The sequence below is a fragment of the Phaeodactylibacter xiamenensis genome (assembly GCF_965229835.1).
Lineage (GTDB): Bacteria > Bacteroidota > Bacteroidia > Chitinophagales > Saprospiraceae > Phaeodactylibacter > Phaeodactylibacter xiamenensis.
The window spans coordinates 57,672-173,014 of the sequence record NZ_OZ245931.1 but is presented as its reverse complement, the minus strand read 5'-3'; the positions used below and the strand labels follow the sequence as shown (position 1 = coordinate 173,014).

The window sequence follows — 115,343 nt, the reverse complement described above, 5'->3', positions numbered from 1 at the left end:
CATCCACAAATGAAGTGGTCTTCAGTTTTGTGATGTCCTCCGACTTAACGGTGGCCACAGAGCCAATCACATCGCGTTTTTTCTTGGTACCGTAGCCAATAACCACAACTTCGTCCAGAGCTTCCGCATCGGTGGACATTTTGAGGTCAATGCGCGTTTGTGTGCCAATCAGCACTTCTTCGGAAGCATAGCCAATATAGCTGAACACCAGTACTTTCCCATTTTCCGGGACACGCAGGGAATACTGCCCGTCAAAATCCGTAATCGTGCCCACTTCAGTATCCTTCACCAGAATATTTACCCCGATAAGCGGTTCCCCATCCGTATCTGTCACCTGCCCGGTAAGGGTGCGCTGCGCGTAGGTGTGAGCAGACAGCAAGAGCAGGAACAGGAATAAAAAATGCCTCATGGTTGTGTCTTTTTTGGTATGGTAGCACCCGGTCTGCCCGGGCACCGGTTAGGTTGTATCCCCAAATATACTTTCCGGCTATATCGGGCATGTGCAATATCATCCCGATGAACCGGGACAAACGTACCAACCTTTCAAATCTGCTGTGCATAATGCCATTCTGGGACAATTGTCACGGTTGAAAGGGACGATTCTACACAGGAAATTCTGATGAGCTGCCCAACTTGGTGACCAATCAATAATTCTTAACCAAACACCAAAAGGCATGCTATTCAGATACCTGATTTCCGCTGTGTTCCTTTGTCTGTTGTCCCTTAGTCCGATGTGGGGGCAAACCGTATCCAAATACGGGCAGGCGGATGCAGTGGTGATGGAAGCTTTTCCCGACTCCATCATAGATCAATCCAACGTAGGTAATAATATACTCGCGTACAAGCACCGGGAAGGCGACAACCTCTACGCCGTATATTCTTATGTCAAATTTGACATCAGCAACCTCAACGGCACTCAAATCGAAAGTGCCTCCTTGAGCTACCGGGGCAAAACCGGTGAAGCAGACTTCGAAGAGTTATTCGAACTGGAACTGCACAGCCTCAAGAGCGACTTCGACGCCGAGACCCTCACCTGGAGCAACAAACCGCAGAAGGACCAATTGCTTGGCATTTCTGCACTCAATTCCAGCTCCGCCCGCAAAGCCTTTATTAATGAAGGCACCCGTTTTGCGGACTACATCAATGAGGCAGCCCGTAAAGGAGAAAACACTATCGGCTTACTGATCCGCTCCACTGCCAAAGACTCCACCTCCAATATGTGGATTGGCGGTATTGGCAACGGCAACTATGGCCCGGTTCTGGAATACACTATCTCACCGGAAAAGAGCGGCTACGCCCACAGCGATGCAGTCGTTATGGAAGTCCACCCGGATTCCATTATCGACCCGGCCAATATCGGCGGCAATATCCTGGCTTACCGTGAATCCGTGGATGGCGAACTCAAGCGTGTGGAATCTTATGTCAAGTACGACATCAGCCACCTCGCCGGGCAGCAACTCGAAACCGTCAGCCTCAGCTACCGGGGCAAAACCGGGGCGGCTGACTTTGAAGACTTGTTTGAAGTGGAAATCCACAGCCTTAAAAGTGACTTTGATGCCGACAACCTCACCTGGAACAACAAACCTCAGAAAGACAAAAAGCTGGCCACTACAACCCTGAATGCCAGTTCCGCCCGCAAGGCCTTCGTGAATGAAGGCACCCTTTTTGTAGATTATATCAATGAAGAACTGCGGAAAGGCAATACCACAGTAGGCTTATTGCTGCGCTCTGCTGCCAAGGACTCCACCTCCAATATGTGGATTGGTGGGGTGGACAATGGTAACTACGGACCAATCCTGGATTACACCATCGCGCCTAAGGGCAGCCAATATGCCGCTGCGGATGCTGTAGTCATGCAGATGCACCCGGACTCCGTCATTGATCAGTCCAATATCGGCGGCAACATCCTGGCTTACCGCGAATCTGTGGATGGGGGACTGATGCGCGTGCAGTCTTATGTCACTTACGACATCAGCAGTCTGCGCGGCAAGCAGGTGGAAAATGTCAGCTTCAGCTACCGGGGCAAGACCGGTGCAGCTGATTTTGAAGAGCTGTTCGGATTAGAAGCCTTCAGCGTAAAAGCGGCTTATGATGCCAATACCATCACCTGGAACAATAAACCCCAGAATGATAAGAAACTGGCCACGTCCACGCTCAACGCCAGCTCTGCCCGTAAAGCCTTTATTAACGAAGGTACCAACTTCCAGGATTACATTAACGAAGAAATCCGCAAAGGCGCAACGGAGCTGCATATTATGGTACGCTCCACCGCCAAAGACTCTACCTCCAACATGTGGATCGGTGGTGCCGGCAATGGCAACTACGGCCCAATCCTGGAGTACGGTACCAAACCGATGGCCAGCGCCTACGGTATTGGTGATGCAGTAGTGCTCGAAATGCACCCGGACTCCACCCTCGATCAGTCGCAAGTGGGCGGGAATATCCTCGCTTACCGCGAATCTGTAGACGGCGTGCTACAGCGCGTGCAGTCTTATGTGAAGTACGACCTCAGCGGACTAAATGGCGAACAAATTGAAGCCGCTTCCTTCAGCTACCGGGGCAAAACCGGTGCCGCGGACTTTGAAGAAGAATTCGGTCTGGAACTGCAAAGCGTCAAAGCCGACTTCGATCCGGAAGCCGTCACCTGGAACAACCGCCCGGCAAAAGACAAAGTCCTGGCTACTTCTCTGCTCAACAGCAGCTCTGCCCGCAAAGATTTTATCAATACCGAAAGCCGCCTCGTGGAATACATCAATGAAGAAATCCGCAAAGGCGCAACAACGGTCAGCTTCCTGGTACGGTCTGCTGCCAAAGACTCTACCTCCAATATGTGGATCGGTGGTGTGGAGAACGGCAACTATGGCCCGGTACTGGACATTAGCCGCCCGAACCTGTTCCGTTTGGAAAATGACACGCTAACAGTTATTGAAGACGTATTCGTATCCGAAGCAGAAGCGGATACCAACTTTGAGATTGCGGATGCCGATATGCACGTCATCAATGCAGCCTCCACCAACGAGAGCAAGGACATTTACCTGAAGTTCAACATCAGTGCCTCCAAAAATGGCATTGGCATAGCTACGCTTATGCTCCGTGGTGCACAGAAAGACCCACCTTCACAGGACGAGAATTTCTGGATTGAAATCTACGGCACCGATAGCGATGACTGGTCGGAAGGCACCCTAACCTGGAATACCACCCCGGCTGTCACCACGGAAGCACTGGCCGAGTACAACATCACAGAAAGTGCCACTCACCTCGTTCAGGGAAATGCGCTGACGACTTACGTCAACGAAGCCATTAAGGCGGGCCGTGAAAACCTGACCTTCGTGGTCCGTGGCCGGGACGAGACCGCCTTCCGGGGCTGGATCTCCTCCAAAAACTGGGTACCTGCCCAATTGGCACTCGACTACTCTACACAAGATAAGCGGGTGATTGAAGATTCCTACGTGGCAGAAGGCGCACCGGACGAGAACTACGATGGCACTACCGCCATGCAGGTTGCTATGGATGATGATGCTAATAATGATCGGGAAACACTCGTTAAGTTTGACCTCGATGGTGCGCGCTCCAATGTCGTGACTGCAACGCTGACCCTTAGAGGGGATCAGGAAAACACCGGTATCCCACTTGACAACTTCTGGATTGAAGTGTACGGAACGACCGACAATTCGTGGGATGAAACCACGGTGACCTGGAATAACCGGCCAGAAGACGTTACCGGCCCACTCACAGCCTACAACGTAACCGAAAGCGGTTTTCATGATCTTTCAGGACCTGAGCTGACTGATTTTGTCAAGAACGCCATCAGCCAGGGAAATGAATATGTCTCATTCGTAGTTCGTGGCCGGGACAACACACCGGGCTCCAATGTCTGGATTTCCGATCAGGGCTGGCAGCCTGCCCGCCTGTTCCTCGACTACCGTCAGATTGTGGCAGCACCGGCTATCCTTACTCCTGCCGGAGACTATGTCCCTGAAGTGACTGTGGAAATTGTACCCCAAACGCCGGGGTCCACTATCTACTACACCCTGGATGGCACTGAGCCTACGGAAGAAAGCCTGCTTTACGAAGACGGCATTCTGCTGACTGATACGGCAACCGTTACCGCCCGCGCATTTGCAGATGGGCTCGTAGCGAGTAGTACAGTTTCTGCAACATACAACGTTGCGCCCGTTGGATTACCAGTATTCTCCCCTACTCCATTGGTGGAGTACAACGACGCGGTCAACGTAACAATCGACATACAGCCCGATGATGCCTTCGTTTTCTATTCAGATGAAGGCGGAGACCCACTGACACCCTATCCGGGCGGCGGCATCCTGCTGACCGAGACGACGACGATCCGTGCACGCGGCGTAAATTCAGAAGGCACTGCCTTTGGGCCTATCCTTGAAGCAACCTATACGGTTGTCAATACCGTACCTGGTACCGGTACCGGACCTGGTGGTGTGGGCGCTTCCGACAACGCGATTGCCGGACAGCCCGAAAACGCTCTTTGGCTCCGCGCTGATGCCATTGCAGATGTAGCCGATGGCGAACAGGTTTTCACCTGGGAAGACCGTTCAGGAAACGGTAACGATGCTTACAACACCTACGTGGAAGGCGGCAACAACGGTATTCCAAACACCGGCGAAAGCCAGAAGCCTGCTCCTACTTACATAGCCGATGGGCTAAATGGAAAGCCGGTACTTCAATTTGGGCTGGACGACGGTTCCACTCCGCTTAACCGTTCCCTCATCATTGATGATGCGGACAACCTTGACGGCGGTGCGGGCATCTCCATCTTTACCGTGTTCAAGCGGAATCAGTTTTATGCGGACTTCGCAGCAGTCTTCCAAAAGCGGGACATTACTGCCGGTGCCCCCGGACAAGCCTACGTAATTGAATTCAACGGTGGCTCTAATCCGCACACCTTGCAGTTCGTGATTGAGCGGTCGCTCTTCCTGCGCAGTGACTCTGAGTTTAATGACCAGGATTACTACATCGCGAATGCAGAGCTGCAGGGCGACTTTTCACAGGTTATCCTGCGCAGCAATGGTGGCATTGAGAAGATCAACAGCTTCAACGGTATTATTCCGGCGGTAGATGCCCCGGCTATCATTGGTGGCTTCCAGCCGGTCAGCATTCCTGAGCTCGTGGTTTACAAAAAAGGCCTGAATGCCGCTCAGAACCTCATCGTACACAACTACCTGGCCGTCAAGTACGGACTGGAGCTGATGGAAGGTGATACCGACCTGAAGCTGTACACGAACACAGATTATACTGAGGACCTGATCGGTGTAGGTAAGACGCTCTATATCGACGGCACTACCGAGCAGGAACACCGTTCTGCCTCCGGCGCTGGCCTGCAGATTGATGTACGCTCCCCATTTGCGGTAGATGACTTTGTAATGGCTGCCCATAACGGATTGCCGGTCACCACCGCCAACAACTGGGAACGCATCTGGCATGTAGAAGTCATTGGCAACAGCCCGAATGTAGATATGATCTTCGACTTTGAAGCCGCGGGCGTTGATGCACCGGGATCGGTAGACAACCTCAAACTGCTCTACTACGATGGTGAAGAATGGACAGACACCGGCCTGGCACCTGTTGCCGGCGCTGGCACCGTCAAGTTTGCCGTGGATGGCTTACAATCCGGTGAGTACCGCCTGGGTACGCTGACCCGTACAGTTGAAGTGGATCATTCCGATCTGCTCCGCGTATTCCCGAACCCAAACAACGGGGATGCAGTAAACATCCGCATCGACAACGACGCTCAGGGTACTATCCTGATCGGCGTATATGATTACACCGGCAAAGAAGTCCGCGCCATCCGCGTAGACAAAGCCGGCACCGTACTACAGGAAACGTTGAACCTGAACACCCTGCCTAATGGCATGTACACCGTGCGTGTGATGCAGGAAGGCAAGTTCCGGGCGATCCGCAAACTGATTAAGCAGTAACAATAAGTACTTAATCGCAGAAGAAGAAGGGTGTCTTTTCCGTCTTCGGAAGAGCACCCTTCTCTTTTGTGAAATGCTCGTTACCAGCAGTTTTACCTCATTACAATACGCTTCACTGCTTATCCTTTGGTTGACAATCCTGATTTTCAACCTCTTAATTCTCTGGATATGCTTCTGTATTTTCCAAAACGCCTTTGGGGCAATATCCCTATCCCGCTGATCCTGGCATTTTTGCTATGTGGTATGGGCCTCCTGCCTGCTCAGGCCCCAAAACTACCTCCTGATCTGAAGCTGCACGCACGGGTCAATCAGTACGATGCGGAACACTTCAATCTGCTGACAAACCGGTACAGCACACCGCTGCAAGCCGGGAGTAATCCACTTGCCTTACCCGGTAGCGCATGGGCCATTCAGCTAGACCTGGAACCCCTTCCCGGTCAGCCAGATATACTGGAAGGCACCGCCACCTTTATTTGTCAATCCGGGCAAACGCCTTCCGCCTCGGTATCTATCGATTTTGAATTTTCTGACTGGTCCACCGACAACTATGTGCTGATGCCGGGAGCCGTTTACAATGGAAACCGCTTCCCTTACCGGCGCATCCGCTACTCGCCCAAACTTTTGGACCCAAGGGATATTGGCCCCAACATACCCACAATCATCAGCGATGTGCCCAAGCTCAACGTAAGCGACGGGCCCTCGCGCATCCAACAGCGGACGGGCGATATGACCTTGCCCGCTATTGGGTTCCATCACCCGGAAAAACAGGAAGGCCTATGGCTGCTGACCCCGCCACAGACCCGGCTTGGCGATTCCGGCATAGACATCACAGAGAACAGGGACCGGGACAAAGCGACCATTAGCCTCACCGCTCCTGTGGTGCGTGAGCAATATAAATACCGGATTACGGATAGTCGCTGGCCCTCCGATGATATACCTGCGGATTTCACTGCGGGGGACACCGTTCAGATTACCTTTCAGTTGCACTTGTTTTCAGCGTCTGAACTGCAAGGGCTATTCGATTACTACACCCATATCCGCAAAAGCTATCTGCCGGCAGGTAAGCACCGGCTAATTCTGCCCTTTTCCGAGGCCTTTCCCGTACAGGAAGCCAAATTTAACCGGCTGAACTGGGAAGACGAGCATGGGTATTATTCGGTGGGCCCCCGCAATATGTTCCTCCAAGACTGGCAGATCGGCTGGACGGGCGGTATGATTTCCACCCTACCCCTGCTGTGGGAAGGGCATGATACCACCCGGCAGCGGGTGCTCCGGCAGTTCGACTGGCTCTTTCCGGACGGGCTTGCTCCTTCCGGGCTGTTCTGGGACTCCGGGGAACATGGTGATCAATGGTACGGGGGCGACATTCGCAAGCCACACACCAAAAACTGGCACCTGATCCGCAAGAGCGGTGATGGGCTCTACTACGTCCTTAAGCAACTGATGCTGATGGACAGCCTGGGGATTACCCCAAAGCCCAACTGGGTTGCCGGCACACAGGGCGTAGCCGATGCCCTGGTGAAGATTTGGGACAACCATGGTCAGTTTGGGCACTTCGTAGACAACCCTTCCGGGGAAGTCGTTGTAGGCGGCTCCACGAGCGGGGGCATTATCCCGGCAGCCCTCACCCTGGCCGCATCCTACTTTAACGAACCTGCTTACCTGGAAACGGCGGAAGCGGCCGGCTGGTACTACTACAAAAACTACATACAACGCGGCCTGACCAACGGTGGCCCGGGCGACGCCATGCAGAACCCCGACAGCGAGTCCTGCTATGCCCTGATCGAATCCTACGCCAGTCTCTACGAAGCCACCGGCAATACAGAATGGCTGAAAATGGGTGAAGATATCGCCCGGCAGTTTGCCACATGGGTCATTGCCTACGACTATCCTTTTCCGGAAAACTCCCTGTTCGGCAGGGAAGGGATGCACTCCATCGGCGCAGTCAACGCCAATACCCAAAACAAACACGGCGCACCCGGCATTTGCACCCACTCCGGGCAGGCGCTGCTCAAGCTTTACCGGGCGACCGGCGATGCTTTTTATGCCGAACTGCTGCAGGACATCGCCCGCAATATGCCACAGTACCTTCCCCATCCTCTCAACCCCATCGAAGGGACAAAGGAAGGTTGGATGTGCGAACGGGTCAGCACCACCGACTGGCTGGAAGGCATTGGGGAAATATCCTACCTCACCACCTGGTCGGAGACGGCGCTTATGCTCACTTACGTGGAAATCCCGGGGCTCTACGTGCAGCCCGACCGGGGCATCTGCATCCCCTTTGACCACGTGGAAGTCAGGAGCCAAACCGAAACCGCGGAAGCCCTGGAAGTCGTTCTTCACAATCCCACCGAAGGTGTAGCCACCGTCAAGGTGCTGGTGGAAAATGCCACCGACCGGGCCCGCCCCCTTGGTGAGCTTGCCCTTTGGAATACTTCAACAACAACCCTGAAGCCCGGTGAAAGCCGCACCCTTCAGTTCAAAAAATAAACAACCATGAATAAGTTTCATACACGACGTATTGTTAGAAAGCAGGTGTTCCTGATGGGGTGCCTGCTCTTTTCCACCCTCTTCGCTTTTGCCCAGGATTTTGAACGACAGCCCGTGGATGCGGTAAAAGCAGTGGCGGATAAGACCCTGCGGGAAGTTCCTTTCGCTTTCCGGGCAATCCTTCAAAAACCGGGCACCTACTTCCGGGGTATGAACACGCTCAACCTGGAGCGGACTTTCCCAATGGGCAAACCGGGCGTGGCTTATGCACTGAGCGTTATCAACAGTGAACGCACTTCTACGCTGCCCATGGAAGTCAGCCACAGCGACGGGCTGAAAATCTGGCTCAATGGAAAAGTCGTCTACGAAAAACAGAAGACCGGGCCCGCAGTAGTGCGGGAAGAAGAACGGGATATCTTTCTGGAAAATACCATTCAGCTGCCCATTCAGAAAGGCAGGAATGAGTTGCTCATTAAATCGGAAACTGCGGGCACCGACTGGAAAGTCTTCCTGCGCCCCCGCTTCCCCAAAGTTCCGGAAGGGCAAAAACAGGACAACGAATGGATGAAGCTGTCCATCGGTTACCTGCCGCATATCACCGAAGATGTGGCAGAGCTGTCCAACTGGCTCGTCATTGGCCCCTTCCCCAACCCGGACCGGGCCGGGTTGAGCACCACTTATCCACCGGAAGAAGGTTTTGTGCTTGGAAGATTATACGAATACGGCGGTCAGGAAATCGCCTGGCAGTTACCAAAAGTGGAAATCCTGGCAGACGTAATTGATGCGGATCCGCTCTGGGGCACGCTCTACGACTGGAATTACCATACGGCGGGCTACGCCTGGGCTATCCGAAACCTGGGCGAGTTTACCGGAGAACAAAAGTATGTGGACTATCTGACTACTTATTGCAATTTCATGTTTGATATCAAGCCATACATCGGTTACGAGAAGTATACCCTGCACCGGCCGTATTCCCGCCACACTCATCTTTGGAATACGCCCCTGCTGGACTTCACCTCCGCTCCTGCCCTGCCCTTTATTTACCGCTTGCGCAAAGACAATAACTTTGACCGTCAGGAAGAATATGAGGCGCTGGTGGAGGCCACTCAGGATTATCTGATGAAGGAGCAAATCCGCCTGCCCGATGGTACGTTCACCCGGGAAACGCCCTTTAAGTACACTACCTGGGTGGATGATATGTTCATGGGCATACCGTTCCTGTTGCAATCCGCATTACTTACCAAAGACCCCGCTGAGCAGCAGCAATACTTCGACGATGCCGCCAATCAGGTGATAGGCTTCCAAAAGCGGGTGTACGACCCGGAGATGGACCTCTACATGCACGCCCAGTACTCCGAGCGCCCCGAAGTCAAGCTCCCCTACTGGTCCCGTGCCAATGGCTGGGGCATCTGGGCAACTACGGAGGTTCTGCTCCACCTGCCCAAGGACCATCCGAAGTACAAAGACATCCTGAAAATTTACCGTGATCATGTGGACGGGCTGGTCAAGATGCAAGACCCTGTATCCGGCTTTTACCACAATGTCCTCAATCGTCCTGATTCCTTTGAGGAAACTTCCGGCACCGCCATTTTCACTATGGCCATTGCCCGTGGCATCAATCAGGGATGGATCAAGGATAAAGAGTACCGCCCATACGTACTTAAGGGCTGGAAAGCCCTGGATAGCGTCATCGGGGAAGACGGGACCGTGAGCCAAATCTGCATGGGCACCATGTGCACCGAAGATGTGCAGTACTACTACAAGCGCCCGGTGGTAAAAGACGACTCCCATGGCTTGCTGGGGCTCATCTTCGCCGGCATTGAAGTCCAAAAACTACTGAACAACTGATAACTCTGAAAGCCTTAGCCATGAAACCATTAGCCTTAGTCACCATTTTTGGGGTAGCTGCCATTGGATGGCTTAATGCCCAAACCCCAAACCATAACACAACCCATTACGAAGCTGAAATCCAGGCGCTTCTGGATGCCATGACTCTGGAAGAAAAAATCGGACAGCTGACTCAAATCAGCAATCACTTTGACATCACCGGCCCTCCCCCCGATGAAGGGGAAAATAAAATCCGGTACGACTTACTCAGCAAGGGCCTGCTGGGTGCCATGCTGAACATCACCGGAACCGAAAATACCCGGGCCATTCAGGAAATGCACCTGAAAGCCAACCGCCACGGTATCCCCCTGCTCTTTGGGCTGGATGCGCTGCACGGGTACGAGACGTTGTTCCCGGTACCTATTGCTGAGGCCAGCAGTTGGGATTTGGAAGCCATATCCACTTCTGCCCGCATCACCGCCCGGGAAAGTGCCGCTGCCGGCGTCCACTGGACTTTTGCCCCAATGGTGGATGTCAGCCGGGATGCCCGCTGGGGCCGGATCATGGAAGGTGCCGGGGAAGACCCGTACCTGAATGCGCAGGTAGCCGTTGCCAAAGTGAAAGGTTTTCAGGGCGATGACCTGTCCTCCAATGCGACCATAGCAGCCTGTGCCAAGCACTTTGCCGGGTATGGTTTTGCGGAAGCTGGCCGGGATTACAATACTGTAGACATGAGCCGGCAAACCCTGCATAACGTGGTACTGCCACCTTTTAAAGCCTGCGTGGATGCCGGTGTGGCGACCTTCATGGGTGGGTATCACGAGCTTAATGGCGTGCCGGTGACCACGCATGCCTACCTGCTGCAGGAGGTACTGCGGAAAGACTGGGGCTTTGAAGGCTTTGTCGTCTCCGATTACAACTCGGTGAAGGAAGTAGCGAGTCACGGACAGGCAGCTGATTTATCAGGTTCCGCTGCGCTTTCCCTCCAAGCCGGGAGCGATATGGATATGGGCTCCCTGACCTATCATTACCACTTGCAGGAATTAGTGGCTTCCGGTCAATTGGACGAATCGGTCATCGATCAGGCAGTGGCCCGAATCTTGCGCGTCAAATTTGAGCTGGGGCTCTTTGATGACCCCTATCGCTACTGTGACGCTGAACGGGAAAAACGCTGGCTCTCTGCTCCTGAGCATCAGGAAGCGGCGCGGTCGATCGCCCGTCAGTCCATTGTTTTGCTTAAAAATGAGCAGGAGCTCTTGCCCTTATCCCGGCAAAATCGAATTGCCCTGATCGGCCCGCTGATTAAAGACAAAGACAATCCGCTGGGCAGTTGGCGGGCGCGCGGCATAGACAGTTCCGCGGTGTCTATTTGGGAAGGGCTACAGTCGGCCTGGCCGGATGCCCGGTGGAGCTACGCCAAAGGCTGTGGCATCACAACGGGTGCCCGCAGCTTCCGCGACCGCCTGACGATCGACTACGACACCTCGGGATTTGCGGAAGCCCGCCGGGTGGCAGCGGAGGCCGACCTGGTGGTGCTGGCACTGGGGGAAGACTGCTTTATGTCGGCAGAAGCCCGCAGCCGGGTGCACCTCGACCTGCCCGGTGTCCAACAGCAGCTGCTGGAAGCGGTTTACGAAGTCAATCCAAACATCGTCCTCGTGCTTATGAATGGCCGTCCGCTCGACCTGAGCTGGATGGACGAGCGCATCCCAGCCATCGTGGAAACCTGGTTTTTAGGCAGTCAGTCCGGGCACGCCATAGCCGATGTACTAACCGGAGCCTATAACCCTTCCGGGAAACTGCCGGTCTGCTTCCCCCGCTCCGTAGGGCAACTGCCGCTTTACTACAGTCAGAAAAACACCGGCCGCCCCGGAGACGAAAATCATCCGCATATTTTCTGGTCGGGCTATATTGATGAGCGCACGGATGCCCTTTATCCCTTTGGTTACGGATTGAGCTATACCGAATTCACAATCAGTGACTTAAACCTCAATACTTCGACTCTTACACCGGGCGAAATACTGACGGTCAGCCTCACCCTTACGAATACCGGCGACCGGGCGGGACACGAGGTGGTGCAGCTGTACACGCGCGATCATACGGGCAGCAGTACACGTCCGGTGCGGGAGCTGAAGAGGTTTCAGAAGGTCTTTCTGGAGCCCGGGCAGCGCCGCAAGATAACCTTTGAGCTTACGGAGGCTGACCTGGCTTTTTATACGGCTAATGGGGAGTGGGAAGCGGAGCCGGGACGCTTTTCGGTCTTTGCAGGCAACAGCTCTAAGGCGGACCTGGAGGCGGAATTTGAGCTGGCTGCGCCCCGGTAGGGCTTGGGTACTCTAGAGGGAAGTAAACAACATTAAGACACCAGTGCGACTAAGCCGAATTAGTGGTTAGTTTTTTGCTCCTGAAGCACTTGCAAATACTGCATATTAAATGGTCAGGTATTTACGGCTCAATCAACCAGACTTCTGTAAGTCATAGTTTTACATTCCGTACCTACGGCACGGGATATTCTTTTAGTGTGATTTTTTTACCCACATCAGACCCCTAAGGGGGTCAATTGTAGAATACAAACCCAATGTTCAAATCAGTAAAGCCATTACAACGAATACCTATCATGCCTTTTCGCTATTTTGTTTTACCCTTGATGCTAATACTATGTGGCTCCATGTCTGGTCAATCGCCCTACCGGGATTTTGACAGCAGCCTGATGCCCCATGGTAATGCTTTTGAAAGCTGGGAAAGTGAAGCTGAGCCCGATCGTACTTTTTTCGTGGACCAAAATCATCCGAAGGCGAGTGATGACAACCCGGGTACAGAGGCGCGGCCCTGGCGCACTATTGGAAAAGCGGCGGCGGCTTTGCAGCCCGGGGAGCGGGTGCTGATCAAAAGCGGGACTTACCGGGAAGCGGTACATCCTGCACGGGGCGGAACAAGTCCGGAGAAGATGATCACGTACGCGGCGGCGCCCGGCCACCGGGTGGTGATTAGTGGTGCCCGGGAATTGCCTTTGGAAGGATGGGAACCCGGCAAAGGGTGGCGCTACACCGGACAGCGGCACACCTACGAAGATACTGAAAAACCACCCCTGCAAATCTGGCAATACGATCTGCCATCGGAATGGTTTATGGGCTACAACCCCTTTGCGCTGCGGAACCTCGGGCAGGACCTGGAATGGGTGGACTATAAAAACATCAATATGCACGCCCACTTTCAGCGCCGGGGCCGCCTCTTTTTGGATGGGCAGTTGCTGAAGCAGGCGGAGCATCCGGTAGACCTTGCCGAAGCGGAGCAGGGCGCGTACTGGATTGAGCACAACGGGCTGCGCTTGCATGTCCGTTTCCCCGGGCGTACCGGGCCTTCCGATTACATGTCCATTGAAGCGACCGTGCAGGAGCAGATCTTTGCGCCGAAAGCCTACGGGCTGGCCTACATCAAGCTAAAGGGGCTCAACTTTGAGAAGACCGGCAATGGGTTTGCCATGCCACAGCGCGGCATGGTCTCTGCCCGCCGGGGCAACCACTGGATCATTGAGGAGTGTACCCTGGAATGGGCCAATAGCATCGCCCTTGACCTTGGCAACGAAATGTGGCACACCAATTCACAGCCCGGGCTCGGCGACCACATCGTGCGCGGGAATACCTTCCGCCACTGCGGCACCGGCGGATTGCAGGCTAATGGTGCCCGTCAGTTGCTGGTGGAGGACAACCTCTTTGAATACATCGGCTGGCACGATGCGGAGCATGGCTGGGAATCGGGTGCGATCAAATTTCACCGTGCCCGGGGGACGCTGATCAGGCGAAATGTATTCCGCCACATTACCTACGCGCCTGGTATTTGGCTGGACTATCTTTCCAGCGAAAACTGCCGGGTGACGAAGAACATCTTTTCCGATATCACCACTGCCCGGGGTGCCATTTATGTGGAAGTCAGCCGGGGTGCTATACATATTGACCACAACGTCTTCCACCAACTGCGCAGTCAGTACTGGATCAGTGGCGACTACGGTGCAGGTGGGAATGCTTTTTACACGGATGGCTCAGACAGCATCCACTTCCACCACAACCTGGCCATTGATATCGAAAATACCGGCTACGGCTCCTACCTCAATCCGACCCGCATCGTAGCAGGCAGAGGGGGTACCGCCCGCGCGCAAAGCGTAAAAGACAATATTTTCATCGACTGCCGCAAGCACGCCATTGAGCTGCCGAATGCCCACAACCACACGGATGGCAACCTCTTCGCTCAAATACCCAGTGGATTTTTGAAGCTGACCAATCCTCCACCCGCCCTGCTGCTCGACCTTAAAGCGTGGCAGGGGTATTTTGGCTGGGAAGCACAGGGTAAAAAAGTGAAAGCCCATGCGACCTTACATACCGATGAGCTTCGGCTGAAATGGGAAACCAAGCCTGTCTTCGATTGGGATGCAGGCCCGTTCTCGCTTAGAAATGGAGGCCGGGAAATAGATATTGATCCCAGACAGTAGGAATAATCTTACTTAAATGGTTTGGTGTTCTAATTTCCTCTTTGCAGGAAGTATTGCACGCCTATTGATGCTCCTACCCGCAATCCACTGTTGGGCAATGGGCCATCAAAGGAACCATTCCATGGATTAGCCCCATTGACATTCGTCCAAATATGGTAATCCAGACCGAGGCCCATGTCAAAAGCTAAATTGGGTGTCAGGAACCAATTAACACCCAATCGGCTGTTCAGAAGGGAGATTAATGTATCTCTTTCCGATGAAGAGGACTCGAATCTTAAACTAGAGAAGAGGAATCCAGTCTGACCATACCATCGCCAATGCTTTTGTTCATTGCTGAAATAATGGCGCAAGTATGGAGCGATGGATAGCCCATTACTTTTATACTGTACTTCTCGATTTAGATTTTGTAAATGATAGGCACTTAATTCTACACCTACTAAAGTATGTTCACTGAGAAAAAGCCCCAAATTAGGCCTCAAGCGCATCTGAATGATGTTATTCCGAACAGAGACCCCGCCTAGACCCGAGTTAATTATAAAATCTCCTTTGCTGAAGGCAGATACTGCAGACCGCCATCGAGCTCTGTCTGCCCTGTTCATAAAGGGCTGTAAACCAAAAAACAATAAAATACCATTTGGCATTCGTGGCCGGACAGAATAAATGGCCCTCACATTAAATGCGATATGCTCATTCAGGAACCTATTGAATCCCAGCCGAAATCCATAGGAGGAAAGTGCTGGGTAATTGATTCCCAATATGCACCTTAGACCAGCATAGTAACTATTCTTTGTAGAAGCAGAGTTAATATAGTACCTAACTTCTGGTATGACCTCTGACGGATAAACACTATCATCAAAACCTCTAATCGAAATACTTCCACCAACCATCCAATGATCAGTAACCATCAAACCAAATCTGGGAAAAAAATCATAACTGAAGCCAGTCCGAGTCTCCTCTTCTGCAAACAGATAATCCAGTTCAGCTCCCCCCCTTACTGTGACGGAGCCCTTTCCAATCTGACCGAGGAGCGAGGTATTAGCCGCCAGGCAAAGCAAAGAGAGCAGTATTAGTTTTTTCATTTGGTAATCGTTTAAAGCAATAGAGGGCGTTTATCGGCAAAAGATACTGAATCTCCATACAATCAGCAATGCTGAATAAAAGACAGGGCAAATTAGCCAAAATTTCCTGGATAAGCTGGAGCAGAGCGGGAAGCTCTACCCCAGCAGCCATAGCGCTTAAATGCAGAGGGTTGCCCCCGGGATTAATGTTTGTGCAATTTGTTATGCCCACGAATGGCAGGGCAAACTAACCAAAATATGAACACATCAGGAAGCACCTCTCATTGGGTGGCAGTTTCCGAAATTGTATGTTTAACTTTGGTGGTTGTCGCAGGCTGCTCCGAGTTGGGGCTCAATTGCCTAATTCCCCCGTTGCAGGAAGTACTGCACGCCTATTGATGCCCCTACCTGGAACCCACGGTCAGGCATTTGCTCGTCAAATGAACCTGACCAGTCACTCGTCCCCTCCGTATTCGCCCGGAGATGATGGCTCAAATCCAGCCCAATATCAAAAGCTAAATTAGGCGTCAGGAACCAATTGGTGCCTAAGCGGCCACTCACAAGGGCAACTGATGAATTCCTTTCAAAAGAAGATGACTCGAAGTTTGACCCGGCAAAGAGGAAACCCGCCTGACCATACCAACGCCAGTGTTTTTGCTCCTTACTGAGGTAGTGCCGGAGGTAAGGGGCGATGGATAGCTCAGTAATCGTTCCCTGGTTAACTTTTCTTAAATTGCCAACAATAGTATTAAAAGAGGCGTTGAAATTTACACCTATCAAAGTCTGCTCACTAAGAAATAACCCCAGATCAGGATTGAACATCATCTCTAAGAAACTGCCTCTGTAAGAGACGAAACCAAAACTGGAATTAATCAATAAGTCGCCTTTGTCAAAAGCAGAAGCTGCCGACTTCCATCCGGCTCTGTCCCCTTTGTTCATAAAGGGCTGTAGCCCTAAAGATAGCAGCAGGGTATGATCCTCCCCGGGTTGTACCGCATAAACAAGATTGGCATCAAACGCGACCTGCTCGTTTATAAACCGGTTCAACCCTAACTGGAACTCATAGGTGGAGTAATCGCCCCCTTCTGAATTAAAGCTGTATCTGAATCCACCGTAGTAATTGTTTTTTTCCGAGCCCGGATTGAAATAATACCGCACCTCCGGCGCAGCAAAGTAAACGGCACCACTGCCACCGATTCCAACTACCCCCAGGCTTGTACCCACCAGCCAATGGTCTGTGAGCATCCATCCAATTCGGGTCCCTAGTTCATAAGTCAGCCCGCTATATTCTTCTTCGGCTGCAGATAAGTATTGCAATCCGGCTGCTCCTCTTAAGGTAAGCGCGCCTTTTTCAATTTGTGCCTGTAGCAATGCGTGAGAAGACAGACAGAGCAAAGAGAGGAGTAATAATTTTTTCATTTGGTAAGATTTTATAGCATTAGAGATGGTTTGCGCGCTCTATAAATATTCCGGTATTTTTACGGAGATGCGCTCTTCTCAACACAAGATAGTAAATTTCAAATCAACTTGCAATGTTGTCACAAAAAAGAGGTATGAAATGGGGCAGATTGGGACTACAGCCTAATCTTTTGGTGCAACTACTTCCTTCGCAAATTTCCATGCCACTCCAAAAGTGCGCGACATAAGCCCGAATAGGTTACAAAAGCCCCTTGCAGGCTACCCTCCCAAAGAATGGTCTGTTTTTTTACCACCATTCCAATCAGGATGAATATTTTTAGGAGCACACTCATCAAAACCAACCGGAATATGCGGATCCCATCTTTTTCTTACTTACGCTTTTTTGGGGCCGGACTTGCCCTGAGCCTGCTCAGCAGTTGCGGGGCTGATCAAGCGGCCGGCAACAGCGATGACTACACCATTACGGTTTACAATCCGGAAACCACCACTTTTAAGGATGCAGGCTTTGAGACCGCTATCCCGGAAAACAGCAAGCCGGGATGGGCACTCTACGACGCAGAGGCAGAAGCCTGGCTACCCGCACAGCAGGATGACCTGGATAATGATGGTAATCCGGAAACGCTGTTTTTCCTGGCTGACTTAGAAGGAAAAAGCAAGCGCGACCTGACCTGGAAGCCGGCTCCTGATGACTTCCCGGTTGTACAGCGTTCGCAGATCGTCTTCAAGGTGCAGGACCGCCCATTTGCCCCGGAGACCGCCCGGGAAATGCTGGCAGATTATACCCAACGCGAAGCCCTGACGGTGCCCGGTGATATTACCCCGCAAAACATGTGGGTCATGTTTGAAGGCCCGGTTTGGGAAAACGACCTGGTGGCTTACCGCTTTTACATGGACGACCGCTTCCGTACCGATATTTATGGCAAGAAAGTCCGGGACATGGTCATGGATACGGTGGGCTGGGACTACCACGACCTGAAAGACTGGGGCTCTGACATTCTCAAAGTGGGCAACTCCCTGGGCATTGGCAGCCCCGCCATCTGGTACCGGGAAAAAGCCTATGCCCTTTCTAAAACGGCAAAAAAGGATATTGAAATTATAGCCAACGGCCCCCTGCGGAGCATCCTTCGGGTCACCTTTGAGGGGCTGGAGGTGGACACCTTCCGGCTGGATCTTACGGTAGATTTTGAAATACAGGCCGGCCATCAGTGGACGGAGGTGCGCATGCAGTCCAAAAACCCGCTGCCGGACGGGATGAAGTTTGCTACCGGCATCGTCAAACATACCGACCAAATCAATGCCAAGCGGTACGATGGCGTACAAACCTACTACAACTGGGACAATCAGTCCTACCACGGGCAGCAGCTCGGCTTCGCCCTCATGGCCAGGGAAGCTCAGGAACCCGTGCTCTACGATAGCGAACTCGACCACCTCATGATCCTCAATGCCAGCAACGAAGCCGCCACCTACCGCTTTATGGCGGTTTGGGAAGAAGACCCCATGCAAATACGCGGCATCCGGGAATTCCGGGAACACCTGGAGCAGGAGGCAGCACAGTGGGGGACAGCCTTCCGGATGGAAAGCAATAAATAGTGCCTTGAAAACAGCTAAATCGATTCAAATTATGCCAACCGAAATCAACCGAAGACATTTTCTGACCATGCTCAGCAGCCTCTCCGCAGGTACCGCCGTGGCGGGCAGCACCCTTTGGAGCCCTATTCTAAAAGGTGAAAAACTCAAAATTGCCCTCGTGGGCACCGGCATCCGCGGTATCACCTTTTGGGGGCGGAGGCTGGTGGAAAAATATTCCGACATCCTTGAATTTGTGGGGCTTTGCGACATCAACCCGGGCCGGCTGGAGTTTGCCCTGAAGGAAATGCAGGTGAGCTGCCCGACCTACGCCAATTTCGAAAAGATGGTGCAGGAAAGGAAGCCCGACCTGGTGATTGTCACTACCAAAGACTCCAACCACCATGAATTTATCATTAAGGGGCTGGATATGGGCTGTGATGTGCTGACGGAAAAGCCCATGACTACCGATGAGTTCAAATGCCAGGAAATCATTGATGCCGAGCGCCGGTCCAACAAGAACCTGATCGTCGGTTTCAACTACCGCTGGAGCCCGTACATGACTAAGATCAAGGAACTCCTGATGGAGGAAAAGATCGGCAAGGTCACCTCGGTGGACTTCAACTGGTACCTGAATACCTACCACGGGGCGTCCTACTTCCGGCGCTGGCACGGGCTGCGACAGGCGGGCGGTACGCTATGGGTGCACAAAGCCACCCACCACTTTGACCTGCTCAACTGGTGGCTCGATTCCGACCCCGAGGAGGTCTTTGCCTACGGCGACCTGGAGCACTACGGCAGCAATGGGCCCTTCCGGGGCAACAATTGCCGCGACTGTGAACATACCGACAAGTGCGCATTCCACTGGGATATCACCAAAAACGAGTTCCTGACCAACCTCTACACCAAAAACGAGCACCACGACGGGTACATCCGGGACAACTGCCTCTTCCGGGATGAAATCAACATCTATGATAAAATGTCGGCACAGATCAAATACGCCAACAACGTCTTCGTCAACTACTCCCTGACCACTTACTCCCCCTTTGAGGGCTGGCGCATTGCCTTTAACGGGACCGACGGCCGCCTGGAAGCCTGGCAGGACATCCCCTATGTAGCGGAGCAAGATATCAGTCAAGCGGAGATGCACGCCGCAGAAATGAACCAAAACGGAGGCGAAATCAGGTACAAACCCCTTATTGTTCATAACCTCTGGAATGACTACGAGCGCATCATGGTCGGTAGTGAGCGTGGCGGCCACGGCGGCGGCGACAAGCGCCTGCACGATAAAATCTTTGTCCACCCGGAAAAGAAAGACCCCTACGACCGGGCAGCCGGCGTACGGGACGGGGCTATGTCTGTGCTAATCGGGGTGGCCGCCCGCAATAGCATTGAATCGGGCCATCCGGTCCGTATTGCCGAATTGACGGACCTGCAGCCGCGGGCGAAGCGGATTTAAGACTTTTTTTAAGCTACAATGAGAGCGGGCATCCGAAGGGTTTCGGATGCCCGTTTTGAGTTTGGTCCTTGCAATCCCACAATACTACCTGATTCTCACCACGCAGCCATTAGACACAAGGATCATCCTGAGAATGAGGCTTACTGACGCGTAAACGTCACATCCACCCCAATAAAGGTCACTACAATCTCATCGCATTCATTGCTGGTTACATCGAATTCAGAGGAGAAGGAGGCACCACCGTCTGAAACGGTCACTGTAAGGGTCATTCCACTGGCCACATAGGTTTTATCGGCAGTGGAAGAGCCACCGACAACGGCGTCATTGGGGTCAATCAGCGTACCATCTGCCTGAAACTCCACCACATCATTGGTGGTGGACACTTCCCATTCGCCTACGATATTCTCGGAAAGCGCAGGAGCCGTGCAGTTATCATCATCGTCATTACAGGCAGAGAACACAAACAGGCTGGAGAGCAGCATTAACAATAAACTTCTTTTCAGTAAAATCATTGAAGAGCGTTTTTAACGGTTAAAATAATATTTCGGGTACGAAGATAGGGATAAATTCCCATTTTTACAGCCCTGCATTGCCAGATGAGGATGAACAGGCTCCTTCACTACTCCACCCAAACCGTCACACCACCCGGCTCCAACTGCCGCCCGCCTAACAGCACTTTCGCACCATCCGGCACCGGCGCTTCCACGGCCTTCGAACTGTAGTTGACGGCGACATAAACCCCGTCCCGCCATTCGGTGAAGACGTAGGGGGGTAGATTAAGAATTTTAGCCCCGGCTTTGCCAAAAACTGTACGCAACACCTCGTACTCCAGCTCCCAGTTATCCGACCATACGCCGGTGTAGGTCACGCTGCCTGCGCCCAGATCGCGGGAAACTACGGCTGGTGCGCCTTTGTAGTACTCGCTGTCGTGACTTGCCAGTACCCTTGTACCTTCCATCGGGGACAACACATCGCCCCAAATATGCCAGGGATAGGTCTTGCCCCCCATACTTACCTGTCCGGGATATTTGGCTGGGAGGTGGTCGTAGTATTCCACCCGGGCACCGATCAAATCCCAGATGGGCTCCTGCAGCAGGGCTTCCCAAATATGGCTGTTGTGGTCTTTAGTGCCAGTGCGCACACTCAGGATCAGGTGGCCGCCTGCCCTTGCGTAGTCTTCCCAGATTTTTACCTGCGACGGATCAATCATGTGCGCGGCGGGGACTACCCAAAAAGGATATTCCTCAGGGTCAACCGCTTCGCCGGGGCTGACGAAGGTAACCGGAGCGCCCAGCCGCTTCAGGTTTTGGTAGTAGGTATAGTGGTGCGCCCAGCTGTCCCAGTCGCTGTGGTGGGGCTGATTGCCCAGGCTCCAGAGGTTATCCTGTTCCCAGTAAAAGGCGGTTTTGCGGGCTTTAAGCGCGGCAGGCATAGTCGCATCGGCTTTCAGGTCGCCGCTTTTCGTAAGCTGTTGTAATTCTTCAATAAACTGTACGTACTCTTTCCCGCCGCGGGCTACCGTCACCCCATCGGTCTCCATGACGCCTTTGTGGGTTTGTTCCCCGCCAAAGAGGGGCTGCCGAAACCGATAGGTGCATACAAATTCATCGCCCAGCCCAAAGGCGTGCCAGCCCCACATACGCACCGCACCGGGCAGCGGCTGCGGATTGATGACGCCCCAGTTGATTTGGCCGGGTTGCAACTCCATGATGCCGGTGTAGCCGTTGACCGACTCCGCAAATTCCTGTGAAAAGGCCAGCTCCAGGCCACTCCCCAACCGATGGGCCGGGGGGCCGCCTTCATCGCTCAAATACCCGCTTGTCAGGTACATGGTGTGAGCAGCAAAGTCGAAGTCATTCTGGTTCAGGAAAGGGTCTACTGAAGGCAGGAATTTGAAATAAGCGTAGTTGGTGGTTACCCACTGCCGCTTGTCCACCAGGCTTTTGAGCAGATCGGACTGAAACCGCAGGGCTTCCGCCAATTCCTCGGCATTGAAGCGCTGAAAGTCAAGCAGCGCATGAGGATTTGCCCCCTGTGGTGCCCGGTTTTTATTGGGAATTTGGACCTGCCCAAAGTGATTGTAGGATTGGCTCCAAAAGACAGCGCCCCAGGCGGCGTTTAAGCTGTCAATGCTACCGTACTTTTCCCTCAGCCAATCCTGAAAAGCCCGCTCGTGCCCTTCGGAATAATCATACAATACGCCATAGTGCGGCTCATTGTCTACCTGCCAGCCCCAAGTGCGCTCGTCCTGCCCGTAACGTTCTGCTAACTTCCGCACAATGCGCTCGGTGTAGTAGCGGTACGTTGGGTGGTTGTAGGATACGTGCAGGCGGCTCCCGTGGTGCTGCGTCAGCCCCTGATCGTTGACCGTCAGGATTTCCGGGTGCTTTTCGGTGAGCCAGGCGGGTGGCGTAGGCGTGGGGGTGCACATGATGACTTTTAGCCCGTGCTTGTCTGCAAGCCCGACCGCCTTGTCCAGCCATTCAAAATCAAACTGTCCTTCCTCGGGTTCCATCATCGCCCAGGCGAATTCCCCGAAGTGGGTAAACTGAAAGCCCAGTTCCGCCATTTTGCCCAGATCGCGGTCCCATTGTGCTTCGGGCCAGTGCTCCGGGTAGTAGTAGGCCCCCACGGGCATGGGATGCCCAAAATCATAGGGCTGTGCCGGTAGCAGGCTGTAGCCAAAAATCAAACACCATGCAAGGAATAACTTTTTCATGGACCTTAGTCGTTTTTCTCGTTCAGTAATTCGTAAACGGGCTGCTCGTCCCGGAAAAACACGCGATAGCCTTCGGTGCCGTCTTCCACGTCCATTACACCGTCTTTGACGCGAAGGTAGGGGCTTTCATACACAGCGCCCCCTGCCCAGTTCTCAAAATCCAAACGCGTGCCATCAATGCGCCCGTAGGCTTTCAGGCGGTCGGGGCGGTAGGTCATTTCCAGCTTTTCGCCCAGCGTGGATTGGTAAGTGAGGGTCTTGGTCTTTTTGAGGCCCTGAGTTTCCAAATCAGCAGTTTTCAGGCTCGCCAGCACGGCATTCAAATCCGGATGACCGGCTCCTTCCAGCACCTCCAGAGCGTACCCGGACTGCTGCCCCGTGACAACCAGGACGATGTACTGTTCCAGTACGCTTCGCCAGGTTTTGTCTTTCACTTTGGCAATGGCCTCGGCAGAGGCGTCAATCATAAAATAATCAGTCCCTACGGGCCAGACCGCCACCCAGGTATTCGGGGCTTTCCAAATCAGCTGCCGGTCGGTTTCCTTTGCCAGCTCCACTTGTTTGGGGATGAGCAGCCAGGAGGCAGCGCTGTATTTCTTTTGCTCCCAAAAGGCTTCCAATTCATCTTCAGCGGGTGCGCTTACCGGTTGTAAGGGCTCTGTGGCGTACTTCCAGCGGTTGGCCAGCTCAAACTCACGGGCCTGTGCGGTGTCGGGCAGGTGCCAGGGGTTAATGCGTTGGTCAGAAATCTGGAAGTCCGGATGCTGTTTTTCATCCAATTCGGATGGAGCAGACAGGAGCAGGAGGGTGTTTTTGCTGTGCAGGGTCTGCGTGTACGGGCTGTGCCCGGAAGTCGTCAACCGCAACGGCTGACCACCGGTAAAGCCCAGCGGGCCGTCCTCCCCTTCCACAATGAGGGACCAAACCATCTGCTGATTGGGATTGTCGACGATGCTCATGTACACATTGCCCAACCCGAAGGTGTGTGACCGGTAGAAGGACTCCTGAAAGCCATTTTTACGGTCCATGTGGTAGAACGGGCGGGTCATGCGGGCCTCGTAGGGCAATACTACTTCTCCTCGTGCAATCTTCGAAATAATGGTATTGGGCCGGTAGCGCGTTGTGGCCTGATGCACCGTGGTCACCGCTTCCGACAGATCACGGCTGACGTCATCAAAATAGCCCCAGAACAGCTTTTCCATTTTGTCGGGCTCGCCTTTCGGCAAATAGCCACGCTTCATCCCACCAGCGATATGCCCGTCTACAAGCTTCAGGGCAGTGGTGGCGAAGTAGTAGTCGAGGGTGAATTTCGCCAATGCCCGGTCCTCCGGCTTTTTGGCAAAATCGTAAAGGTTCATATACCCTTCGATGGAGTAAGGGTAGTAAATCTGGGAATCGTACTCTCCGTTACCGGTTTGCAGCATGCGTTCGGCGTATTCGGTGAGAAAAGCCCGCACCCTCGTCTCTGCTTCCGGCAGATCGTAGCCGGAAATTTTGGTCCCTTCGGGCATCCATTGGCTATACACCATGCAGGAAGTGCGCCACATGGTTTTGTGGTTTTCCGTCCCCCCATCGATGGTATTGCCGCCGAGCAGAGTCCCCTCCTCTCCTACCAAATCATGGGGATGGCTCATGGGTGCATACTCCCGGTTGCCATCGGAAGGACGGCGTGTTTCCTCGTAGTCCGCTACAGCATCATGGAATCGGGCTTTCCAGTCCTCTCCCATTTCATCAGCCAGGTATGGATAGAACCGCGCCCAGTTGTTGCAGGCAAAATGGTACTGCTGCCGGAGATTGCCGGGAATGCTTAGAAATCCGCGGGCAAGTGCATCACCAGGATGGAGCAGCAGCTGCGCCGTAGCCGATTGTAATTCGTATTTCAGGGGGTCGCCCCCGAAGGCAGAAATTTCGCCCTCTTCATTGCGTGCCTTTGGGCCGAAGTAGCCGGTATCTCCCTGCTGATAGGCCCTGCCGGTATAAGGCGAGTAAATTGTTTCGCCCTTTACCGCCCAGGTTTTTACTGGCAGCCCGGTGTCCGGGCATTTGGAGTTGGCCAGGCTGCGTTGGGCAAAGCCTTCGGCTGCGATCCGGGGCAGCATCGGCGCCATGCGCATTTGCAGCCCGGGCTCATCCGGGTAGCTGTCTACGGACCAAAGGGCGGACTGTGCAGGCAGTAGGCTGCCTACTGCAAAGAGCAGGCATAAGCTGAGTAGGATTGGTTTCGTCATAATTGTTTAAGGCGTCTTCTGAGCTTCTAAAAATCGTTCGATGAGATAGGCGTAGGGGTAATTTGGATTGTGACTCGCTGCGGTCAATTGATTCCGGACATCCGCCGGCAGTTTCCGGTCTTCCCAGAAAGACAGATAGCCCTTTAGCTGATTTCGGGTCATCAAATGATAATGGGGCAACAAGCGTAGTGCACTGCCTTCCCCGGCTTTTTCCAAACCGGTAATAAGCAGGGTCCTGGTGTTGACATCCAGTTGCCCATAGGAGCCGTACAGCTTTTCCTGCCAGCGTTCTTCTGCCCAGTATTGTGATGGCAACTGCTTGAGCATTTTTGTCCGGAACAGCGGGATACTGCCGGTAAACAATTGCAAAAGACGGGTGGAGTAGGTGGCGTAATCTGAATCCCTTAGCTGCTTCAAAGCATAAAACTGATAGTCCGCCCGGTCTGAATATAGAAAACGTTGCTGCATTGCTTCATCCCACAGATTCGGCAACGCTACTTTGATACTATCATCGGCAGTACCGTGCACCAACTGCCAGATGGTGTAACAGGAATACAGCGCTCCCTCCACCACCGCATCTTTGATGGCTTTTTTGGTTGCCCCACTGACCGCATCCACTTCCTCACCTTTATAAGTGACCTGCTTTTCCGGTTCGGCATTAGGGTCGAAAAGGTCAGATAGTTTTTTCCTGCGGAATACCGCATTTTTATTGAGCAGCAGTTCGTGCAGCTTCAGGTAATCCGCTTCCTCAAACAGATCGTGATCGTATTTAGTGAGGGGGGCGCCTTCGTACAGCCCGTAGCCGATATAAGCGCCCAGCAGGTTCCAGTAAATCGCAATGCGAACGGGCTTGCAGATGCCATCAATACAGACCGGGGTTTGCACGTCTGCGTAATACAGGCGAGGAGCGCCACCGGCATCGCGGCATAGTTGAACGGGGTGTTCCAGTTCATGCTGTGGGTCAAATACGCTGAACGCCTCTTCCGTTGACCGGATGCCTTCGAAGGCTTGCGGCATGTTGGTATGCACGGCAACGGGCAGCGGGTCCGGAGTCAGAGACACACCCGACCATAACAGGCAATAAAGCAGAAAGAAAATCAAGGCCTTGTCCATTGCTGCGATTCGATTAAGTCCCATAATTCCTGCAGGTGATCGGTGTAGATCGCTCTGGGCTTCACTTCGTGCTTGATGCAAAGAGCAGCCGCGTGGCCTACTGCTGCGCCCATTTGCCCGGTGGTCCGCATAACACGGGGGCCGCCCAACCCAATATGGGAACAGCTAAAGCAGCGGCCAGCCATAAACAGGTTGTCTATATTTCTGGAGTACAAACTCCGGTAGGGAATGTAGTACCGGTCGGTGCGGTAAAAAAGGGCTTCCGAAAGAAAATCCGGCTTCTCTTCATCCCGAAGGTTCCGCTGATAATGAACGTCTACGGCCCGGTCTTCCATTACCACGGAGTCTGGGAAGGGGGTATTATTGACCACATCCTGAAAAGTGAAAATATGATCGCCCAGCAACCGGCGGGATTCCCGTTTCCCCAGCAGATAGGACACCCAGGTCAGCTGATAGTGGCTGTTTTCCGGGAGTGCCTTGGCATTGGCAAAGGAACCGTAAATGGCTTTCAGCAGGTGATCGCGGATTTCTTCTCCATCTTCGATTTGGTGCAAGTCATTGCGGGAGAATTCCCAGTACCACTCCCCGGCTGTAGCTTTGTGTTCCCGGGCTACGGCAACAGCCCAGGGCTGTTGAGGAAAGTCGGTCGCCTCCTCTCCCTGATGAGTTTGCCAGAGTATGGAAGAGCCCATGACAAAATTGTCAGCTTCTTCCGGGCTCCACAGTTCGCCCCACTCGTCCCATTCTTCACCGTATTTGTGGACGCTTTCCCGTCCGTAGGAATACTCCGCCCCCGCCCAGTAGCCAATCCAGCCATCGCCCGTGGCATCGACAAATAAGGGGGCACGGAATCGCTTACGCTCATTGGTTGCCGTATGCCGGGCGTCCACGTATTGAATGGTGCTGTCTTCGGATACGGCATCATAGGCACGCCAGTTGAGAAAGAGGTCGATATTTTTATAGGCTTTGACGTTTTTGTCCCGCTTCTCTTGATCCTTTTTGGCTTCCGCAGAGCCATTCGGGTAGTGCTCGGTGTCCAGCAGGCGAAGTATGCGTTCGAATTTCCCGTAAATCCCGAGGGTGTGCACCCGGATTTCGCTGCTGGCATTCCCACCCAACACGGGGCGATCGTGAATCAGCGCGACTTTTAAGCCTTGCTCGGCTGCGCCGATAGCAGCAGCACAGCCTGCAATACCGCCGCCGGTTACCACCAGGTCATAGGATTTCTCCCTTTCCGGAGCCAAAGGTTCCTGATGCATTTGGCGGCGCCATTCGGCTAGTTTTTTGCCGTAACCGGGCGGTGGCACCTCACCCCGACTCAGGAATATGGCATCGCAGCGCCCATTGAAGCCGGTCAGATCGACCAGCTCAAGGTTGGCAGTCCCGGCTTGAAGTTTGGCTTTGCCAGCGTACGCCCAGCCCCAGCCGGGATTACGCCCCAGTGTGTCAGGCAGAACCTCGCCGTTTACTTTTAGAAGGAATTGACCGGGCGGTGCCCAATTGCCAGGCGCCCAGTCCTTGGTGCGCGCCCAAACGTGGTAGGTTCCGGGCTGCTCAATTTCCACTTCGGTGCGGGCCGGGTCCACCGGCTGCCCCATGCCGTGCGCCATCAGGTAGGGTGAACCCATTTGCTGCACGAACTGCGGGTCGACCACCCAGCCACCGGGGTACAGAAAGCTTTCGGCTTCCAGCAGAATGCCTTCCTGTGCGGTACTCTGAAACACGCTGCTGCATAACAACAATGCAAATATCCAGTATTGATAAACGTTTTTCATCACTCGGTTTTTAGCTCCGTAATGGGTGTGACGGATTTTTGATGTAATTATTAAGCTGCATACCGCATTCTCTTTTTCCAATATTGCTCGTATCTGCCCGCAGACAGCTTGAGCGCACGGACGATAAGCATATCATCGGCATGCACATTAAGCCACCTCATGCCACTACCTCCCAAACGGGCTTTGATCAGCGTCTTGCACCCTGCCTCTACGGTGCCGGAACCGATAGGCAGCCCTTTTTCCTGCATTTGAAAATAATTCATCCGGTGCTGCTGGTTTTCCAGGTATACAACTTGCTGGCGGGCGATTTCGCGCCGCTTCTGCGTCTTGACACCCGCAGCCGCCTGACGCGCGCGCTCCACAACGAGGGCTGCGCCGCCCGGCTCGTTCAGCAGCGTACTCTTTTGCTGGCTTACCCACTGCGCACGTTTTTTGGAGGGCAGGGGCATTACTGCAGCCAGTTTGTAAAGCCGTTCAGTGACGTGGTAGTAGTCCGTTACCTGGTAGTCGGTTAACCGCTCCAGCTGTGTCCAGTTGTCGGGCGCCCCATCTGCAACCCCCACGTAAACCGGCCGTAGCCCAGCCTCTTCGAACTGTGCCTTAAGCCGCTCAGCCTCTTCTTCCAACAGATGGGTGAAAGCCCCTTTTTTCTCTTGCGCGCCAACCCCCAAGTAAATAGAGTGCAGCAACTTGCCCTCATGCCCGTAAAGGCTGATTACGCCGCACATCGCTTCCCGGTAGCCCGGTTTGCGCTTAGGCTTGCCAGGCAGGCCGTCAAGAAGGTGCACCATCGCACCGTCCCGGCTTATGCTCACTGAGCTGACCCCGCAAAGGCTTACCTCTTCCGGCATGGCGTAAGACCAGCGGCTTTCTACTTCTTTAGCGTGGCGGCTGATGCGCAGGCTCACATCACGCACAAGGTCTTTGCTCACTTCGACTTCATGGTGCTCCTTAAACCGGGCTGACACTTTCCTGGCTGAGCCCTCACAATAGTCGCTAGCCAGCAGCTTGGCCAGCCGTGGCGTCGATTTGCCTACTATGCCTGCCGTGCTGTCAGCTGGTACGTAGCTCACGCCGCCACAAACAGGCTGGTAGACGTGGCGCTTGACGCAGACTTTGCCGTAAGGTGTGGACATTAACTTTTTTTTCGCCCCTTGCTCGAAAGGCGCTGCCCTTTGTGGGTGATGGCAGTACCATCCGTATCGAAACGCTCGGCGGCAGCGCGCGTGGCGAGTTTGCCTGCTTCGTTTAGGGCTAGCTGTATCGCTTCTTCCTGGCTCAGCATGCTGCCGTTAAGCTCCATATCAACCTCTATCGTGACCTTACCCCCATCTTGCTTTACTATTCGTGCGCTCATACCTTCTTTTTGCTTTAAGATACGTATCTTTCTGTACATCAAAAATCCGTCACACCCTCCGTAATTCTTTCAGTGTCTGCTCATCCACCTCCCGCAGAAGCCCCTGATCACTCGGGCCTACGTTGAGCAGCAGGTTGGCTTTCATCTTTTGGGCCACGCTCAGGTAGTGCAGGATTTTCTCCTTTTCCAGGACGGATTTGTCCCAATCGTGCCAGAACCAGTTGCCGGAAGGGAATTTTTTGTCGCCTTTGGTGGACATCGTGGTTTCGATCTGAAGCGGCAGGTAGCGGTCCTTGCCCAGCCAGTTCCAGACTTTCTGGTCATCCGCCACTTCGGTGTACTTCTCGCCGCTGCGGATATCAACCGGATGCAGGGGCACACCGGGATAAGCGGTGGTGGAATTATTCATTACCAGGCAATCCGGCTGCAGGCTTTTGATGAACTGATAGACGTGGTCCATCTGCCAGCGGTAGGCGCCTTCCATACGCCAGGCTTCTATGAATTTTTGATTGCGGGCGACGTTGAAGGCTTCCTTTTCGGCCTCGCCTTCCAGTTCCTTATTTTTCTTTGACCAACCGGTCTGCTGTTTTTTCCAAAAGCCGTCAAACCACATTTCCACGATGGGCCCATAGCCGGTCAGTAGTTCTTCCAACTGCCGCTTCATGAAGTCGATGTAGGCCCACTCGTCTGTATCGTGGCTCTTTTCGTGCCGGTCCCAGAGAGAGTAGTAAAAGCCGACCTTCAGCCCGTATTTTTCGGCGGAATTGACGACTTCTGCCACCAGGTCGCCTTTCCAGGGCGTTGCGCTGACGGAATACTTTGTTTGCTTCGTGGGCCAAAGACAGAAGCCATCGTGGTGCTTGGTGATGAGCACGACGTACTTCATGCCCGCTGCCTTAGCCGTGGCACACCACTGATCGGTATCCAGCTTGATGGGATTGAACTTCACCGGGTCCAGGGTGCCGTCGCTCCACTCCGTGTCGTAGTAGGTATTGATGCCAAAGTGGATGAATAGCCCGAAGCCCATGTCCATCCAGGCCTGCTGTGCGGCGGTGGGCTGTACTTCCGGATCGGCGGTTGAAAGGGGCAAAGTGCTGTTCGCTTGCCCAATACCCCACGCAGGAAGGGCCATTGCCCCCAGCCCGGAGGCGGCTATTTTTTCCAGGAATGATCTTCTTTCCATTGCTTTTTTTTAAAGGTTAGACGACTACTGCAGGGATTCCCTGAGCAGCAGCAACTTCACCGGCCCATCGTTTTGACCAATCAGCAAGCCTGTTTTGCCCTGATACTGCAAAAGAGCCAGTGCTTTGACATCGCCGGGCAGGAAAATGCCGCTTTCGGATATAGACTGTGGCTCAAAATGCCCCTGCCCGTCCCCCAGCATCAGTAAACCGTTACCGGCATCGGCACGGGCGGTCCGGTACTCAAAGCCGTACAGGTTGCCTGCTATGATTATGTCCATCGAACCATCCCCATTGTAATCGTCTATAGCCATATCCATTATCGGGCTCACCTGTGCGGGGCGGGGCAAAGGGCGGGCTTCGAACCGCCCGTTGCCTTTGTTTTCGAGGTAAAGGCTGGCAAAGGTTTGGGCTTCTGCTTTTTGGGCTTTCGCCAATGCCGGGGCGGTGAAGATGTCCTGCACCGTGGCCCGGGCGTAGTCGGTATAGGATGGATAGGCTTTTTTCACGCTGACCAGCTGATCCTGCATCACGCTCCGCCCGTAGAGGGGGTATTCTTTACCTTCGTAATAGTAGGTTGGAACCATGTCCAAGGTGCCATTCTCATCAAAATCAGCAGCGTAGATGGCAAAGGGGGCTTCGGGTGTGGCTTTGAAGCGGTGGTTGAGCCCGAGATTACCCAAGACATAGTCGGTATCGCCATCCCCATCAAAGTCGGCACCATCCAAACTAAAGTACCAGCCGCTGAGGTTTTCAAGCCCGGTTGCAGCTGTCACCTCTTTGAAAGCGCCATCGGATTGGCTAAAAAAACGGGGTGTCATCCAGGCTCCGACTACGATGAGATCAGACTGCCCATCGCCGTTGAAGTCGGTCCACAGGGCATCGGTCACCATGCCGGTCAATCCTTCCGGAGCGAGTTGTGGGGCAACATCTGTAAAGCGCCCCTGACCATCGTTTTGCAGGAGGTAGCTCTGAGTGCCGGTTGGATAGGCACCGGGCGTTTGCCGTCCGCCGACAAATAAATCGACATCTCCGTCGCCATCGTAGTCCGTAGCTGCGACCGGGCCAGTGCTGCTGCGCAGATCCGGTAGTGCATCTGAAGCGCGCGTGAATGCCCCCTGCCCGTCATTCAAATACAGCCGGTCCTGATAGTATTTGGAGCCGATCTCGTATTCATTGCCGCCGGAGGCAACGTAGAGGTCCATATCCTGATCCCCGTCTGCGTCAAAAAAAGCAGCGCCACCGTCCTCGTGCAGGCGCTCGTCCAGCCAGGGCTCGCGTACCTGCTGGAAAGTGCCATCTGGTTTTTGCAGGTGGAGAGAAGCGGGCAGGCCCTTGGCACCGCCCAGGAAATAGTCGTGCAGCCCATCGCCATTGACATCAGCAACGGCGAGGGTGGGCCCCAGGGCGGACATTTTGTGGGGCAGGAGGAATTCCCGTTTGAAGTCGTTGAAATCGTTTTCGGTGTGTTTTTGGTTGAGGTCGGGGCCGGGTTCAAAAACTGTGACCGGTGGTGCGGGAGCTGGAGATGCGGCTCCTGCTGATTTTTGATTGATTTGCAGGGTTTGATTAGGTGGTACATTATCTAAAATGGTGACTTTCCCATCGGCCCATTCCACCTCTACCTCTACCGGGGCATCAGCGGGCAACCCAAAGTGCAATACCGGCTCCACAGAAGACTGATACCCCCGGATGGGATACTGCTGCTGCAATTGCGTCGCCTCACTGGAAGTGACCCGGACTTTGGCGCCCCAGCCAAATTTATTCCTGCCCTGCCCCTGCAGTTCAATGCGCAGGAAAGGGCCTTCAGTCTTTTGGTTTTCGAAGACAAAGGCGGGGGCGTCGATGTTGTTGACTACCAAGTCCAGATCACCGTCTTGGTCAAGATCAGCATAAGCGGCCCCGGTAGAGAAGGAAGGGGTGTTTGCGCCCCACTGCTCCCGGACATCTGTAAATTGCAAATCGCCCTCGTTTCGGTAGAAGAAGTTGCCCACTTTTTCGGAAGGCATGGTCTGCAGCATTTCCACGAAGCGGTCTTCCGGCAGTTGCCCGTTGGCACCGATGTACTTGGCGAAGCGCTTGTCGATGTTGTTGATGAAGTCGAGATTGAGGACATCCTTGCGCAGCCCGTTGGTGATGTAGAGATCGGTCAGGCCATCGTTATTAAAATCAGCGGCCAGTGGTGCCCAGCTCCAGTCGGTCTGCGCGATGCCCGCCAGCTGCGCCTGATTGCTGAAAGTGGCATTGCCGTTGTTGATATTCAGGCTGTTGAACATGTACTGGTAGTGGTAGCCCTTGTCCACGAAGTCCCAGAACTTTTCGTAGCTCAGCCCGGCGAGGTTGGCGTGGCGGCGGTAGTGGTCCTCAGCAGTCATATCCACCACCATGATATCTAGCAGTTGGTCGTTATTCAAATCGGTGATCGTATTGCCCATGCCGAAGTAGGAAGTCTGACGGGCAGCAGTCTTTATGCTTTCCCGGAAAGTGCCGTCGCCCTGATTCCAGTACAGGTAATCGTGCTCAAAGAAGTCATTGGACACGTAAATATCGTCCCAGCCATCCTGATTCAGGTCACCGATGCCAACGCCTAGCCCATAACTGTATGCCCGCTCCAAAATACCGGCTTCTTTAGTGACATTGGTGAAGCGGTCGCCATCATTACGGTAGAGCTTATCTCCCGAGTACTGATCAGGCGCATTGGAAACCTTGCCCTGTGGGTCGCGCCCGTAAAAATTAATGCCGTGGTTAGCGAGGTACATATCGAGATCGCCGTCTTTATCATAGTCGAAAAAGTTGGCTTGTATAGAGTAGCCCGGGTCGTTTAGCCCAAACAGGGCAGCCCGCTCCTTGAAGGTACCGTCCCCCTTGTTGATGTAGAGTAGGTTCATGCGATTGGCCAGCTGCAGATTGCCTGAGCGGCAGAGGTAAATATCTAGGTGGCCGTCTCCATTGACATCCACCATGCTAATACCCGTATTCCAGGTGGCTTTGGCAGGCAGATCGAGCCCGGCGTTTTTGGCTTCGCGGAATTTCATCCCGCCCTGATTGAGGTACAGGCGGGGCGCTCCTGTATTGGAAGAAAAGCACACATCCGGCAGCCCGTCCCCGTTTACATCACCGATGGCAACGCCACCCCCATTGTAGAAGTACTGATAACGCATAATATTGCGGTAGGCATCTTCCGGCAGGTTGTTAGCGAAGTCGATGCCGGTTTGGTCTAAGGTCAGGGAGACGAATTCGGTAGTGTCGTCGGTAGCAGCTTGCTCTCCGGCCTCTGAAGGCTCAGCGTTTTCACATCCGGTAAGCAAGAGTAGCGTAATGAGAAAGCCTCCGAAAGCGCGGAGGTTGGCGGTGGAGAACATAGGCAATGGTTTTTATTTGGTGGCTCAAAATACCAAGACCCCGGCTATCGGGCAAATAGTACTCTGCAAAGTATGAAAAGCCGGATAAGCAGAAAGCCCCCTCTGTCTAAGGGTAACGTGCGACTTCTCCGAAGTCGGCTTCCTGTGATTTTGCCAAGGTTATAAGGGTGGGACTTCTCCGAAGTCTTGCAGTGCTTAATGGCTTGGCTCCAATCTTCATTTCTTACTTGACAAACCACTAAAGTAGCAGGGCTTTCATGAAGATGGGCTGACAGCAAAGCCATCAGCCCATCAAACATTTATCAACTAAACTCAAAACAATGAAGAAACTATCTTAGAATCCGTCGTTGAGTTCTACCTCAAAGTCAGGAATTTCCGAATACAGCGGGCTATCCCATGGAATAGCGCTGCCACCACGGTCACCGGCAGGAATATCCACGCGGGCCCCCTGCAGGTACCAGAAACGGTCGCCTTCGAAGGCCATTTCCTTGAAGCGCTCATTGTGGATCGCATTGATCAGATCAGCATCGCTGCCATCGTAGTCACCGAGGCCAGCGCGGTTGCGGACCATATTCAGGTCGGAACGTGCACCGGCGTTATCGCCTGCATCTGCACGCAGGAATGCACGGAGCAATACGATGTCTGCAAGGCGAAGTATAGGAAGATTGGTTAAACGATCCCCTGCCTTATAGTATTTATCATTCCATACGTAGTCACGAGTGGACTCAAAACGTGGGTCTTCGCCCGCCGGAACCCGAATGAACAATTGCTGGTAACGCAGGTCATTTGCGGCATCTGCACTTTCTGTACCATCCGCATTCTGCCAGCCCGCTGATTCGAGGAATGCATCACTGCACACCATAAACCGGCTACCGTTGTCCTCTAATCCGCCGGCGCGTTCACGGCTGGCATTATACCAGGCGAAGCGGCGCGGGTGCTTCCAGTTACTGGAGCCACCGAGGCCATCACCCGCCCAAAGGGCGTAGTACCAGATCACTTCCTTACCACGAACCGGACCGGTCTTATTAAAGGCTTCAACGGGCTCTTCCGAAAGGTCATAGTCACCGCCATTCTCCTCAATTACAAAGTTGGCTTCAGCCAATGCTTCATCATACCTGCCCATGTGGAAATATACTTTAGCCAGCAGGGCCGCAGCCGCAAACTTATTGGCCCGACCATCGGCATAAGCCTCTGGGTGGATAGCCGCATCATAACGTTCAGGAAGCAAATCTTTGGCTGCAATCAGATCCTCTACAATGAATTCATAAATATCGTTTGCAGACCCAATAGCAGAAGACTTGGCCTCATCGAAGTTGGTGGCCTGATTGGTCCGGAAAGGAAGACGGGGCGTATCATCTGGATACACAGGGCAATAAATTCTGGCCAGATAGTAGTAAGCAAACGCCCGTACAAAGCGCAGCTCACCTTCTATCCGGTGGGTCGCATCGTCTCCTTCTTCAGGAAAAGGCACACCATCATTCGCCGCTATGAAATCCAATGCACCGTTGGCATGACCAATAGCAAAGTAGGCATTTCGAAAGATACCATTGTCAAACAGCGCTATACTTGTTCCCTCAATGTTACGATTATACATTTCTTCTGTATCCACATCAATAGGGAAGCCTTGCTCTGTGCCTGCAAGGTTCATTCCATCAGCATAAGCCTCACCGGCAATTCTGCCCGCAGAGAACATTACACGGAAACCGCCGTTGCCCGAAAGGGTATAGTAAGCACCGATTGGCGCTTTCTCCAGCTCTCCCAGCGACTGCCAGGGGGCCTCCGGTGGATTGGTCAATTCAAAAAAGTCTTCGTTATCGCAGCTGACCAGTCCAAGGACCAGCAGCGCTATAAACCAGTTTTTTATCTTAAAGCTTTTCATGGCTTATTATTTTTATCGAAAAAATGAAAGGATCGGGGGATTGACTCCCCCGAAATCCTAATGATCTTAGAAAGTAACGTTCAGGCTAAAGTTATAAGACTTCAGCTGTGGCAATTGAACGCCTGCCCAACCTTGTCCAAGGTTACGGTCTGCTGCTCCTCCCAGATTAACCACCTCAGGGTCATAGCCTTCGTATCCGGTAATGGTGAACAGGTTATTGCCTGTAAAGCCAAGACGGATATTCTGCATGCGCAGAGACTCTGCTACACCACGTGGCAGGTTGTAGAAAAAGGACAATGCACGCATACGGATAAAGTCTCCTTTCTGTAAGTACTTATCATGCGCCTGACCAGAACGCTGAGGATCAAAACGTACGTTTTCTTCTATCGTTCCATCTTCGTTTATCACATCGTAGCGCTGATTCCAGTTTAGCGCCGGGAAGTCAGCATCATCGCCTGGGTTCTGCCAGTAGTTGCCTACGATCTCCTCACGGTAAGGCTTAAAGCCGTTCACATAAACGGAGTTTTCCCGGGCCACATCATAGATATAGTTGCCTCCGGAGAAGCTGATCAGGGCACTGAGGCTAAAGTTCTTGTAGGTGAAGCTGTTGTTGAAACCACCGAAGAAAGTCGGCAAACTGCTCTTGTCGGTCAAATCAAATAAGTGTCTCTGTAGGTTGGAACGGGTAGCGGGAATAAGATTACCCGTAGGCACCCGTTCACCGGTTGCTTCGAACTGCTCCAGGTCCATCTCTTCGATCAACTCATAGCCGCCTTCCGGGTGAATGCCTGCATAACGGGCTAAACGGAAAAATCCAACCGGGTCACCTTCCCGGGTAACCAAAGCATTGTTATTGACGTTATAAATCTCAGCTTCTTCTCCAGATAAACGAGTCACCTGATTTTCATTAGTAGCAAAGTTGATGCCCATTCTCCACTGGAAATCACCACGGTCAATATTTACCGTATTCAATTCTACTTCCCAGCCCCGGTTCTGCATGTCGCCGACATTATCCCAAATTGTAGGACCGCTACTGAAAAGTCCAGAGGATTGAGGGATGGGTACCTGGAATAGCATATCACGTACGTCCTGCACGTAGTAGCTCACGGTACCACTTACCCGGCCTTCGAAGAGTTCAAAATCAGCACCTACATCATAAGCATCAGTGGTTTCCCAGGTTACCGCAGTATTAGCGATTGAGCTCAGGAGATCACCTGCGCCGGTATCTCCGTAACGCCCCCATTGTGCATAGGTCGTTGCTGTAGCCTGCTGGCTAATCGCGGAGTTACCCGTCTGACCAAAACTACCCCGGAACTTCAGAAAGTTAATGACTTCATTGTTGACCAGGAAGGGCTCATCAGAAACTACCCAACCCGCAGAAAGGGCCAGGAAGTTACCCCAGCGGAAGTCTTCGGTGAAGATAGAAGAACCATCGTAGCGGTAGCTCGCACCGATCATGTAGCGATCCATAAACTTGTAGTTCAGACGGCCGAAGTAGCCCCGGAAGTACAATTCACCGCCGTAACCCGCCGTAACCCGCTGTACATCACCGGGCTGATTAAGCTCCTGCTGCGTACCAAAAAGCTGCTGCGCTTCAATATTGCGGCGGCGCTGGCCTTCAGTGGTAGATTCCGTTCCGGCTGTAAGGTTGATTGCGTGCAAGCTGCCGAACTGACGATCATAGCTAAGGTAAGCGTTATAATTGATACGCTGGAAAGTCTGAGCATTATCAAATCCGTACTTACTATCCTCGCGGATGACCGTATTGGCCCATTCAATGTTACTGGCGTGCAGGAAATCCGCTGCCAATTCTGAACGGATGGACAACCCCTGCACAAATGGGATATTATACTGCAGGTTTACGCCAGCCAGAGCTCGGTAAGTATCCTGATCGTTGATGTAATTGGCCCGGTTCAGGTTAGCTCGTACATTGCGTCCGGAAAGCGGATCAAACAAGATCGGGTCACCGTTACGATCGGTTACTGTAGGGTGGAATAAGGGAAGTACTGGTATAATGCCAGTATTAGCGAAGTTATAACCTCCATTGCCGACGTTGGCATTTCCACCCGGAGCACCACCGTTTGGTGCACGTTCCCGGTTTACATAGCTGAGCTGGAGACGGGTGCCGATGCTAAGATTTTCCAGGGGGTTGAAGTCAAAGTTGGAACGCAATGACATCCGCTCCATTAAGTCTCCTACCAGAATACTCTCGTCCCGGCGATAGTTACCGGAAATATAGTAATTCAGATTCTCGGTAGCCCGTGAGGAGGAAAGGTTGATGTCTGTTGAAGAACCCTGTCGAAGCACTTCATCAAAGTAATTGACATCAGCGAGCTGATCGCGCGTTAGGACGGCATTAGGATCACGGCCTGAAGCCAGAACATCGTTTGGATTAAATTCGGCAAGGCCTGCATTCAAACGGGACTCATCCGCCAAAGCCAACCATGTTGGACCATCCACGAAGCCGATTTCATTGGGCCCACGAACCACGTCAGAGATACCGTAGTTCACATTCAGGTCAAGGGTTCCTTTTCCACCCTTACCCGATTTGGTCGTTACGATGATGACCCCGTTTGCACCACGTGAACCATAAACAGCTGTCGCAGCTGCATCTTTAAGAACTTCAATGGATTCAATATCATTTGGGTTAATCGTAGCAAGCGGGTTAAGTGGTGTTGCACCACCGGCATTCCGGCCGAAGCCGTTTATTTCGCCACCACCCTGACCGCTCAGGATCATTCCATCGATAATCCACAGCGGCTCGGTACCGGAGAACAGGGAGTTCGTACCCCGGATCAGCACCCGGGTAGGCGCACCCGGCACACCGGAACTGCCGGTTACCTGGACACCGGCTGCAAGCCCTTGCAAGGACTGGTCCATAGAAGTGGCGTTGAAAGCAGTAAGCTCCTTGCCTTCAATGGAAGATACGGCACCAAGCATGTCCCGCTTGACCTGCGTACCATAACCCACCACAACAACCTCATCCAGTACGGAAGCGCTTGTCTTGAGGGTGACAGAAACATTTGTTTGCCCGTTCAGGGGCATTTCTGTTTTCTGGTAGCCAATGTAAGTGAATACTAAGGTGGCATTATCGTCGGCAACGGTAAGCTGGAAGGCGCCATCCACATCTGTTATGGTACCATTGGTCGGATTGCCTTTTTCAAGGACGTTAACACCGATAAGAGGCTCTCCCTCACTATCGACGACGACACCTTGAACTTTGACATCGTCCTCCGGGACAAAGTCTGCTAATGTTTCATTTCCAGGGCTGTGAGCGGGATAAGCATCCCCCCTGGCTTGTACTGCACCTGCACTGAAGACTAGCATCAGGCAGAGCAATGGGAGTGTAAAGCTTTTCATAAGCTAGACGGTTAGGTTAATGAATTAAGTTTCAACACATGATATGATTGCGGTCAGCTTGACCGAATCCTTTCCAAAATTGTAGCTAATGTTTTTTGCGAAGGTGACTGTGCCTTGAAATGTCGCTGCATGCTCAGGATAGTGGCTCTGGCATCCTCAACAACATTTGCAATATCTCCGAATTGACGGAGATGGGTTTGGTGATAGGCTTCGACTGAAGAACGGCCTTCCAAAACAGCCCTGACGAACTGATCATCGTTCAGCAACTGTTCAGCAGTCAGCGGTGTGGAATGCTTTTTGGTCATGTTACCTTTCGTTCTGATAGAACCGGATAATTTGTAATAACTTGACCAAAGGTTCTTAAAGGCGAAGCAACTGTAATCAAAATAAAGTTGCTTTTTCCCGGCAAAAAGTGGAATTATCAGGGAAAAAACCCTTTTTAGATTGCCATGACTACACTTTTATACTGCACTTTAGGGTCAGCAAACAAGTCCGCCCTCAGGCGCTTCATTCCACGGGAAGCATAGTTGCGGGCTACCTGATAGGAGATTTTCATGATATCGGAAATCTCGTAGTAATCGAAGCCTTCGAAGAAGCGGAGGCAAAGCACCTCTTTTTGGCGCGGAGGCAGATCATCAATAGCCCGGCGTACATGCGCCTGCAGCGGTTGCCCCTCGTAACCCATCGAGGGCGTCGGCACCTCTTCGCTCAGCGGCTGCATAGACTGATACCGCTTTTGGTGTTCCTCGTGGTTGCGGTCCGTGCTCAGGCTTTTCCGGATATGATTGCGCAGGGCAACAAACAGATAACTCCGGATATTTTTGACCTCGATCAGGTCTTTGTCTCTCTGGTACAATTTGCAGAAGATTTCCTGAATGGCATCTTCCACCAATGCTTTATCTATGGTGAGATTGGAACCATAGATGTACAAATGATCGGCAAAAGCCATATATAAATTCTCGAAGGCCTGATCATTGCCATTCAAATAGGCTTGCCAGTTTTTTTGATGGACGTTGGACGGGTTCTGGTTTTCCATAATTCGGTATTGGTCTTGAACTATCGAATTTGGTTTTACACTATCGGCTATGAACCGAACGATGATGTAAATCTAGCAATCGGTTTTTACTTATGCAAGCGCTTGTACAACTTTTTATTTGCTTAAATCTTTACGAACAATTTTAATTTTGGTTTGTAGCTTTGATCGTCTTATAAAATAGGATACAAACCGCTTTGGCTGTTTTTTTCAGGAGCCCTGGCGCAAGCGCTTGATAAATTATCAATGAAATTGCCCTGTTTTTGTAAAATCAACGTCTACAGATCAAAAAGACAAGTATTTTAAAATCGAAGCCTCGCCGGAATTATGAATGGGCATCCCTGATTTTGGTGAAATGGAGCGATGGCACCTACTTATAGCTCTGTGGATACCGGCTTCATGCTCAAATCATCAGCCCAATGGAAAAGAAAAACAGGGTAAACATTTATGATGTCGCAGAGGAGGCAGGCTTTTCGATCTCCACAGTATCCCGCGCTCTGAACGACGATGCCCGTATTAGCGCCAAAACAAAGGCGAAGGTAAAAGCAGCAGCAACCCTGCTTGGCTTTCAGAAAAATGCTATTGCAACCAGCTTGTCAACCAATCAGTCCAAAGTAATCGGTGTCCTGGTCTCAGAGCTCAACCGGGGTTTTCTGTCTTCTTTGGTGCACAACCTTGAAGAAACGGCTTTTGCCATGGGGTACTCTGTGATCATTTGCCAGACCAACAACTCCTATGAGCGGGAGAAAACCTATATAGATACGCTCATCGCAAGCCGGGTGGCCGGTATCATCGCCACGCTTTCCCTGGAAACGGAGTCTTATGAGCACTTCGAAAAGGTTAAAGAGCAGGGCATTAAGCTGGTGCTCGTGGACCGGGTATCCCCAAAGATCAAGTCCACTACAAAAATTGTGATCGATGACTACCAAACGGCTTACGAAGGCACACAGCATATCATTCAACAGGGCTACGACAAGATTGCGTATGTTTCAGGGCCGACCAAACAGCTGCTTTATGCCGATCGCCTGCGGGGGGTTGGACAAGCCTTAAAAGCGGCGGGCCTTACTCTGAATCCCGATTGGATAGAATATTCTGATGACCTTTCGTATGAAGAAGGTACCCGCATCGCCAAAAAAATCCTAAGCCAAAAGAAGAAGCCAAATGCGATATTCACAGCCAATAACCTTGCTGCGATCAGTACGATTGCCTATGCCCGCCAGATCGGCATCAGGGTGCCCGAAGACCTTGGCGTGATCGGGTTCTCGGAGGAGCCTTTTTCTGCCTTCATGCAGCCCTCATACGGCAGCCCAGCATGGAAATGGGAAAATTGGCAGTGCAAAAATTAGTGGAGGAAATCAATGCAGCCCAGGATGAAAACTACGTCCATCAGCAAATAATACTGGATACCGAACTCATCGCCCGGGAATCTACTAACCGCAACAGGAAATAGATCGGCAGCCTCCGCAAGGTACGGGAAAAACTGCCCTGCCTGACAGAAGGCACTTTATTTGGCGAAGAAAAACCGTTTAACAGAGCTGAGCCTGTCATCACTGATCTCCGGTCCTTGCAAAAGCTATTGCAAGCGCTTGCGCCTTCATTAAATAAAATCAATTATTTTTACGGCCCATACTTACAGAAACAAGTTTCACGAATCATTGAATTAATGAGAGCCTGGCATTCCGGGATTTTAACGATCGGGCACACGTTCTAACAAACGGCAAAATGAAGAAAAAAAACAGAATAAACATCTACGATGTGGCAGAGGCCGTCGGTGTTTCCATATCTACCGTTTCCCGAGCGCTCAATGATGATCCAAGGATCAGCCCCAAGACCAAAGCCAAAGTAAGGGCAGCAGCTATGAAGCTTGGTTTCCAAAAAAATGCATTGGCTACCAGCCTCTCCACAAATCAGACCAAAGTCATCGGCGTAATTGTACCACAGCTCAACCGGGAATTCCTCTCGTCACTGGTGCACAATATTGAGGAGACCGCATTCGAGAAGGGCTACTCCGTCATCGTTTGCCAAACCAACAACTCCTACGAACGGGAGAAAACTTATATGGATACCCTTATCGCCAGCCGGGTGGCCGGCATAGTGGCTACCTTATCCCTGGAAACGGAATCCTTCGAGCATTTTAGAAAAGCTAAAGAGCAAGGTGTCAAATTGGTCTTGGTTGACCGGGTAACTAACGCCTTAAAAGATACTACCAAAATTGTAATTGACGACTATCGGGGGGCGTTCGAAGGTACACAGCACCTCATCGACCAGGGGTATACCAAAATTGCCTATGTATCAGGGCCGACTAAACAACTTATGTATGCTGACCGGTTAAGGGGCTTCCAACAGGCCATGACAGAGGCTGGCCTGCCTGTAAAGCAGGAATGGATTAAATACAGCTCCAATCTTTCCTTTGAAGAGGGTACCCGGATCGCAGATGAACTCCTGATGCCCGAAGAACGCCCCAATGCCATCTTTACCGCCAACAACCTGACCGCTATCAGCACCATTGCCTACGCTGAAAAACTGGGCATAAAAGTGCCTGAACAATTAGGCGTGATTGGTTTTTCCGAGGAGCCTTTCTCGGCATTCATGAAACCTTCCGTTACCTCTATCCGGCAGCCGAGTAAAGCGATGGGGCAACTGGCGGTGCAAAAACTGATTGAAGAAATCAATTCCGATCAGAACGGCAGCTATATCCACCAAAAAGTGGTGCTTGACACGGAATTGATCTGCCGGGAGTCCACCCAACTCAGAAAGTCCGGCTAAATTTACTGGTTACGGAGCATGGCTCAATGTCTCCTTTGCGAAAAGGAATATTTGCCAATGCTCAAATTCAATTCACTCCTACTAAGCCTGCTCTTTGCCGGGCTCCCCTTATTGCTGCCTGGTCAGGAAACTGATGATCAGGCCATTCCTGCAGATAAAATCTACTACGGCGCTTCCTACTACCCGGAAACATGGTCCCGTGAAAGCGTATCAGAGGACATCCGCCACATGAAGGAACTTTCCATGAACGTGGTCCGTATGGCTGAATTCTCCTGGTCCAAAATGGAGCCCAGGGAAGGGGAATATGACTTCGAATGGCTGCGCAGCATCATGGACGAACTGCATGAGCATGGCATCTCCGTCATCCTCGGCACTCCTACCGCTACCCCACCCGCCTGGCTGTGGGAAAAGCACCCGGAGATCGGGCAGCTCGACGAAGATGGCCGCCGGAAGTACCATGGTGCCCGCAAAAGCTACGACTATAACAATCAGGTGTACCAGCACTACGTCGTCCGTATCGTTTCCGAAATGGCCAAAGCGCTTGGCAGCCACCCGGCGCTCATCGGGTGGCAAACCGACAACGAACTAAGTATGAAGCCTGACTACAGTCAGTCTACAAAAGTGCTATTCCAAAACTGGCTGCGCGAAAAGTACGGCACCATCGAAAACCTCAACCAAATCTGGGCCACTGACCTGTGGAGCCAGACTTATCAGCGGTTTGATCAAATCCCCCTGCCCCGTAGCTGGACATGGCATCACCCCAGCCTGCAACTGGAATGGAAGCGCTTCCAAAGCGAGTCCGTAGTCAACTTTCAGGCGATACAACTGGCAGCGATCCGTCAGTACTCTGACCGGCCTGTTACGCATGACTCCATGCCCGGGCAAGCCACCAACTACGAAGACCTGTTTGAAGACCTGGACTTTATGGCGGTCAACAATTACCATAGTTTCGAGGCATACGACCGGGTACTGAGCAACTACGACCGTATGCGGGGATTTAAAAAAGGGATGCACTGGCTCTTTGAAACCGCCCCAAATAACTCCGGTGGTGGCGCCAAAGGGAACACCTGGTTCCTCCACCAGCCCGATGGCAGTATGCATGCTGCCCTGTGGATGAACTATGCCCTTGGCGGACAGGGCGCTATCTTCTGGCTTTGGCGGCAGCACCGGGCCGGGCAGGAAATGCCGCATGGCTCCATCCTCAATGCCTGGGGCAAGCCGGTTGCCAATTATGATGATTTGAAGCAACTGGGGGCTGACCTGCAAAAAAGCAGCGACTTCCTGCTCCATGCCCCCGTCACCCCGGCAGAAATCGGCATTTTCTATGACCATGAAGCGGATATGGGCCTGCGTATAGAGCAGTACGCCAATGACATCCGCTATTATACTGACTGGACCTACCGTTTTTACCTCGCCCTGCAGGATCAACACTTACACCGGGACGTACTTATGCCCGGCGCCGACCTAGACGGTTATAAATTACTCTACCTTCCGCTGCTGCCTATGATTTCCGATGACCTCCGCGCACGCCTCAAAACATGGGTGGAAAATGGCGGTACGCTTATCCTCGGGCCCATGACTGGCTACCGGACGGAATACTGGACGGCCTTCACCGATCATGCCATGGGCGAGATTGCAGAATGGTCTGGCATTGAAGTCGATAGCCGCATACCGGTGGGCACCAAGTTACGCCCCGCAGAGATCCCCCTGAAAATGGCCTACAACGGCCCTTTGGACTTACCGGAAGGGCAAGCCGGGCTTTGGTCTGAAGCCTTATCCTCTGAGGATGGCCGGGTCATTGCCACCTACCTTAACGGTATGCATGCCAAAGAAGCCGCTATCATCGAGAATACGGTGGGCAAAGGCAAGGTCGTTCTGCTGGGCACCGATCCCGGCCGTGAGCATTTAGGGCAATTGCTGCGCCACTACGCTAAGGAACAAGGCATTGAGCCTCTGGCCTCAGGAGATGCTGGCCCGCTCGTTGTGCACAGAAAAGGCAGTAAGCAGGAAGGCTTCATTCTCGATAACATCACTGCTGAGCCTAAAACCATCGAACTGCCCAAAGGGAAGTACACCGACATTCTGACCGGTAAATCCTACAGCGCCGGGCAGGAACTGGCGCCCTATGAGGTCAGAGTCTTGCAAAGAAAATAACACCCATGCCACTGAACCGCCGATCTTTTGTCAGACGATTATCCCGTATCGGGCTGGGGGCTGCCACACTGGGAGCCCCTCTGCCTGCTATGGCATCCAACCATCGTCAGGAATACGGGCCGGCCTTTTTCCAACACCCTTCCAAAAGCGCGCTGGAACGGGCACGGGCCAATATCGACAAAATCCGTAAACGCCCGGTCACGCTGACCTTCCTCGACCGCTGGGGGCAGCCCCTGACCAACCGGAAGGTGGACATTGCGCAGTTACAGCATCAGTTCCTGTTTGGGGACAACAACTGGGCGATGAGCAATATGTTCCGGGCAGGACAAAGCCAGGAAACCCGCCTGGAATACTACCGGGAACGCTTTAAAGACGTCTTCAACAGCCTGAACACCACCGTCTACTGGACGGAGCGCCCCCGGACTTATGGCACCAAAACGATGGACTTTCAGGGCGACCTGAAACTGGAAAGCTTTGAGGAATCCGTTAACTGGGCGAACGCCAACGGGCTGACGGCCAAAGGGCACCCCTTGTTTTGGTCTATCCCGAAAGCCGTGCCGGAATGGGCAAAGAAGTATGACCCGGAGACTTTTATGAAGTTCGTGGAGGTGCGGGTGCGCAACCTGACCGCCCGCTACGATGGTAAGGTGAAACTGTGGGATGCGGTTAATGAAGCACTTTGGGAACCTGCCCCGAAGAACCTGCCCAACCGGACCTGGCCCTATACCGAAAGTATGGACAACCTGGTGGAGTACATTTCCAAAGTGATCCGCTGGGGCCGGGAAGAATCACCCGGTGCAAAATATGTCATCAACGACTACGGTATCGGGGTGATTAACAAAACGGGACTGCAGGACCATTATGGGGAAGCGGTAACTACTCAGCGCCAACGCAAACGCTATCTCGAACTCGTGGAACGGCTGCAGAATGCCGGCTACCCGCCCAACACGCTGGGGCTGCAAAGCCATACCGGCTGGCTGAACCCATCGGAGCAGACCGAGCTGTACGATCAAATGGCGGCTGCCGGGCTGCCCCTTAGCATAACAGAGTTTTGGGCCCACACCAAAAGCCTGATGCCCGGCGGACAGGAAGAAAAAATCCTGTCTTCTGAGGAGTGGCGGTCGCTGGGCGAAACAAAAACGCAGGAAAATCTAACGGAAGAAGAAGCGGAATCCCTACGCGATCAGTACGTCATGGACTATCTGACGGTAGCATTCGGGCACCCCGCAGTCGAGTCCTTTTACTTTTGGGGATTTATGGGCATGGCTGTCAGTTTTCAGCCTGGTTCGGGTTCCGGGCACACCCTGAAGCCGCTTTATGAAAAAGTCCGACAACGCATACACGAGGACTGGACAACCCGGACCACAGCAACTACCGACGAAAAGGGGCAGGTCACTTTCCGGGGCTTCTGCGGAAGTTACCTTGCTCAGTTGGAATCTCAACCCGCCCAAACGAAAATCGGGCACCCTTTTGCAGTGGATGAAGCTGCGCCGGATACCCGATTAGTCTTTAAAACAGTCCTTTAAAAGCCTTACTGGCTAAGCCTCGTTCGCGGGCCGCCCGATGGTCGCCAAAATGCCGCCATCTACGTAAATCACCTGTCCGTTGATAAAATCACTGGCGGGTGCTGCAAGGAAGACAGCCGTGCCGGCCAGGTCTTCCGGATCGCCCCAACGGCCCGCAGGCGTACGCTGTATAATAAAATCATTGAACGGATGCCCGTCTACCCGGATGGGTGCCGTTTGGCTGGTCGCAAAGTAGCCCGGCCCGATACCATTCACCTGAATGTTGTGCTTTGCCCATTCGGTGGCCATATTTTGCGTGAGCATTTTCAGGCCGCCTTTGGCTGCCGCGTAGGCCCCCACAGTGTTTCTTCCCAGCTCGCTCATCATGGAACAGATGTTGATGATCTTGCCCGAACCGCGCTCCATCATGCCTTTCACGACGTGCTTGGACATGATAAACACGCCCGTCAGATCGGTACGAATGACCTGATCCCATTCCTCCACGCTCATCTCAACGAGCGGAATGCGCTTGATAATCCCGGCATTATTGACGAGAATATCAATAGCCCCTACCTCCGATTCGATGCGGGCAACGCTGTCAATTACTGCTGTCTCCTGCGTGACATCAAACAGATACCCGTGCGCAGTGATGCCCTCCGCCCGGTAAGCTTCCAGGGCTTTGTCAATCTTTTCCTGAGAAGAATGCCCGTTGATCACCAATGTAGCGCCGGCCTGACCGAGCCCCATAGCCATCGCCATGCCGAGCCCATGGGTGCCACCGGTAATCAGAGCAACCTTTCCTGTCAAATCAAATAATTGGTTCATGTATCTTTATTTCAAATCTGTAATTGCGCATTTGTCCATGTCGCCGTAGTCGAGGTTTTCACCGGCCATACCCCAGATAAAAGTGTAGTTGGTAGTGCCTGAACCGGCATGGATAGACCAGGGCGGGGAGATAGCCGCTTCTTCGTTCTTCAGCCAAAGATGGCGGGTTTCTGTGGGTTCACCGAGGAAGTGGCAGGCAGCCTGATCTTCGGGAAGTTCGAAGTACAGATACACTTCCATGCGGCGGTCGTGTGTGTGGGCCGGCATGGTATTCCAGACACTGCCGGTTTTCAGCTGCGTCATCCCCATTTGCAATTGGCATACTTCCACCACGCTATTGACGATCAGCTTGCGGATAACCCGGTGGTTGGCGGTCTCCAGAGCGCCCAGCTCCACTACCTCAGCATCGGCTTCTGTGATTTTTTTTGTGGGGTAAGCATGATGTGCCGGAGTGGAATTCAGGTAAAAATGCGCAGGTTTTGCAGCATCACTGCTTTTGAAAACCACTTCCTTGTTGCCACGCCCCACATAAAGCGCCTCCCGGTACCCCAGTTCATAATCCGTGCCATCCACCGAGACCGTGCCGGTGCCGCCAATATTGATGATGCCCAATTCCCGGCGCTCCAGGAAATAGCCGGCCTTCAGCGGGTCAATGGTTTCAAGCTTGAGCGGCTTGTCTGTTGGGACTGCTCCGCCGGCAATAAACCGGTCGTAATGCAGGTAATTAAGTTGTATAGTACCATTCTCCATGATTGGGGTAAGCAAAAAGTCCTCCCTGAGCCTTTGGGTATCGTATGCCTTAAAATCTCTGGGGTTGGTCGCATAGTAGGATCTAAAATGAGTACTCATGGTCTTATTTGTGGTTTAAATGTTTTGTCTATGGTAATACCCGGCCAATCGTCTGTTCGAAAGGGAAGAGCAGGAAGGCCTTCCTGGTTATACAAATTTGCATTGTGCGGATTATCTGCCCACGCGTATCTTACGGCTACGGGTTCTTCAACATCCGGGCAGTATACAATGACCTTGTCGCCGGCAATCCTGGCCTGTGCCCAATGAAACACCTTGTCAGCTCCTGCAATGGAGAACCCTGTAAGAATACCATCCTTATCCATTACTGTTAATCCGGAACCGATGCCGGAGAAGGAGAGCGTAACTTCCTTCCCGCCGAATACAGCAGAGTCAAAAACGGGCCCGCTGTGCACCACCTCCCTGCCATAGGCCACCTTTAAAGCCGACAGGGCCAACCGGTGCCCGACTTCTTGTTTATTTCGTGGATGGATATCATCCGCTTCGCCTATATCGATTGCCGTGGCCATTCCTGTGTTTGGCAGCTTTAAGGCTAAACCTTGAGCCTCCCTTAGTTCCGCCCACTCACTGTCTCCGGGCTTGTCTTTTGGTGCCCGGAAATTCGCCAGCTGTACCCAGAAGAAAGGGAATTCCTGACCCCATTGTTTGCGCCAGTCGGTGATCATATTGGGGAACAACTTCCGGTATTCATGAGCCCGGCTGGCATTCGATTCGCCCTGATACCAAATCGCCCCTTTTATCGGCAGCCTGGTGAAGGGGTGGATCATGGCATTGTAAAGCAATGAAGGATAGCTGTTTGGCTTTATTGGATCAGCTTCCATTGGAGGCTCAGGAATGGTCGTATCCCATTTTTCCGCAGCCTTGTATTTCCAGTTGACGGTAAGGCTCAGATCACTATCTAAAATTTCATACCGGCTTTGGGACAACCCAAACTTATCTTTACGTTCTTCTATCAATCCCCGGTGCCCGCTTTTATGTAGTATTTTTACCGCAACCGTATTCGTCCCTAACTCATTAAACAAACTGGCCGATACAGGGTAAGACCTCCAGGTATTCACATCACTGGTACGTCCTATGGACTGCCCGTTGATCCAGACTTCATCGAAGTCATCAATGTAGCCCAGCCGCAAAAACAGGTCTTTTCCTCTTAATGCTTCCGGCATGGTGAAGGTCTTTCGGAACCAAATCACCCCGTCAAAATCCCCTAATCCAACGGATTGCAAATCCTTTGGAAGATCAATCTCATCCCATTCCTCATCATCCAGGCTCGCGGATGGCCAGCGATTGTCTTCTCCCTGATCGTATTTTTCAAAATACGCCTCCTCCCACTGCCTGAGCGCTTCATTTTGTTCTTCCTCGAGTTCTTCTATGGTCTTCGGCTGGTTTTCCATGTATTCCACCTTACGGTAAATATCCGGAAAGCCTTTCAGGCCCGGCCCGCTGGTCCAGGTTTCCACATTTGTACCTCCCCAGTTGGTGCTGATCAGCCCAATGGGAACGCCTTCTTCGTAATGCAACTCCCGCCCAAAGTAGAATGCGACTGCCGAGAAGGTAGCGACATTTTCCCCTACCGCTTTTTTCCAGCTGGTCTTTTCCTTGAAAAACTCCAGCGGGGCAAAGGATCGTTGCCGGGGAAGGTCAAAGAGGCGAACTTTGGGATAATTTGACCCTTCAATTTCTGCCTCAGCGTTGTTGGAACGGCTGACTGGCCACTCCATATTGGACTGCCCTGAGCATATCCACACATCGCCAATCAAAACATCCTCAATGGTGATGGTCTCTTTTCTGTTGCTTATCCGAAGGGTATGCGGACCGCCTGCACTAAGGGGCGCATCCCTAAATGTCCACTGCCCTGCCCTGTTTGCCTTTAACTCTGAGGTCTCCCCTTGCCACTCAACGGTCACTTTGCTACCGGGTGCCGCCTTGCCCCATATTCGGATATCGGTGTCCCGCTGCAACACCATACCATCTGAGAAAAAAGCAGGCAGGGCAAGCTGACCGAAAAGCCCAACCGGTTGTATGCAGGAAAAAAGACCGAGAAACAATAGAAGTCTAAGCAGATTCATAGGCGCAGTATAATGGTAATCTCAGTTGGGGGAGTAAAGTGTCATAAGGTTGTAACCTCACTTTCGGTCCTCAATGTAAATACCCACGATGGAAGACCCGTTTTCAGGGTTACAAAAAGCGTTGGCTGCACACATCAAGACAGAGACCAATACGACCAAAAAGATGAGAAAATGGCTTTTGGGCATCAGCCTGGCAGTGCTTACTCTGGGCTGCGGCACTCCAGGTGCTGAGGAAACAAGGGAAAATCCGGTTGCGGAAAGCACACCTGTTAAACTGAGCAACGATCAGATTCAGGTTACTATTGATGCCTACGGTGGGGCGTTCACCCAAATTCTTCATAACGAAAACCCGGTCAACCCACTGACCTGGGGCATCACCACCGAACAAATGCCTGAGAATAACAAATCCGGGGCTCCGTTTCAGGGGCATTTCCTCTGCCTGGGCCGCTGGGGGCAACCTTCCAAAGGGGAAATGGCCGCTGGTGTACCACATAACGGAGAGCCTGCCAATAGCCTTTGGACGATCAGTCAGCAAACCAAAACGGAAGTTAAAATGAACGCTGGCGCCCCGCTGGATGGCATGGTCGTCGCACGGTCCGTGTCTCTCCTGCCCAATGCGCCTTTATTCAGGGTGAGCGAAAGATTCACCAATACCTTTTCGCTAAGCCGGCCGACTAATGTGGTTCAACATATCACCTTGGGTCCGCCTTTCCTGTCTCCTGCCCTAACAGTCCACACCAATGCCACCCACGGGTTCAACCAAAGGTTTGTCCTGCCTGACCCCCACCGACTGGCCTATGAATGGCCGCAGGGCGTTGCTGACACTACCGGACGGACCATCGATATGCGCCGGACGGATGAGGAAGAAAATTACGTCACGACCCACCTTTTCCCGGATACTGCCACCTACGGCTGGGTCGCTGCCCTGCAGCCCGAACAGGGACTGATCCTGGGCTACATCTGGCGTCTTTCGGAATACCCCTGGATCAATATCTGGAACCACTACGCTGATGGCCAACCTGCTGCCAAAGGCCTGGAATTCGGCACCACCGGCATCGGAGCGCCCTACGAGCAGCTAATCATGAAGGACACCCGCTTTAGAGGTCAAACTTCTTTTGAATACATCGATGCCGGGGAAACGCTGGAGAAGTCCTTCGCCGGTTTTATGCTGCCCGCTCCAAATGTCAGCAGTATTGAGGACATCGAAGTCCGGGATGATCAAATCATTCTTTACCTTGAAGGCGCTGCTGGTTCAGCGAATACGATTACCCTACCAAACCCGCTTTAGCACCATGAAAAAATACCTGTTTTTTACTGTTGCGCTGACACTACTGCTCCAAATGCCCATCCTTGCGCAGGAGTATCCTTTCCTCAATCCGAACCTTGATCTGGAAGAACGCCTGAATGATGCGGTCGGCAGGCTCACCCTGGAAGAAAAAGTGCTGCAGCTTCAGCACGATGCACCGGCGATCCCGCGCCTGGGTATCCCCGCCTATAATTGGTGGAATGAAGCCCTCCACGGTGTGGCGCGTAATGGCAAAGCCACGGTCTTCCCTCAGGCGATTGGTATGGCCGCCACCTTCAATGAAGATCTCATTTACCAGGTAGCTGATGCTATATCCGATGAGGCCAGGGCCAAGTACAACGCCGCTATTCAGCGCGGCATACACGCTCAATACGCCGGACTAACATTCTGGTCGCCCAACATCAATATCTTCCGCGATCCGCGCTGGGGCCGGGGTCAGGAAACCTACGGCGAGGACCCTTATCTGTCGGGCCTGCTCGGTAGTGCTTTCGTACGAGGCTTGCAGGGCAACAACCCGCAGTACCTCAAAACGGCCGCCTGTGCCAAGCACTACGCTGTTCATTCCGGGCCGGAGGCACTGCGCCACTCTTTTGATGCCTTACCTTCCCGCAGAGATTTCCGGGAGACCTACCTGCCAGCCTTTCAAAGCCTGGTGGAAGAAGCCAAAGTGGAAGCTGTCATGTGTGCCTACAACCGCGTGTACGGCGAGCCCTGCTGTGGCAGCCCGGAATTGATACAGCAAATCCTGCGGGAGGAATGGGGGTTCAAAGGTCACATGGTATCTGACTGCGGTGCCCTGACCGACTTCCACAGCGGGCATAACATCACCGAAGACGTCGTGGAATCTGCCGCTCGGGCGCTCGAAGCCGGCGTTGATGTGAATTGCGGCGGCACTTATGCCAAAGGGCTGCAACAAGCCGTCGAGCGGGGTCTCGTTACCGAAGCGCTGGTGGATCAAACCCTTAAGACCCTCTGGCGCACCCGGTTCAGGCTCGGAATGTTCGATCCGCCGGGCAGCAACCCTTTTGATGCGATTTCTCCGGAAGTCGTCAACAGCCCCGAGCACCGCGCCCTTTCCCGGGAGGCCGCGCGTCAGTCCATGGTTCTTTTGAAAAACAACGGTATTCTGCCGCTATCCTGCAACCTGGAGAGCATCGCTGTGGTTGGCCCGCACGCAGCAAGCACAGACATCCTGTTGGCTAATTACTACGGCGTGACCGGTAATGCGGTAACCGTACTGGAAGGCATCACCAATAAAATCGGTATAGGCACCAAAGTATTCTACAAATATGGTGTCCGCCCCTATCAGAATAATGCCAACCCCGTAGACTGGGTGACCGGCAGCGCTATGAGCCTTGATGCCGTGGTAGCCGTCATGGGCATTTCCGGGCTCATCGAGGGCGAAGAAGGCGAGTCTATCGCCTCTGCCCACAAAGGTGACCGAACTGAATTGGGCCTACCTGCTAATCAAATTGAGTTTTTGAAAACCCTCCGCAATCGGGGGGATACCCCGATCATCCTGGTGGTGACGGGTGGCAGCCCTGTCTCTCTGGCGGAAGTCGAAGACCTCGTGGATGCCATACTTTGGGTCTGGTACCCGGGTGAAGAAGGGGGCAACGCCGTGGCCGACCTCATTTTCGGATCAACATCGCCTTCCGGCAGGCTTCCCATTACCTTCCCCAAATCCCTGGACCAGCTGCCACCCTACGAAGACTACGGCATGACAGGGCGGACCTACCGCTATATGAAGGAAGAACCACTCTACCCATTTGGCTATGGGCTGAGCTATACGACCTTTGAATACGAGTCCATCACTGTTGGCTCCAAAAACCTGAGCAGTGGAGACCGCACCACCGTTTCTGCCACCGTAAGCAACACCGGGCAAACCGGTGCCGAAGAAGTCGTACAGCTCTATGCCAGTTGGCCGGAAGCGGGTGAGGCAGCCCCGCTGTTTGACCTCAAAGGCGTAGAAAGAGTCTACCTGGCGCCCGGACAAACCAAGACCGTACAATTTGAGGTGAAAGCCAGTGACCTGCAGCTTTACGACGAATCGGGTAAAGCCTATTTACCTGAGGGCCCGGTACAGCTCTATGCTAGTGGGGCCGTACCTACAGCCCGTTCAAAAGCGCTTGGCATACCTGACCCGGTCAGCCTGACCCTAAACCTGAAAAAGTAAGTTCATGCAAGTGCACCAAATCATCCTGATCGTATGCAGTCTTTGACCGCTGGCGGGCCGCGTAATAAGTAAGCCTTAGAGAAAGTGAATGATACGGGCTCAAATCCCCCAACCGCCGCAAAAAGTAATACATGCAATGAAAAAAAGATACTTTTTATTCCTGCTGACCTCATGGTCTTTGCTTATCAGTTGCAAAGAGCATAAAGGTGCCAATCCGTACGATTATGACATCTGCGTATACGGTGGTTCTTCAGCGGGAGTCATTGCCGCCTATACTGCGTCCAAAATGGGCAAAACGGTACTGTTAATTTCCCCAGACCTCCACTTGGGAGGGCTTAGCTCCGGCGGGCTGGGCGCCACAGATATCGGCAACAAGTATGCCGTGACCGGGCTGAGCCGGGATTTCTACCGCCGGTTAGGAAACGAATACGACCGAATGGAGGCCTGGACGTTTGAGCCGCACAAGGCAGAAAAAGTTTTCCAGGATTATATCCGGGAGGCCAATGTGGAAGTCTGGTACGAACACCGCTTGGCTAAATTGAGAAAAAAAGGTACCGAAATTCAGGAAATTACCGTGAAAGATGCGAGTAAACCGGATTTTCCAACGCGTAGTGTAAAGGCGCGTCAGTTTATCGATGCCACTTACGTAGGGGACCTGCTGGCTATGGCTGGCGTTTCCCACACTACCGGCCGGGAGCCCAACAGCCTTTATGGTGAGACCCTTAACGGCGTCCAACTACTGGAGGACAACCAATTTCCGCCCAACAGCAAGGAAACCATCTTTGTCGACCCCTACCTGGTTGAAGGCGATTCCACGAGCGGGCTATGCTGGGGCATCAGCCCCGAAGCGGTAGCAGAGCGAGGCTCGGGCGATAATAAAATACAAGCGTACAACTACCGGCTATGCCTGACACAGGACACCACCAATCAGGTTCCTTTCGAGCGCCCTGCCGGTTACGACTCTACAAAGTATGAATTATTAAGGCGCCTCATACGGGCCAGAGATGGCATCGGCTGGCAACAAAAGCTAGGCTGGTTCTACCTGCGCATTGTGCACATGCCCAATGGAAAAACGGATGTCAACAATAAGGGCCCCTTTTCCACGGATATGATCGGCGCAAACTACGGCTATCCGGAAGGCAGCTACGAGCAACGGACGGCCATCGAAGCGGAACATGAAGCCTACATTCGCGGACTGTTGTACTTTCTCAGCCACGATCCGGACATAACCCCTGAAATCCGAGCTGAAATGAGTGCATGGGGCTGGGCCAAAGATGAGTTTACGGACAACAATAACTTCCCTTACAAACTTTATATCCGGGAAGCCCGCCGTATGATTGGCGAATATGTGATGACCGAGCATCACTGCCGGGGAGACAGCATTGCACCGGGTGCGATTGGCATGGCCGCCTACAATATGGACTCCCACAACTGTCAGCGCGTAGTGGTTCATGAAAATGGCAAAGCCATGGTACGCAATGAAGGGGATGTGCAAGTGGGAGGCTTCCCGCCATACCCCATTGCCTACCATGCTCTAACCCCTAAACAGGAGGAGTGTACCAATCTGTTGGTCCCGATTTGCCTGTCTGCCTCCCATATTGCCTACGGTTCTATCCGGATGGAGCCTGTCTTTATGGTATTGGGCCAAACGGCTGCTGTGGCCGCCTCAATGGCTATCGATCACCGGAGCAGCGTACAGGAAATCGACATTCCAAAACTGCAAAAAAAGCTTGAAGAAGACCCCTACCTGGACGGCACCCTGCCCGATATCCTATCGGATAATGAGGACGAAGGGCGGGCCATAATTAACGGCGACTGGGAGCAGCATAACCTGGGCGGCCGTTACAAAAAGTATGCCCTGATTACGAATAATGAGGCTGCAGGAGCCTCCGCTGAATTTTTACTGCCGGTAGAACGGAGCGGACGCTACAAAGTCGCCTACTACATCCCGCAGCCGATGAAGCCTGCCCCCTGGGCGGACAGCATCCACATCCAAACCACTTATGGGGAGGAAGAGGCAAAGGAAACCTTCAGCCTGAGCGAACGCGACCGGGAATGGCTGGAGCTGCCCTACCGTAACTTTAGCGCGGGCGACACTGTAAAAGTCAGGGTACAGACCTATGGCAAGCCTGGATGGATACCTGCTGATGCCGTTTTACTCGTCGCCGAAAAAAACTAAGCGGACATACCCGCCCACTGCCTGCATTTCTTTAAATTAAGGCTTTTCAAATTTACGCCTATGCCAAATTCACGCTCAATAATTCTTTGCTTTCTGGTGCCGGTCGGGGCGTTGCTATCCTTCTATGCTTTTACCGGGGAGCCTACGCCGGAAAAGCCCAATGTGGTCATAATTTTCACCGATGACCTCGGCTACGGCGACCTCGGCTGCTACGGGAATGCAGTTATCCGGACGCCCCACCTGGATCAAATGGCAGCGGAAGGAGCACGATTTACGGAGTTCTATTCCATCTCTCCGGTCTGCAGCCCCTCCCGGGCTGGCTTACTGACCGGTCGCTATCCCATCCGTATGGGCATACAGTCGGTGTTCTTTCCGGAAAGCTGGACCGGTATGGCACCGGAGGAAATCACCCTGGCAGAGGCCCTAAAAGAACAGGGCTACACCACAAGCTGCGTGGGCAAATGGCATCTCGGGCACCACCACCGCTACCTACCATTACAGCAAGGGTTTGATGAATACTTTGGAATTCCCTACAGCAATGACATGGCAGGTGTGGTGTACATGGAAGGTAATGAAGTGGTTACAGATGAGGTGGATCAACGCTACACCACGCGCACCTATACCGAAAAGGCACTGGATTTCATTGACCGGAAGGCAGGATCGCCTTTTTTTCTGTACGTAGCGCATTCCATGCCGCACGTACCTTTGTATGCATCTGAAGACTTCGAGGGTAAGAGCCCCCGGGGCTTGTACGGTGATGTGATTGAGGAAATCGACTGGAGCGTGGGGCAAATTCTTGAAAAACTGAAAACAGAAAAGTTAGAAGAAAACACCATCGTTATTTTCACCAGCGATAATGGCCCCTGGCTGGCGTTTGGGCCTGACGGAGGCTCCGCCGGACCGCTTCGGGAGGGCAAACAATTCACCTTCGAAGGCGGCATGCGCGTACCGGGCATCATACAGTGGAAAGGGCAGATTGAACCTATGGAAAGCGAGGAGCTGGTTAGTACGATTGACCTCTTCCCCACCCTCGTAACACTGGCGGGCGGTACGCTTCCTGACGACCGCCCGATTGACGGGCAGGATATATCTGCACACCTTTTGAAGAAAAAGCCGCTTGGTGAGCGCACCCTGGCTTATTACTACAATGGCGAACTCCGTGCCTTCCGAAAGGGAGACTGGAAAATAAAAATGCCCTACCCCGGTAATGAATCCAACCCCTGGCGCGCTGGTGTGCCAGCTCACGATACGCTGCTTTTTAATCTCAAAGCCGATAGGAGCGAAAAGTACAATATCCTGCCAAAGCACCCGGAAAAGGCAGCGGAGCTGCTACAGGCGATGGAAGATTTTCAGACCTCCCTGGGAACGCTTCCACCACTAATGAAGACGAGAGCCCCGGCAGACAATATCCACTATGACCGGCAGAAAGAGTGGCTTGAGCAACAAAAACAAAAACCATGAGCGTACCACAGTACAGCATAGGCTTTGACCTGGGCAGCTCTTCCGTCAAAGCTGCATTAATCCGCCTGGAAGACGGAGCAGCCATTGGCAAAAGCAGCTACCCGGAGCAGGAGATGCCGATTCAGGCGCCGCAGCCCGGCTGGGCAGAACAGGATCCGGAATTCTGGTGGGCCTGTATCAAAGCCGTTACCCGACAGCTGCTGGTACAAACCGGCGTGCCCGGAGCGGCAATTGGCAGCATCGGTATGGCCTACCAAATGCACGGCCTCGTTCTTGTAGACGAGCAGCAGCAAGTGGTACGCCCTTCCATTATTTGGTGCGACAGCCGGGCGGTGGCTACCGGGCAGGCTGGCTTTGAAGCCATTGGTCAGGAACGCGCCCTTAAGCACCTGCTCAACAGTCCGGGCAATTTCACGGCATCCAAACTAAAGTGGGTGCAACAGGAGGAGCCCGACACCTATGCCCGCATCCACAAAATCATGCTGCCCGGGGACTACATTGCCATGCGGATGAGTGGGCATATTCAAACCACCATTACCGGCCTTTCCGAAGGGATTTTCTGGGACTTTGCCGACCGGCAGGTCTCTTCTGATGTGCTCAGGGTATACGATATCGATCCGGCGCTGCTACCTGATATTGCCCCAGGCATAGGCATCCAAAGCAAAATCAGCGAGACAGCGGCAGATGAACTGGGGTTATCCCCCGGCACGCCCATCTCCTACCGGGCAGGTGACCAACCCAATAATGCTCTCTCCCTGGGTGTGTTGCACCCGGGTGAAGTGGCAGCTACAGGTGGCACCTCGGGTGTCGTTTACGCCGTTACCGATCAGCCGCTTTACGATCCTCAAAGCCGGGTCAATGGATTTGCCCATGTCAACTACCAACCCGATGCGCCGCATATAGGCGTACTGATGTGCATCAACGGCACCGGTATACAGTACAGCTGGCTCCGTAAAATGCTCACGCCCGGGACGCCCTATGAAACGCTGGAGGCAGAAGCCGCCAAAGCCCCCATCGGCGCGGCCGGGATGACCGCCCTTCCCTTCGGCAATGGCGCAGAGCGCATCCTCAATGACCGGCAGGTGGGCGCTCAATTGCTGGGGCTGGATTTCAACCGGCATGGTAAAGCCCATCTGCTGCGCGCCGGGCTGGAAGGCATCGCTTTTTCTTTCATCTACGGCATGGGAATCCTTCGGGACATGGGGCTGAAAATGGAGGTAATCCGTGTAGGAAATGACAACCTCTTTCAATCAGCCATTTTTGGCCATACGGTTGCCAGCCTCAGCGGTTGCACCATCGAGATAATGGAAACCACCGGAGCCATTGGGGCTGCACAGGCAGCAGCAGTGGGTGCCGGGCACTGGGATGACCTCAGCGCCATCCATGACAATCTGAAAAAAGTGGGGCAATACGAGCCTCAGTCTACCGATATTGACGCCTACCGGGCCGCCTATCTGGCCTGGGAAAAGGCTTTACAAAAAACCATTACACCATGAAAGTGATCAAAGGACAAAAAGAGTATTTCAAGGGCATTCACCAAATTGCCTACGAAGGGCCCGAATCCAAAAACCCACTGGCTTTCAAATACTACGATGCCGACCGCGTGGTGGCCGGCAAGAGCATGAAAGAGCATTTCCGTTTTGCGGTCGCCTACTGGCACAGCTTCTGCAATACCGGGGCAGACCCCTTCGGACCGGGCACCATGCATTTCCCCTGGGACGAAGCAGCAGACCCGTTGCTACGGGCAAAGGACAAAATGGATGCAGCCTTCGAATTCATCACCAAAATGAACATTCCATTCTTTTGCTTCCACGATGTAGACCTCATCGACGAAGGGGACAGCCTGGCGGAATTTGAGAAACGCCTGGACGCCATCACAGATTATGCGAAGGAAAAAATGGAAGCATCAGGAGTTGGCCTGCTATGGGGCACCGCCAACCTGTTTTCCCACCCCCGCTATATGAACGGCGCGGCAACGAACCCTGACTTTGCAGTGGTAGCCCACGCCGGCGCACAGGTGAAGCTCGCCCTCGATGCCACGATCAAGCTGGGCGGTGAGAACTACGTCTTCTGGGGCGGCCGGGAAGGCTATTTCTCCCTGCTCAATACGGATATGAAGCGCGAGCTTGACCACCTGGCAACCTTCCTGCATGCGGCCAAAGACTACGCCCGCAAGCAAGGCTTCAAAGGCAACTTCTTCATTGAGCCCAAGCCTATGGAGCCCACCAAACATCAGTATGATTTTGATGCCGCAACAGTAACGGGCTTCCTGCGGGCCAACGACCTGATGGACGACTTCAAAATTAATGTAGAAGTTAATCACGCCACCCTTGCCCTACATACCTTTCAGCATGAGTTGCAGGTCGCTGCCGATGCCGGCCTGCTGGGCAGTATTGATGCCAACCGGGGAGACTATCAGAATGGCTGGGATACCGATCAGTTCCCGGTCAACATTTACGAGGTAACGGAAGCACTGTTGGTCATTCTGGAGGCCGGTGGGCTGCAGGGCGGCGGCATTAACTTCGATGCCAAGACCCGGCGCAACAGTACCGACCTGGCGGACTTATTCCATGCCCATATTGGCGGGATGGACGTATTTGCCCGGGCACTCCTAGCCGCTGACCGCATCCTGCAGGAATCCCAATACCGGCAGTTGCGCAAGGACCGTTACAGCTCATTCGACCATAGCGAGGGCAAGGATTTTGAAGCCGGCAAGCTGAGCCTGGAGGACCTGGACCGCATCGCCCGCCACAATATCCGGTTGGTACAGCACAGTGGCCGTCAGGAGTACTTTGAAAACATTATCAATCAATACATCTAGCAGCCTGTCGGAGAGGCGCTCAATGGTCTGCGAACGGCAAATATTATTCTGCACTTCGTTGCTCATCAGTCACGTAGCTCAGGCTATGTTCCTTCTTCGCGCCTTGTTCAGAACAATATTTGCTCGCTCTCGCCGCATCAGCACATCTCCGACAGGCTGCTAGACGAATTCAATGCCAGAATGACAGCAGCTCAAGGCAAGTTACGTCATTCTGGCAGCATTTGCCACATGGTACCGGTTTTGCTGTTTAAAAAGCGAACCATGACCATGACTAATGAGCGAAGCACAGTATAAAAATCAGAAATTTCAGAATACCCTCCGGGCAGGCGCCTTATTTATCAGTATGCTGGCATTAATGCTGGGGCTGGGTTACACCCTCTTTGGGTTTACCGGCATGCTATGGGCAGGTGCCTTCGGGCTCATCACTTTGGGGATGAGCACAAGGGTATCGAGCCAGATGATAATGCGTTTTCAGGGAGGGCGCCCATTGCATCCCCAACAGGCGCCTCAGCTTTCGAGGCTGGTTCAGCAACTCGCTCAGCGAGCGGGTCTCCCGGCTACTCCGAAGCTATACTATGTGCCCAACAACAGCCTGAATGCCTTTGCTACCGGTAGCAAAAAAGACCCTGCCATCGCCATTACCCATGGTTTGCTCTCCACAATGGACCTCAGGGGGCTCTCTGGTATTTTAGCTCATGAAATCAGCCACATCCGAAATAATGACCTGCAATTGAAGTCGATGGTCAACCTGTTTAGCCGGTATACCCGGTTTTTCTCCCTGTTTGGGCAAATACTGCTTTTCATCAATCTCCCCCTTTTCTTCATGGGAGAAGCGACCGTTTCGTGGATGGCTATAGCCCTGCTGCTCCTGGCACCTACGCTCGTGACACTCATGGTACAGGCTTTTTCCCGCAGCCGCGAGTACGACGCTGACCTTGAGGCCGCCCGGCTGACCGGAGACCCGAATGCCCTGGCGGATGCCCTGGAGACACTCGACTACTACAATAAAGGCGGCTGGCTGGCCCGTTTTCAGTCACCCCGTGGCATTAAAGTCCCTACAATTCTCAGCTCCCACCCGGAGATAAAGGACAGGGTAAAACGGCTGCGTGAACTTGCGCCGCGATTTGTGCCCCGGTTTGACTGGGCAAGCTGGCAACCCACACGCTGGCGGATGATCTGATGAGCACAACTCCATCCTAAGGTCTGCTACAGTTATCGTCCCCGGTTAGTTGATGGGGCTGATTTTAGATTTACCACCTTCGCCTGAATCCACAAATAGTAGCGCGGGTAATAAACCGGATTGCTTTTGGCGGAGGTTCCCTGACCATTATTCAGTTGGAGGCCAACCATACAACTTACGTCAACATCAATCCGTATCTCCACTGACCATCAACTATTTTAATATCTAATTTTACGTAAACTGTAAGCTTTTGGTTTATCAAAGCCTTACCCTGCCGACTTTGCTCCCACGCACCTGTTAATCCATACATTCAAATTCACCCTACTTTTCTCAAAGTTGTGTAACTTTAAGGTCCGGATTGCAGTATATACTGAAAACGGATAATCCCATACCAGGCAAACCGGAAGTTTGCCATACTGTAACATAATCCTATGAGAAACTATTTACTCCTCGCCTGCCTTGGAATTGTACTGCCTGTATTCGGGCAGATTAGCTTCCTTGACTCCACCATTTACCTCGATAATGTCGGTTTGCTTTCCGGGACGCCTATGGCTGCCGCTGATATGAATGGTGACGGGTTGCAGGATCTTGTGATCCTTGACAACCGTCAGGAACTCTACATTGAATACCAGCAGGCTAACACACCGTTTTTTAGCGGCTTTTACGTTCAGTCCCTAAACAACCCCTCCAATGGCATCGCAGTAGGTGATGTAGATGGCAATGGCTACAATGATATTCTGACCGGCGGTTCTTACAATGCCCTGCGGTTATTTTTGGCCAATGATGATGGCACCGATTACACGGCATTAGTCATCGACCCTGGTAATTATTTCTTACAGGGCACCAATATGGCTGACATGGATAATGACGGCGACCTCGACCTTTTCGCAGCCCATCAGGATGGGCTTAGCGCTCCTTTCCGCAACCTCGGAAATAATGTATTCTCCCTGGATTACAACCTGATCAACCCTATTTCAAGTGTCCCCTCGGACAACTCGGGAAATTACGGTACCGTTTGGACGGATTACAACAACGATGGCGCATCCGACCTCTACATCTCCAAGTACCGCCTCGGGGTAACCGATGCGAGCGACGGCCGGCGTCTCAATTTGCTCTTCCGCAATGACGATGATGATGACTTCACCGAAGTGGCTGCCTTTGCAGGACTGCTCCCGATGGGGCAGAGTATTTCCACTGCATTTGGCGACATTGATAACGATGGCGACTATGATGCTTTCGTGATCAACCATGATATCCCCAACGCCCTCTACCGCAATAACGGCAACGGCACTTTTACCAACATCACCAGCAATAGCAATATACCAGAAGCTTTAGCCGGAACGGGCCTGGGCGTGCAGGCGATTTTTACTGACTTTGACAATGACGGGCGCCTGGACCTGCTCTACACGTCTATCGGAGCCAGCCACGCCATACTACGCAATCAGGGCAATTCTACTTTCGTAAGAGTCAATAATGCGATCCCTACCCCGGGCAGAATCCACAGTGCGGTGGTTGGGGATTTCAATGCAGATGGCTTTGTGGATATATACGCGGGCTACGGCCTGGGCTTCAATCAAATCGGTACTCAGCCAGACAAACTGCTGATCAATGCCGGGAACAACAATCACTACGTGGAGGTCGCCCTCAAGGGCACGGACGCCAATCCCAATGGCGTAGGGGCAAGAGTCGAAATCTACGGGCCATGGGGGCGACAGGTCCGCGAAATCCGGAGCGGCGAAGGCTACGGCATCCACTGCGGGCTGCGGGCGCACTTCGGTTTGGGAGCAAGTACGACCCTCGATAGTATCATCGTGCGCTGGCCAAACGGCAATATCGATCATTTGGAAGACCCGGATGCGGATACACTTTATCAGATTACCGAAGGTGAGTTTTGCCAGGCTCAGGCCGATTTTTCCTTTCAGGTTACAGGACTGACCGCCAGCTTTCAGGGGCAGGGCGATACGGGGACCAATCAGTATTTTTGGGACTTCAGCGATGGGGCACAGGATACCGGCGCGACGGTGGTCCACACCTTTCCCATTACCGGCACCTTCACGGCCTGCCTGACCACTGTCGGGGATTGCGGAAGTACTACCGTTTGCAAGCAGCTACAGACCTCCTGCACCCCTCCGGAAGTATTCTTTGCCCACAACAACAACGGGCTGGAAGTCAGCTTCCAGGATTTCTCCTTCGGCATGCCCAATGAATGGATATGGGACTTCGGCGATGGCAATTCCTCCGGACAGCAAAACCCTACCCACTCCTACAGCGAGCCAGGCAACTACTTTGTCTGCCTGGTAGTGCTCAACAATTGCGGCAACGCATCCACCTGCGAGCTGGTACAGGTCAACTGCGGCGATGTGGAAGCTGATTTTGACTTCGCTGATGACGATCTAAGCGTCGCCTTCACCGATGGCTCCAGTGCCGGCACTAATAGCTGGTCCTGGGATTTCGGAGATGGCAATGCCTCAGACAGCCAAAACCCTCAGCATACCTATGATGCGCCGGGCACCTACCAGGTTTGCCTTTCCGTGGACGGCGCTTGCGGAACGGATACATCGTGCAGGAATGTAACTGTTACCTGCCCCCCTCCGGCTGCCGCCTTCACAATCGAAATCACAGACCTGGCAGTTTTCGTGGAGGATCAAAGCGCTAACTTCCCAGACTCCTGGTCCTGGGATTTCGGGGATGGCACCACCGCCAACGGGCCAGCTTTATTCCATAATTACGATGCCCCGGGGATTTATGAAATCTGTCTCAGCATAGAGAATATATGTGGCAACTCAGCAATCTGTGATACGGTTTCAGTCAGCTGCCTGCCTCCACAGGCCGGCTTCACCTATGAGTCAGACAATCTGCTGGTCAGCTTTCAGGACGATTCCAATGGCGGTGTTCAACAGTGGGCCTGGGTCATTGACGGGCAGGATACCCTTACCGGCCCTTCTCCTGAATACCTTTTCCCGGGTTCCGGCAGCTATGAAGTCTGCCTGATTGCATCAAGTGTGTGCGGCAGCGATGTGATTTGCGAGACTATTGAGCTGGACTGCAGCAATGCGCCCCTTGGCTTCAGCGTTGACCTGGATGGCCTTGAAGCTACTTTTACCGATACCTCATTCGTCCAGGCCAACAGTTGGTTTTGGCAGGTCAACGGTCAAGGCGTTGGCGGGGGGAGCAGCTTTAGCTTCACCTTTCCGAGTACGGGAGTATTCGAAGTTTGCCTGCAATCCAATGGCCCATGTGGGCTTTTAAGCACCTGCACGACCATTGACATTGCCTGCCTTCCGCCCAGTGCCACTTTTGCTGGTTCTGCGAATGGGCTTTCTTACACCTTCACGGCCAACCTGCCCGGTACCGCCACTGTCTGGTCCTGGGATTTTGGGGATGGGAACAGCGCTACGCAAGCCAATGCCATGCACACCTACTCCTCTCCCGGCACCTACGAAATCTGCCTCACCGCAACCAACGAATGCGGCGTGAGCGATATCGTTTGCCAAACCGAATCCGTTGGTTGCCCGGCGCCTAATGCTGCTTTTGAGCAGGTATCTAACCTCCTTAGCGTTTCCTTTTTTGATGCTTCTTCCAACAATCCGGCACAGTGGGCATGGGACTTTGGTGATGGAAATACCTCCACCCAGCAAAACCCTTCTCACACCTACGGCTCTGCCGGCACTTATGAGGTTTGCCTGACAAGCAGCAGTATCTGTGGCTCCGATGATTTTTGTGCTCCCGTGGTTATCCAATGCCCTGAGCCACAAGCCAGTTTTGAAGTTCAGGCCGACGAGCTTACGATCACCCTCACCGACCTGAGCCCCAACACCCCAACCGAATGGGACTGGGATTTTGGAGATGGCGGCAGTAGCAGTATACCCAATCCGACGCACACCTTCAATGCGCCGGGCACCTATACCATCTGCCTCATCAGCAGCAACACCTGCGGAAGCAATCAGTCCTGCCAGCAGATCGCTGTCAGCTGTGCAGCACCGGACCCTGCTTTTACCAATACCGCTGATGAGCTGCTGGTGAACTTTCAGGACAATACCGAGAATGCGCCCACAAGCTGGTCATGGACCTTTGGAGATGGGAACGGCTCTGCCCAGCAAAACCCGGCGCACAGCTACGCTGCTCCCGGCACTTATGAAGTCTGCCTGACTGCCGAAAGCATTTGCGGCTCCAATACGGCCTGCTCTCAGGTCACCGTGTCCTGCAATGCGCCCCAACCTATATTTGCAGTACAGGAAGATGAACTTTCGGTATCTTTCACTGATGCCAGCACCAACAACCCCACGAGCTGGTTCTGGACCTTTGGGGATGGAAATTCCGCAACCGGGCCGAACCCGGTGCACACCTATAGTCAGCCCGGAACCTACACTGTTTGCCTGGAAGCCAGCAGCCTTTGTGGCAGTGCTACTGACTGTGAAACCGTGCAGGTAAGCTGTGCAGCGCCTCAGGCACAGTTTTCCTTCCAGCCCAACGAACTGGAGGTGGCTTTCACCGATGCCTCGACGGCTGATCCGGCCAGCTGGGCCTGGGATTTTGGAGACGGCACAACTTCCACCCTGCCCGATCCCACACATTCCTACGCTGCGCCCGGGGACTATACCGTTTGCTTAACGGTTAGCAGCGTATGCGGTACTACAGAATCCTGCCAAACCATAACGGTAAGCTGTGCTGCGCCTGAGGCTGATTTTGAATACACCCCCAACCAACTTAACCTCATCTTCGCGGATGCCAGCACCAATAATCCCACCTCCTGGTCCTGGAATTTCGGAGATGGCACCACCAGCGACCTGGAGAACCCCGCACATACTTTCCCCGAACCGGGCATCTACACCGTTTGCCTGTCCGTCAGCAGTATTTGCGGGACTTCACAGACTTGCCAAACCATCGGCATCACCTGCAATGCTCCCCAGTCCAATTTCACTTACATGAATTCAGAGCTTGCCGTAGACTTTACCGATGTTTCCACCAACATTCCGAGCACCTGGTTTTGGACCTTTGGGGATGGCAACAGCAGTACTGCACAAAACCCCACCCATACCTTTAATAGCCCCGGCAATTACCTGGTCTGCCTGCAGGCTTCCAGTGTTTGCGGGTCTACCCAGCGCTGTGAGCTCATCACCGTAAGCTGCACGCCTCCGCAGGCTGACTTCGGCTTCACCGCTGACGAACTTCTGGCCACTTTCCAGGACAGCTCTACCACCGATGCAGTCGCCTGGCTATGGACATTCGGTGACGGTCAAAGCAGCACCCAACAGGCTCCTATGCATACGTATGCCCAACCCGGCTCCTACCAGGTCTGCCTCACCGCCAGCAGCATTTGCGGCAGCACCCAGTTTTGTGATTCCATAACGGTGACTTGCTCCCCGCCCTGGGTCAACTACAACTGGATTGGAGAAGATGGCACCGTGAGCTTTTTCCAACTGGCCGACAACACTGTTACTAACTGGAGCTGGGATTTCGGGGATGGGAATACCTCCGATGTCCCCAATCCCATTCATACCTATGAGCAGTCTGGGTTCTATCCGGTCTGCCTCACCGCTACCGACCTCTGCGGCACCAATATCTACTGTGATACCATTGAAGTGGTGATTGTGGGCACTAAAGAGCCCGGGAGTGAACAGGTAAGGCTTTTCCCCAATCCTGCCAATGATGCGGCCTGGCTGGTCGCACCGGGGCTGACTGAAGGTCAAGCCGTATTGTATACGTTGCAAGGTCAGGAGGCTGGCCGTTGGCCTTTGACCGGAGCCGAACTGCGCATCCCGCTGACACCCTACCCTGCCGGTACTTATTTACTTAGAGTGGAGACAGCAAACTACTTCTGGCAGGAACGGTTGTTAAAGCTACGATGAATAAAGTAAAACGTATCCTGAAATGGGTGTTGATCAGCCTCGGCGGGCTAACGGTGTTCCTGTTGCTACTGATTGCAGGCGCTGACCGGTTTCTAGGTTCTGAGAGGGGCGCCCGCTGGCTGTACAGTAAAGTAGAACAGCCTTTGGCTATCAAATTCACGCCCGATGAGGTGCGCTACCTGCAAATTGGCGACACAACAAAGACCCCTCTGTTGCTTATCCACGGTGCGCCGGGCGGGCTGTTCGACTGGCTGGCCATCGCTAAGCAGGACCGGCTTTACGAGCAATACTATCTCCTCATCCCCGAACGTCCCGGTTACGGCGGTACCCGCCCCAAGAGAGCCGAGCCCTCTGTGACGGCACAAGGTCAGGCGCTGCTGCCCATTCTCAGGGCCCAGTCCAAACCTGTTGTGGTTGTCGGGCATAGTTACGGAGCGCCGGTTGCGGTGACACTTGGGGCATTGGCGCCGGAGCGAATACAACATATTTATGGGATTTCCGGTGCTTATGACCCGGAACTGGAAGTGACCTTCGGTATCTCCTACTGTATCAATTTCCAGTTTTTCCGGTACCTGCTCCCCTCCCCGATTTGGGTTTCCAATGTAGAAAAGCTGGGGCACCCGCAGGCGCTCCGGGAAGCTTTGCCGCTGTTTCAGTCTGTAAAGGTACCCACCACCCTCATTCATGGCACCGCAGACACCCTTGTGCCCTTTGAGAATTCGACCTATCTGCAAGCATTGCTGCCTACTCAAACACCCCTTATTGCACTGCCCGGGCAGGAACACCCTGTACATGTGATGTTGCCAGATTATTTTGTCAGCCTTTTGCTTGGTGAAGAACCCGTGGCTCCGGATGCACAGGAATAATGGCTGACTACCGCCTAAGTGGACCGGTCGGGCGAAAATATTGCAGGGGGCCGACACCTCAGCTAAGCTCCATCATATCGTTTAGGTTTGTCTTTCGCTTAAATAAAAAGAAAATTCTAAATGAGTAAAAGTAAAAACTAAAAATAAATTCAATCCACTCCTAATCTATACGAGCTTACTACCTTTAGGCCAATGCAAAAACCACAGACTTATGACCACTTCCCTTTCTGAGCAAGGCCCTACATTTTCCCGCATTGTTTTTGGCGTTATGAAATGGGGGCTTTGGGGGCATCAGCTCAACACCCGGGACATGCTTCGCCTGATTGAAGAAAGTGTGGCTTATGGAGTGACCACTTTCGACCACGCGGATATCTATGGCAACTACACCACCGAAGCGGAATTTGGTGAGGCGCTGAAGCTTCAGCCAAGCCTTCGGGACAAAATGCAGCTGGTGACCAAATGCGGCATCAAAATGCAGGTACCACAGCGGTCCCACCACCGCATCAAGTCGTACGATACCAGCCCGGAGCACATCCGCGCCTCCGTAGACCGGTCTCTGCGCAATTTGAACACAGACTACATTGACCTCCTGCTCATCCACCGGCCCAGCCCCTTGATGGACGCTGATTTGATTGCCGGGGAGTTTGAATATCTGAAGAAGGAAGGGAAGGTGCGCTATTTTGGGGTATCCAATTTCACGCCCGCTCAGTTTGATTTGCTCAACAGCCGTTTTCCACTCGTTACGAATCAGGTGGAAGCCGCTCTGCTCCACCTGCCACCCTTTACCGATGGCACCCTCGATCAGTGCCAGCAGCACCGGATTCGGCCTATGGCATGGTCGCCGCTGGGCGGAGGGAGTATTTTTAGTACATCGCCCGATGAGCGAGCGCAACGTATCCTGAACACTGCCCGGGAAATCATCGAAAGGCGGCAGCAAAATATTGGCGTAGACCAATTACTACTGGCTTGGTTGATGCGGCACCCTTCGGGTATTCTGCCCGTAGTCGGCACTGCCCGCATAGAACGCCTAAAAGCAGCTGCCGATGCGGTACACATCATGATGAGCCAGGAAGAATGGTTTGAACTGCTGCAGGCTTCCACCGGATCAGAAGTCGCATAGCTTCCTACAACAAGAAACCCTGCCTCCGAAGAGACAGGGTTTCGTCCAATTGTAGCTCAAAAAATACGTAGTATGAAACCTGATTTTAGGTTTACTGCTTGATCAGGCGTACCACCATCAGGCGGCTGCCAGACTGTACCATAGCGACATAAACGCCGGGGTTCAGATTAGAAGCATCTACATTCAACTGCGTGCTCAGTGGCTGCCAGGTTTTTACTACCTGACCGGAAGCATTATAGAGGATCACCTCGTCCATAATAGCTGGTGCGGTAATAGTAAAGTTGTCATGGCCCGGGTTCGGGAAAGCCTTAGCAACGCCGAGCTCAGGGGCATTCGTACTGCTTGGATCAGCATCGTAGTAATAGACGTTGTCCAGATATACCGTGGACCCTCCTGCTGGCAGAGAAGAGATGATAAACTGTGAGATATCATCCTGATTCATACCCTCAAAATCGACCAGCGGAATATCAAGACTGACCCATTCTTCCTGTGCCAGCTCAAACGGGATCTCAAACTCGGTATCATTGCCGCCACCGAAGCCGTCACCGCCGAAGTCGACCAGTTTTATGCGGAAGGTGGTGCTGTTAGGCGACCAGAAATCCACGTGCAGGTGCGTCATTTCTGTAGACACTAAGTCAATGGCATTTGGACCTACCGTTTCTATACCGGCAAAATCCAGTGCCGTATACAATTTGGTGGGGTTGCCTTCGATCTCGATATCTTCCAAATTTGCAGCGCTCCAGGTTGTCAGCCAGGTATCTACCGGTACATCGGCATAGGCGTCGCTGAACATAGAAATCACAAATGCAGGGTCAACAGTAGGTGTTGGAGCAGGCTCCATTGGAGTAGGATCCTCTCCTGTGGTGGTGGTTCCGGTGAAGATGATATCATCCCAGTAATAGGTAACGTCTTCTGCCGGAGAAGTGTCAAAATCGAAGAAAATGGACAGTTTATTGTAAACAGCCTCATAATCGAGCGCCGAGGTGCCGCCCACGTTGTTCTTGAATTCAAACTCAAGCGTTTGCCATGCACCTGCTTCTGTGGTCATCGTCTCTGTCTCCACGGATACTGCTGCATCCATTGAATTCTCAACCTTCAGGCGGACCGGAATATCGGCTGCGGGTGACCACACCCGTACAGAAATGATAGTCGCTTCATCTGTAAAAGGAATGGCGGAGGCAAAACCAGGATCGTTGGGCGTGCCGCCAAGGTCTTCGGACAGTGTAGTGCCGGCCCAGGTTTCTGCGCCTGCCGTTTTCACCGTTTCCACAACCATATTACCTGCTGCTTCAGGGTCTTCCACAATGGTAGAGGCTGTGCCTCCGAAGTCGATAGTGCTGTACAGCACCTCAGGGTCATCAAAGGTGACAGGAAGATCCATTTGATCGCCGGTCTGTACTGCTTCCTTGTAAAAATACAGGTTGTCCAGATAAACAGTGCTCTGCCCGGCGGGTACCGCTGAAAGCACAAGCTGAGAAATGTCGGTCTGATTCATCCCCATAAAGTCCGTCAGCGGAATATCCAGGCTGACCCATTCGCCCAGGGTGAAGTTCTCAAACGGCAGGTTGAAGTTGGTGTCATTGCCACCACCGAAGCCGTCTCCACCGAAATCGACCATATTGACGCGGAAAGTCGTGGCATTGGGTGTCCAAACATCCACATGCAGATGGGTCATGCCGGCTGCAACGAGGTCAAGGGCATTGTCATCCAGCATTTCAATACCCGCAAAGTCCAGGTTAGTGTAAAGCTTGGTGGGATTGCCTTCGATTTCGATGTCTTCCTGTACTGCCGCGCTCCAAACGGCCAGGAAGGTATTCACTGGTACGTTTGTGTAAGCATCACTGAATAGGGAAATCACGTTGGCAGGGTCTTCGGTAGGGGTTGGCGCAGCGCTCATAGGAGTTGTACCGCCGGTAGTCGTGCCGGTAAAGATCACATCGTCCCAGTAGTAGGTTGCATCTGCAGCCGGAGAAGTACCAAAGTCGAAAAAGATGGACAGCTTGTCGTACATCGCTGCATAATCAATAGCGGGGGTACCCTCCACCTGATTTTTAAACTCAAACTCCAGCGTCTGCCAGGCGCCGGCAACTGCAGTGGTGTCTTCGGTTTCCACAAAAATACCGGCGTCCATGGAGTTCTCTACCTTCAGGCGGACCGGAACATCAGCTGCGGGCGACCAAACGCGTACAGAAATTACGCTTTCCGCAAAGGAGAAAGGGATCGCACTTGCGAAACCGGGATCGTTGGGCGTACCACCGAGGTTTTCAGACAGGGTCGTGCCTGCCCAGATTTCTGCGCCCGCCATTTTCACGGTCTCTACTACGGTATTGCCTGCGTTCTCAGGGTCTTCCACCAGCATAGAGGAAGTGCCACCAAAATCGATTGTGCTGTAGAGCACGTTGTCTTCATCGAATGTCACCGGCAGATCCATCTGCGCAGGGGGCGTAACGCCCTGGTAGAAATACAGGTTATCCAGATAAATGGTGCTCGCCCCGGCTGGCACTGCTGAAAGCACAAGCTGAGAAATATCGGTCTGATTCATCCCCATAAAGTCCGTCAGCGGAATATCCAGGCTGACCCATTGGCCAGGGGTGAAGTTCTCAAACGGCAGGTTGAAGTTGGTATCATTGCCACCACCGAAGCCGTCGCCACCGAAATCGACCATATTGACACGGAAAGTCGTCGCATTGGGTGTCCAAACATCCACATGCAGATGGGTCATGCCGGCTGCAACGAGGTCAAGGGCATTGTCATCCAGCATTTCAATACCCGCAAAGTCCAGGTTAGTGTACAGCTTGGTAGGATTGCCTTCGATTTCGATGTCTTCCAAAGCGGCATTGCTCCACACCGCCAGGAAGGTATTTACTGGTACGTCTGTGTAGGCATCACTGAACAGGGAAATTACATTGGCAGGATCTTCAGTTGGGGTTGGCGCAGCGGTCATAGGAGTCGTACCGCCAACAGTAGTCGTACCGGTAAAGATCACATCGTCCCAGTAGTAGGTTGCATCTGCAGCCGGAGAAGTACCGAAGTCAAAAAAGATAGACAACTTGTCATACATCGCGGCGTAGTCGATAGCGGGAGTACCGTCTACCTGATTCTTAAACTCAAACTCCAGCGTCTGCCAGGCGCCGGCAACTGTAGTGGTGTCTTCGGTTTCCACAAAAATACCGGCGTCCATGGAGTTCTCTACCTTCAGGCGGACCGGAACATCAGCTGCGGGCGACCAAACGCGCACAGAAATCACGCTTTCCGCGAAGGAGAAAGGGATCGCACTTGCGAAACCGGGATCGTTGGGCGTACCACCGAGGTTTTCAGACAGGGTCGTACCTGCCCAGATTTCTGCGCCCGCCATTTTCACGGTCTCTACTACGGTATTGCCTGCGTTCTCAGGGTCTTCCACCAGCATAGAGGAAGTGCCACCAAAATCGATTGTGCTGTAGAGCACGTTGTCTTCATCGAATGTCACCGGCAGGTCCATTTGTGCCGGAGGCAGCACGCCCGCGTAAAAGAACAGATTGTCCAGGTAAATGGTAGCCTCGCCAGCCGGTACAGCAGAGAGGACTAACTGTGAAACATCCGTTTGATTCATCCCTGTAAAATCCGTCAGCGGAATATCCAGGCTGACCCATTCGCCCTGTGTGAAGTTCTCAAACGGCAGGTTGAAGTTGGTATCATTGCCACCACCGAAGCCGTCGCCACCGAAATCGACCATATTGACACGGAAAGTCGTGGCATTCGGTGTCCATACGTCAACATGGAGGTGTGTCATGCCTGCCGCAACGAGGTCCAATGCGTTATCGTCAAGCATTTCGATACCTGCAAAGTCCAGATTGGTATAGAGCTTGGCAGCATTGCCATCCACCTGTACATCTGATACAGTCCCGGCACTCCATGGGGCTGCATACGTATTCACAGGTACATCTGTATAGGCATCGCTAAACAAAGAAATTACGTCCCCTGCATCTTGCGTGGGCGTAGGGGCAGCCATAGTGGGCTCGGATTGTGCCATGCCCCATAGCGGGCTGAGGCACAAAAAGAGTAGAATAATTTTTTTCATAGTCTCATACAGTTTTTTACGTCCATTTGGAAAGTTTAGTTAAGGAAAAGAAGTTGCTGCGGGCCATTGGTCAGGCAGCCCGCAGCAGCTGATTCGTTTATTGGTAAACCCGCACCCAGTCGATTTCCATGGTAGATTCCATGAAGGCGGGGTCAATTGTTCCACCGAAGTTGCCCCCCATGGCGACATTCAGGATCAGGAAGAAATCGTTGTTGAAAGGCAAATCCGGATTATTGGCGAAGGTGTGGTACACCTCATCATCAATCAGGAAACGGATGAAATCTTCGGTCCAGGTAACGGAGTAAGTGTGGAAGTCTTCGGAGGCTCCGGGCAGATCGGTGGACTGGGTTACCGCATCGCCGGCAAAGTTACCCGGGAAATGCAGGGAGGAGAAAATGCGATCCTGTTCGTTGCCCACGTGCTCCATGATATCAATTTCGCCACAGGCGGGCCAGGTATTGGTCTGATAGTCTTCGCCTAAAAGCCAGATCGCCGGCCAGGTACCGCCACCGGTTGGCAGCTTCGCCCGAACGTCCACCCGCCCGTAGGTAAATTCAAACTTATCTTCAGATACAATCCGGGCAGAGGTAAACTGTGATCCGCCAAATTCTTCGCGGCGGGCAGTAATCTTCAGCAAGCCGTCTTCCACGATCACGTTCTCCGGACTGTCGGTGTAGAACTGCGCCTCGCCGTTGCCCCAGCCGTTGCTGCCGGTACCGGTATTGTAGCTCCAGTTGGCTTCGTCCGGTGCACCATTGGTATCAAACTCATCTGACCAGACCAGGTTGTCGAACGCAGGCTCGTCAGCTCCTGGCTTGGTGGAGGTAAATATATGGTACCAGGCCAGGCCAGGATCGTTGCCCTGCACGACCCGGACTACCAGGCGGTTCTCTGTGACGGACAGGATCTCATAGGTGGAGGAACCCACGTAGTAGCTCATAAAACCACCATCGGTGAAGTTCATGACGGTTCCGCGGGTCAGCCCGGGGATACCATTCATAGCCACAACGGACTCCGAAGGGCTAAGGGACACCACCTGAGGCTCATCACTCACATCAAAGTCGTAGCAGTAGTCAAAGCCATTCGAGCCACCCGCCACACCTTCGAAATTAAAATTGAAGTAGGTCTGCCCCTTGTTGTTTAGCTGGTACAGCAACCGATTGCCGTCCATAGAGAAGGTCAGCTCATCCTGATAGAGGCAAGTGCTCTCAGCTGCACCGTCTTTTTCAAAAGGTACAGCCTGATAATAGTTGGCAAAGTAGTTCAGTTCGGCGTTGTCATCATTCTGGCCTACGCCCAGGTGCCCCGGCTCATCTGCGGCCCAGTACCAGGTTTTGGAGCTTCCACCAGTGAGGAGCTCCATGGCTTCATTATCGTTGAAATTGCTGAGCACCGTCACCTCCTGTGTAAAGGAAGTGGACACACCGGCTTTGCCGGAAGCGATAGTGGTTACGGTGTAGGTGTTCACACCAACCTGCGTGAAACGCTTGGCAAATTTGCCCGTTGGCGACACTTGCTCTGTACCATCGCTAAATACGTATTTGTAGGTGATGGCATCGCTGGCATTAGCGGTGAAAGTCACCAGCCCGCTGCCGTCACCGTAGGGGTTGGCATCATCTGCTCCGGCAATGTTCACCGCTACTTCCAGTCCGGAAGGTGCTGTGATCTCGCCAAACTCGTAGTCTTCTTTTTCACACCCCAGAAAGACCAGCGCACTGAGCAGTATTATAGATATGGGAAAAAATTTCATCGTCTGATTTTTTTACTCAACAAGTTGAATGTCATCGAAATAGTAGGCTTCACCGGTACCGGCATTACCAAAGTCAAAGAAGAGTACCACGCGCTGATATTCATTGGAGAAATCAGCATCGGTGAAGTCAAATTCCAGCTCTTCCCATTGGTTCGCTACTGTATTTTGTACCGGACGCTCAATGAAAATATCGCCGTTGCCCAGGTTCTCAAACTTGAGTAGGACCTGTACATCAGCAGCGGGTGCCCAAACCTTCATACGGACTTTCTTTTGGGTAGAAAAGTCGATCGGGTTGCTCATGTCGAAGAACACACCGCCCCAGGTTTCTGAACCTTCGGCTTTGATAAACTCCACTACATTGGCGCTTTCGTTCGGGGCAGTCATGTCAGGGTTAGCCACCACCGAAGCGCCTGCATTGCCGAATCCTTCGAAGCTGTAGTTGATATTAGCGTTTTCAAAATCCACCGGAAAGACCAGCTCTGCGCTACCGTCCGTCACTTCAATATCGTCGAAGTAATAATCTTCGCCTGCACCAGCGGTACCAAATTTGAAGAAAACCACTACACGGTTGTAATCATTGGCGAAGTCGGCCTCACTGAAATCAAAAACCAGCTCTTCCCACTCGTTGGCTACAGTATTCTGCATTATCACTTCATGGAATAAATCCGGATTAGCGGCATTTTCCACCTTGAGCAGAATGTCTATACCGGCTTCAGGTGCCCAGGTCTTGATCGCAATTTTTTGTGCGGAAGCAAAATCAACAGGCTCGCCCAGCTCCAGGAAAGAACCTGCCCAGACTTCTGAGCCATCCATTTTATTCAACTGGGCCACGCGGCTGCTTGGGTTCGCAGCCGACATATCCGGATTATCTATTACGGTGGAGGTTGCGCCACCAAAATTGGAGAAAACATACTCCTGAGTAGGGTCCTCAAAGTCAATCGGCAACAGTAGTGGATTGGCAATGGTCACCGTATCTGTAGCTTCTGCACTGCCTGTTCCGCCACTGCGGGCCACAACTCTGACCACATACTCGCCAGTGGCGCTATAGGTATGCCGTATCGTTTCGCCTTCCATAAAGGCAACTGGTTCTTCGTCAGGGGTTTCTCCGAAGAAAACTTCAAAAAAGGTTTCCAGCTCAGCGGTAGCCGCTACATCTATGGAAAATGGATCCCCAGGCACAGGCACGATGGTCACCTCCAGGTTCTGAGGCGCCTCAAAGGCTACGGTCAGATCCTGGGTGTAGCTGGTTACTTTGCCATTTACGCCCATCGCATCAATCGCAACAGTGTAAGTACCTTCGGTGTAAGTGTGCTCGGCGCTTTCTCCGGGCTGAAGTTCAACGCTTTCCTCACTGCCATCTCCAAAGAAGACCGTGTATTGGGTAACCCCCTGCCCGTCCGGTAAAATCGTCACATCGCCGGAATTGTCAGAAGCGATGGTGAATAGGGCGGAAATATTTGAAGGTGCCGGTATGCCCTCCAGCTCAGGCACCGTATCTTCCTCCGTACAGCTGAATAAGCCGATGAGGAGGAACAGAAATAGCTGATATTTTAAAATACGCATAGTTGTCAATTTTAGTAGCCTGGGTTTTGCTCCCAGTTTCCATTCGAAAATTGGATTTCTTCAAAGGGGACAGGGAACAGCTCGTGCTTGCCCTCCTGAAAGCCTTCGATCGCTTCGGCAGCCCGGCCCGTACGGACGAGGTCAAAGAAGCGGTGCCCCTCTCCTACCAGTTCCAGGCGGCGCTCTGCCAGGATGAAATCGGTAAGCGCGCCGCCACTGGCGCTGATTTCGTGATCCATATCGCCAAATGCACGGCGGCGTACACGGTTTAGGTATTCGCGTGCCAGCTCATCGTCGATATTACCCCGGTTCAGGGCTTCTGCTGCCATTAACAGCACATCTGCGTAGCGGATCGCCCGGTAATTGTTGGGGTTAGTCAGGTTCTGATCACCGATGTTGGAATCGCCTTTGCGAGGCAGATATTTGCGGTTGAAGAAGCCCGTGTGCTCATACCCTGTTCCGAAAGTCGCTCCGGTCTCTTCCGCCCAGGCATTAATATTAAGAATGGCATTGTCCCGGCGGCTGTCGCCCGGCTCGTAAGCATCATAGGCTTCCTGTACCGGCACATTAAAACTAAAGCCGCTGTCAAACTCAGGGCCCACATAGTTACGAATGCCATTGAAGCCAACGGCTACGTTACCCTCGCTGCACTGCAGACAGCCAAAACCGGCACCTTCTGCGTCAGAGTACTGCACCTCAAAAACGGAGCCCACACCATTCTGGCCCTGTGGCTCGAAAATGACGCTGTAGTCCGGTTCCAGCTCGTACAAGCCAGAATTGATCACCTCCTGAAGCACGGTTGCTGCTTCGGCAAACTTGTCTTGATAGAGGTAGGCCTTACCCAGCAGCGCCTGAGCAGCGCCTTTGGTGGCCCGCCCTGTCTGAGGGGCTACATCTGCCAGGTTTTCCACCGCAAACTGCAAGTCTTCCTCAATGGCAGCATAGACATCTGATACCGGAGAACGTGGGATTCGGGTCTCATCGCCAATCGCAAAACGCTCATCACCATTCAGCGGAATCGGGCCAAACCATTTGACCAGCTCAAAGTGGTAGTAAGCACGCAGGAAATGAGCTTCCGCTAAAACCTGCGCTTTGCCGGGGAAGTCAGTCTTATCCTGGAATTCCAGAATATAGCTGGCCCTGTTGACACCGGCAAACATCCAGTTCCAGACATCCCGGAGATTGCTATTTACCGGGGTGTGGATCATATCGTCGATCTGCTGAAAGCCCACCACGTCGGTAGCGCTTTCTCCACCACAGAGGGTATTGTCAGACGCAATTTCGCCCAGCAGTACATTCACATAAGTGGACTGCAGGATATCGTAGGCCGCAATCAATGCATTATTGTAGTCGTCCCCGGAGTTGAAATAGTTTTCCGAGTCGATAGAGTAAACGGGTGCCCGGTCTATGAATTCCTTTTCACAGGCTGTACTGAGTGTCAGTACCAGCAGGACAATCCCTATTTTTTGAAGGAAAGATTTCATGTTGGTCGATTTTACAGGTTAAGGTTTGCCCCGAACATGAAGATGCGGGGAATGGGGTAAAATCCGTAGTCGATACCGCCGCCAATCGGTGCACCGGATGAGGCTGCGGGGTCAAAGCCGCGGTACTGCGTGAGCGTCAGCAGGTTGTTCGCACTGACGTAAAGGCGCAGCGTAGACAAGTCATTGCGCAGGAAGGAAAGTGGCATGGTGTAGCCCAACTGTACATTCTGCAAGCGCACAAATGAAGCATCTTCCACAAAGAAGTCAGAGAAGACCAGGTTGGAAGTCGCGGCAGTTGTCACACGTGGCACCTCTGTGCTTGTGCCCTCCCCGGTCCAGCGGTCCAGATAGTAGTCCAGGCGGTTCACATCAGACAGCGCCCGCTCGTAATTGCGGACCATATCGTTGCCGATGGAAGAGAACACATACACCCGACAATCCAGCCGCTTGTATTCAAAGCCCAGGTTGAGGCCCATGGTAAAATCGGGGATCGGGTCACCCAGGTTGGTACGGTCATCGGCATCGATCACGCCGTCCCCATTGATATCCACAAAGCGAAGGTCACCCGGCTGTGCCTCTGCACCCAACGCAATCTGGGAAGGATGAGCTTCCACCTCTGCTGCATTTTGGAAGATGCCATCCGTCTGATAACCGAAGAAGTAGCCAATCGGCTGTCCAACTTCCATACGGGATGGGGCCAACTGGCCAACGCCGAAGGCGCCACCTTCGATAAAGCCGGTCCCGTTGTTCACTTCCAGCACTTCGTTGCGGAGGGTGGTAAAATTGTAGTTAAAGTTCACCTTTAGCTCATTGTCGTACCGCTGCTGGTAACCAATGGAAAATTCCAGCCCCTGATTGCGCACCGAACCGGCATTGACGGTTGGAGAGGCAGCACCGGGAGCGGAGGTGCCAGTAATACCGGAAACAGGAATATTGGAAATCAGCAGATTATCCCGGGTGTTGATGAAGTAATCGGCTGTGATATTAATCTTGTAATCAAAGAGGGCCAGATCGATACCGGCGTTGAACTTCTCAGCTTCCTCCCACTGTAGTTCCGGGTTGGGCAAAGCACCAATCGCGGTGCCGTTAACCAGCGCGCCGTCGAAAACGTAAGTTGCCTCGCCACTCAGGGTGCCGATGTAGCCATTATTGACGATCTGATCATTACCCAGAATACCGTAGCTTACGCGAAGTTTAGCCAGGTCAACTTTGCCAACCGGATTGAAAAAGTCTTCGTCAGACAATACCCAGCCTGCGGTAAAGGATGGGAAAATCCCCACCCGGTTCTCCGGGCCAAATTTGGTGGATGCATCCCGGCGGAGCATCGCACTCAGCAGGTATTTTCCATCAAAATCGTACTGTGCACGCCCGAAGTAGGATAAGCGGCGCTCATCGTAGGCGTAAGAGCCCACGTCACGTCCTCCATCCGGGCTTGTGCCCAGGGCCAGTGCGATATCGGCAAAATTCCACGCGTTGTTCGGAACATCGAATCCCGTTGCAAACAGCCCGTTGCCTATTTCCCTGAAGATGGTGGAACCACCGGTCAGGGTCAGGTTGTGGGCACTACCGAAAGACCGCTCGTAAGTAGCGTAAAGATCAATCGAGTAGTTGTTGTCATTGATGGCGTTTTGATTCACACTGCTCCGTGTAACATCAAACACTTTACCTCCATAACTGATGAGCTTATTGAAAGTCCGCCCCTCACTGTTACTGGTATTGAAACCAACCCGGCCGGTAAGTTTCAGGCCTTCCAGCACTGTCCAGTCCAGGGTGGTCTGACCGTTGAGCTTATTCAGGTCATAATCATTGAAGGTATTGGCGATTTGTGCCAGCGGGTTAATAACCTCAATACCCAAACCTGGTGTATTAGGTACAAGGGTAAAATCGCCGGCATCATCGAAAACAGCTTGTGTAGGCGGTGCATTCAAAGCATTAAACAAGACTGCACCGAGACCATTCTCGTTGAGGGCATCGCGGTCTACGTAAGAATAAATGGCATTGGTAGTCAGTTTAAGGTTTTCAGTCAGGTCTATGCCAAGAGAAAGGCGTGCCGTACTCCGCCGGAAACTCGACTTATTCCCACCTACTATGCCCTCTTGCTCCAGATGAGAACCACTAAGGGAGTAGGTCACCCGGTCTGAGCCACCGGAAACGGTAACATCATGGCTCATCATGGGCGCCTGACCAAAAACTTCATCCTGCCAGTTGGTGCCGGCGCCCAGCCCGCTTGCATTGGGATAAGGCAAAGCCTGCCCGCCAGCCGCATAGGATTCGTTGAGCAGCAGAGCGTACTCTGTAGCGTTGAGCAGCGGCAGTGTACGGGATGTTTCCTGCAGACCGTAGTAGGTATTGTAGCTCAGCTGAGGGGGCTTGTTTTTACGGCCGGTCTTGGTAGTCACCAAAATAACGCCGTTCGCACCAATTGTACCGTATACCGCTGCCTGCGCATCTTTGAGTACTGTAATGGACTCAATATCACTTGGGTTCAGGGTATTCAAATCACCCTGATAGCCGTCGATAATGACCAGTGGCGCGTTCTGCCCGTTGGTAGACACCCCCCGGATACGGATATCCAGGCCTGCACCGGGCGAACCGGACTGCTGAGTTACATTCACACCAGGGGTGGTACCTTGCAGGGCTTGCTCAATTTTAATAGGCTTCAGCTCGTCGATGGTTTTGGAATCGACAATAGCAACCGCCCCGGTTACATCTCTTTTCTTTTGGGTACCGTAGCCAATGACTACGACTTCTTCCAGCACCTCGGCATTGGTGCCCATCTCGATGATCATCGGCGTGTCCCCCTCTACTGTTTTGGTGAGAGACTGAAAGCCCGTGTAAGAGAACTGCAAGACCGTACCGACCGGTACATTTTGCAGTTCAAAATCCCCATTGAAATCGGTGATAGTGCCTTTAGCACCACCAGAGTCACCACCACCAAGCATTAAAACGTTCACGCCGATCAAAGGCTCTCCTGATTCGGCATCCTGTACTGTGCCCTTAACGGTGACTTCCTGAGCGTACAGGAATCCACCAAGCAACAGCAGAAAAATGGTTAGGCAATTTTGTTTCATATCACTAGTTTTTTCCTCCCTGTATCAAAGCCAGAGCAGGACTTAATTGATTCTCATCAAAACTAGGACATGTATAGGTGGCGCAAAAAAAAGAGACCACAACAAAAAGCATACAACACCAAATAATTTTTTCCCTAAATGCAGTAAAGGCTCTATAAAGTTGGAATCCTACTGTATCCCCTACATTTGAAGGCGGTTTGACAAAACGAAACCACTCCTGCCAAACTGCCCGGATGCGGCCTATGTATAGGTGGTGTTGTGGTAAATTAAGGCTTTTCCGGGAGCGGTTTCAAATACTAAGAATGTATTCCACCAAGCCTTCATCGTGCTCCAGCGCCATCTTCTTACGCAACCTGTACCGCTTTACTTCCACACTGCGCACGGAGATATTGAGTAGAGGGGCAATCTCCTTGGAAGATAGATTAAGCCGGAGGTAAGCGCATAATTTAAGGTCATTGTGGGTGAGCTTAGGGTGTTTGTCCTGTACTTTCTTAAAGAAATCCTGGTCCGCGTTTTCGAAAGCTTCTTTGAAAAAATTCCAGGTTTCAGCCTCATCAGTGTTTTTATCAATGGTGCGGACTACCCGCCGGATGTTTTCATCCGGGGAGCCTTCCTGTTTCAGAGCGCTCTTGATTTGGTGCAGCAGCTCATTCTTTTTGACCAGGCTCATGGTCGAAATAGCCAATTCCCTGTTTTTACTGTCAATATCTTTTTGCAGTTGTTCATTGCGCACCTGAAACAGCTCCAGTTCCGCTTGTTTTTGCTGAGCCTCCAAACGTAGTTGGCTTTCGGCTTGTAATTCCTCTTTCTGCCTCTGATAGTACCTCGTGTAGGCCCTGTGGGTAAAGTAAATCAGTAGCAGTCCGAGCACCGTGTAAATGATCATCGCCCCTACCGACCAATACCAGGGACGGCTGATCACGAAGTCATAGGTTAGAACATTGCTGCTATGCTGCTGCCCTATACGCGACTGAATTTCAAGTGTATAGTGGCCAAAAGGCAAGTTGCGGAACGATAAGGTGGCGTCATGCGACCATTCACTCCAGGAATCATACAGCCCCAGCAAGCGATACTGGAATTCTGGTATAAAGTAACGGCTGTAGGTTGGCACTGCAAACTCAAAAGAGAGGTTATTGTAGGAAAAAGGCACTGTGGGGCTGCCACTTACCGGCAATGCCTGTTCCATGCGGTCGACCTTATGGCTAAGCACATGGGTAATATACACCTGATGATCCAACACTGGCAAATCTTCAAAATTGAAGACCAGATAGCCATCTGCAGTACCGATAAGGTAATGGTCGGGTTTGAGCCAGGTGATATTTTCATAGCCGGACATGGCATTGATCAGGTCGGCCTGTACCGGCACAGAATGCAATTCCCAATCTTCAGACAAGGTCCCTTTGGTGTAGTAGATGAGCGCATTGTCTGTGAAGAACCACAGGCGCCCTTCCGGATCAACCGACATCTTCCCGGATTCAAAAGCCTCGCCGGCGAGTTCCTCACTAAGAGCTTCGTAGCGTTCGAACCCCGCTTCAAACCCCTTCAGCGCAAAGAGCCCTTCCCGGGAATAGTAAAATACTTTTTCGTCAAAAGTCGCCAGGCCCGCATTCTTGCCTTTTACAGGCTCCGGGTAATCCATTCGGGCAACCACCTGACGGTAGTCTTTATCCAGCATAAGGCCAAAGACCCCTTTGTACTCGTGGCTGATGTAAGCCTCCTGTTCTTTGGGTAGCGCGATAAACCGGCTGGACAGATTAAACCCTTCCACTTTATTTCGAAATGACCACTCTCCCCCTGATTGTTCAAGCAGAGACAGCCCGTAGTAATTGCCCTGCAAAATGAGGTCGGGCCTGCCTGGCACACGGACAAACTGCCAGGTGCCGCTTTGCCCAAACACCTGTTTCGATGTAAGCCCATTGATGATGAAAGTGCCCTGATCGTGCCCGCAAAACAAAGTACCTTCGTATTGGAACAATGACCATACCTGCCCGGTAGTACCCTCCACCAGCGCAAATTCGGTACGCCCTGGCACCTGGGTAAACAACCCCTGATTGGTACCAAAGTAAAGCCGGCCATTGTACTCCACCGCAGTATATACTGTACCTAACACCCCATTTTGGTCAGTGTATTTTCGGAAGGGAGAGCTCAGGTTCACGCAACTGATGCCATTATCGGTGCCGGCCCAAAGGTTGTTGGAGGCATCTTCGTAAAGCGAAAGCACCGTGTTATTGGTCAGGCCGTCAGTCTGAATAATTTGGTAAGCCACCTGTCCGGAGGCGTTCAGGATAAAAATGCCATTAGAAATAGTGCCTAGTGCAAGCTGCCCGTTTTCCAGACGAAGTGCGCTGTACACCCGGGTATTCTGCATACGGAGAGGGTCCTGTAGTTTTTCAGTAGTACCATCCGGACGGACCAGCCACCTGCCATGCCGGTCCGTGACCACACCGATGCCTTCCCGGGTATCCCAGGCATAGATAATCCTGGAAGGCAGGGCAGACTTCAGGAGCGGCAGAGCTTTTCCTCCTTCCAAACGATAAAGCATCGCCCGGGCATCGGAGAAAATCAGATCCTGCCGAACTTCAAAGAGCTTGTCCACGCCGTCAGCTGGCCGGAAGACCTCAATGGCTTCAGTTTCCAGATCATAGATAAAGAGCTGGTCAAGCGACTGAAAAATCAATTGCCCTTCATGGGACAGAATATTCCAGAAATGTTCATCCGCGACCATCTGACCGGCTACGGACTGAGAAAGAGACTGATACTCCAACCCTCCGTGTGCATTAGGTGCCCAAACGCCAAACTCCTGATAACAGCCGGTATAAACTTTACCCTCTATCACCTTCACCGCCCGGATAATCGTTTCGTTGGGCGATGGGAAGAGGGTCCACTGCATGCCGTTGTACTCCAGCAGCCCTTCATTATTAGCGACATAGATGAATTGCCGTTCACTTTGGCTCAGCATCCAGTTTTGGTTGCCGGCATCGTATACATCCGGCTCAAATGCGTCGACAGGAGGCTGTTCCTGCCCCGGTAGCCAGGCATAGTACAATAGCAAAAGGAAGGGCAGCAGTCGTCGCACTTTGGAGAGTTTTAATCCATTTTGTCGCACAAGTTAAGAACTTCAGGCCATCTGCGATTCCGAAAATCGGGATGTTTTTTGTCAGCTAAGTTTTATTACCGGCTGAAATTGCCCAAAACAGGAGCTGGGCAGCCGGCCACCACCCGGACAGTCTACCCGGCAAATTCTGATTTTGGGTATCCCGTACGCACCAAGCCAAGGCTATAGCTTATATTTGCGCATACCCCAACAGCCCAACTACCTCAACCGAAAAATTCAATCTGTGGAGCCATCATCCAACCGGAATTATGCATTAGGTTTTGCCCTGCTTGGGGCCTTGTTTTTCCTGCCCTTTCTGGGCGGAGTACATCTTTTTGACTGGGACGAGGTGAACTTTGCAGAAATCAGCCGGGAGATGCTGATCACCCGTGAATACACGCGGGTTTACGTCAATTTTGAGCCGTTTTTTCAGAAGCCGCCGTTTTTCCTTTGGCTGCAGGCGGCAGCTATGGCTGTTTTCGGGGTTGGGGAATTTGCCGCACGGTTCCCAAATGCGGTTTGTGGGATGATCACGCTACCGCTGTTGTTCCGCATCGGCCAGAAGCTCAAGGGTACCCGCTTTGGCCTGATCTGGGCAGGCGCTTACTTCGGGTCCGTCCTGCCTTTTTTATATTTCAAATCCGGTATTATCGACCCCTGGTTCAATTTGTTCATTTTCCTCGGCGTTTACTACTTCATTCTGGCCTACTGGAAACGCAGCCGCTTTGAAGGGGTGCTCCTGAGCAAGAATGCATGGTGGTATCTTTTCCTTGCGGGGTTCTGGATCGGGATGGGCATGCTCACTAAGGGCCCGGTGGCCTACCTGATAGCAGTACTGACTATGGGGGTCTACTGGGTTTATCAGCGTTTCCGCTTTTATGTGAATGTGCCTCAATTTCTGTTCTTCACCCTTTCCGCTATGCTTGTCAGTCTGATTTGGTTCGGGCTGGAGACCCTGAAGAACGGCCCGGAATTCATGATCGAATTCAATGTGTACCAGTACCGTTTATTTAGTACGCCGGATGCCGGGCACCGTGGTTTCCCGGGTTATCATTTTATAGTTTTGCTGTTAGGCTGCTTTCCGGCGTCCATCTTTGCACTTCGGGCTTTTTTCAAACTCCCTGGTGAAGTGCACGTTTTTCAGGTTGACTTCCGCCGCTGGATGAAGTTTCTATTCTGGACCGTCCTGATACTCTTCACTATCGTGAAGTCCAAGATCGTGCACTATTCCTCTATGTGTTATTTCCCGCTCACCTACCTGGCAGCACTGACCATCGAAGGTATGATTAACGGAGAAATAACGTTTAAGCCATGGCTAAAGGGGTTCTTGTACAGTATCGGGGGGTTGTATATCCTTCTAACCCTAGCCCTTCCATTTGCAGGTATGCAGGCGGAAGTCCTGTCGCCCTTATTTAAGGATCCATTTGCACAGGGCAACTTACAGGCTGAGGTCAATTGGACCGGCTGGGAAGTCATCCCGGGGCTTTTCCTGCTCGGGCTGCTGCTGCTGTTTAGCCGCTTCATAAAAAAGAACCGTCAGCGCGCTTTTGCCCTGCTTTTTGGAGGCATGGGCATTTTTATCATGCTCACGCTAATTTTCTTCATCAAACGTATAGAAGGCTATTCTCAACGTGCTGCCGTGGAGTTTTTCAAGGAAAGGGCTGCCGAAGATGCCCACTATCTCGTCACAGGGTACAAATCATACGTACACTTATTCTACACCCGCCCTCAGCAGGGCGGAGAAGCCTGCTTTATGGATGAGGACTGCCGGGAAGAGCTCCTCAATGGCCCGGTAAGCAAGCCGGTATACATCGCAACTAAAGTACATAAAGCAGAAGCACACCGCAATAACCCTAATTTAGAATTACTGGAAGAAAAAAATGGTTTTGTCTTTTTCCGGCGGCTACCGGATTAACAGATCGCTCCGCTAAGTTTTGATTTTATTTCACTACTTTTGATAAGACAACTACTAAGGCAAACTATGAGTCGCTTCTTAAGACCCAAATACAATAAACTCGGGGATGAAAACCTGATCGAGCTCTTCAAGCAACGGAGAGACGAAGCTGCACTCAATTGCCTGATAAAGCGCTATATGTCAAAGGTCTACTATTTTTCGCTAAGCATTTTGAAAAATCAGATGGATGCCGAGGATGCAGCTATGGAGGTTTGGGCTAACCTGAAGAATCACCTTGTCAGGTATCAAATTGATAATTTCTCTGCCTGGCTCATGAAAGTCACCAAAACAGAAAGCTTGAAAGTACTGAAAAGCCGAATGAAAAACCGGTTTGAGGAACTTTCTGAAAAAAATGACCCCGCGCTTATGGAATTTCCACTTTTCGAAGCTCTTGATGATAGAAATCCGGAATTGGAAAAGCTTTCTAAAGCTGTGGATGAATTGAAAGAAGAACAAAACCGATGTATCGTCGCATTTTACTTTCAGGGCATGTCCTACGAAGAAATAGCCGAAGAAGAAGGCTTTGAACTCAGCAAAGTCAAGAGCCACCTCCAAAACGGGAAACGAAACCTCAGATTGCAGTTAACCAAGTGAACATGAAAAGGGAACAGCCAAAGAGCAAAAAAAACCTGACCAAAGAAGATTTTAAGCGCTTTCACCGTACCGGAAAAGTAGATGTTGACCCTTCCCGTTACGATGCGTTTTCTCAGGCTGCTTTAGGCGGCGTAAGGTACCAAAAAGAGGACCCTGAACTTGTTTTTTCAAGGATGGAGAAGCAGCTTGGGCTGCAGGACTCAGGTGGTGCCCGTAGTGTCTCCCTGCGGCTAGTCATGACCGCTGCTGCCACCATTGCCATTCTCATAAGTGTAGGCTACCTTGCCTTCTTTCAGGGCGCTTCTGTTTCCGGAGCAGAAATGTACAACACCCACTTTATGCCGCTCAGCTATGTGGATGATGATATTAAACGCGGCACCCGAACACAAAGCAACGCCAGCAGCGATATCAAAACCCAGGCAATTCAAGCTTATACGGAAGAAGATTATGCCAAAGCGGAAGGGCTATTCCAGCTTCACCTCAGCCAAACGGACCCTCAGGACCGCACCGCCCGCTTTTTCTATGGGATTACCCTACTCGACCAGGGCAAATTGAAACCTGCCATTTCTATTTTCGAAGACACCCGGAACAACCCGCCAGTAGCTGCGTTCAAACGGCCGGCTACTTTTTACCTGGCATTAGCTCATATCCGGCAGGAACAGCATGAAAAGGCGCTGCCGCTTTTACAGTTTCTTGCCAACCGGGAGGACCGCTACGGCAGAAAGGCTTCTGAAATATTATCCGACTATGGTCTTAAGCCAGGTTCGTAATCTGGCTTACTGCCACCTCCTGTAACACCATATGCCAACAAACAAGCCGACAGCCATCAGCCCTGCAACCAACATCCACAGATAATCCTGAAAGACAAAGGCAGACAGCTGTACAGGAGTCAGGTCTCCGCTGTAAATAAAGCTGCTCCAATAGTAAGGGTGAACAAACAGATCATCGTTTTTCAGGCAGTGAATTTTGGCTTCCCGCAGGGCTTCGGCCTTCCCCAGCCCTTCACTAAGCTTTTCGTAAAACACCTGGACAAGGTCGGGCACCAAATCATCTTTGATGGGCCATAAGGTCATCACTGTATTCGGACAGCCCGCATAAGCAAAAGCGTGCCCGAGGCTTATTGCTCCCTCCCCTGCCTTTATGGTGCCAAAGCCCGTATTGCACCCACTCAGAAAGCCAAGCTGCGCGGGAATATGCTGCCCGTAAATTTCGTAGATATTCAATTTGCCGTCTTCTTTGCCGGTCCCTTTGAGCAACAGGTGCGTGGCATTTGGGAACTGATCGTTGATAGCCGTATGGGTAGCCAGATGCAAAATACCAGACTCAGCGCATTTTTGCTTAAATGATTCCTCGGTGGCATCTATGCCTGTCAAGAAAGTTCCCTGGAAAAGCTGATCCAGCATACTGACTTCTTTTTGCGCTCCGGGCAAAGGCCCAAATTGATCTTCTGCCCTTACACTTCCTTCACTTCCATCAAACAGCGGAGCCATAGCAGTAACGCCATAGCGTATCCCAACCTCCTGCTGAACACCTTTGTACAGCAGTGCCGCACTTCCAGACAACAGCCTTCTTGTTTGATAGGCCTCCAGCAGATACTGATGAGGCTCAGCTCCGGGAGGCTTCATAAGAAATTGATCGAACGGGATATACAACAGGGGACCATCCGGAATTATAACCAGTTTTTCATCATTGATATACGATTGTAAAGGCTCAAAGACCTGCTGATAAACTTTGTAGCTTGCTTCGCTTGCCCAATCTTCGTTATTGCGAAGCGCATCGTACAGAAACCGGATATCCTTTTCCAGGCCGTCTGCCTTTAGTTTAAGAAAGTGGGTGGTTTCAGTATCGGCAATCAGGACATACAATTCCCTATCCGTATAAAAGTACTCTATCATCGTCTCGTCAGGATCCACTACATCACGCCTGACTGTTTCCAGGTCTGGCATAACCAACGCAATGCGGGTTTTGTAGTAACGCGGATATTGGTCCCTGATGATATCAAACAAGCTATCCTGAGCGTGGGTCAGCCGATCGAGCTCTCTCTTCCATGCCTCAACTTGTTCTGGGGATGAACTACTGCTCAGAGTATTGAGATTCAACTGGTAAAAAGCGATATCCTCCCGAAAACTCCTTTCTGCCTCAACCACCCGTTCAGAAATATCATAAAAGCGGGCAGCTTCCATGGCATTCAGATTTTCCATTACCGACAGGGCCTTGTTCTTTTCCATATACAGGAAAGCCCGGTTAATGTGCAGCTTATCTCCCGTCTTTTGGTATAGGCGGTAGTGCATTCCAATGAGCGCATTGTACAGGCTTTTGGAATTGGCCGACATAAGCTCCTTGGATTTCTGGCTCTGATATGACAGCCGGGATGCGGTCACCGCTGAATCAGCCGCTTGCAAGGTCTTCAGCGAGGCCTGCTGCAACTCAAAATCCGCTATTTCGCTGGCTTTTTGCTCCAGCAATACCGCCTGTAACGGGAAGAGCGTGAGTGTATAGGCAATAGCCTCCATAGCGCGCCAGTTTGGAATATCTGTATAGTCCGCAGGCTGATAACCAGGCACGAGCACCCGATAAGCTTCCTGCACCGCCCAAAGCGCATCTTCCGTTCGCCCAAGCGCCTGAAGGATCTTGCCTTTAACCAGCTTGGTCCCTGCCCAGGATTCGGCACTCCAGGAACTAACTTCCTCCGCTTTGCTTACCCAGTTTAGGGCCTCGGCTGCATGACCGGCTTCCAATACATTTCTGGCTTTATAGTTGTAGGCGATCTGCAGGTAAGCCGAATTGCTAAATGAGGGTGCAAGGGCAATGGCTTCGTCAATAACTTCATCCAGTAAAGCTTCACTACGGCGGGCTTTCCCGCTCTCACTGTAAGCCCAGATCAGATTGAGTTGGGTAGAAAAGATATTATCCGTCAGGGTATCACTTAACCGGCGGCGTATAGCCAGTGCATTTTTCAGGTGCAGGATACCGGTCTCCCATTCATCCACTTCTACATAAAGTGCTCCAAGATTATTGAGGGCACGAGCCAGGTTTCGGTCTTCATTGGCAGCTTCAACTGCCTCCTCCTGCGTGAGAATAGCCCTTTCGAAATCTCCCAGCTCAGCATAGATATGGGCTATGTTGTTTTTGGCATAAAAGATATCAGCCCGCCTGCCTAGTTCCAGTGAAATACTCAGGGAGGTATCCAGAAAATTCAGTGCCTGGCTCCAGTTGCCACGCCCGCCATAAGCAACACCCAGGTTGTTATAAGCCGTTGATGCATTATGGCTGCGGTAGCCATTGATGAGCAGAGCAGCATCTTTTGCCTTATGACAAAAGGACAATTTGCGCTCATAGTCCTTCTTATGCCCAAAATAGAGGCTCATATTCATCAAAGCCAGCGGATAGTACGAAAGCGTGTCCCTGACCGCTGCCAGGTGCTCTTCAATTATGCTATAAGCTTTGAAAACGGCTGCATCACGTACCTCATCAGGATAGGGTAGATAGTAGGACATTTCACTAGCCCACGTCTTCACGTAAGCCATATGGTAATAATCGCATACTGACTCATAGCAAGGATAAGCCAGCTCATAGGCCATATAAGCATCGGCATACGCTCCGGCTTCCCGAAGTTCGTCAGCTTCACAAACCAGCACATCAGGTGTGTCTTCCTGGGCTTGACCGGCAGATATGCCAAAACATACTACCAGAGCCCATGGATTTAGTTTCCATAGATTCATAATCCCCCGTTGATTAATCCAGCCTGAAAGTACTTGTTTCGGGAAGAAAAAGAAAAATTCTAATGGAATTTGGAAACATTTTAAACGAAACCTGGTTAGGTCCCCGTAATAGGTTTTAGTTAAAATAGTTGAGTTGCACGCAGGACAGTGATCCTGTGTGCAATTTTTTTTCTCTATGATTGTCGTCTTACTGCTGCTTTCCATTTTCTTGTTGTACGTGACGGCCCCACGGGGCACCCTTTGGCACGAAGCCACACGGCTTCCGGTGCTGTGGTATCAGGCATTGCGGAGCAGGCAGCCAAAAGCAACACTCAAAAGGATAAACTATGGGCCGCACCTAAGGCAGTACTACCTTTACTGCGAACCGAAGCTGCCATCGGCGAACCCTCCCAGATGGATTATTTATTTTCATGGTGGTAGCTGGAGATGGGGCAAACCCGATTATTTCAGGGTACATGCCCACATCCTTGCCGGTTTGGGGTACCATGTGATTCTTCCTTCCTACCGCCCTTGCCCCCAACACAACTACAGTCATATTGCTGCCGACCTGAAGGCGCTGCTCCGCAATTTGGACCAAAAACATGCTGACTGGTCGCCACAGGCTACGATTGCCGGCGGTATGTCTGCCGGAGGTCATTTGTCCGCCTTGATGGCTCTTGATGCAAATTTAATCCGCGAAGCCCTGCCCAATGCCAGATCAATCGCCGGTTTCTTTGCACTTGGCGCCCCGCTCGACCTGGAGCAAATGCCCAAAAGTTTTGCTATCCGTGACCTGGCAGGCTCCCGGGAAGACCCTTTGTTTTCCAAAGCCAACCCCGCCGCGCATCTGCCACTTCAACCCCAACAGCGGGGGCTTATCATCCACGGTGATCAGGACGGTATGGTCCCGGTAGCAGCTGCCAGGGCCTTCGTTCAGAAAGCTAAAGGCAGCTCAAATGACATTGCCTTTCATCAGATTGAGCGAGGCACTCACCTGAGCATAGCAGCATGGCCTTTTCAAAATGAGCAGGTCCGCCAAATCATCACCAACTGGCTTTCCCAAAACCCCACCCCCCCTAAGCCGTAAACCCATCCGGCGAGTTCTAGACCAGCTTTGATGTCGCCCCCCCTGAAATGTAAAAAACAGGATAGAACAGGTACTACCCAGTCCGGTTAAAACATCCCACTCTCCCAGCCGTTTTAATTACGGACACAATATAACATTGAAAATCAATCCTATACATGGCTAACCAAACCAATCCGAAACCCCAACCTTCCAATGGCAAGCCCAAATCCCCTTCTGGCAGATCGCCGTCGTGGCTACTGTACATATTGCTTGCCCTGCTTTTGGGACAAGCCCTTTTTTATTTTAATGGCTCCCAGACAGAGGAAATCTCCTGGAGCCGCTTTAAGCAGGAGATGCTTGGGAACGGAGACGTCTACAAGATTGATGTCATTAATCAAAAAAAGGCGGAGGTCTATATCAAATCTGAAGCCCTTACAACTAGCCGTTACCCGGAAATTGACTCTAGTCAGGCAGGGCCGCATTACACCTTTAATATCGGTTCGCTGGATAACTTTCAGGAAACGCTTGATGCCAATCAGGAAGCAACGGGGAACGCTATTGACCTGGCCTTCCAGGAGCGCACTGACTGGTTAGGCAGTATTCTGTCGTGGATGCTTCCCATACTGATTATCGTAGGGATATGGGTTTTCGTCCTTCGGCGTATGAGGCCCGGTGGGGGCATGGGTAGCGGCGGGGGCAATATATTTGACATCGGCAAGTCCAAAGCCAAGTTGTTTGAAAAAGGCTCCAGTGATGTCACTTTCAAAGATGTGGCCGGATTGGAAGAGGTTAAAGTGGAAGTCAAAGAGGTTGTGGATTTTCTGAAGAACCCGTCCCGTTACACCAAATTGGGTGCGAAAATACCCAAAGGCGTACTGCTCGTTGGCCCTCCTGGCACCGGTAAGACCTTGCTGGCAAGAGCAGTAGCGGGCCAGGCAGAAGTCCCTTTTTACTCCATCTCCGGTTCTGAGTTTGTGGAGATGTTTGTAGGGGTCGGTGCCTCAAGAGTCCGTGACCTTTTCAAAAAAGCCAAGCAGACCTCGCCCAGTATCATTTTTATTGATGAGATCGATGCCATTGGCCGCTCCCGGGGCAAAAGTGCAGCTATGCAGGCCAACGATGAGCGGGAAAACACCCTCAACCAAATTCTGACTGAAATGGACGGCTTTGGTACCAACACCGGTGTCATTGTGATGGCAGCGACTAACCGTGGCGATGTCCTCGACCGCGCACTGTTGCGCCCTGGCCGTTTTGACCGGCAGATTTACCTGGAATTGCCCACACGTACCGAGCGCAAAGCCATTCTTGAAGTGCACACCAAGCCGCTTGCTATGTCCAACGATATCGACCTCGATACTCTGGCCGCCCAAACTCCGGGCTTCTCCGGTGCAGATATCGCCAATGTCTGCAATGAAGCAGCGCTGATTGCCGCCCGCCGGGGCAAGGAACAGGTAGAAATGAAAGACTTCTACGATGCGACCGACCGCGTCATTGCCGGACTGGAAAAGAAAAGCAAAATTATTAGTGAGGGGGAAAAGAAGGTTATCGCCCACCACGAAGCCGGCCATGCTACCGCCAGTTGGTTTTTGAAATACGCCGACAATTTGCTGAAGGTCTCCGTAGTGCCCCGGGGACGGTCCCTGGGGGCGGCATGGTACTTGCCCCAGGAGCATGTCATTTATAACACCGACCAATTCATGGACCGGATCTGCACCGCACTGGGCGGCCGGGCGGCGGAGGAGATCATCTTCGGCAAGGTCTCCTCAGGTGCATTGGATGACCTTGAAAAAGTGACCAAACAGGCTTATACCATGGTAGCTTACTACGGGCTCAACGAAAAACTGGGCAACGTCAGCTACTATGACAGCACGGGGCAGAGCGAGCAGTCCTTACAAAAACCTTACAGTGAGGCTACCGCACAGGTCATTGATGAGGAAGTCCATAAACTCGTGGAGACAGCCTACGAAAGGACCCTCAGTTTGCTCCGCGACCACCGCAGTCAGCTTGAGGAACTGGCCCAATTGCTTCTTACTAAGGAAGTGGCCTTTAAGGATGACCTCGTAGCGATTTTCGGGGAACGGACACAGGAAGTTGAAGCCTAAATGTTTACCTTTGAGCTCTCACTAAAGCAAGGGACTTGGAGAAGCATACGCTTTACGAACTCAATGAATACATTCGAAGGATCATCGCGCTCAACCTGCCCGCACCAGTTTGGGTGAGCTGCGAAATCTATCAGTTGAATGTTTCCCGGGGGCACCGGTACCTTAGTCTCGTACAAAAAGCTGAAGGACAGGACCTCATTATTGCCCAAAGTGACGCAGTGCTATGGCAAAGGCAATACCGGAAACTGGAGCGCAAGCTGGGTACTGGCATGCAGCAACTCCTGAGCGAAGGTGCTGCTGTGTTGTTGCAGGTTAGCATAGACTTCAGCGAGCGCTACGGTCTCAAACTGGTGATAGAAGATATCGATCTTTCCTACACTATTGGACAGTTGGAGCAACAGCGCCGTGCCACATTTGAGCGCCTGAAGCAGGAACAGTTGCTTGCCAGAAACCGCCAAGTGCCTCTTTCGCTTATCCCGCAGAGGCTCGCTGTCATCAGTTCCCCTACGGCTGCTGGTTTGGAAGACCTCATGCGCCAGCTGGAGCAAAATGAGTATGGGTATCAATTCCAGGTCAGGGTTTTCCCTGCTGCCATGCAGGGGCAAAATGCCCCGTTGGAGGTAGCCGCTCAAATTCGCAGCATCCAAAGCCTGACCAGGCCCTACGATGTTATTATTATTGCAAGAGGAGGTGGAGCAAGGCTTGACTTAGCCGCATTTGATGACTACGAGCTGTGCGTGGCCGTTGCAGAATGTCCGATACCGGTACTGACCGGAATTGGACACGAAATTGATGAGGTTTTGCTCGACCTGGTTGCCCATACCGCACTCAAAACCCCTACGGCTGTAGCCGAATGGCTGATAGACCGGGCGGCCCGGTTTGAAAGCCAGCTGGTGGAGGCGGGTTATGCCATTTCAAAACTGGTACAGCAACAGTTTAGCCAGCAAAAACTGCAACTTGAACGATGGGCACAGCAGTTAAAATATCTTTCTGTACAAAAGCTGCAACGGGAGAATCAGCATATTGACCGGCTCAGGCAGCTCATCCCCCCAACGGTCCGGCAGCATCTGAAACTGGAACAGCAACAATTGCAGCAATTTGAGCAGTTGCTTCAGTTGCTAAGCCCCGAGGCCACACTCCGCCGCGGCTATACACTTACTACCCTTGAAGGACAACCGGTAACCGATGCCCGGCACGTCAAAAAAGGAGATATTCTGACCACCCGTTTCAAGGACGGAACCGTAAAAAGCAAAGTGCAATGAACCTAACTTATGAAGAGGCTATCCAGGAGCTCCAGGAAACAGTAACCCAACTTCAGGAAGACGAAGTGAATATTGATGAGCTCTCGGCTAAAGTAAAACGGGCAGCGGAACTGATTGCCTATTGCCGGGAAAAACTGCGGGCTACTGAAGCGGAAATTGGCGGGCTGTTTGAAGGGTGACAGAACAATAATAGCCATCCTGGCAGTGACCAGAACGGCTATCGTGATACAAGGCGTGGAAACTTTTACTGACGCTTGAAGATGTAGCGTGTGATAAAAATCCCATCTGTATCATCTGCACCGGCACTGCTTTCCACACCGGATGTCACAAATGCCAGTTCCCAGCCTTCTGCCACCAGTTGATTGATACGGGAGCTGACCAGCGCATCGTTTGAAGCGATGTTTTGGAAGTTGATGCCTACCAGGCTGTAAAAGTTCAGCAGTTTGGTTTCTGAGAATTCATCCACTTTTGCATCCCGCCGCCTTACACTGCGCTGATCACTGGTCGTGCCGTCGGTTCGTTCAGTAGTAAAATCTTCAGCGTCAACCTCGGTTTTGTTTTCGATGATCCGGGAACGCCCAAGCCCACCGGGCACAATAGACTCTACAGTGGTAATGACTTTATATTCCTGAGCTTGTGCAAAAATGAGGCAACCGGTGAGCGCGATAAAAGTGAACAATGCTTTTTTCATGTTAAGTTGGGTTTTGTTGTGTTAAATAAAGCTGCAAAATACACCCGCCGGAAATAGGACGCCAGTGCTAATGAAAGAATTAGGAAAACCTTAATACCGGAGTCGCGATAACTTAAAATCCTTAACAGATAGCAGGCAATTTTTTCTAGCTTTGCAGGCAAAACCACGCGATCCAACCATGGCATATCAAGACTCTATCCTTCATCCGGACTTTAAAGTTGGTGTACTGGGCGGCGGACAGCTCGGCAAAATGATGGCTCAGGCCGCTAATAACTGGCACTTGCCACTTTTCCTGCTCGATACTGATAACTCCTTCCCTGCAGGACGGGTCTCTCCCTTCTTCACCGAAGGCAACTTTAAAGACTACGATGATGTGTACAACTTCGGCAAAGACAAGCAGGTGCTCACCATCGAAATTGAGCATGTCAATACCGAGGCGCTACACCAGTTGGAAAAAGAAGGCGTGAAAGTGCACCCTGCCCCCGCCAAACTGGACATCATCAAGGACAAAGGGTTGCAAAAACAGTTTTATGCAGCGCACAACATTCCAACCGCTCCCTTCAGGCTTTACAAGGATGAATCGGAAGTCAAACAGGCCGTAGCCCTTGGAGAACGCCCCCTGCCATTCGTACAAAAGTCACGTACCGCAGGCTACGACGGGCGGGGCGTAAGCATTATTCGCTCAAAAGCAGACCTGGAAGAAAAGCTGCTGCCCGGCCCCTGTATGATTGAAGATCTCGTGGAAATGGACAAGGAAATAGCAGTCATCGTAGCCCGCAATGAAAGTGGTCAGACCCAGGCCTTCCCGGCCGTGGAGATGGCCTTCAATCCGGAAGCCAACCTGGTGGAATTCCTGTTCTGCCCGGCCAATATCAATAAGGAAGTAGAAGCCAAAGCCGAAGCCCTGGCCGCTGAGGTCATCAATGCCTACGGTATCTGCGGACTATTGGCAGTGGAGCTGTTCCTGGACAAGGAAGGTAACCTCTTGGTCAATGAAGTCGCTCCCCGTCCTCACAACAGCGGGCACCATACGATCGACAGCTGCTACACCTCCCAATTCGAGCAGCACCTGCGCGCCATTCTCAACCTGCCACTTGGCAGTACGAAAATGAAATCGCCATCTGTTATGGTGAATTTACTCGGCGCACCCGGCCACACCGGCCCGGTCCATTACAAGCACCTGGAAGAGTGCCTCAAAATTGAAGGCGCCCATTTCCACCTCTACGGTAAAAGCACGACCAAGCCGTTCCGCAAGATGGGTCACGCGACTATAGTGGATGAGTCACTGGAGCGTGCCGTTGGGAAAGCGCGTTGGATTCAGGAAAAGCTGGAGATTGTGAGCGGGAGCTAATCCCAAAACGTCCCCACTCTATCTGTAGCTTTCATTTGCTCATCCATCAGGCGCTGCAGCTCAGTAACAACTTCCGGGAACTGCTCCGACCGGTCGAAACGTTCGCCGGGGTCTTCATTTAGGTTGAACAGCAGAGGCAGTTTTCCATCAAAGTAATCCAGGCCCGTCTGACTGGAGGTTATCCGGTGTAACTTCCACGGTCCTTTACGCACGGCTTGCAACTGATTGCCGGGACCGTAGTAGAAAAAAGGGCGATCTGAAAGCGTCTCTCCACGCAAGAGGGGGCGAAGGTCACCACCATCCACTATCCGGTCTTCGGGAATATCCTGCCCGGCAAGCCCTAACAAAGTCGTGTACCAATCCATCGTATTGGCGGGTGTACGCTGTACCTGCCCGGGCGCAATAGTCCCGGGCCAGCAAGCAATGCCTGGCACCCGCATCCCTCCTTCCCAGGTGCTGCCTTTTCCGTCCCGAAGATGCCCCGCTGAGCCACCATCAGCGCCCTTGATAATCCAGGGACCGTTGTCGCTGGTGAACAGGATAAGGGTATTTTCTGCCATTCCTGCCTCCTCCAGGGCCGCACGTATGCGCCCAACCGCATCGTCAATCTCTTCCACAACATCCCCATAGGTACCTGCACGGGACTGCCCTTCAAAGTCCTTACCCGGGTACAGAGGGACGTGAGGCATCGCAAAAGGCAGGTAGACGAAAAAGGGGGACGGGGCGTCTTCCCGCATGAAGTCAATAGCCGTCTGCGTATACAGGCCGGTAAGCAGGGACTGATCGGGGTTCATGCCCAGTGTATCGTTGCCGGAAAGCAGGGCTATATCCGGCCATTTGGGTGGGATCATATCGTTGCTGTACGGCAGGCCTACGTAGGTGTCAAACCCATTCTGCAAAGGAAGGAAGCCCGGCTGTGTAGACCCCAGGTGCCATTTGCCAAAACACCCGGTACGATAGCCCGCTGCTTTAAGCCCTTCGGCTAAGGTATGCTCCTCACGGTGCAATCCGCGCTCCGACTTTGGATAGAGCACCCAGTCAAAACCCGAGCGCACCGGATAGCGGCCGGTCAGGAGAGCATAACGGCTTGCGGTGCAGGCTGGAGAGGCACTGTAAAACTGAGTGAAAAGCATGCCGTCCTGAGCCATTTGGTCCAGGTGGGGCGTCGCAATGGTTGGATGCCCATAGGCATGGAGGTCGCCGTAGCCGAGGTCATCACAAAATAGGAGGACAATATTAGGCGGTTGTTGGCCCCGGGGATTATCGATTGTATTGGCGCTACCATACAGCAGGGCTAGACCGGCAATAGCCAGTAATAAAAAAACAGTTGTTCGTTGTAGCATAAGCAGTAATTCTGCCTAAAACTAAAGAATCTTCGCTAAAAATAGCTTACGCTTCATCTTCAGCCCGGTCAAGCCCGGACTTGTAAGCCTCCAGGCAGCGTTCCCGGGCCATTTTATGGTCGACCATTGGCTCCGGGTAGCGGTCTGTGCCAAACTCAGGCACCCACTTCTTGATGTATTTAAAGTCCTTGTCAAACTTTTTCTGCTGGGAGTAAGGGTTGAAAACCCGGAAATAAGGCGCCGCATCCGTGCCACTGCCTGCTGCCCATTGCCAGCCGCCGTTGTTGCTGGACAAGTCAAAATCAAGTAGCTTTTTTGCGAAGTAAGCCTCGCCCCACCGCCAGTCAATCAGCAGGTGTTTGGTCAAAAAACTGGCGGTAATCATCCGCACGCGGTTGTGCATATAGCCTGTGGTATTGAGCTCGCGCATGCCGGCATCTACGATCGGATAACCCGTCTTCCCTTCGCACCACTTTTTGAAATCTGCTTCGTCATTGCGCCAGGGCACATAATCGTACTTAGGCCGGAAGGATCGCTCCGCCACGTGCGGATGCTCATCCAGAATTTGCGCATAGAAGTCGCGCCAGATCAGTTCATTGAGGAAAGTATCGTTGAGCTGCTTCGCCCGCCAGGCTTTTTCGCGTATGCTAATGGTGCCAAAACGGAAGTGGATCCCCAACCGGGAAGTGCCATTGATAGCCGGGATATCCCGCGTCTCATCGTATGTCCGGATCAGCCCGCGGCTAACGGATTTGGGTGGGATTTCAATGTCAGCAGGCTCAAAGCCCATATCCTCAAGGGTGGGCATGGGCAGCGGTTCTGTTTCTAAAAAATGACTGGCGTACGCCTCCACCGGATAAGGTTTCAGGTAATAGGAAATTTGCTGCCGCTCCCCATCCGGATTGGTGAATGAATCCATGCGGCTGCTCAGCACTTCCTTCCAGGTACGGCTGTAAGGCGTGAAAACGGTGTAGTTGCCGCCAGTCTTTTTCTGGACTTCTTCGGCCTCAAAAATGACGTGATCCTTGAAGTCGTAGAATGGGACACCTGCTTCATCCAGCATTTCCCCCACCATCTGATCCCGCTCTTTGGCGTAAGGCTCATAATCCCGGTTGGTGTAGACAGCCGCCACATCGAACTCCTTCAGCAAGGCTGGCCAGATTTCCTTTGGGAAACCATACCGCACCAGCAGGGAGTGCCCCTCCTGTTCAAGGGATTCCTTCATGCCGGCAAGGGTGTCATGCAAAAATTCCACCCGTGCGTCTTTAGGGCTTTCCAAATCATCCAGAATTTCCCGGTCAAAAATAAAAAGGGGCAAAACCGGATGCGCTCCCCTGAGCGCGTGATAAAGTCCGGCATTATCATACAGACGGAGGTCCCTACGGAACCAAAAGATACTTACCTTTGCCATAAAGTTGGATTCATTTTCGGAGGAGAAACAGGAAAAACAGCTGTTTGTTTAGCAACCTGAGTTCCTTCGGGATTTTGTAGTTTTAAGTGGTTAAGAACATCAGACCGTTATGAAATACAACCTGATTTTACCCTTGTTTTTGCTCCTGTTCATGGCGCTGATGGGCTGTACCAGCGAGCAGCAAAAAAGACAGGCAGCCATTGCCGGACTGGAAGCTGAAGCTGAAGGCAAAACAGACGCAGCCACAGCTAAAATCCTGATTGAATCCTACACGGACTACATATCGGCTTATCCCGAAGACCCAACCTTTACGCCCCGTTACCTTTACCGGGAAGCTACTTTGCAGTACCGGCTAAGCAATTTCCCGGCAGCAGCAGAACGGCTCCTGCAGCTGCTGGAGCGACACAATGGTGCAGAGGTGGCCCCGCAGGCGATGCTTCTCCTGGGAGACCTGTACAACTCCGCCCTCCAACAGCCTAAAGCCGGCCAACTGGCCTTACAGGCTCTTACCCGTAGATTCCCGGAAAGCGAATCCACTAAAACTGCTGCCGAACAACTGGGCAACACCATGGTAGCATTGGAGGACGAGCTGGAAGCCCTCCGCTTATCCATTTACAACGACTCCCTGGCCCGGCTGGACTTCCGGAAGGCTGACCTTTACATTCAGCAATCCGAACTTTACAGCATTTTGCTCCCTGATGATGCGCTGACGCCTACCCTGCTCTACCGTGCCGGAGAGATTGCCCGCTCAGCCCGCAATTATGAAAAAGCACTGGACCTGTACGGCAGGCTTCATTCCCATTATCCAGAATTCGAAAAAGCGCCACAAGCCCTGTTTATGCAGGCTTTCATCCTAGACAATGACCTCAAGCGGTTCGATGAGGCTGGCCAGCTTTACCAACAATTTATAGACCAGTATCCCGATGACGACTTCGCTTCTTCTGCCCAGGTTTTACTTGAAAACTTAGGCAAAGACGAAGAGGAAATCATCCGCAACTTAAATACCAAAGCAGGTAGCCAGCCTGCTCCCAATAATCAATAACTCACAAACTTGGAAATCACCATGTCCAGAAATTACGACCTCTCCGACCCTACTGATCTTGATGTGCTCAAATCCGACTTCGAAATGTACGATGCGGACGAGTGGCAGCAAATGATTGACTACACCCTGCAGGACGGCAACAAACGCCTGCTCTCCTATGATGAACGTGGCATCCTTATGCAGGCACGTAAAAAAGCTCTGTATAACAGCCACCCCTCCGCCAAACAAATGGTGTGGGCCCTCAAAATTGCCGATAAAATAGAGGAGCACAAAAAAGAAGCCAAAGGTTGATTTCAACCCACCCGTACATCAAAACGCAATGTTTGCGGTACACTGTGTGCGCACACAACTTTACCGGCAATTGCTAGGTGCTTCTGGCAGATTTACTTATTTTTCGTTCCATGAAACAGTATTTTTGCCTTTTAACCGCCTTGAGCTTGCTTTTTGCGAGCTGCCAGAACACTGACAATCAGGATATTGCCCGAAAACGAGGCACCTTTGTGCCGCATGACGAGCAGAAAACCGGCATTGATTTCGCAAATACGCTGACGGAGACAGAAGACGTCAATGTCCTTTCCTACGAGTACTTTTACAACGGAGGCGGAATCGCCGTTGGGGACCTCAATCAGGATAGCCTGCCGGACCTCTATTTCACCGGGAATATGGTGCCTAATGCCCTGTACTTAAATCAGGGCGGGCTGCAGTTTAAAGCCGTTACCGAAACTGCAGGTGTGGCCGGGCGAAAAGAAGGTTGGAACACAGGCACTACCCTCGTAGACATCAACAACGACGGGCTTTTAGACATTTACCTCTGCTACTCCGGCGATAAAGCTCCCGGCCTGCGACGCAATGAGCTCTACATCAATCAGGGTAATAACAGCGAAGGGGTTCCCACCTTCAGGGAAGAGGCAGCAAAGTATGGGCTCGACCTGCCCTCCTATTCCACACAGGCGCTTTTCTTTGATTACGACCGGGACGGTGACCTCGACTGTTACCTGCTCAACCACTCTATTGAAGACTTTCAAAGCTTTGATGCCACTCATGTAAAAGCGTTGTCTGATGAATTAGCCGGCGATAAGCTGTTGCGTAATGACAACGGCCAATTTACAGAGGCTACGGCTGATGCTGGTATCAAAAGCACACCACTGGGGTTCGGTCTCGGTATTGCTGCCTCGGATGTCAACGGGGATGGCTGGACAGATCTTTACGTCTCCAATGACTACATTGAGGAAGACTACCTCTATATCAATCAAAAAGACGGTACCTTTAAAGACGAGCTCAAACAACAGATTGGGCACATTTCCCATTTTTCCATGGGCTCCGATATAGCTGACTTCAACAATGATGCACTGCCCGATATCTTCAGCCTGGATATGCTGCCGGAAGACAACCACCGGCAGAAGCTACTCTACGGCCCGGATACCTATGAAAAGTATCAGTACATGCTGCGCAATGGTTTCTATCATCAGATCATGCGCAATATGCTGCAGCTTAATAATGGGGATGGTACCTTCAGTGAAATCGGGCAGTTGGCCGGCGTCTCCAATACTGACTGGAGCTGGGCGCCCCTGCTCGCTGACTTTGACAACGATGGCTGGAAAGACCTCTTCGTCTCCAACGGTTACCTTCGCGACTATACCAACCGCGATTTTGTTTCCTATTACGCTGATCAGCGAATCAAGGAGCAGCGGGGCGAAAAGTCGGACCCGCTATTGGACATTATAGCAAGAATGGAGTCCACCAAAACACCCAACTATATTTTCCGGAACAATGGCGACCTGACCTTCACCAAAAAATCAGCTGACTGGGGTTTTGATGAGCTGGTGCTCTCTAATGGGGCGGTCCACGCTGACCTGGACCTGGACGGTGACCTGGATTTGGTCATCAACAACGTCAATGCGCCTGCCCGAATCTACGAAAATCAGGTTGCTAACGGCCATTATCTCAAGGTCAATCTAATGGGTAACGGCAGCAATCTTAATGCCGTAGGGGCTAAAGTAACACTGGAAGCCAACAGTCAGATCTTCATGCAGGAATTTATTCCCTCCCGCGGATTTCAGTCTGCTATGCACCTGCCACTGCATTTCGGGCTTGGCGAAGCACAGTCTGTGGATAAGCTCACCGTATTCTGGCCCGATGGCACGACCACGGTCCTCCGCAATATCCCGGCAGACCAAACCCTCACCGTCGATATCGCTAATGCTCAACCTGCCAACCCTTCTCCCGCGACAGAAGCGATTTTTAGCCCGCTTAACAATAGCCTGCCCTTTGCCCATCAGGAAAATCAGGGGGTAGACTTCAAACAACAAACCCTCCTACCCTACGCCCTGTCCTACATGGGCCCGGCAGTAGCCACGGCCGATTTCAATGGTGATGGCCGGACAGATCTTTTTGCCGGAGGTGCCAAAATGCAAGCTGGTCAGATATTCCTGCAACAAACGGATGGCTCCTGGGCGCCGTCCCTTCAGCCTGCTCTGACCAATGACCTGATCATGGAAGATGTTGCCGCCGCCGCCTTTGATGCTGATGGAGACGGGGACACCGACCTGTATGTCAGTAGCGGGGGCTACCACTACCTCCCGGAAGACCTGGCGCTACAAGACCGCTTATACCTTAATGACGGCTCCGGCCAATTCGAAAAGCCACCCGCGCCCTGCCACTTATGCGCAGCAGTAGCGGCACTGTTGCTGTTGCCGATTTCGACGGGGATGGAGACCAGGATATATTCGCAGGGGGGCGGTTGATCCCCGGAAAGTACCCCTTGCCTGCCCGCAGCTACCTGCTTGAAAACAATGGTCAGGGCGAATTCAAAGAAGTCACTGCAGAAAAAGCCCCTGGCTTGGAGCAACCCGGTATGGTGACCACGGCGCTTTGGGAAGACCTCAATGGTGATAGTCAACCCGATCTTGTACTGGCTGGCGAATGGATGCCGCTTACCGTCTTCCTTAATCAAAACGGGCAACTTCAGCGAGCAGACAACTTCTTTGGGGAGCATACCGATGGCTGGTGGTGGTCAATGGCAAAAGCCGATCTTGATGGCGATGGTGATACTGACCTCATTGCCGGCAACCTTGGCCAAAACACCAACCTCAAGGTGTCTGCGGAGGAGCCCGCTACCCTGTACTACGGTGACTTTGATGAGAATGGCGCAGTAGACCCCCTCATCACACATTATATACAAGGTGAACCCTACCCTTTTGTGAGCCGGGACAACCTGTTTGGGCAACTGGCCGCCATGCGGAAGAAATTCAGGGATTACGCCAGCTACTCCGATGCAAAGATTGAAGATGTGCTTTCACCTGAGCAACTGGAAGGAGCCCGGCAACTTCATGCGAAACAGGGCAAGACCATATGGCTGGAAAATCAGGGCGATGGCAACTGGGCAGTACACGAACTTCCCGCTGCCGCACAAATGTCGCCGGTATTCGCCATACTGCCGCTTGATGCCAATAAAGATGGGCTGCAAGACTTCATACTGGCCGGCAACTTAAGCGAAACCCGGCCTACGATGGGCCCCTGGGATGCCAATTACGGCCAGTTGTTCCTCAACCGGGGCGATGGGCAGTTTGAGTACATTCCTCAGCACCAATCCGGGCTCAGCCTGATCGGGGATGTACGCAGGGCCATTGCGTTGAATGAGGGGCAAACCCTTTTATTTTTCCGTAATAACCAATCTGTCCTGGCCTACAACAAGAACAAAACGACCATAAACTGATCTGCCTAAACAGACCGGAAGCTCTGATTGCATGCAAATACAGATGTACTCAACCGGAGCAAAAACTGACTTTAAACACCTGTTACAATGAACTTAACCTTACTGGATACCGGGATCATTCTCGGCTATATTGTCCTGACCTTACTTTTCGGTTTTTGGGTTTCCAAGCGGGCCTCTCAGGACATGCAGGCTTATTTTCTGGGCGGCAATAAAATCCCCTGGTACCTCCTGGGCCTTTCCAATGCCTCCGGCATGTTCGATATTTCAGGTACGATGTGGACGGTCACCATCCTTTTTGTGTACGGGCTGAAGAGTGCCTGGATCCCGTGGCTTTGGCCGGTCTGGAATCAGGTGTTTGTCATGGTATTCCTGGCCATTTGGCTTAGGCGCTCAGGGGTGCTTACCGGTGCACAGTGGATCACTTTCCGGTTTGGGGATCAGACCGGCGGACGCTTGTCTCATGTAATTGTGACAGTCTTTGCAGTCATCAGCGTATTTGGGTTTATTGCCTACTTCTTCGAAGGAATTGGCAAGTTTGCCGTCATCTTTTTCCCTTGGGATTTATCCATAGACCAAGGGGTGATCCAACTCACCTCGGAGCAGTCTTATGCACTCATTATCATTGCCGTCACTACCTTTTATACCATTAAAGGGGGGATGTACAGCGTGGTCGGGACGGAAGTGCTGCAGTTTGTCATCATGACCATTTCCTGCTTTGTAGTGGGCATCATTGCTTTTAACAACGTGAGCGGCGAGCAGGTCATTGCAGCCGTACCACCCGGATGGACAGAGTTGTTCTTCAGCTGGGAGATGGACCTGGACTGGACCGGCTATCTGGACAGCGTCAACAAACGTATTGAAGACGATGGGTTTGGGGCCATGGGGCTGTTGCTTATTGCGATGATCTTTAAAGGTATTTTTGCCAGCCTTGCCGGGCCGGTTCCCAGCTATGATATGCAGCGGGTGCTTTCCACCCCTACCGCTTCTGAAGCGGCGAAGATGAGCGGGCTGACCATTCTTGCCCTGTATTTTCCGCGGTACCTCATGATTGCCGGATTTGCGGTGCTCTCGCTGGTCTACCTGACCCCGGAATTCAGGGAGATGGGCGCTGATATCGATTTTGAGACGGTTCTGCCTCTGGCCATTGAGCGTTTTATCCCACCTGGCTTTCAGGGACTCTTGCTGGCGGGGCTCTTGGCCGCCTTCATGGGGACTTTCGCAGCCTTTATTAATGCAGCGCCGGCTTATCTGGTTAACGATCTGTACAAGAAGTACATCAACCCAAATGCCAGCAGCAAGACCTATATCCGGTACAGCTACCTGGCTTCCTTCCTGCTGGTCGCTATCGGTTTGATAGGCGGTTTTTACGCCAGTAGCATCAACTCCCTGACGCTTTGGATCACCTCAGCGCTATACGGCGGTTATGCTGCAGCCAATGCCCTCAAGTGGATCTGGTGGCGCTTCAATGGCTACGGTTACTTCTGGGGCATGATCGGCGGGTTGATTGCAGCGACCTTTATCCCGCCGTTATTTCCGGATGTTACGCCCATCTATCTTTTCCCGGTCATTTTTGCCATTTCCCTGGCGGGCTGCCTCATTGGCACCTATGCCACCCCTGCCGAGGATGACGAAACGCTAATGAATTTTTACAAAAAGACCAACCCATGGGGGTTCTGGGCCCCCATCCGAAAAAAGGTAATGGCGGCAGACCCCGCATTTGTGCCCAACCATTCTTTCGGCCGGGATGCTTTCAATATCCTCGTCGGTATCGTTTGGCAAATGTCCCTGGTCGTCATGCCAATCTATCTGCTCATCCGGCAGTCCACCGAGCTGGCCATTACCTTTCTCATTTTCTTAATTACCACCTGGCTGCTGAAGAAGTACTGGTGGGACAAACTTGAAGACTAAAACACATGAAGCTAACAGGAACTTTCCTGGATGAAATTTCCCACGATATCCCGCACCAAAACTGGGGCACTAAAGAGTGGGATACGGATTTTCAGCATATGAAGCGCATGGGCATCGACACCGTCATCCTCATACGCTGTGGGTATAAAAACTGGTTGACCTATCCATCAGCAGTTCTTCAGGAGGAAGAGGGTGCGTACGAACCACCGGTAGACTTAGTGCGCTTGTTTCTGGACCTTTCTGAAAAGCATGGCATGGCTTTCTACTTCGGCTTGTACGACTCCGGCAAATACTGGTGGGCGCAGGGCGATTTCCAACGCGAGGTAGCCCTCAACCTCCGGGTCATTGATGAAGTTTGGGAACGGTATGGCTCCTCTCCGGCATTCAAAGGCTGGTATATTTGCCAGGAGGTCAGCCGCAAAACGGCCGGCATCATTGATCTCTACCGGCAACTGGGGCTGCACTGCAAGAAAGTAAGTGGCGGGCTGCCCACCCTGATTTCTCCATACATCGACGGTCAGAAAGCCATCATGGCCAGTGAAGCCGAACTGACTAAAACCGATGCCGTCAGCCTGCAGGAGCACGAAGCCGAGTGGGACGAAATCTTTGCCGGTATACGGGAGGCCGTAGACATCGTAGCCTTTCAGGACGGGCATGTGGACTACCATCAGCTGGCCGATTATTTTGCCGTTAACAAGCGGCTCGCTGACCGTCATGGGCTGCGCTGCTGGACCAATGCTGAATCCTTCGACCGGGATATGCCCATCAAGTTTTTGCCTATAAAGTGGGAAAAGCTGCGCCTTAAACTGGAAGCCGCCCGCGCTGCCGGATTAGAAAAAGCCATTACCTTTGAGTTTTCGCATTTTATGAGCCCACAATCGGCCTACCCGCAGGCGGGCCATTTGTACAACCGATACCAGGAATATAGAAACGAACACTGAACATGCTGAATGCAGGACAATACATCCCGGTTTTTGCACAAGAACTGAATGAACGGGTTATTCCTTTTTGGGAACGTCACTCCCCGGACCGCGAATATGGCGGATATTTCACCTGCCTGCTCCGGGACGGACAGGTTTACGATACCGACAAGTTCATCTGGCTACAGGCCCGTCAGGTTTGGACTTTTTCCAAATTGTACAACAACCAGGAACAGCGGCAGGAATGGCTGGACCTCGCCCTGCTGGGTGCCAATTTTCTGGAAAAACACGGCCGGGACGAAGCCGGCAACTGGTACTTCTCCCTCCGGCAGGATGGGCAACCTCTCGTACAAGCCTATAACATCTTCTCCGATTGCTTCGCTTCTATGGCTTTCGGCCAACTATATCAGGCTACCGGTACGGAACGGTACGCTTCCATAGCCCGGGCCACCTTTAGCCGAATACTGGAACGGCAGGAAAACCCCAAGGGCAGTTACAATAAGCTGGTCCCCGGTACCCGCCCCCTCATGGGCTTCTCCCTGCCTATGATCCTCTGCAACCTTTGCCTGGAGCTGGAACCCCTCCTGGAACCCGAATTGGTGGAAACCACGATCGACCACTGCATCCACACCGTCATGGATACCTTCTATGACGATGAATCCGGGCTGGTCCTGGAAAATGTACAGCCTGATGGTAAGCTCAGCGATACCTTCGATGGCCGGCTCCTCAATCCAGGCCATGCTTTGGAAGCCATGTGGTTCATCATGGACCTGGGCGAGCGCCGTAACGATCAGGAGCTGATCCGGCAGGCCACAGAGCGGGCGCTTTTCATGCTGGACTACGGATGGGACAAAGAAGCAGGCGGCTTATTTTACTTCCTGGACCGCAAAGGCTATCCGCCCCAACAACTGGAATGGGACCAAAAGCTATGGTGGGTCCACCTCGAGGCCATGGAAGCTGCATTGAAAGGGCTGCAACATACCGGCGATGAGCGGTGTGCGCATTGGTTTAAGCAACTCTACGACTATGCCTGGCCAAGATTCTCAGATCCGGAGTACGGCGAGTGGTTCGGCTATCTGAAGCGGGACGGCACCCCCCTGCACACCGCGAAGGGCGGCAAGTGGAAAGGCTGTTTCCACGTGCCGCGTGCGCTGTGGGGCTGTCTGGAAGTCCTGAAAAAACTACCGGCTTAAACCTACCCTTCCCTGGCAGTCAGTCCCAGCGCCTCCTCCACCAGGTTATCATCCGCGATAGTGGGCAAGGTCACCCTGAGCCCCGGATAAGCCTGCATGGTGCGCTGAATGGTAGACATCGCGCCCCGGTTGCGGGCCCAGGAACGACGGGCGATACCGTTGTTGACATCCCAGAAGAGCATACTCTCCAGACGGCGGTCAGATTCCGGTGTGCCATCGATCACCATCCCAAAACCTCCGTTCATCACTTCGCCCCATCCAACTCCGCCACCGTTATGCAGGGAAATCCAGGTTGCCCCGCGGAAAGCATCCCCAATCACATTGTGTACGGCCATATCTGCGGTAAACTGGGAGCCGTCGTAGATATTTGCGGTCTCCCGGTATGGCGAATCCGTCCCAGAAACATCGTGGTGGTCTCTGCCAAGTACCACTGGCGCACGGAGCTCCCCTCTTGCAATAGCTTTATTGAACGCCCGGGCGATACGTATGCGGCCCTCAGCATCCGCGTACAGAATCCGGGATTTTGAGCCTACCACAGGCAGGTTACCTTCTGCGCCTTCAATCCAGTTGAGATTATCCTGCAACTGAGGACGAATATCCTCCGGAGCTTCAGCCAGCATCTCCCGCAGAATTTCCGCCGCAATTTCATCGGTCTTTTGTAAATCTTCCATGGTTCCGGAAGTACACACCCAACGGAATGGGCCGAAACCATAGTCAAAACACATTGGTCCCATGATATCCTCTACATAGGATGGGTAACGGAAGTGCCCCTCGGTCTCATCCAGCCAGATATCCGCTCCGGAATTGCCTGCTTCCTTGAGAAATGCATTGCCATAATCCCAGAAATACATGCCCCGTTCTGCCATGGTGTTGATGGCCTTCACATGGCGGCGCAGGGTGTCCCGCACTTCAGACATGAACTGCACCGGGTCTTTATCCAGCAGCCGCTTGGCTTCTTCAAAGGTATAGCCCGCAGGCGTATAGCCCATGCCTTCAATATTGTGCAAAGAAGTCTGATCAGAGCCCAGTTCTACTTTTACCTCCTCCTTTGCCAGGCGTTCCCACAGCTCCACCACATTCCCCTGATAGACCAGGGCCACGGCTTCCTTATCCTGTCTGGCCTGTTCTATTCTGGGCAAAAGCGCACCGAGATCGGTAAAGACATTTTCTGCCTTGATATAGCCGTCCGTCAGGCGCTGCTGTACGGCATCGGGGTCAATTTCCGCTACAATTCCTACAGCTCCGGTCACTTCAGCCGCAATCGTTTGTGCACCGGACATGCCGCCCAGCCCGGAAGTCACGAACACTTTTCCGCGGAGATCTTTATCGCCAAGCCCCATTTTGCGGCCAGCATTCAATAGCGTAATCGTTGTACCATGCACAATACCCTGCGGGCCAATGTACATAAAAGAGCCGGCCGTCATTTGCCCATAGGAGGTCACTCCCAGGGCGTTATACTTGTTCCAGTCTTCCTTTGTGGAATAGTTCGGGATCATCATCCCGTTGGTCACCACTACCCTCGGGGCTTCAGGGTGAGAGGGGAAGAGCCCGAGCGGATGCCCGGAATAAAGCACCAGGGTCTGCTCGTCCGTCATCTGAGCCAGGTACTGCATAACCAGCCGGTACTGCGCCCAGTTTTGAAAAACAGCTCCATTGCCACCGTAGGTGATCAGCTCGTGCGGGTGCTTGGCAACCTTGGGGTCCAGGTTGTTTTGAATCATCAGCATGATCGCAGCAGCCTGCCGGGACTGATGGGGATATTCCTGAATCGGTCGGGCGTACATCTCATAGTCGGGACGAAAACGGTACATATAAATGCGCCCGTAGCGCTCCAGTTCTTCGGCAAATTCAGGAGCCAGGACTTCGTGTTGATGAGCCGGGAAGTAGCGCAGGGCATTTTTGAGGGCCAGCGCCCGGTCTTTATCAGAAAGCACACCGTCAATACCACGCTTTGGTGCATGGCTCACATTAGGCTCGTAGGGCTTGGGCACCGGCAGCGTATCTGGTATCCCTTCCAGGATTGCTTTTTGGAATTCGGTCATATTTGGCGTTTTGCGCTAAGGTCGGACTTTTTTTAACAATTTGTTAGCAGCCTTAACACCCTTTAACGGTATAGGCGCGCCAGAATTAACATTCACATAGCGCACCTTTTCGGGTTTCCATTGTAAATTGGATGGACCTTACTTCCATCTACCTCAAAATGATTTACTGATTCTCGTCACTCACTAAACCCTTTTCGCATGAAGTATTTCCTCTACCTGTTCCCTGCGATGCTCCTGATGTCATGTTGCGGCGCCCTTCTTGCACAAGACTATGCCATCCCGGCGGTTGTCAAGGAAAGATTCCGGACTTCAGATACGAATTCTGAAAGGCTTGATGCCGGAACAATTGTCAAACTTAGCGATTATCGAATCATTGTAGGCAGCCCTCAAATCAGAGCTGAAATCAACGGGCAGGAGCGTATGGTCTCGGGTTTTGATCTCAAATATCTGGATTTTCAGCTCAATGGCCTTTCCACCGATGCCATTTGGTACCAGCAGTTTTTGCAGTCGAGCGCACTTGACCAGCTCTCAAAAAGAGGCTGGGACCAGGAGGTCAGGCGCGAGCTACAGGAAGAGTACCTTAGTTTTAATGAGACCATCACCCTGTTTGACGACCCGTACCTGGAGGATTACCTCAATCAAATCCGGCTGCAACTTTTTCCCAAACAACCTGTAAAGAAACATCCGGCAGTAATGCGCATACGTGTTTACGAGTCGGTAGAGCCCGGCACGTTTGCCTGTGCCAATGGCGATTTGTTTATTTCGACCGGCCTGTTAGCTACCTTACAAAGCCAAGAAGAACTACAGGCTATTCTCGCTCAGGAGTTTGCACACATTCAATTCAATCATTCTGTAGACAATTTCCGCCGAAACCTGTCCCGGGAGGCCCGGGCTGCATTCTGGAGCGGCGTGCTGACCGTAGCCGCTGCCGTAACCGAGACAGCTGTGGCCAATCAGTCCATCCGGAATGGCACCTTTAGCCCTGTAGACCTGTACGCATTTGGCGCATTCACAGAAAGTATTTCTATGCTTTCCTCTGCCATTGCCTTTCAGGTAGCGAACCGCCTGGGGATGGAATACACCTTTGAGCAAGAGTCAGAAGCCGACCAAACTGCGCTCATCCTCATGCAACACCTCAAAGCAGATAACCAGGCTCTGCTGAATGCTTACACCCGCATCTACGAAGCACAGAGAATCAGCAGGGCTTACCAGCTGCAAACGCGGGAAGAGCGCCCTTACCCTCATCTTTACCGGCAAATGCTGGACTTGGGTTACCAATTAAACTATGAGCCGCCGGCAGCTGATCCTGCCTATATCAGCGTAACAGCAATGGCAAGGCGCAATACCGCGTGGCAGGAATTCCTGAGCGGAAATTACGAACGCACGCAACAACTCCTCACCACTCAACTGGATGCAGATGCCGCCGTGCTTGAAGATTACATGTTGCAGTCTGTGCTGCTGCGCCAAACATCAAATGAGGCCGGTGATATGGAAAGAGCAATGCTGCTGCTGCGGAAAGCTGAGCAGGAGGCCTACTCCCTTTCTCCGGAAATACACCTGGAAAAAGCCATGATCTTTCTCCGGCTCGATGAGCAGGAAGGGGCCCGCCGGGAACTCGAAAACTACAGGAATGCACTCAAGAAAACGGATAATGGAGAAGGGCAGGCAGACCGCATAGCATGGGTCACTCAAATGCTCGAAAAGATGTCCCGGGGCAGGTAAAAAAACGAACTGGCTGCAGTTGCCCACAGCCAGCTCAGCCCTAACCAAATTAAAACCAGGTATTACCAAATTGTAGCTAAACAAGGCAGCGCCAGGCTGCGGTTGCCTTGTTTAGTGGTACGCAGGTGCGGAGCCCCCTTGATTAAGCTCCGCGCCTGACCGTACTCATAGACAAAGTAGTGCGTGATCGAAGTTTTCATGTTCATGGGACCACACTTTCCTTATTCGTTAGTCCCGCTCGGTCAGCCAGCTGGCGACTGCAGGCGTTAACAGCTTCTGAGAACGCCCGCCCACGAAGACACCAATGTGCCCCCCGGGAAATTCCATCAGCTCCTTGTCTTTGGAGCCGATTTCATCATTAATCGGCTTAGTCGTTGCCGGCGGCACAATATGATCGTGCTTAGCATAAATGGTCAGCACCGGCATATTAATGTTCTTTAGCTTTACCTCACGGCCACCCAGCTCAAATTCGCCTTTGATGAGCTTGTTGTGCTGGTACATATCCTTAATGAAACGGCGGTAGGTCTCTCCGGCCTGTGCCGGGCTGTCAGCAACCCAGTGCTCCATGCGCAGGAAGTTCATCAGCTTGCCTTTGTTGGCCATGGTTTGGGGCAGCGCCATGTACTTACGTGCCTTATTCATTGGCTTGAGCAGGTCAAAACCGGTATTGAGGAAATCACCGGGGATTATGCCGCCGAAGCCATCCACAATTGCATCCACATCCATATCTTTAGCCCACTTGAAGAGCAGCCCTTCTTCGTTATCGAAGTCAACTGGTGTGACCAGGGTGACCAGGTTTTTGATTTTTTCGGGGAACAGAGCGGAATAAATCAGGCTGAAAGTCCCTCCCTGGCAAACGCCAAGCAGGTTTACCTTAGCCAGCCCGTGGGCTTCGCGGATGTAATCCACGCAGTCGTTAATATTCCCGAGGATGTAGTCCTCCATTTTTTTGTAGCGGTCCACCTTAGTTGGGTAGCCCCAGTCGATCAGGTAAACGTCCAGCCCTTCGCTAATCAGTTTACGGATAAAGCTGCGGTCCGGCTGCAGGTCCATCATTTCCCAGCGGTTGACCAGGGCATAAGAAACCAGGACAGGCGTTTTGGTAGCTGGTTTGTCCTCCCGCAAAAAGTGGTACAGTTTGACTTTGCCATCTTCCCAGACAACTTCCCGGGGTGCTGTAGCTACATCCACATCGTGGACGCTGTTGATATTGCGCAGTGCATCAGAAGCCGTATTGACTTGTTCGAGAAGCTGATCGCTGACGTTATTGGATGCCGTTGTGCTCATTGGTTGATTTTTTACCTGGTTATGGGTGCGGCCCGGCCAGGGCAGCCATCCGGTTTATCCCGGTTAGCAGCCCTGAAAGCCTGATGTGGATTATTTAAGTAAAGCCTTGGCCTGCTTGGCCCAGTTGTCGCGCTTGGCCCGCCCCTGAAAAGCACCAAGCAGTTCGTCAATCATATCGTATTCAGAAGCGCCCATCTGAGCCACCTGTTTGAAGGTGTAAACCCCCAGGTCATTCAGCATGCTCTCCAGCTTAGGCCCTACGCCTTTGATTTGCTTGAGGTCATCGGCATCAGAAGCAGAAGCGATACCGATGTTATCCATCAATGATTTCTTGAGGCTACCGCCCTCAGCTGGCGTTTTTTTTTCGACTGCAGGCTTGCCCCCCAAGAGCATTGCTTTTTCCAGTTCAGCCAGCCGGTGCTCCAGCGAACGTACTTTGGTGCGGAGAGCCGAAGCCTCCTTAGCGATATCGTCCCCATCGGTATGCGTAAGAAATGGCATATCGGCATACATCAGCTCCATGAGGCGGCCATTGTCTTTTTTGATGCTGGTCGCCAGTGCAGAAACTTCACTTTGAAGCTTCGAATACTCCGATGAGTGGAGGACCTCAAGCATCGCTTCCTCCAGCTTATTGATATACGCCTGGAAGAATGCCTGGAAATCCGGCATGTCCTGTTCCTGCTTGTACTTTTCAGCAAACTCGCGCACGGTATCCGGCATAGCAAACTGCCCGGACTCGTACACTTTGGACTGCATCTCAGCAGACTTCAGCACGAAAGCAATATACTGGAACTGAATATCCTGCAGGGTTTTGGAGATCTCTGTTTCCCGGCCCTGAGCTGCTATGTTGTTGAACGGCGCCAGTTGATCCCGCAGGCGGTTGTTGAATTCGGCAGCCATTTCAAAGAAAGGCATGTTGCCTGCATTGCTGAAAGACTCCATTTTCTCCTTCCAGCTATCGCTTACGGTTTTCCAGTCGCCCGACTGATCGCCCATGTAGGACATCATGTTGGTAAACCATTTGTTAACCTGTTCAATGACCTCACTGGTATTGCCCACAGGGCGGAAGCCCATCATCTGATTGACGAGTTTCTGGTAAGCTTCGGCGCTAAAGTACTTGTTTACCATATCGCCATCGTAGAGCCCGTTTTTGAGCAGGCGCTGCAGCGGTTCCCAGTACTTTGACATAAAGTTGTAGCTATCGAGAAAGCCCGTATAGTGAGGCCGCATATTGAAAGGCATCTTATCCAATACCTGGGCACTGAACCAGTCCTGCCCACCGTTCATCCACTTGTTCCAATTCGACATATTCTCCTGGAAAAACTGCGTGGAATTGCCAAAGCTGTCGGCACCCGGAATTTGGAAGCCCATTTTACCAGCGTTGGACTTGAAAAAGTCTGCCCACTTTTGGGTAAACTCCGTTTGAATCTGCATGTACTTGCGCAGGTGCTCCGGGGTTTGCTGCAGCATTTCCTGAGGGTTGCCTTTCATAGCCTCCTGGAAAAAAGCCTGTTGCTTGTTGTACCATTCCTGAAAAAGCGCCTCTCCGGCTTTGGCAGGGTCAGCCTGCTCCTGCTGAAAAGGCTTCGTCATCTGGTCAGATAATTTTGACCAAAATTCCATTGCTTTTTTCTGGCCCTCTAGTAAGGTATCGAATTGATTACTCATGGTTGGTT

70 protein-coding genes (1 of these 70 only partly in view) are annotated in these 115,343 nt (G+C 52.4%); 37 read left to right on the top strand and 33 right to left on the bottom strand.

The genetic code is table 11. From position 1 onward, the window contains the following. Positions 1 to 409, bottom strand: the beginning of a protein-coding gene (locus ACO08I_RS00625) for a SusC/RagA family TonB-linked outer membrane protein (RefSeq protein ID WP_044225831.1). 2,795 nt of this gene lie to the left of the window's left edge; only the first 409 of its 3,204 coding nucleotides appear in the window; its start codon is at positions 407 to 409; the stop codon falls past the left edge of the window. Positions 410 to 674: 265 nt separating this feature from the next. Between ACO08I_RS00625 and ACO08I_RS00620 the strand changes: the two genes are divergently transcribed. The 5 genes from ACO08I_RS00620 to ACO08I_RS00600 all read left to right on the top strand — a co-directional run bounded on the left by ACO08I_RS00620 (position 675) and on the right by ACO08I_RS00600 (position 14,751). Continuing rightward, positions 675 to 5,948 carry a DNRLRE domain-containing protein gene (locus tag ACO08I_RS00620; protein WP_421948163.1) on the top strand — a complete coding sequence of 1,758 codons (5,274 nt, stop codon included), beginning with the start codon at positions 675 to 677 and terminating at the stop codon, positions 5,946 to 5,948. Between the two features lie 168 nt (positions 5,949 to 6,116). Continuing rightward, positions 6,117 to 8,438, top strand: a complete 2,322-nt coding sequence (locus ACO08I_RS00615; protein WP_421948162.1) for a hypothetical protein — start codon at positions 6,117 to 6,119, stop codon at positions 8,436 to 8,438. 6 nt (positions 8,439 to 8,444) lie between these two features. Continuing rightward, positions 8,445 to 10,286, top strand: a complete 1,842-nt coding sequence (locus tag ACO08I_RS00610) for a glycoside hydrolase family 88/105 protein (RefSeq protein ID WP_421948161.1) — start codon at positions 8,445 to 8,447, stop codon at positions 10,284 to 10,286. A 20-nt stretch (positions 10,287 to 10,306) separates the two neighbouring features. Beyond that, complete coding sequence (bglX, locus tag ACO08I_RS00605; protein WP_421948160.1) at positions 10,307 to 12,589, top strand: beta-glucosidase BglX; 2,283 nt, start codon at positions 10,307 to 10,309, stop codon at positions 12,587 to 12,589. 344 nt (positions 12,590 to 12,933) lie between these two features. Further along, a complete protein-coding gene (locus tag ACO08I_RS00600) occupies positions 12,934 to 14,751 on the top strand; it encodes a right-handed parallel beta-helix repeat-containing protein (RefSeq protein WP_421948159.1) in 1,818 nt (605 codons plus the stop codon). Between the two features lie 29 nt (positions 14,752 to 14,780). On the opposite strand, the gene ACO08I_RS00595 is transcribed toward ACO08I_RS00600, so the two are convergent. Further along, on the bottom strand, positions 14,781 to 15,830 hold the full coding sequence (locus ACO08I_RS00595) for a hypothetical protein (RefSeq protein WP_421948158.1): 1,050 nt from the start codon (positions 15,828 to 15,830) through the stop codon (positions 14,781 to 14,783). A gap of 339 nt (positions 15,831 to 16,169) precedes the next feature. Continuing rightward, entirely contained in the window at positions 16,170 to 17,228 is a 1,059-nt protein-coding gene (locus ACO08I_RS00590; RefSeq protein ID WP_421948157.1) for a hypothetical protein, read from the bottom strand. Between the two features lie 348 nt (positions 17,229 to 17,576). Between ACO08I_RS00590 and ACO08I_RS00585 the strand changes: the two genes are divergently transcribed. Continuing rightward, entirely contained in the window at positions 17,577 to 18,818 is a 1,242-nt protein-coding gene (locus ACO08I_RS00585) for a DUF4861 family protein (RefSeq protein WP_421948156.1), read from the top strand. A 31-nt stretch (positions 18,819 to 18,849) separates the two neighbouring features. Continuing rightward, the gene (locus ACO08I_RS00580) at positions 18,850 to 20,253 is read left to right on the top strand and encodes a Gfo/Idh/MocA family oxidoreductase (RefSeq protein WP_421948155.1); all 1,404 of its coding nucleotides are present in this window, start codon (positions 18,850 to 18,852) and stop codon (positions 20,251 to 20,253) included. A 140-nt stretch (positions 20,254 to 20,393) separates the two neighbouring features. On the opposite strand, the gene ACO08I_RS00575 is transcribed toward ACO08I_RS00580, so the two are convergent. The 13 genes from ACO08I_RS00575 to ACO08I_RS00515 form a co-directional block, all read right to left on the bottom strand. Beyond that, positions 20,394 to 20,765 (bottom strand): hypothetical protein, encoded by a 372-nt coding sequence (locus ACO08I_RS00575; RefSeq protein ID WP_421948154.1) that lies wholly within the window; start codon positions 20,763 to 20,765, stop codon positions 20,394 to 20,396. Between the two features lie 107 nt (positions 20,766 to 20,872). Next, a complete protein-coding gene (locus tag ACO08I_RS00570) occupies positions 20,873 to 22,972 on the bottom strand; it encodes a beta-galactosidase (RefSeq protein WP_421948153.1) in 2,100 nt (699 codons plus the stop codon). Positions 22,973 to 22,977: 5 nt separating this feature from the next. Continuing rightward, positions 22,978 to 25,200 carry a hypothetical protein gene (locus ACO08I_RS00565; protein ID WP_421948152.1) on the bottom strand — a complete coding sequence of 741 codons (2,223 nt, stop codon included), beginning with the start codon at positions 25,198 to 25,200 and terminating at the stop codon, positions 22,978 to 22,980. 6 nt (positions 25,201 to 25,206) lie between these two features. Beyond that, positions 25,207 to 26,313, bottom strand: a complete 1,107-nt coding sequence (locus tag ACO08I_RS00560) for a hypothetical protein (RefSeq protein ID WP_421948151.1) — start codon at positions 26,311 to 26,313, stop codon at positions 25,207 to 25,209. Then, entirely contained in the window at positions 26,298 to 28,088 is a 1,791-nt protein-coding gene (locus ACO08I_RS00555) for an FAD-dependent oxidoreductase (RefSeq protein WP_421948150.1), read from the bottom strand. The genes ACO08I_RS00560 and ACO08I_RS00555 overlap by 16 nt, the downstream gene beginning before the upstream one ends. Positions 28,089 to 28,138: 50 nt before the next feature. After that, complete coding sequence (locus ACO08I_RS00550) at positions 28,139 to 29,224, bottom strand: hypothetical protein (protein WP_421947395.1); 1,086 nt, start codon at positions 29,222 to 29,224, stop codon at positions 28,139 to 28,141. Continuing rightward, positions 29,224 to 29,445 (bottom strand): hypothetical protein, encoded by a 222-nt coding sequence (locus tag ACO08I_RS00545; protein WP_350177394.1) that lies wholly within the window; start codon positions 29,443 to 29,445, stop codon positions 29,224 to 29,226. The genes ACO08I_RS00550 and ACO08I_RS00545 overlap by 1 nt, the downstream gene beginning before the upstream one ends. A 49-nt stretch (positions 29,446 to 29,494) precedes the next feature. Continuing rightward, complete coding sequence (locus ACO08I_RS00540; RefSeq protein WP_421948149.1) at positions 29,495 to 30,628, bottom strand: alpha-L-fucosidase; 1,134 nt, start codon at positions 30,626 to 30,628, stop codon at positions 29,495 to 29,497. Positions 30,629 to 30,652: 24 nt separating this feature from the next. Next, on the bottom strand, positions 30,653 to 33,988 hold the full coding sequence (locus tag ACO08I_RS00535) for a VCBS repeat-containing protein (protein WP_421948148.1): 3,336 nt from the start codon (positions 33,986 to 33,988) through the stop codon (positions 30,653 to 30,655). Positions 33,989 to 34,322: 334 nt separating this feature from the next. Beyond that, the gene (locus ACO08I_RS00530; protein WP_421948147.1) at positions 34,323 to 35,867 is read right to left on the bottom strand and encodes a RagB/SusD family nutrient uptake outer membrane protein; all 1,545 of its coding nucleotides are present in this window, start codon (positions 35,865 to 35,867) and stop codon (positions 34,323 to 34,325) included. Positions 35,868 to 35,933: 66 nt separating this feature from the next. Next, entirely contained in the window at positions 35,934 to 39,227 is a 3,294-nt protein-coding gene (locus ACO08I_RS00525) for a SusC/RagA family TonB-linked outer membrane protein (RefSeq protein WP_421948146.1), read from the bottom strand. Positions 39,228 to 39,280: 53 nt separating this feature from the next. Then, positions 39,281 to 39,532 (bottom strand): hypothetical protein, encoded by a 252-nt coding sequence (locus ACO08I_RS00520; protein ID WP_421948145.1) that lies wholly within the window; start codon positions 39,530 to 39,532, stop codon positions 39,281 to 39,283. A gap of 134 nt (positions 39,533 to 39,666) precedes the next feature. After that, positions 39,667 to 40,263 (bottom strand): RNA polymerase sigma factor, encoded by a 597-nt coding sequence (locus tag ACO08I_RS00515; RefSeq protein ID WP_421948144.1) that lies wholly within the window; start codon positions 40,261 to 40,263, stop codon positions 39,667 to 39,669. A 416-nt stretch (positions 40,264 to 40,679) separates the two neighbouring features. On the opposite strand from ACO08I_RS00515, the gene ACO08I_RS00510 reads away from it, so the two are divergent. From ACO08I_RS00510 to ACO08I_RS00495, 4 genes are all read left to right on the top strand, one after another. Next, positions 40,680 to 41,606 (top strand): LacI family DNA-binding transcriptional regulator, encoded by a 927-nt coding sequence (locus ACO08I_RS00510; RefSeq protein WP_421948143.1) that lies wholly within the window; start codon positions 40,680 to 40,682, stop codon positions 41,604 to 41,606. 376 nt (positions 41,607 to 41,982) lie between these two features. Further along, the gene (locus tag ACO08I_RS00505; protein WP_421948142.1) at positions 41,983 to 43,026 is read left to right on the top strand and encodes a LacI family DNA-binding transcriptional regulator; all 1,044 of its coding nucleotides are present in this window, start codon (positions 41,983 to 41,985) and stop codon (positions 43,024 to 43,026) included. Between the two features lie 57 nt (positions 43,027 to 43,083). After that, positions 43,084 to 45,180, top strand: a complete 2,097-nt coding sequence (locus ACO08I_RS00500) for a beta-galactosidase (RefSeq protein WP_421948141.1) — start codon at positions 43,084 to 43,086, stop codon at positions 45,178 to 45,180. Between the two features lie 5 nt (positions 45,181 to 45,185). Further along, complete coding sequence (locus tag ACO08I_RS00495) at positions 45,186 to 46,706, top strand: endo-1,4-beta-xylanase (RefSeq protein ID WP_421948140.1); 1,521 nt, start codon at positions 45,186 to 45,188, stop codon at positions 46,704 to 46,706. A gap of 12 nt (positions 46,707 to 46,718) precedes the next feature. On the opposite strand, the gene ACO08I_RS00490 is transcribed toward ACO08I_RS00495, so the two are convergent. From ACO08I_RS00490 to ACO08I_RS00480, 3 genes are read right to left on the bottom strand one after another with little or no spacing between them, the layout of a single operon-like run. Continuing rightward, complete coding sequence (locus ACO08I_RS00490) at positions 46,719 to 47,510, bottom strand: gluconate 5-dehydrogenase (protein ID WP_421948139.1); 792 nt, start codon at positions 47,508 to 47,510, stop codon at positions 46,719 to 46,721. A gap of 6 nt (positions 47,511 to 47,516) precedes the next feature. After that, complete coding sequence (kduI, locus tag ACO08I_RS00485; RefSeq protein WP_421948138.1) at positions 47,517 to 48,359, bottom strand: 5-dehydro-4-deoxy-D-glucuronate isomerase; 843 nt, start codon at positions 48,357 to 48,359, stop codon at positions 47,517 to 47,519. Further along, positions 48,356 to 50,383, bottom strand: a complete 2,028-nt coding sequence (locus ACO08I_RS00480) for a sialate O-acetylesterase (RefSeq protein ID WP_421948137.1) — start codon at positions 50,381 to 50,383, stop codon at positions 48,356 to 48,358. The genes kduI and ACO08I_RS00480 overlap by 4 nt, the downstream gene beginning before the upstream one ends. A 163-nt stretch (positions 50,384 to 50,546) precedes the next feature. On the opposite strand from ACO08I_RS00480, the gene ACO08I_RS00475 reads away from it, so the two are divergent. The 10 genes from ACO08I_RS00475 to ACO08I_RS00430 all read left to right on the top strand — a co-directional run bounded on the left by ACO08I_RS00475 (position 50,547) and on the right by ACO08I_RS00430 (position 69,341). Further along, positions 50,547 to 51,671, top strand: coding sequence for a hypothetical protein (locus tag ACO08I_RS00475; protein ID WP_421948136.1), 1,125 nt, complete (start codon positions 50,547 to 50,549; stop codon positions 51,669 to 51,671). Between the two features lie 4 nt (positions 51,672 to 51,675). Next, positions 51,676 to 53,865: a glycoside hydrolase family 3 N-terminal domain-containing protein gene (locus ACO08I_RS00470; protein ID WP_421948135.1), complete on the top strand. Its 2,190-nt coding sequence runs from the start codon at positions 51,676 to 51,678 to the stop codon at positions 53,863 to 53,865. Positions 53,866 to 54,001: 136 nt separating this feature from the next. Beyond that, positions 54,002 to 56,044 carry an FAD-dependent oxidoreductase gene (locus tag ACO08I_RS00465; RefSeq protein WP_421948134.1) on the top strand — a complete coding sequence of 681 codons (2,043 nt, stop codon included), beginning with the start codon at positions 54,002 to 54,004 and terminating at the stop codon, positions 56,042 to 56,044. Between the two features lie 60 nt (positions 56,045 to 56,104). Further along, positions 56,105 to 57,505 carry a sulfatase gene (locus ACO08I_RS00460; protein ID WP_421948133.1) on the top strand — a complete coding sequence of 467 codons (1,401 nt, stop codon included), beginning with the start codon at positions 56,105 to 56,107 and terminating at the stop codon, positions 57,503 to 57,505. Beyond that, complete coding sequence (locus ACO08I_RS00455) at positions 57,502 to 59,001, top strand: xylulokinase (RefSeq protein ID WP_421948132.1); 1,500 nt, start codon at positions 57,502 to 57,504, stop codon at positions 58,999 to 59,001. Before ACO08I_RS00460 ends, ACO08I_RS00455 begins: the two co-directional genes overlap by 4 nt. After that, complete coding sequence (gene xylA, locus ACO08I_RS00450; protein ID WP_421948131.1) at positions 58,998 to 60,326, top strand: xylose isomerase; 1,329 nt, start codon at positions 58,998 to 59,000, stop codon at positions 60,324 to 60,326. The genes ACO08I_RS00455 and xylA overlap by 4 nt, the downstream gene beginning before the upstream one ends. Before the next feature lie 274 nt (positions 60,327 to 60,600). Then, a complete protein-coding gene (locus ACO08I_RS00445; protein ID WP_282783746.1) occupies positions 60,601 to 61,506 on the top strand; it encodes a zinc metalloprotease HtpX in 906 nt (301 codons plus the stop codon). A gap of 431 nt (positions 61,507 to 61,937) precedes the next feature. Then, positions 61,938 to 67,355, top strand: a complete 5,418-nt coding sequence (locus ACO08I_RS00440; protein WP_421948130.1) for a PKD domain-containing protein — start codon at positions 61,938 to 61,940, stop codon at positions 67,353 to 67,355. Further along, complete coding sequence (locus tag ACO08I_RS00435) at positions 67,352 to 68,221, top strand: alpha/beta fold hydrolase (protein ID WP_421948129.1); 870 nt, start codon at positions 67,352 to 67,354, stop codon at positions 68,219 to 68,221. Before ACO08I_RS00440 ends, ACO08I_RS00435 begins: the two co-directional genes overlap by 4 nt. 211 nt (positions 68,222 to 68,432) lie before the next feature. Continuing rightward, positions 68,433 to 69,341 carry an aldo/keto reductase gene (locus tag ACO08I_RS00430; protein ID WP_421948128.1) on the top strand — a complete coding sequence of 303 codons (909 nt, stop codon included), beginning with the start codon at positions 68,433 to 68,435 and terminating at the stop codon, positions 69,339 to 69,341. A gap of 91 nt (positions 69,342 to 69,432) precedes the next feature. Here the strand turns inward: ACO08I_RS00430 and ACO08I_RS00425 are convergent, their stop codons facing one another. From ACO08I_RS00425 to ACO08I_RS00400, 6 genes are all read right to left on the bottom strand, one after another. Beyond that, positions 69,433 to 73,401: a T9SS type A sorting domain-containing protein gene (locus tag ACO08I_RS00425; RefSeq protein WP_421948127.1), complete on the bottom strand. Its 3,969-nt coding sequence runs from the start codon at positions 73,399 to 73,401 to the stop codon at positions 69,433 to 69,435. Between the two features lie 97 nt (positions 73,402 to 73,498). Further along, positions 73,499 to 75,151, bottom strand: coding sequence for a family 16 glycosylhydrolase (locus tag ACO08I_RS00420; protein WP_421948126.1), 1,653 nt, complete (start codon positions 75,149 to 75,151; stop codon positions 73,499 to 73,501). A 12-nt stretch (positions 75,152 to 75,163) separates the two neighbouring features. Next, positions 75,164 to 76,714: a hypothetical protein gene (locus ACO08I_RS00415; RefSeq protein WP_421948125.1), complete on the bottom strand. Its 1,551-nt coding sequence runs from the start codon at positions 76,712 to 76,714 to the stop codon at positions 75,164 to 75,166. 11 nt (positions 76,715 to 76,725) lie between these two features. Next, positions 76,726 to 78,198, bottom strand: a complete 1,473-nt coding sequence (locus ACO08I_RS00410; RefSeq protein WP_282773760.1) for a RagB/SusD family nutrient uptake outer membrane protein — start codon at positions 78,196 to 78,198, stop codon at positions 76,726 to 76,728. An 11-nt stretch (positions 78,199 to 78,209) separates the two neighbouring features. Next, positions 78,210 to 81,269, bottom strand: coding sequence for a SusC/RagA family TonB-linked outer membrane protein (locus tag ACO08I_RS00405; RefSeq protein ID WP_421948124.1), 3,060 nt, complete (start codon positions 81,267 to 81,269; stop codon positions 78,210 to 78,212). A gap of 289 nt (positions 81,270 to 81,558) precedes the next feature. Then, the gene (locus ACO08I_RS00400) at positions 81,559 to 84,345 is read right to left on the bottom strand and encodes a two-component regulator propeller domain-containing protein (protein WP_282773756.1); all 2,787 of its coding nucleotides are present in this window, start codon (positions 84,343 to 84,345) and stop codon (positions 81,559 to 81,561) included. A gap of 262 nt (positions 84,346 to 84,607) precedes the next feature. On the opposite strand from ACO08I_RS00400, the gene ACO08I_RS00395 reads away from it, so the two are divergent. The 3 genes from ACO08I_RS00395 to ACO08I_RS00385 all read left to right on the top strand — a co-directional run bounded on the left by ACO08I_RS00395 (position 84,608) and on the right by ACO08I_RS00385 (position 87,681). Continuing rightward, complete coding sequence (locus ACO08I_RS00395) at positions 84,608 to 86,278, top strand: ArnT family glycosyltransferase (protein WP_044225707.1); 1,671 nt, start codon at positions 84,608 to 84,610, stop codon at positions 86,276 to 86,278. Between the two features lie 66 nt (positions 86,279 to 86,344). Beyond that, positions 86,345 to 86,911 (top strand): RNA polymerase sigma factor, encoded by a 567-nt coding sequence (locus ACO08I_RS00390; protein WP_052516280.1) that lies wholly within the window; start codon positions 86,345 to 86,347, stop codon positions 86,909 to 86,911. 2 nt (positions 86,912 to 86,913) lie between these two features. After that, on the top strand, positions 86,914 to 87,681 hold the full coding sequence (locus ACO08I_RS00385) for a tetratricopeptide repeat protein (RefSeq protein WP_282773752.1): 768 nt from the start codon (positions 86,914 to 86,916) through the stop codon (positions 87,679 to 87,681). A 6-nt stretch (positions 87,682 to 87,687) separates the two neighbouring features. Here ACO08I_RS00385 and ACO08I_RS00380 read toward each other — a convergent pair whose 3' ends face one another. Continuing rightward, the gene (locus ACO08I_RS00380) at positions 87,688 to 90,633 is read right to left on the bottom strand and encodes a CHAT domain-containing protein (protein WP_421948123.1); all 2,946 of its coding nucleotides are present in this window, start codon (positions 90,631 to 90,633) and stop codon (positions 87,688 to 87,690) included. A gap of 175 nt (positions 90,634 to 90,808) precedes the next feature. Between ACO08I_RS00380 and ACO08I_RS00375 the strand changes: the two genes are divergently transcribed. The 4 genes from ACO08I_RS00375 to xseB all read left to right on the top strand — a co-directional run bounded on the left by ACO08I_RS00375 (position 90,809) and on the right by xseB (position 95,221). Continuing rightward, positions 90,809 to 91,699 carry an alpha/beta hydrolase gene (locus ACO08I_RS00375; protein ID WP_421948122.1) on the top strand — a complete coding sequence of 297 codons (891 nt, stop codon included), beginning with the start codon at positions 90,809 to 90,811 and terminating at the stop codon, positions 91,697 to 91,699. Positions 91,700 to 91,854: 155 nt separating this feature from the next. After that, positions 91,855 to 93,780 (top strand): ATP-dependent zinc metalloprotease FtsH, encoded by a 1,926-nt coding sequence (gene ftsH / locus ACO08I_RS00370; RefSeq protein WP_421948121.1) that lies wholly within the window; start codon positions 91,855 to 91,857, stop codon positions 93,778 to 93,780. A 35-nt stretch (positions 93,781 to 93,815) separates the two neighbouring features. After that, positions 93,816 to 95,042 (top strand): exodeoxyribonuclease VII large subunit, encoded by a 1,227-nt coding sequence (xseA, locus tag ACO08I_RS00365; protein ID WP_282773743.1) that lies wholly within the window; start codon positions 93,816 to 93,818, stop codon positions 95,040 to 95,042. Continuing rightward, positions 95,039 to 95,221 (top strand): exodeoxyribonuclease VII small subunit, encoded by a 183-nt coding sequence (gene xseB / locus ACO08I_RS00360; RefSeq protein ID WP_282773741.1) that lies wholly within the window; start codon positions 95,039 to 95,041, stop codon positions 95,219 to 95,221. The genes xseA and xseB overlap by 4 nt, the downstream gene beginning before the upstream one ends. A 65-nt stretch (positions 95,222 to 95,286) precedes the next feature. Here xseB and ACO08I_RS00355 read toward each other — a convergent pair whose 3' ends face one another. Next, a complete protein-coding gene (locus tag ACO08I_RS00355) occupies positions 95,287 to 95,733 on the bottom strand; it encodes a hypothetical protein (protein ID WP_282773740.1) in 447 nt (148 codons plus the stop codon). Positions 95,734 to 95,911: 178 nt separating this feature from the next. Between ACO08I_RS00355 and purK the strand changes: the two genes are divergently transcribed. Further along, complete coding sequence (gene purK / locus ACO08I_RS00350; RefSeq protein ID WP_421948120.1) at positions 95,912 to 97,084, top strand: 5-(carboxyamino)imidazole ribonucleotide synthase; 1,173 nt, start codon at positions 95,912 to 95,914, stop codon at positions 97,082 to 97,084. Here purK and ACO08I_RS00345 read toward each other — a convergent pair. Beyond that, on the bottom strand, positions 97,081 to 98,427 hold the full coding sequence (locus tag ACO08I_RS00345; RefSeq protein WP_421948119.1) for a sulfatase: 1,347 nt from the start codon (positions 98,425 to 98,427) through the stop codon (positions 97,081 to 97,083). The genes purK and ACO08I_RS00345 overlap by 4 nt on opposite strands. 46 nt (positions 98,428 to 98,473) lie before the next feature. Further along, positions 98,474 to 99,838, bottom strand: coding sequence for a cryptochrome/photolyase family protein (locus ACO08I_RS00340; RefSeq protein WP_421948118.1), 1,365 nt, complete (start codon positions 99,836 to 99,838; stop codon positions 98,474 to 98,476). Positions 99,839 to 99,947: 109 nt separating this feature from the next. Here ACO08I_RS00340 and ACO08I_RS00335 point away from each other — a divergent pair, with 109 nt between their 5' ends. From ACO08I_RS00335 to ACO08I_RS00305, 7 genes are all read left to right on the top strand, one after another. After that, entirely contained in the window at positions 99,948 to 100,880 is a 933-nt protein-coding gene (locus ACO08I_RS00335) for a tetratricopeptide repeat protein (protein WP_421948117.1), read from the top strand. 21 nt (positions 100,881 to 100,901) lie between these two features. Further along, positions 100,902 to 101,171: a hypothetical protein gene (locus tag ACO08I_RS00330; protein WP_282773730.1), complete on the top strand. Its 270-nt coding sequence runs from the start codon at positions 100,902 to 100,904 to the stop codon at positions 101,169 to 101,171. A gap of 140 nt (positions 101,172 to 101,311) precedes the next feature. Next, positions 101,312 to 103,624 (top strand): FG-GAP-like repeat-containing protein, encoded by a 2,313-nt coding sequence (locus ACO08I_RS00325; RefSeq protein WP_421948116.1) that lies wholly within the window; start codon positions 101,312 to 101,314, stop codon positions 103,622 to 103,624. Continuing rightward, a complete protein-coding gene (locus ACO08I_RS00320; RefSeq protein WP_421948115.1) occupies positions 103,543 to 104,595 on the top strand; it encodes an FG-GAP repeat domain-containing protein in 1,053 nt (350 codons plus the stop codon). Before ACO08I_RS00325 ends, ACO08I_RS00320 begins: the two co-directional genes overlap by 82 nt. An 87-nt stretch (positions 104,596 to 104,682) precedes the next feature. Then, positions 104,683 to 106,503, top strand: a complete 1,821-nt coding sequence (locus ACO08I_RS00315) for a sodium:solute symporter family protein (RefSeq protein WP_421948114.1) — start codon at positions 104,683 to 104,685, stop codon at positions 106,501 to 106,503. A gap of 5 nt (positions 106,504 to 106,508) precedes the next feature. Then, positions 106,509 to 107,444 (top strand): DUF4434 domain-containing protein, encoded by a 936-nt coding sequence (locus ACO08I_RS00310; RefSeq protein WP_282773725.1) that lies wholly within the window; start codon positions 106,509 to 106,511, stop codon positions 107,442 to 107,444. Between the two features lie 2 nt (positions 107,445 to 107,446). Continuing rightward, positions 107,447 to 108,616 (top strand): AGE family epimerase/isomerase, encoded by a 1,170-nt coding sequence (locus tag ACO08I_RS00305; RefSeq protein ID WP_421948113.1) that lies wholly within the window; start codon positions 107,447 to 107,449, stop codon positions 108,614 to 108,616. A gap of 2 nt (positions 108,617 to 108,618) precedes the next feature. On the opposite strand, the gene ACO08I_RS00300 is transcribed toward ACO08I_RS00305, so the two are convergent. Then, positions 108,619 to 110,658, bottom strand: coding sequence for a urocanate hydratase (locus ACO08I_RS00300; protein ID WP_421948112.1), 2,040 nt, complete (start codon positions 110,656 to 110,658; stop codon positions 108,619 to 108,621). A 198-nt stretch (positions 110,659 to 110,856) separates the two neighbouring features. Here ACO08I_RS00300 and ACO08I_RS00295 point away from each other — a divergent pair, with 198 nt between their 5' ends. Further along, complete coding sequence (locus ACO08I_RS00295; RefSeq protein WP_421948111.1) at positions 110,857 to 112,380, top strand: M48 family metalloprotease; 1,524 nt, start codon at positions 110,857 to 110,859, stop codon at positions 112,378 to 112,380. Between the two features lie 62 nt (positions 112,381 to 112,442). Here the strand turns inward: ACO08I_RS00295 and ACO08I_RS00290 are convergent, their stop codons facing one another. The 3 genes from ACO08I_RS00290 to ACO08I_RS00280 all read right to left on the bottom strand — a co-directional run bounded on the left by ACO08I_RS00290 (position 112,443) and on the right by ACO08I_RS00280 (position 115,335). Then, positions 112,443 to 112,580 carry a hypothetical protein gene (locus ACO08I_RS00290; RefSeq protein ID WP_421948110.1) on the bottom strand — a complete coding sequence of 46 codons (138 nt, stop codon included), beginning with the start codon at positions 112,578 to 112,580 and terminating at the stop codon, positions 112,443 to 112,445. A 28-nt stretch (positions 112,581 to 112,608) separates the two neighbouring features. Further along, positions 112,609 to 113,667, bottom strand: coding sequence for a class III poly(R)-hydroxyalkanoic acid synthase subunit PhaC (gene phaC / locus ACO08I_RS00285; protein WP_282773719.1), 1,059 nt, complete (start codon positions 113,665 to 113,667; stop codon positions 112,609 to 112,611). 90 nt (positions 113,668 to 113,757) lie between these two features. Continuing rightward, the gene (locus tag ACO08I_RS00280; RefSeq protein WP_282773717.1) at positions 113,758 to 115,335 is read right to left on the bottom strand and encodes a poly(R)-hydroxyalkanoic acid synthase subunit PhaE; all 1,578 of its coding nucleotides are present in this window, start codon (positions 115,333 to 115,335) and stop codon (positions 113,758 to 113,760) included. Positions 115,336 to 115,343 lie beyond the last annotated feature (8 nt).

Bases quoted from the DNA above. Each gene is read 5' to 3' on its own strand.
- ACO08I_RS00530 (WP_421948147.1), bottom strand. From the start codon at position 35,867: ATGAAAAGCTTTAAGATAAAAAACTGGTTTATAGCGCTGCTGGTCCTT.
- ACO08I_RS00575 (WP_421948154.1), bottom strand. From the start codon at position 20,765: ATGATTTTACTGAAAAGAAGTTTATTGTTAATGCTGCTCTCCAGCCTG.
- ACO08I_RS00505 (WP_421948142.1), top strand. From the start codon at position 41,983: ATGAAGAAAAAAAACAGAATAAACATCTACGATGTGGCAGAGGCCGTC.
- ACO08I_RS00335 (WP_421948117.1), top strand. From the start codon at position 99,948: ATGAAATACAACCTGATTTTACCCTTGTTTTTGCTCCTGTTCATGGCG.
- ACO08I_RS00385 (WP_282773752.1), top strand. From the start codon at position 86,914: ATGAAAAGGGAACAGCCAAAGAGCAAAAAAAACCTGACCAAAGAAGAT.
- ACO08I_RS00520 (WP_421948145.1), bottom strand. From the start codon at position 39,532: ATGACCAAAAAGCATTCCACACCGCTGACTGCTGAACAGTTGCTGAAC.
- ACO08I_RS00555 (WP_421948150.1), bottom strand. From the start codon at position 28,088: ATGAAAAACGTTTATCAATACTGGATATTTGCATTGTTGTTATGCAGC.
- ACO08I_RS00445 (WP_282783746.1), top strand. From the start codon at position 60,601: ATGAGCGAAGCACAGTATAAAAATCAGAAATTTCAGAATACCCTCCGG.
- ACO08I_RS00515 (WP_421948144.1), bottom strand. From the start codon at position 40,263: ATGGAAAACCAGAACCCGTCCAACGTCCATCAAAAAAACTGGCAAGCC.
- ACO08I_RS00465 (WP_421948134.1), top strand. From the start codon at position 54,002: ATGAAAAAAAGATACTTTTTATTCCTGCTGACCTCATGGTCTTTGCTT.
- ACO08I_RS00435 (WP_421948129.1), top strand. From the start codon at position 67,352: ATGAATAAAGTAAAACGTATCCTGAAATGGGTGTTGATCAGCCTCGGC.
- ACO08I_RS00295 (WP_421948111.1), top strand. From the start codon at position 110,857: ATGAAGTATTTCCTCTACCTGTTCCCTGCGATGCTCCTGATGTCATGT.
- ACO08I_RS00560 (WP_421948151.1), bottom strand. From the start codon at position 26,313: ATGGACAAGGCCTTGATTTTCTTTCTGCTTTATTGCCTGTTATGGTCG.
- ACO08I_RS00300 (WP_421948112.1), bottom strand. From the start codon at position 110,658: ATGACCGAATTCCAAAAAGCAATCCTGGAAGGGATACCAGATACGCTG.
- ACO08I_RS00540 (WP_421948149.1), bottom strand. From the start codon at position 30,628: ATGGAAAGAAGATCATTCCTGGAAAAAATAGCCGCCTCCGGGCTGGGG.
- ACO08I_RS00475 (WP_421948136.1), top strand. From the start codon at position 50,547: ATGAGAAAATGGCTTTTGGGCATCAGCCTGGCAGTGCTTACTCTGGGC.
- ACO08I_RS00615 (WP_421948162.1), top strand. From the start codon at position 6,117: ATGCTTCTGTATTTTCCAAAACGCCTTTGGGGCAATATCCCTATCCCG.
- ACO08I_RS00355 (WP_282773740.1), bottom strand. From the start codon at position 95,733: ATGAAAAAAGCATTGTTCACTTTTATCGCGCTCACCGGTTGCCTCATT.
- ACO08I_RS00320 (WP_421948115.1), top strand. From the start codon at position 103,543: ATGCGCAGCAGTAGCGGCACTGTTGCTGTTGCCGATTTCGACGGGGAT.
- ACO08I_RS00390 (WP_052516280.1), top strand. From the start codon at position 86,345: ATGAGTCGCTTCTTAAGACCCAAATACAATAAACTCGGGGATGAAAAC.
- ACO08I_RS00600 (WP_421948159.1), top strand. From the start codon at position 12,934: ATGTCTGGTCAATCGCCCTACCGGGATTTTGACAGCAGCCTGATGCCC.
- ACO08I_RS00430 (WP_421948128.1), top strand. From the start codon at position 68,433: ATGACCACTTCCCTTTCTGAGCAAGGCCCTACATTTTCCCGCATTGTT.
- ACO08I_RS00620 (WP_421948163.1), top strand. From the start codon at position 675: ATGCTATTCAGATACCTGATTTCCGCTGTGTTCCTTTGTCTGTTGTCC.
- ACO08I_RS00490 (WP_421948139.1), bottom strand. From the start codon at position 47,510: ATGAACCAATTATTTGATTTGACAGGAAAGGTTGCTCTGATTACCGGT.
- ACO08I_RS00580 (WP_421948155.1), top strand. From the start codon at position 18,850: ATGCCAACCGAAATCAACCGAAGACATTTTCTGACCATGCTCAGCAGC.
- ACO08I_RS00500 (WP_421948141.1), top strand. From the start codon at position 43,084: ATGCTCAAATTCAATTCACTCCTACTAAGCCTGCTCTTTGCCGGGCTC.
- ACO08I_RS00315 (WP_421948114.1), top strand. From the start codon at position 104,683: ATGAACTTAACCTTACTGGATACCGGGATCATTCTCGGCTATATTGTC.
- ACO08I_RS00410 (WP_282773760.1), bottom strand. From the start codon at position 78,198: ATGAAATCTTTCCTTCAAAAAATAGGGATTGTCCTGCTGGTACTGACA.
- ACO08I_RS00590 (WP_421948157.1), bottom strand. From the start codon at position 17,228: ATGAAAAAATTATTACTCCTCTCTTTGCTCTGTCTGTCTTCTCACGCA.
- ftsH (WP_421948121.1), top strand. From the start codon at position 91,855: ATGGCTAACCAAACCAATCCGAAACCCCAACCTTCCAATGGCAAGCCC.
- ACO08I_RS00480 (WP_421948137.1), bottom strand. From the start codon at position 50,383: ATGAATCTGCTTAGACTTCTATTGTTTCTCGGTCTTTTTTCCTGCATA.
- ACO08I_RS00565 (WP_421948152.1), bottom strand. From the start codon at position 25,200: ATGACGAAACCAATCCTACTCAGCTTATGCCTGCTCTTTGCAGTAGGC.
- ACO08I_RS00415 (WP_421948125.1), bottom strand. From the start codon at position 76,714: ATGCGTATTTTAAAATATCAGCTATTTCTGTTCCTCCTCATCGGCTTA.
- ACO08I_RS00440 (WP_421948130.1), top strand. From the start codon at position 61,938: ATGAGAAACTATTTACTCCTCGCCTGCCTTGGAATTGTACTGCCTGTA.
- ACO08I_RS00570 (WP_421948153.1), bottom strand. From the start codon at position 22,972: ATGAAAAAGTTATTCCTTGCATGGTGTTTGATTTTTGGCTACAGCCTG.
- ACO08I_RS00280 (WP_282773717.1), bottom strand. From the start codon at position 115,335: ATGAGTAATCAATTCGATACCTTACTAGAGGGCCAGAAAAAAGCAATG.
- ACO08I_RS00470 (WP_421948135.1), top strand. From the start codon at position 51,676: ATGAAAAAATACCTGTTTTTTACTGTTGCGCTGACACTACTGCTCCAA.
- ACO08I_RS00460 (WP_421948133.1), top strand. From the start codon at position 56,105: ATGCCAAATTCACGCTCAATAATTCTTTGCTTTCTGGTGCCGGTCGGG.
- bglX (WP_421948160.1), top strand. From the start codon at position 10,307: ATGAAACCATTAGCCTTAGTCACCATTTTTGGGGTAGCTGCCATTGGA.
- ACO08I_RS00405 (WP_421948124.1), bottom strand. From the start codon at position 81,269: ATGAAACAAAATTGCCTAACCATTTTTCTGCTGTTGCTTGGTGGATTC.
- ACO08I_RS00510 (WP_421948143.1), top strand. From the start codon at position 40,680: ATGGAAAAGAAAAACAGGGTAAACATTTATGATGTCGCAGAGGAGGCA.
- ACO08I_RS00610 (WP_421948161.1), top strand. From the start codon at position 8,445: ATGAATAAGTTTCATACACGACGTATTGTTAGAAAGCAGGTGTTCCTG.
- purK (WP_421948120.1), top strand. From the start codon at position 95,912: ATGGCATATCAAGACTCTATCCTTCATCCGGACTTTAAAGTTGGTGTA.
- ACO08I_RS00545 (WP_350177394.1), bottom strand. From the start codon at position 29,445: ATGAGCGCACGAATAGTAAAGCAAGATGGGGGTAAGGTCACGATAGAG.
- ACO08I_RS00585 (WP_421948156.1), top strand. From the start codon at position 17,577: ATGCGGATCCCATCTTTTTCTTACTTACGCTTTTTTGGGGCCGGACTT.
- ACO08I_RS00310 (WP_282773725.1), top strand. From the start codon at position 106,509: ATGAAGCTAACAGGAACTTTCCTGGATGAAATTTCCCACGATATCCCG.
- ACO08I_RS00345 (WP_421948119.1), bottom strand. From the start codon at position 98,427: ATGCTACAACGAACAACTGTTTTTTTATTACTGGCTATTGCCGGTCTA.
- ACO08I_RS00375 (WP_421948122.1), top strand. From the start codon at position 90,809: ATGATTGTCGTCTTACTGCTGCTTTCCATTTTCTTGTTGTACGTGACG.
- kduI (WP_421948138.1), bottom strand. From the start codon at position 48,359: ATGAGTACTCATTTTAGATCCTACTATGCGACCAACCCCAGAGATTTT.
- ACO08I_RS00420 (WP_421948126.1), bottom strand. From the start codon at position 75,151: ATGAAATTTTTTCCCATATCTATAATACTGCTCAGTGCGCTGGTCTTT.
- xylA (WP_421948131.1), top strand. From the start codon at position 58,998: ATGAAAGTGATCAAAGGACAAAAAGAGTATTTCAAGGGCATTCACCAA.
- ACO08I_RS00550 (WP_421947395.1), bottom strand. From the start codon at position 29,224: ATGTCCACACCTTACGGCAAAGTCTGCGTCAAGCGCCACGTCTACCAG.
- ACO08I_RS00380 (WP_421948123.1), bottom strand. From the start codon at position 90,633: ATGAATCTATGGAAACTAAATCCATGGGCTCTGGTAGTATGTTTTGGC.
- ACO08I_RS00455 (WP_421948132.1), top strand. From the start codon at position 57,502: ATGAGCGTACCACAGTACAGCATAGGCTTTGACCTGGGCAGCTCTTCC.
- ACO08I_RS00305 (WP_421948113.1), top strand. From the start codon at position 107,447: ATGCTGAATGCAGGACAATACATCCCGGTTTTTGCACAAGAACTGAAT.
- phaC (WP_282773719.1), bottom strand. From the start codon at position 113,667: ATGAGCACAACGGCATCCAATAACGTCAGCGATCAGCTTCTCGAACAA.
- ACO08I_RS00330 (WP_282773730.1), top strand. From the start codon at position 100,902: ATGTCCAGAAATTACGACCTCTCCGACCCTACTGATCTTGATGTGCTC.
- ACO08I_RS00425 (WP_421948127.1), bottom strand. From the start codon at position 73,401: ATGAAAAAAATTATTCTACTCTTTTTGTGCCTCAGCCCGCTATGGGGC.
- ACO08I_RS00290 (WP_421948110.1), bottom strand. From the start codon at position 112,580: ATGAAAACTTCGATCACGCACTACTTTGTCTATGAGTACGGTCAGGCG.
- ACO08I_RS00495 (WP_421948140.1), top strand. From the start codon at position 45,186: ATGCCACTGAACCGCCGATCTTTTGTCAGACGATTATCCCGTATCGGG.
- ACO08I_RS00595 (WP_421948158.1), bottom strand. From the start codon at position 15,830: ATGAAAAAACTAATACTGCTCTCTTTGCTTTGCCTGGCGGCTAATACC.
- ACO08I_RS00535 (WP_421948148.1), bottom strand. From the start codon at position 33,988: ATGTTCTCCACCGCCAACCTCCGCGCTTTCGGAGGCTTTCTCATTACG.
- ACO08I_RS00525 (WP_421948146.1), bottom strand. From the start codon at position 39,227: ATGAAAAGCTTTACACTCCCATTGCTCTGCCTGATGCTAGTCTTCAGT.
- xseB (WP_282773741.1), top strand. From the start codon at position 95,039: ATGAACCTAACTTATGAAGAGGCTATCCAGGAGCTCCAGGAAACAGTA.
- ACO08I_RS00340 (WP_421948118.1), bottom strand. From the start codon at position 99,838: ATGGCAAAGGTAAGTATCTTTTGGTTCCGTAGGGACCTCCGTCTGTAT.